We start from the raw sequence: 115,343 nt of genomic DNA, 5'->3' as shown, positions 1-115,343 counted from the left end.
CACGGCCACTGGTCGACGTCGAGGTTGATGATCTCGCTCGGCAACAGGAACTCGATGCGGATCTCGGGGCGGTACTGCCCCCAGTCCGCCTCGGTCTCCTCCACGAGCGCGGCCACGTGCTTCTTCATCGAGTCCAGCACGTCGACGAGATCCGCGCCCCGCGTCGGCGACCATCCGGCCGACATGCCGAGCTGGCGCCAGTGCGACAGGCGGTAGCGGCCACCCGTCGCGCCCTCGCGTTGCAGCTGCAGGATCAGGTACGCCTCGGAGCGCGGCGGCGGCACGATGAGGCCGAGCGTCTCCACGACCTCGTCCCGCACGGCCTTCAGCTCCGCCGCCAGCTCCATGCGCACCGCCTGGTTCTCGACCCACCGCCGCAGCTCGATGGCGAGCTCCGGCCGGACCCTGGCGGCGATGTGTTCCACGAACAGCAACGGCTTCGGAATTCCATTCGAATCGGAATTCAGCGTCTCCAGTGCGCGAAACACACCGGTGTGCGTCGTCTGTTCACGCAGTTGCGGCGCGGCCGGTCCGGCGATGGCATCGTAAATGTCGGCGATGTCGGCCACGACAACGCCCTGCAACAGTGCGAACAGCTTTTTGGTCTCTTCCGCCGGCAGCATTTCGAGCGCCGTCATGTCGGTCACGATCTCCCGCACCGCCGCCATCGGCCTCGAACCCCGCTCGATCCGCTCGAGCACCCGCAGCAGCGCCCTCAGACCCCTCGGGTGCTGGGCGCACACCTCCGCCAGGCTGTACAGGTGGCCCACCGCGTTCTGGTGCTCGCCGAACGGCAGCGGCTCCTGGAGTTCGTCGCGGACCATGCGGGCGACCAGGTTGCGTCCGTCGCGATCGGTGAGGAAGGTGATGTTCTGCAAGGCTTCGACGAGAGGCCACAGTGCCCCGCCACCCGCACCCTCCTCCGTCCACGCCATGCCTGGCCTCCCCGCTCGAGGTCGGTGTTCGGAGTATTGCATTGTTTTGCTCGGCCTGAGGGTGTCGTTTGCCGTTCATCAGGCATTACACGCCGTGCTCACCACGAAGGAGTTTCATCCAATAGTGTGTGAACCGCTTCCGCCGAACGGCGCACGGGAATGGACTCCCCTTCAATTTCGTGAAGCACCCGCAACAGATCGTCGATGCCGCCCTCGTAGTCCAGGCACGTCCGCACGAGTTCGATGACCTGCAACCGCGCCCGCGACTGGCGGGGCACCGCGTGGGCGATCTCGGAGCGCAGCCGCGACAGCAGGAGCCGGCGTCCCTCGTCGTCGCGGACGCACGGCACCGCCAGCAGGGCGTCGACCAGGTCGGTGAACGCGTCACCGCTCGCGGCCGGCACGGGAGGTGCCGCGGGGCCGTAGAAGTGGACACCGCCGTGGACCGTGCCCGCCTGGAACACGACGCCGTCCACGTCGCCCGTCACCTCGTTGTCGGTGTCGGCGCCCTCTTCCCCGGGATCGGTCACGCGAAGCAGCTTGGCAGCTCGGGATCGGGCCCAGATAGACCCAGGCGTGCATGTCTGGACCCGACCGCGGGTCAGTCCTCGTCGACCTCGCGCCGCGACAACCGAACCTCCTCCACGTCCAGCTTGCGCTGGATCGTCCGCAGCACGATGTCGTCGATCGCCTGCTCGTCGCGCAACCGCACCACGGTCGCCCGCTTGTGCGCGATCAGCTCCAGCCGCAGCGCCGAGTACTCGACCTCCGACTGGGCCACCTCCTCGTCGCCGGCCTGCTTGCCGCGCACGACCTCCCTGTGGTGCTCGTACTCGGCCAGCACCCGCTTGTAGACGACGTCGGAGACGCCCACTTTGTCGGCCAGCCTCGGCAGCGCCTCGTAGGCCTCCTCGGACGCCGTCGACTGGGCGAGCCGGAGCTCCTCGTCCAGCGCCGTGTCCTCGGGCAGGCGGGAGAACCGGATGATCGACGGCAGCATCACCGACTGCACGATCAACGTCAGCACCACGACGCCGGTCGTGATGAGGATGATCTCGTCGCGGAACGGGAACGGCGCACCCCCGACCACGGTCTCGGGCACGGCGAGGGCCGCCGCCAGCGACACGGCACCGCGGAACCCGGCTGCGGAGGACACGAGCCGTTGCCGGGCTCCGACGCGGCGCAACCGTTGCTGCGGGCGGCGGTCCAAAGCGCGGATCACGTACGGAGTCGTGTAACTCCACAACAACCGGGTGCCGACGACGGTGAGCGAGACGAGTCCGATGGCGGCCAGCGTCGCCAGGGTCTCCGAGCCGTCCAACGACCGGACGGCGGCGTGGGCCTGGAGTCCGATCAGGACGAACAGGGCGCCGTTCAGCACGAACGTCGCGATGCCCCAGAACGCGTAGCTCACCTGACGCGTGTCGGCGCGCACGATGCGGGGGCCGACCTGCGCCAGCAACAACCCGCCCGTCACCACGGCGATCACGCCGGACCCGTGCACCGTCTCGGCCAGCAGGAACGCCGCGAACGGCGTCAGGATGCTGACCACCGTCTCGTGCAACGGGCTGTCGAGGCGCTTGCGGACCTGCACGGCGAGCCAGGCGACCAGAAGGCCCGCCACGGCACCGCCCGCGTAGGAGAGCAACAGCTGCAGGCCGACGCGGCCGGTGCTGAACTCCTGCTCGCCCACGGTGATGGAGACGGCGATCGCGTAGATCACGAGCGCCGTGCCGTCGTTGATCAACGACTCGGCGCGCAGGATCGTCGTGGTGCGGCGCGGCATGCCGCGGGCGATGGCCGAGACCGCCGTCGCGTCGGTGGGCGCCAGTGCCGCGCCGAGCACCCACGCCGGGCCCCAGTCGAGGCCGAGAGCATGGGCCACGGACGCCACCGCCGCGGCCGTCGCGAGCACGAGCAGCGTGCTGAGCAGCACGACCACGCGCAGGTTGTTGCGGATCTCCCGCAACGAGGTGTTGAGGCTCTCCCAGTACAGCAACGCCGGCAGGAAGATCAGCAGCATCGCCTCGGGCGGCAGGCTGACCTCTTCCAGGGCGGGCACGAAGCCGAGCACCGCGCCGCACACCACCAGCAACACCGGGGCGGCGACGCGCAGCCGTCCGGACACGACGCTGCTCGCGAGGATGCACACACCCAGCACCACTACGAGTTCGAGACCGAGCATGCGCTAAAAGATAAGCCGGTCAGACCCTGAGCGCGTCATCCAGTTCGGCCAGGAGCCGGGACTTGGGGCGCGCTCCCACGATCTGGCGGATCGGCACGCCGTCGCGGAACAGCAGCATCGTCGGCAGCGACATCACCTGGTAGTCGCGGGCGGTGGCGGTGTTCTCGTCTGCGTTGATCTTGACGACGGTCAGGTCGTCGCGCTCGCGGTCGATCTCCTCGAGCACCGGGGTGAGCATGTGGCACGGTCCGCACCACTGCGCCCAGAACTCCACCAGCACGGTGCCCGTCCGGGTCTGGTCCGGGAACGTGGCGTCGGTCAGCTGCTGCACTGGATCTCCTCGGGTACGACACACGGGTCTTGGAAGGCGAGTCTGGCCAGCAGGAACTCCCGGACGGTGCCCAGCCGGTCCAGGCACGCGTCCACCTCGGCGAGCTTGCGCCGGTAGACCTCCCGCGAGTCCGGGCACGAGTCGCCGGACTCGTGCCCCGCGCGCAGGCAGGCGACGAACGGGCGGGTGTCCTCCAGCGACAGCCCGACCGCCTGCAGCGACTGGATCTCCCGCACGAGCCGCAGGTGGTTCTCGCCGTACTCGCGGTAGCCGTTGGGCGTGCGCCGCGCTTCGAGGAGCCCCTCGGACTCGTAGAACCGCAACGCACGAGTGGTGGTGCCGGCTCGCTTGGCCAGTTCGCCGATCCTCATGGCCCGAACGCTAAACCTTGACGCTCACGTCAACGCAAGCCCGCGGAAATATTCCCGCTCCGGCCAGGATTCCCACCCAGTGGCCGCCCCGGCGTGAGGTCCCTCCGCGCCCACAGAATGCGAGGAAACGAAGAGAGGGGGACCGGTGGGCTCACAGCTGCATCTGGCCGCGGCGCTGCACGCGTCCGGCGAAGAGGCTTTCACCGCAGGGCATTGGGCCGGGCTCGTGCGGGAGGCCGAGGAGGCCAAGCTCGACTTCGTCACGTTCGGCGACTCGCTGGACGGGCGGGAGGGGCTCGACGCGGTGCTGACGGCCGCCCGCATCGCGCCGCTGACCAGGCACGTCGGCCTGGTGCCGACGGCGGTCGTGACGCACACCGAGCCGTTCCACCTGTCCAAGGCGATCGCCACGCTCGACTACGTGAGCACAGGCCGGGCGGGCGTCGAGCTGACGGTGGCGCCCGATCCCGCCGGCGCGCGGCACTTCGGGCGGCGCACCATCGGCACCGGCGCCGAGCTGTGGGAGGAGGCGGGCGACTACGCCGAGGTCCTGCGCCGGCTGTGGGACAGCTGGGAGGACGACGCGGAGATCCGTGACGAGGCCACCGGGCGGTTCATCGACCGCGACAAGCTGCACTACATCGACTTCGAGGGCCGGTGGTTCAAGGTCCGCGGACCGTCCATCACCCCGCGCCCGCCGCAGGGACATCCGCTGATCGCCGCCTCCAAACCGTTGGGGGACATCGTGTTCGCCGACGAAGTCTCGGCCACCGACAGGCTCGTGTTCCGAGACGCCGACGCGGCCACGCCCGTGGACCAGCTGGTCGCCTGGCACGCGGAGGGGTTCGCGGGCTTCCGGCTGCACGGTGATCTCCAGCGGATCACCCGCGAGCTGGTGCCGGAACTGCGCCGCCGCGGCCTGTTCCGCACCGAGTACGCGCACACGACCTTGCGTGGCCACCTCGGCCTCGCCCGGCCCGCCAACCAGTTCGCCTAGAAGGAGCGCGAGATGACCAAGCAGATCCACCTCGCCGCGCACTTCCCCGGCGTGAACAACACGACCGTCTGGAGCGATCCGCAGGCGGGCAGCCACATCGAGTTCGAGTCGTTCGTCCACTTGGCACAGACCGCCGAACGGGCGAAGTTCGACTTCTTCTTCCTGGCCGAGGGGCTGCGGCTGCGCGAGCAGGGCGGCCAGATCTACGACCTCGACGTCGTGGGCCGCCCGGACACGTTCACCGTGCTCGCCGCGCTGGCGGCCGTCACCTCCAGGCTCGGCCTCGCGGGCACGATCAACTCCACCTTCAACGAACCCTACGAGGTGGCGCGGCAGTTCGCCTCGCTCGACCACCTGTCGGACGGGCGCGCCGCCTGGAACGTCGTGACCTCGTGGGACGCGTTCACCGGCGAGAACTTCCGGCGCGGCGGGTTCCTCGCGAACGAGGACCGCTACACCCGCGCGGAGTCGTTCCTGCGCGCCGCGTGGAAGCTGTTCGACACCGGCGTGGGGCCGTTCGAGCACACCGACCAGCACTTCGACATCAGCGGCACGTTCGGCGTCCCGCGCTCGCCGCAGGGCCGTCCGGTGATCCTGCAGGCCGGGGACTCGGAGGAGGGCAGGGAGTTCGCCGCGGCCACCGCTGACGCGATCTTCTCGCGGCACGGCACGCTGGAGGCCGGGCAGAAGTTCTACCGCGACGTGAAGGGGAGGCTCGCGAAGTACGGCCGCACGCACGACCAGCTCGTGGTGCTGCCCGCGGCCACGTTCATCCTCGGCGACACGGACGCGGACGCCCAGGAGAAGGCCGCGGTCGTGCGGCGTCAGCAGGTCAGCGGCGCGACCGCGATCCGGTTCCTCGAACAGGTCTGGAACCGGGACCTCAGTGAGTACGACCCGGACGGTCCGCTGCCCGACGTCGAGCCGCTGGCCGGTGAGAACACCGTCGCGAAGGGCCGCGCGAGCGTGCGGATGTTCAAGGACCCGGCGCAGACCGTGCGGGAGTGGCGGGAGAAGGCCGCGGCCAAGAACCTGTCCATCCGCGACCTCGTGATCGACGTGAGCGCCCGGCAGACGTTCATCGGGTCGGCGGACAGCGTCGCCACCCAGATCGACGACCTGGTGCAGGCCGACGCGGCGGACGGGTTCATCCTCGTGCCGCACGTGACGCCGGGCGGTCTCGACGAGTTCGCCGACACCGTCGTGCCGTTGCTGCAGGAACGCGGCGTCTTCCGGTCCGAGTATTCAGGTCCGACGTTGAGGGATCATCTCGGTATCCGATAGTTGTTCAGCACGTGGACGTCCTTGCCCGGCCGGTTCGTCGGTACCTAACGTGAGCGTCGTTGAGTGAGTGCTCTCCTCAAGAGCGCAGGGAAGGGAGGACAGGATGACCGCCGCCGGATCGATCCTGTCCTCCCGCTGCCACAACGACTGTACGAGCTGACCTCCTTCTCGCTCGTCTCACGTTCCCCGCCGCAGCAAGGACTCGCCATGACCTCTGGCACGCTGACGCTAGTGTCCACGAAGGACGATGATCTCCCCTCGTTACCGGTCGTGCCCGCTCGCCACCCGTGGCGCTGGGTCGGTGTCGCGTTCGTGCTGGTGCTCGCCGCGCAGTTCGTGCACGGCCTGGTCACGAACCCCGCCTGGGACTGGCCGACGTTCGCCCGGTACTTCACCGCCCAGTCGATCCTGACCGCCGTCGGCACGACGATCTTCCTGACCGTCTTCGGCACCGTGCTGGGGTTCGCGCTCGGCATCGTCGTGGCGGTGCTGCGGATGTCGAAGAGCCCGTTCCTGTCCGCTGTCGGCTGGACGTACATCTGGGCCTTCCGCTCGATCCCGCTGATCGTGCAGCTGCTGTTCTGGTTCAACATCTCCTATCTCTACCAACGACTTTCGGTCGGCATCCCGTTCGGGCCGGAGTTCGTGAGCTTCGAGACCATCGCGCTGATCAGCCCGATGGGCGCGGCCGTGCTCGGTCTCGCGCTGCACCAGGCGGCCTACGCGGCGGAGATCGTCCGGTCCGGCGTGATCTCGGTCGACCGCGGGCAGCTGGAGGCGGCGGCCGCGCTCGGCATCCCGAGGTTCCGGCAGTTCCGCAGGATCGTGCTGCCCCAGGCGATGCGCTCGATCCTGCCCAACGCCGCCAACGAGGTGATCAGCCTCTTCAAGGGCACGTCGGTCGTCTCCGTCATGGCGATCGGCGAGCTCTTCTACCAGGTCCAGGTCATCTACGGCCGCAACGCGCGGGTCGTCGCGCTGCTGATGGTCGCGACCGTCTGGTACATCATCCTGACCACCTTGCTCTCGATCGGCCAGCACTACGTCGAGCGCTACTTCGCGCGAGGAGACCGCCGGTGATCGAGGTTCTGGGCGTGCACAAGAGCTTCGGCACCCTGGAGGTGCTGCGCGGGGTGTCACTCGACGTCGCGGCCGGCGAGGTCGTGGTGGTGCTCGGGCCGTCCGGCTCCGGCAAGTCGACGCTGCTGCGCACGATCAACCACCTGGAGAAGGTCGACCGCGGGTACATCACCATCGACGGCGACCTGATCGGCTACCGGCGGCGCGGCGGCAAGCTCCACGAGCTCAAAGAACGCGAGATCCTCAAGCAGCGCAAGGACATCGGGTTCGTCTTCCAGAACTTCAACCTCTTCCCGCACCTCACCGCGCTGGAGAACGTCGCGGAGGTGGCGCGGCTCTCCGACGCGCGGCACTTCCTGGAGCGGGTCGGGCTCGCCGACAAGGCCGACGCCTACCCGCGGCAGCTCTCCGGCGGCCAGCAGCAACGCGTCGCCATCGCCCGGGCCCTGGCCACGCGGCCGAAGGTCGTGCTGTTCGACGAACCGACGTCCGCGCTCGACCCCGAACTGGTCGGCGAGGTGCTGGACGTCCTGCGCGACCTCGCCCGCTCCGGCACCACGATGGTCGTCGTCACGCACGAGATCGGCTTCGCCCGCGAGGTGGCCGACCGGATCGTGTTCATCGACGAGGGTCTGATCGTCGAGGAAGGAGCACCGGAACAGGTGCTCGACCACCCCGTCCACGAGCGCACCCGCGCTTTCCTGTCCAAGGTCCTGTAGAAGGAGTTCGTCGTGCGCAAAGTACTTCTCGCCGTCCTCGCGTTCGGTCTGGCCGCCTGTGGCACCGCCGGTGGTGAGGAACCCGCCGGCGGTGGGGGCGTCGGTGTCAACCTGACTCCGCAGCAGAACCGCATCACCGCCACCAAGGACGACAAGATCGCCTCGAAGGTGCCGGAGAAGTTCAGAACGAAGGGAGAGCTGACGATCGGCGGATCCGCCGGCACAGCACCACCCCTGCGCTTCTACGCCACCGACGACAAGACCGTGATCGGCGTCGAGACCGACATCGCCACGCTCGTCGCGGACGTGCTGGGCCTGAAGCCGAAGCTCGAGGTCTCGTCGTGGGAGAACCTCTTCGTCGGCCTGGACAGCGGCGCCTACGACCTCGGCCTGTCGAACATCACCGTGACCGAGGCGCGCAAGGAGAAGTACGACTTCGCCACCTACCGGCTCGACACGCTGGCGTTCGAGGCGAAGAAGGGCGGCACCTGGAAGGTGAAGGAGCCCAAGGACGTGGCCGGCAAGGTGATCGCCGTGACGTCCGGGACGAACCAGGAGAAGATCCTGGTCGACTGGAGCACCAAGAACGTCGCCGACGGCCTGAAGGCCACCGACATCAAGTACTTCCAGAACTCGTCGGACTACTACCTCGCGCTGCAGTCCGGCCGCATCGACGCCTACCTCGGCCCGAACCCGTCGTCGGCCTACCACGCGGCGACGTCCGGCCAGACCGAGGTGATCGGCAACTTCTCCGGCGGCGCCACCGTCCAGGGCAAGATCGCCGCGACCACGAAGAAGGACAGCGGCCTCGTGACGCCCGTCCAGGAGGCGCTGAACCTGCTGATCGCCAACGGCAAGTACGCCGAGGTGCTGAAGCGCTGGGGCCTGTCCGACGAGGCCGTGCCGACGTCGGAGATCAACCCGCAGGGCCTGCCCAAGAGCTGAGGAGGTTCTCCGTCATGAGGTTCAGCATCACCATCGACACCGAGGACGAGGACACCGCGCTGCGGCTGCTCGGCGCGTTGAGGGAATCAGGCCTGGTACCCGCGGTCGAGGCGGCCGTCGAGGAGGTCGACGTCCGCGTCCTGCCCGACACGAGACAGGTCCTGCTGCACGAGAAGCCCGTCGAGCTGACGCGGCTGGAGTTCGAACTGCTGCTGCACCTGTGCGAGCACACCGACCGGGTGCATCGCCGCCGCGAGCTCCTCGCCACCGTGTGGGGAGTGAACGACGACTACAGCGGAGCCCGCACGGTCGACGTGCACGTCCGGCGGGTGCGGCAGAAGCTCGGTGACGCGGACGTCATCCAGACCGTGCGCGGTGTCGGGTACCTGGTCGCCTCCAGCGCGCGCGTCCGCGTGGAGCGCTCGCCGAACGTGGTACGGCTGGCGGACCGGCGCGCCGGGTGACCGACGAGATCCACTGGACCAGGCCGGACGCTCCCGAGGTCGCGGAGATGATGGCCGACCTGCTGCGGGAGTACGTGAGCAGGTACGGCCAGGCCGCGCGGGAACGGATGGAGCGCTTCCCGGACGAGTCCCTGACCCCGCCCGGCGGACGGCTGATGGTGCTGCTGCGCGGCGGCGTCGCCGTCGCGGGCGGGGCGTTCCGGCGCTACGACGAGCAGACGGCGGAGCTGAAGCGCATCTGGACCCACTCCGCGCACCGCCGCCAGGGCCTCGCGCGGCGCGTCCTGGAGGTGCTGGAGGACGAGGCCGTCCGGCTCGGCTACCAGCGCGTGTACCTGACCACCGGGCCACGCCAGCCCGAGGCGCGCGGCCTCTACCTCGCCGCGGGCTACACGCCGTTGTTCGACGTGACGGTCCCGCCGTCCGGGCCGCTGCCGTTCGAGAAAGGAGTTGCCCCGGTCGGGGACTCGGTGTTGCATGCGAGGCTCACCTCTGGGGGAGTTGATCGATGCTCGACGGCGAGACCGCCACCGACGTGGCTCTCGTGCGCGACCTGATCCGCACGCAGTTCCCGCGCTGGCAGGACCTGCCGGTCCGCGAGGTCGCCCACGGCGGCACCAGCAACGCGATGTACCGGCTGGGCGACGACCTGGCCGTGCGCCTGCCGCGCCGTGAGTGGGCGAGGGACTCGGCGTCCGTGGAGGCGTCGATCGTGCCGCTGGTCGCGCCGCACCTGCCGGTCGCGGTACCGGAACCGCGGGAACTGGGCTCGCCCGGGGAGGGCTATCCGTACCAGTGGTCGGTGGTGCGCTGGCTCGACGGCGAGACCGCCCCGTTCGAGGCGGTGGGTGACGACACGCCGTTCCGGCTGGCGGAGCTGGTTCTCGCGCTGCACGGGATCGACGCGAGCGGCAGGCCGTGGACCACCGGTCGTGGGCGGCTGGACGCGGAGGCGGACGACGAGGCCGTCCGGCGGTGCATCGACCAGATCGGCGGAAGTCCGCTGCTCACGGGTTTGTGGGAGGAGTCGCTGGCTGCCCCTCGGTGGTCCGGGCCACCGCGCTGGCTGCACGCCGACCTGCACGAGGGCAACTTGCTGTTCACCGGTGGCGAGCTGAGCGGGGTGATCGACTGGGGGAGCGCGGGGGTCGGTGATCCGGCCGCGGACCTGATGACCGCGTGGATGTACCTCGACGAACGCGGGCGCAAGCAGTTCCGGCGTGAGGTCGGGTTGGACGATGCCACCTGGGTTCGGGCGCAGGGGTGGGTGTTGCACCTCGCTGTGCTCGCGCTGCCCTACTACCGCGACACGAACAAGTTCCTCGCGGGGATCGCCAGCCGCACGCTCGACCAGCTCTGTCCGGGCTGGGACGACTGATGCGCCTCGAAGCGTCCCTTGTGGACGGACTGATCCGCGACCGGTTCCCTCGCCGGCACGGCCTTCGGCTGACCGGACCGCGGCACCGGCCACGCCACCTGCTGACGCAGGACCACCCGTAGCGGTGGTCGGTGGTGCGCCGGCTGGACGGGGGACATCTCGACGACCGACGCGGTCAGCCCGCACACCGGTGGGCGCCTGGCCCGGCTACTCGCGGAACGCGCCGGGTGACAGTCCCGTCTCGCGGGTGAAGAACTTCGTGAAGTTCGTGGCCTCGCTGAACCCCAGCCGATGCCCGACCGCGGCCGACGACAGCGAGGTGTGCACGAGCAGCCGTTTGGCCTCCAGCGTCACCCGCGCGTCGATCAACGCCTTCGCGGACTGCCCGGTCGCGGCCAGGCAGATGCGGTTCAGGCTGCGCGTCGAGTAGCCGATCCGCGCCGCGTACTCGGCGGCGTTGCGCGTCTCGCTGAACGACCGCTCCAGCTCCTGCTGGAACCGTTCGAACCGGTGGTCGTGCCTCGGGGTGTCACCGGGTAGCCGGGCGACGCGCAGCAGCAGCGCGCCCAGCAGCTGGCGCAGCAGGTCGACCGGTTCGCCCGTCAGCAGGTTGCGGCGGTACTCCTGCCGCAGCTCCTGCACGGCCCGGCTGAAGACCGCCAGCTCCGCCTTCGGGACCGTGTGCAGCACCGGGCCGAACGGGTCGAGCACCGGCGGCGGGAACGCCGGGGTGAAAAGCACCATCGACGCCTCCGCCGAGCCCGTCGGCAGGCGGAGCACGCGGCCTGGGCTGATGTGCAGGAGCGTGCCGGGGGAACACGGGTGGTCCACGAAATCGACCATGGTGGTGCCGGTGCCCGCGGTGAAGAGGAAGAGCTGGTGGAAGTCGGTGCGGTGCACCTTCGTCAGCGTGTCCTCGGTGAGACGGCGGCGGAGCACGCCGAGGTCGAGCGCTTCCAGGCCCAGCTGCCCGCGATCGGGGTTGCTGAAGCCGAACTGCGCGACCTGTCCACTTCTGACCATGGTGAGGCGTGATCCTACCTCGATCGGAGGCGGTCGGGGGAGCACTGTGTGAGCCATGGACAACAAGGAACTCGTGCTCAAGGCCGCCGGCGAACTCTTCGGTGACAAGGACCCGTCCGCTGTGGACCGCTGGGTGGCGCCGGACTACCGCCAGCACAGCGCACTCGTCGCGGACGGACCCGAGGCGCTGAAGGGCCTCGTCGCGAACCTCCCCGAAGGTTTCCGCTACGAACCGGCCCGCGTGATCGCGGACGGCGATCTCGTCGCGCTGCACGGCGTCTACCACGGCTTCGGGCCGGAGCCGCTGGTCGCGTTCGACCTGTTCCGCGTGCGGGACGGCAAGCTCGCCGAGCACTGGGACGCGCTCACGCCCGTCGTCACGACCACCGCGAGTGGACGGTCCCAGACGGACGGTGCCGCGCGGCCCGCGGCGGAAGGCACCGAGGAGAGCCGCGCGCTGGTCGAGGAGTTCGCCCAGCGGATCCTGCAGGACGCCGACTACTCCGTGCTCACCGACTACATCTCCACCGAGACCTACCTGCAGCACAACCCGGAGGCCGCCGACGGGCTCGACGGGTTCGGCGCCGCCGCCGCGAACTGGGCGCAGCAGGGCAAGAACCTGGTCTACAAGACCGTGCACCAGGTCGTGGCCGAGGGCGACCTCGTGCTGCTGCAGTCGGAAGGCGAGTTCGGCGAGCCCGTCGCGTACTGGGACCTGTTCCGCGTCCAGGACGGCAGGATCGTCGAGCACTGGGACGTCATCGCGCCGATCCCCGCGGCGCTGCCGCACGCCAACGGACTGTTCTGACGTGCTCACGACCCTGCCCGGCTACCGGCGCGCGGTCGCACTGGACGAGCCCTTCCGCCCGCTCAGTGCGCCCGCCGCCGACCTGGACCCGCTGACGAGCCTCGCCCTGCGCATGCTCGGCGACGACCCGTGGGTCCGCCCGTTCCGCCTGCCCGGCAGCGCGGACGAACGGCGGCGGACGCTGCGGGCGGTGCTGACCGTCCGTGAACCGGCGCCCTTCGACCCGGAGCTCCTGGCCGTGCTCGACGCGGTGCTCGGCGGTGAACGGCAGCAGCTGGCCGACGCGCGGGACCTGCCCGGGCCGATCTCGGTGTGGCGCGGGGACATCACGCGGCTGAGGGCCGACGCGATCGTCAACGCCGCCAACGACGCGATGCTCGGCTGCTTCCGGCCGATGCACCCCTGCGTCGACAACGCGATCCACCACGCCGCCGGACCGCGGTTGCGGGCGGACTGCCGGCGGATCATGGCGTTGCAGGGCGCCCCGGAACCGACCGGCACCGCGAAGATCACCCGCGGCTACCACCTGCCCGCGTCGTTCGTGCTGCACACCGTCGGCCCGATCGTGCACGGGCCCCTGCTGCCCGCCCACGCATCCGCGCTCGCCGACTCGTACCGGGCCTGCCTGGATCTCGCGGCCGAGGTCGAGGCGATCCGCACGGTCGCGTTCAGCGGCATCAGCACGGGGATCTTCGGGTTCCCGAAGCGGCCGGCCGCGCGGGTCGCGCTCGGCACGGTCCGGGACTGGCTCTCCGCGCACCCGGGCCGGTTCGACCGCGTGGTGTTCGTGGCGTTCAGCGCTGAGGACGAGACCGTGTACGGGGAGTTGCTGTGACGTTGGAGAAGTGGCTGGACGAGGCCGACCGCGTGCTGGTCGCGGCGGGCGCCGGACTCTCGGCGGCAGCGGGCTACGACTACTCGGACACCGAACGGTTCGCCGAGCTCTTCCCGGTTCTGCACGAGAAGGGCCTGTGGGCGCGGTACCAGCTGATCGGGCTGCCGCTGCCGCCCCGTCTGCTGTGGGGCTACTGGTCCGTGCACGTCGACGACATCCGGTTCGGCGAGGAGCCGAACCCGGTGTACGAGCGTGTGCGCGACCTGGTCGGCGCGCGCGACCACTTCGTCCTGACGTCCAATGTGGACGGACTGTTCGAGCGCAACGGGTTCGCGGAGGACCGGATCTGGACTCCCCAGGGCGACTACGGGCGGTACCAGTGCGAAACGCCGTGCACCCGCGAGACCTGGCCGAGCAGGCCGATCGTCGAGGCCGCGCTCGCCACCTACGACCGTTCGACGGGCGAGGCCACCGCCGTGCCGTCGTGCCCGCGCTGCGGGAGAGAGGTGTTCCTCAACGTGCACAAGGGACCCGAGTACGTGCCCGACCACTACGCGCCCGCCGGGCAACGGCTGCGCGACTGGCTGGAGGACGGCGTGCTCGTGATCGAGATCGGCGCCGGGTACAGCACTCCCGGGGTCATCCGCTCCCCGGTCGAGTCGGTGGTCCGGGCGCTGCCGGGCGCGCGGCTGGTGCGGATCAACCGGGACCACGCCGAGGTGCCGGCGGATCTGGCCGGACGCGCCCTGGGCGTGCGGGCGGACGTGACGGAGGTGCTGGCATGAGGATCACGGCGGCCGTGGTGGGGGAGAGGCACGGCGAGTTCGAGCTGCGCGAGGTGCTGCTCGACGAGCCGCGGGACGGCGAGGTGCTGGTCCGGGTCGTGGCGGCGGGGATCTGCCACACGGACTCGATCACCCGCCACGGCGACCTGCCGTTCCCGCTGCCCGGGGTGCTCGGCCACGAGGGCGCGGGGATCGTCGAGGCGGTCGGGCGCGGTGTGTCCGGGGTGGCGGAGGGGGATCACGTCGTGCTGGGCTGGCCGTGGTGCGGCGAGTGCCGCAACTGCCTCGACGGCCAGCCGCGGTACTGCCTGCGGCTGGGAGACCTGCTGGTCGGCGGCGGCCGTGACGACGGGTCGACCGCGTTGCGCGGGCTGGACGGATCGCCGCTGGCGAGCCACTTCTTCGGGCAGTCGTCGTTCGCGACGCACGCGATCGTGCCCCACCGCGGCCTCGTGCCGGTCGACGGGCCGTTGGAGCTGCTGGGGCCCATGGCGTGCGGGCTGTCCACGGGTGCGGGCGCCGTGCTGAACGTGCTGAAGCCGCACGCCGGTTCGGCCCTCGTCGTCTACGGCGCCGGCACGGTCGGTCTCGCCGCGATCATGGCCGCGGTCAGCAGCGGGGCCACCCGGATCATCGCCGTGGACCGGCACGAGTCCCGGCTCGCGACGGCGCGCCGGTTCGGCGCGACCGACACGGTGAACGTCGCCGTGGACGACCCCGTCGCGGCGGTGCACGAGATCTGCGGCGGGCCCGCGGACTTCAGCCTGGAGTGCACCGGTTCCGTGGCGGTGTGCCGGCAGGCGGTCGACTCGGTGGGCATGCGCGGGGTGTGCGCGTTGATCGGGGGAGCGCCGGCGGGGGCGCGTGTCGAACTGGACCACCTCAGCACGTTGTGGGGCAAACGCGTCGTCGGTGTGCTCGGCGGAGAGGGGCGCGGTACGTCGCTGATCACGGCGCTGATCGATCTTCACCGGCAGGGCAGGTTCCCTTTCGACGAGCTCGTCACGCACTTCCCGTTCGACCGCGTCGGGGACGCGCTGCGCGCCTCGGAAGCGGGCGAGGTGATCAAGCCGGTGCTGCTGATGCCATAGCACGTCGCGCTATCCGCGAACCGGGCTAAGACGCCCCGCCATCCGGGTCCATTCGTCAGGTTACGTATGTGAGAAAGTTTCACCACCCCCCTCGACGCCGCATCGGGTTTGTGCGTACGGTGAGCGCTCGGTAACCGTACCGGCCAGTAGGAACCCTAGCTGAATTCCTTTCTCCCCACCCCTGCCGGGTGAGGAAGTGAGCGCAGTGAACATGCTGACGGATCGAGAACGGGTGCTGTGCCTGAGCCCTTTCGGCACCCCCAACCCGGCCCTCGTGGTCGCGGCCGAACGAGCGGGCGGACTCGGCGTGCTCGACCTCGGGCCGAACGCCGCCGCCGACCTCGGCCGTGTCGCCAGGCGTCACCCGCGTGCCTTCGGCGTGCGGCTGCACGGACCGCTGACGGTGCCCCTGCCGGACGCCGTCGACACCGTCGTAGTGGATCTCGTTCGGTATGTCCCGAACCTCGCTGAGCTGGGTGAACGCGCCGTTCTGGCCGTGATCACCTCGGTGGCGGAGGCCGTTGCGGCGATCGAGTTCGGGGCCACCGGCTTGATCGCCAAGGGTGCCGAGTCAGGCGGCCGAGTGGGTGGTTCACCCGCGTTCGTGTTGCTCCAACAGGTGCTCGCGGTGACCGATCTGCCTGTCTGGGTGGCCGGATCCATCGGCCCTGACACGGCTGCCGCCGCCCTCGCGGGAGGCGCTCGCGGAGTGGTGCTGGAAGGCCAGCTCACACTCCTCGCTGAGGCCCGAAAACATATTTCCGGCGAAATTGTCAACGCGGTCCGGATGATGGACGGCGCCGACACCGTCGTGAACGACGGGTTACGCGTCCATGTTCGTCAAAACACGCTCGAAATTGGTCAAGAAGGTTCACTGGCTGATTTCTACCGTAACTCGTTCGGGACCGTCGGAGGTGTCGTCGGCGCGATAACGCGGGGCATTCGGGACAATCTCACCCTGGCGGGTGAGCACCGTCCGATCCGGTCCGGCGGGCCGTTCTGCGACCGCGTCCCCGGCCTGCGGTACCCGATCGCGCAGGGCCCCATGACCCGCGTCAGCGACCAGCCCGCGTTCGCCGCGGCCGTCGCCGAAGGGGGTGCGCTGCCGTTCCTCGCGCTCGCGTTGATGGAGGGTCCGGCGGTCCGCGAACTGCTGGACCACACCGCGGCGAAACTCGGCGAACGACCGTGGGGCGTGGGCCTGCTCGGCTTCGCCCCGCCGGAGCTGCGGGCGCGGCAGATGGAGGCCGTGCTGGCCGTCCGGCCGAGGTACGCGATCGTCGCCGGAGGCACCCCTGCGCAGGCTCGTGAGCTGGAGGACGCGGGCATCGAGGCGTTCCTGCACGTGCCCTCGCCCGCGTTGCTGCGGCGGTTCCTCGACGAGGGCGCGCGCAAGTTCGTCTTCGAGGGATCGGAGTGCGGCGGCCACACCGGTCCCCGGACCAGCTTCACGCTGTGGCAGCAGCAGATCGACGTGCTGCGCGGACGTGAGAAGGACGTCGTCGCGCTCTTCGCCGGCGGCATCCACGACGCCCGCTCGGCCGCGATGATCTCCGCCATGACCGCACCACTCGCGGCGCGGGGCGCGGCGATCGGCGTGCTCGTCGGCACGGCCTACCTGTTCACCGAGGAGGCCGTGACGCACGGCGCGATCCAGCCGGTGTTCCAGCAGGTCGCGCTGGAGTGCGAGGACACCGCGCTGCTGGAGACCTCGCCCGGCCACGCCGTCCGCTGCGCGCAGACGTCCTATGTGGACACGTTCGAGCAGGCGCGGGCCGAGCTCACCGGGCTGTCGAAGCAGGAGAGCTGGGAGCGGCTCGAACAGCTCAACCTGGGACGGCTCCGCCTCGCGAGCCGCGGTCTCGTCCGCGACGAGAGCGGTCTGGTGCCGGTCGGGGAGGACGAGCAGCGCCGCGAGGGCATGTTCATGATCGGCCAGGTCGCGACGCTGCGCTCCGACCGCACCACGATCGCCGCGCTGCACGAGGACATCGTGTCCGGGGTGCTGCCCGAGACAGGTGCCGACGCTGCCGTCGCCGAACCGCTCGACGTCGCCATCGTCGGCATGGCCGCGATCATGCCGGGCGCCCGCGACGTCGCCGAGTTCTGGGCGAACGTCCTGGCGGGCACCGACTCCATCACCGAGATCCCGCCCGACCGCTGGTCACCCGAGCGCTACGGCAGCCCGTTCACCCGAGGCGGTTTCCTGCCGCGCACGGCCTTCGACCCGCTGGCGTTCGGCATCCCGCCCGCTTCCCTGACCTCGATCGAACCCGCCCAGCTGCTGGCTCTCGAGGTGTCGGCGCGGGCACTGCGGGACGCCGGGTACGCGACGCGGGTGTTCGACCGCGAACGCACGTCGGTGATCTTCGGCGCCGAAGCCGGTGCCGACCTCGCGAACGCCTACACGGTCCGCACCGCGTTGCCCGCGCTGGGGATCAGCGATCTCGACGACCACCTGCCGAAGCTCACCGAGGACTCGTTCCCCGGCGTGCTCGGCAACGTGATCGCCGGCCGGATCGCGAACCGGCTCGACCTCGGCGGCGCGAACTACACCGTCGACGCGGCCTGCGCCTCCAGCCTCGCCGCGCTCGACGTGGCGTGCAAGGAGCTCGTCGGCGGTACCAGCGACATGGTCCTGTGCGGCGCGGTCGACCTGCACAACAGCGCCCACGACTACCAGATGTTCGCGTCGGTCAAGGCGTTGTCCGCCAAGGGGCGTTGTGCCACGTTCGACTCGGCGGCCGACGGAATCGCACTGGGCGAGGGCGTCGCGGCCGTGGTGCTGAAGCGCCTCGCCGACGCCGAACGGGACGGTGACCGGGTCTACGCGGTGATCAAGGGCATCGGTGCGTCGAGCGACGGCCGTTCGATGGGCCTGACCGCACCACGACCCGAGGGCCAGCAACGCGCCCTGCGCCGTGCCTACGCGTCGGCCGGACTGCCCGTCACCGACGTCGGCCTGGTCGAGGCGCACGGCACCGGGACCGTGGTGGGTGACCGGACCGAGCTCGCGTCGCTGACCGAGATGTTCTCCGGCGTCGAGCCCGGCACGTGCACGATCGGCTCGGTGAAGTCGCAGATCGGCCACACCAAGTGCGCCGCGGGCCTGGCGGGCGTGATCAAGGCCGCCCTGGCCGTGCACACCGGCGTGCGTCCCGGCACGTTGCACGTCAAGCAGCCCAACGCCTTCTGGGACGCCGCCACGAGCCCGTTCGCCTTCGGTCACCGCACCTGGGCCAGCTCACACCGCGTCGCGGGCGTGAGCGCGTTCGGCTTCGGCGGCACGAACTTCCACACCGTGATCGCGGGCTACAGCGGCGCCGACGAACCCCGCCACGGCCTGACCGCGTGGCCCGCCGAGCTGTTCCTGATCCGCGGTGACGACCACGCCGCCGCACAACGGGAAGCCTTGCGGCTCCGTGCGTTGGTCGATGCGCGCACACCGTTGCGTTCGCTGGCCGCGGCTTGCGGCACCGGCACGGTTCAGGCGGCTTTCGTGGTCAGCGACCACTCGGCTTTGTTCAAGGCGCTGGAGGACGTGGAGGCCTGGCGCTCGTCGGCCGTGGTGTCGCTGCGGACGGGGGAGCGGCCGCAGGTCGCGTTCCTGTACCCCGGCCAGGGCAGCCAGCGACCGGGCATGCTGCTCGACCTGGTCACGGCCTTCCCGCGACTGCAGGACTTCCTCGACTCCCGCTACGAACAGGTGATGTACCCGCCCGCCGCACTCACCGCGGACGACGTGGCGCGGCAACGCGCGGCGATCACCGACACCCGCAACGCCCAGCCGACCCTCGGCATCGCCGGGCTCATGGTGACGTCGTTGCTGGAATCCGTTGGCATACGGCCGGATCTGGCCGGTGGCCACAGCTACGGCGAACTGGTCGCCCTGTCGGCGGCGGGCGTCTTCGGTTCCTCCGACCTGCTGTCCTTGAGCGCGGCGCGGGCCGAGGCGATGCTGGAGGCGGTCGGCGAGGACCCCGGCACGATGGCCGCGGTGAGCGCGCCGGTCGCCTCGGTCGAAGCCTTGTTGCCGCCCGATGTCGTGGTGGCCAACCACAACGCGCCCGACCAGGTCGTGATCTCGGGCCCTACTTCGGCGGTGCACGGTGCCGTCGAGGTGCTTCGGGGAGCGGGTCTGACCGTGAAGAACATCCCGGTCGCCGCCGCGTTCCACAGCCCGCTGATGGCCGGAGCCCGCGACCGCTTCGCCGCCCGCCTGGCCGACGTCCCCCTCGGCTCGCCGCGGTTCCCGGTGTGGTCGAACGTGTCCGCCGAGCCGCATTCCGACGTGGCGTCAGGACTGTCCGCGCAGCTGGCGGGCCGGGTGCGGTTCGTGGACCAGATCGAGTCGATGTACGCGGCGGGCGCCCGGATCTTCGTCGAGGCCGGCCCCGGCGGCGTCCTGACGTCCCTGGTGGGCAAGACCCTGGGCGACCGCCCGCACCAGGCGCTGCGCTGCGACGACCACGTGACGTTCCTGCGCACGCTGGCAGCGCTGGCCGTCGCCGGTGTCGAGGTCGACACCGCACCGCTCTTCGAGGACAGGGCCGAACCCGCCACGGCGGTGCCGCCACGGCCGGGCTGGTACGTGGATGGAGGACTCGTGCGGGACGCGAACGGTGACGCTCTGCCCGGCGGGCTGAGGCCCGCGACGGAGTTCCCGACCCTGAGGGTGGGATCGGGGCTGGGGCGCGACGAGATCATCGAGAAGTTCCTGGACGGGATGCGGGACGCGGTGAGCGCGCAGCGCGACGTGCTGCTGAGCTACCTCGGCACGGAGCCCGCGTCGGTGCCTTCCCCGCGCACGGGCCCGGTGTCCCGGCAGGTGATCGACCAGCCGGTTGTCCCGGTGGCCGCGCCCGCCGCCGGGCAGCAGGAGGACGTCGCCTCGGTGGTGCTGCGGACGATCAGCGTTCGCACCGGTTATCCGGCGGAGATGCTCCAGCCCGGGCTGGACCTGGAAGCCGACCTGTCGATCGACTCGATCAAGCGGACCGAGATCGTCGGGGAGCTGGTGGCCGAGCTGGGCGCTGCCGGTTCGGTGGACGAACTCGCCCAGCTCAAGACCATCGAGGGCATCGTCGGGTGGTTCGCCGCCTCGGGCGGACCTCAGCACGTCGCCGTGTCGAACGTCGACAGTCCGCATGGTGACAAGCGGATTGTCAACAAGCCGATTGTCAACATTCTGACAATCGTGGTGCAGACGATCAGCACGCGCACGGGCTACCCGGTGGAGATGCTGCAGCCGGGGTTGGACCTGGAAGCGGACCTGTCGATCGACTCGATCAAGCGCGCCGAGATCGTGGGTGAGCTGGCCCAGGAGCTCGGTGCCGTGGGGTCGGTCGACGAGCTGGCGCAGCTGAAGACGATCGAGGGGATCGTCGGCTGGTTCGGCGAGACACCGGCCGTCACCACCGCCGCACCTGCCTCGGCGCTGCCTGCATCGGCGCTGCCTGCCTCGGCGCTGCCTGCTCCGGCGCTGCCGGCGGGCAAGTCCGGCAGGCTCGTCCGCCTCGTCCCCCAGGTCGTGGCGGCGGACCCCGCCGCCCCCACCGACCTCACCGGCAAGACCGTCCTGATCATCGACGACAACGGCATCGGCCTCGAGCTCGCCGACCTCCTGGAGCGCCACACCGCCCGTCCCCGCGTCGAGCCGTCGTTCCCGGCCGACCTCGAGGGCGTCGACGTCGTGGTCCGGCTGCACGCTCAGCTGCCCGAGGCGTTCAGCGAGGTCAAGGCCTGCGTGACCAACGGGATCGCCCTCGTCGTGGTCACCACGGGCGGGGGCACGTTCGGCTTCGACCACCAGCCCGACGAGCTGCCCGCCGACATCGGGCTGCACGGGCTGATCCGCACGGCCGCGCTCGAGTACCCGGACCTCGTGGTCCGCTCGGTCGACGTCAACCCCAAGGAGAGCCACCGCGACATCGCCACCGCGTTGCTCGCCGAGATCGGGCCCGGCCCGGCGGTCGTCGGGTACCACGCGGGCCGGCGGCAGGTCATCGAGGCGATCGAGGCCGAGCTCCCGCCCGCGGACCTCACCCTCGACGCCGACAGCGTGGTGCTGCTGACCGGTGGAGCACGTGGCATCACCGCACTCGCCGCACAGGAACTGGCCGACCGCACGGGGTGTCACATCGAGCTGATCGGCCGCACGCCGACAACCCCGGAGGACCACCGGCTGAGCCACGCGACCACCGAACCCGAGGTCGTGAAGGCGCTGTTCGAGATCGGCGAGACCACGGACGTCCCGGCGAAGGCGCGCAAGGTCCTCGCCGAGCGCGAGGTTCGCACCACGATGGAACGGTTGCGCGCCAAGGCGTCGAGTGTCCGGTACCACGAGTGCGACGTCACCGACGCCGAGGCCGTGGCCAGGGTCGTCGACGACATCAAGGCCCGGTTCGGCAGGCTCGACGGGGTCGTGCACGGCGCCGGGGTGCTGGACGACAAGCTGATCGAGGCCAAGACGCAGGAGTCGTTCGACCGGGTCTGGGCGACGAAGGTCAACGGGGCCAAGGCGTTCGGGGACGGGTTCCTGGTGTTGTTCGGCAGTGTCAGCGGAGTGTTCGGGAACCGCGGGCAGGCCGACTACTCGGCGGCCAACGACGCGCTCGACCGGATGGCGCGGTTCTGGGGTGCGCAGCGGCGGGTCGTCGCCGTGGACTGGGGCCCCTGGGCCGGGGCGGGCATGGCCGTCGGGCTCGCGAACGAGTACGCGCGGCGCGGGATCCCGCTGATCCAGCCGGAGCAGGGTGTCGAGGCGCTGCTCAACGAGATCGCGAACGGGCAGGACGCGCAGGTGGTCTACCGATGGGAGGCATAGCGATCGTCGGGATCGGCGCCGTCTTCCCCGGAGCACCGGACGCGGCGACGTTCTGGCGCAACATCGCGGGCGGCGTCGACGCCATCGGGCAGATCCCGCCCGGCCGCTGGGACCCGGCCACCTACTACGACCAGGACAGCAGGACCGGCGACCGGTTCTACTGCCGCCGGGGCGGGTTCGTCGACGACCTCGCGGAGTTCGACCCGACGCGGTTCGGCATCATGCCGTCCACCGTGGACGGGGCGGAGCCCGACCAGCTGCTCGCCCTCGCCACGGCCGCGGAGGCCATCGCCGACGCCGGTGGGGAAAGCGCGCTGCCGTCGCGAGACCGCGTCGGGGTCGTCGTCGGCCGGGGCGGGTACCTCACGCCCGGTTGTGCGCGGCTCGACCAGAAGGTCCGGCTCGCCGACGAGGTCGTCTCGGTGGTGAAGGACCTCTTCCCGAACCTCAGGGGCAACGAGCTCGACACGGTGCGCCAGGCCATCCGCGATCGGCTCGGACCGGAGCAGCCCGAGGCGTCGATCGGGCTGGTGCCGAACCTCGCGGCGTCGCGCATCGCGAACCGGTTCGACCTCAAGGGCACGGCCTACACCGTGGACGCGGCCTGCGCGTCCGGGCTGGTCGCCGTCGAGCACGCCGTCCGCGAGCTCCAGGAGGGCCGCGCGGACGCCATGCTCGCCGGCGCCGTCCACGTCTGCCACCACCCGACGTTGTGGAGCGTCTTCACCCAGCTCCGGGCGTTGAGCCCGACCGAGCGCATCCGGCCGTTCGACGCGAGTGCGGACGGCACGCTGCTGTCCGAGGGCGTCGGCATGGTCGTGCTGAAGCGGCTGGAGGACGTCGGCGACGAGCGGGTGTACGCGGTGATCCGCGGCATCGGCACCGCGAGCGACGGCCGCGCGACCAGCATGATGACGCCCAACCCCGAAGGCCAGCTCCTCGCCGTGCGACGGGCCTGGGCCAGCGCCGGGCTCGATCCCAGGGAGAAGGCGCCGGGGCTGATCGAGGCGCACGGCACCGCCACGCCCGCCGGTGACGCCGCCGAGCTGCAGACGATGATCACCGCGTTCGGCGAGCAGGGCGACGAGATCGGCATCGGCACGGTCAAGTCGATGATCGGCCACGCGATGCCCGCCGCCGGGATGGCCGGGCTGATCAAGGCCGCGCTCGCCCTGCACCACAACACGCTTCCGCCGACCCTGCACGTCGAGAACCCGCACAGCAGATTGGCCGGCACCCGGTTCACGCCCGTGACGACCGCTCGCGAGTGGACCGGACGGCACCGCGCGGTCGTCAACGCGTTCGGGTTCGGCGGGATCAACGCCCACGCGGTCCTCGACGGCCACACCATCGCCACGCCGCGCAAGCCGGTGATGACGTTCGCCGCCGACACGGCCGAGGAACTGGCGAAGGCGCTCGCCGAACGTCGCACCTCCACCGCGGACAGGGCGTTCCGGCTCGCCATCGGCACCCCGGACGAGCGCAAGCTCAAGCTCGCAGAACGCGTTCTGGCCCAGGGCAAGGCGTGGCCCGGCCGCCACGACATCTGGTTCAGCCCGCAGCCGCTGCTGAGCAGCACCGACCAGGTCGCGTTCGTGTTCCCCGGCTTCGAACGCGAGTTCACCGGCGACGTCGTCGACCACGCCGTCGGACTCCTGCAGGACGGCCGGAAGCAGGCCCGCGAGCTCATGGCGCTCGGCATCACCCCGGGTGCCCTCGCCGGGCACAGCATGGGCGAGTGGACCGCGATGGTCGTCGGCGGCATCTACCCGACGATCGACCAGTTCGTGTCCGCGCTCGGGCCCGGCGCGGTCGCGGTCGTCGACATCGCCTACGCCGCACTGGGGTGCTCGGCCGACACGGCCGAGCGGTACCTGGTCGACGGCGTCACGATCAGCCACGACAACTGCCCGCACCAGTCGGTGATCTGCGGCCCGATCGACCGCCTCGAAGCCGTCCTCACGACGCTCAAGGCGAACGGCGTGATGGCGCAGCTGATGCCGTTCCGCACCGGCTTCCACACCCCGGCGCTCGCCCCGTACCTGGGGCGCGCCAAGGAGATGCTCGACCAGCTGCCGGTCCGCACCTCGGACATCCCGGTGTGGTCGGCGAACTCCCTCGAACCGATGGCCGCCGACGACGTCCGCGAGCTCGTCCTGCGTCACCTGGTCGAGCCCGTCCGCTTCCGTCCCCTGCTGGAACGCCTGCACGGCGCGGGTTTCCGCGCGTTCGTCCAAATCGGACAGGGCAGCCTGCCGGGCTTCGTCGGTGACACGCTCGCCGCCCGACCGCACATCGCGGTGAACGCCGACATCGCGCCGGAGGCGTTGTGGGCCTTCGGGCTCAAGCGCGGCACGGCCCACAAGGTCAAGCTCCGGCTCGGCACACCGAAACTCAGGCTCGACCCGCTCGGCACCGAACCGGTGCTGGTCGCCGACGACAGCCCGATGTCCGCCGCCGTCAACAAACTCCTGGCCCACACCAACGCCGTCGCACGCGAGGTCGCCGGCGCCCTCCGGCCGAACGAGGCGGGCTTCACCCGCGAGTTCTCCCTGCGGACCATGCCGGAGCTCGTCGACCACTCGGTGTTCCCGCAGGCACCGGGCTGGCCCGACCTGGCCGACGGCTTCCCCATCGTGCCCGCGACCGGGCTGCTGGAGGTGTTCGCGGACGCCGCCCGCCGGCTCACCGGCGGGACCGTGCACGGGTTCGCGCAGGTCAAGGCCAAGCGCTGGCTCACCGCACTGCCCGCGACGACCGTCAAGATCTCCGCCCGCGCCGAAAGCCCGAACCGGGTCACGGTGAAGGTCGGCGACTACGCCGAGGGCGTCGTGCTGATGTCCCCGCAGACTCCCGACCCGGTCGGCGAGGTGCTCGAAGGCGTCAGAGAGGCACCGGTGACCGCCGCCGAGCTGTACCGGGACAACTGGATGTTCCACGGACCGGCGTTCGCGGGGGTCACGAAGATCGACTGCCTGGCGGACAACGGAATCGCGGGCGTGCTGACGCCGTTGCCCGCGCCCGGAGCGCTGCTCGACAGCGCCGGGCAGCTGATCGGCCACTGGATGCAGGTCTGTCGCACCGAGGACCAGACGGTGCTGCCGACCGGGATCGAGCGGGTGACCTTCCACGGACCGGCGCCGACGGGCGACGTCCGGTGCACCGCGTGGATCCGCGAGGTCACCGGCCAGGTGATGGTCGCGGACGCCGAGCTGACCGTGAACGGTGTGCTGTGGTGCCGGATCACCGGCTGGACCACCCGCCGCTTCACGACGGACGACCGCATCTGGCAGGTCAAGCTCAAGCCAGGTACCGAGATCCTCTCCACGCAGGACGGTGAGTGGCTGCGGGTGAGCGAGAACTGGTCCGACAGCGCGACCCGCGACCTGATCATGCGCCGGTACCTGAACTCCGCCGAGCGCCACCACTACGGCGACCTGGACGTGCCCGCCCAGCGCGACCGGCTGCTGCGCGTGATCGCGGTGAAGGACGCCGTGCGCACGTGGCTGTGGGCGCGCGGGGCCGGTCCGGTCTACCCGGCGGAGCTGACCGTGACCGCCGACGGACGGGTGCGCGGGGCCTTCGCCGTCCCGCGCGTCGAAGTGACGAGTGAACCAGGGCGAGCCGCGGCCCGCGTGCGAACGGAGATCTGATGGACGAGGTGCTGCAGCAGGTCGCCAAGCTGATCACGGAGGTGGTCGGGCCGGACTTCCTGCTGGGCGTGGAGATCACCCGCGACACCACGTTCAGCGACGACCTGGGCCTGGAGTCGATCGAGTTCGTGGCGCTCGCGGACAAGCTCAACGCCCACTACGGCGTCGACCTCGTCGCGTTCCTCGCGGACATGGACATCGACGAGATCATGGCGATGTCCGTCGGCCGGCTCGTCGACCACATCACGGCTCGTGTCTGACGTCCAGGCCCGAGGGCTGCGCTTCCACGTGCAGCGGCTGGGCCCCACCGGCGCGCCGACCGTGGTGTTCGTGCACGGCCTGGTCATGGACAACCTGTCGAGCTTCTACTACACGCTCGCCGCGCCGCTGGCGAAGGCCGGGTTCGGCACGGTGCTGTTCGACCTGCGCGGGCACGGCCTGTCCGAGCGGCCTCCCGACGGCTACACGCCGGAGGAGAGCGCCGAGGACCTGGTCGCCGTGCTGGACGGGATCGGTGTCACCGAACCGGTCTTCCTGCTGGGCAACAGCTACGGCGGTGTCGTCGCCATGCACGCGGCCGTCCGGGCGCCCGAACGCGTCGGCGGTGTCGTGCTGGTCGAGTCGGCGGTCGGGGGAGTGGTCGGCGACGCGTGGTTCGAGGACATCACGAACACGCTGACGGTCGCCGCCCTGGGACTGGAGTTCGACCGGACGCAGGACCAGCTGATGGCACTGGGCCAGCGCAAGATCGCGAAGCTCGCCGTCAACGCGAACGCGCTGCTCAACGGCACGACGCTGATCGACGACCTCGGCTCCGGCGCGAAGCTCGACCTCACCCAGGTCCGGTGCCCGGTGCTGGGCGTCTACGGCGCCGAGTCCGAGCTGATCGGGGCCGCCGCCGAACTGCGCGAGCGCATCCCGTCGTGCCGCCTGCACGTGGTCTCCGGGCTGGGGCACACGGTGCTGCGCGAGGCCACCACCGAACTGCTCGACGTGCTGCTCGACTGGCTGCCGTCATGAGCCGGTTCCTGTTCGTGGTGCCGCCGCTGACCGGCCACGTCAACCCGACCGCCTCCGTGGGCGGCGAGCTGCTGGCGCGCGGGCACGACGTCGCGTGGGTCGGGCATCCCGGCACGCTCGCGCCGTTGCTGCCCGACGGCGCACGCGTCTTCCCCGCGATCGACGACGACCTGGAAGCCGGCATCCGCGCGCAACGGGAGCGCTGGCTCGCGTTGCGGGGGATGGCGGTGCTCAAGTTCTTCTGGGAGGAGTTCCTGATCCCGCTGGGGCACTCGATGGTGCCGGGGGTGACGGACGCCGTGGCCCGGTTCGGCCCGGACGTGGTCGTCGCCGACCAGCAGGCGCTGGCGGGACCGCTGGTGGCGCGCGAGGCCGGACTGCCGTGGGTGACGTCGGCGAGCACCTCCGCGGAGCTGGTCAATCCACTGAGGACGATGCCGAAGGTCGACGCCTGGGTGCGGGACCTGCTGCACGACTTCGCCGGTGGCGACATCAGGTTCTCCGACCGGCTGGTGCTGGTGTACAGCTCGGCGGCGCTGGTGCGGGAGGAGTTCGGGGACGAGGTGGTCTTCGTGGGACCGGCGCTCGCCCACCGGGTCGAGCGCGTCGGGTTCCCGTGGGAATGGCTGGTGAGGGGAGCCCGCACACCGGAGCGGTGCGTCCTCGTCTCCCTCGGCACCCTCAACGGCCCCGCCGGCGAACGTTTCCTCGGCCAGGCTCTGGAAGCGGTCACCGGTCTACCGGTCCGCGTGGTCATGGTCGCCGAACCACGGCCCGCACCTCCCAACGTCCTGATGCTCCCCTCCGTCCCGCAGCTCGCTCTCATGCCGCACCTGGACGCCGTCGTCACGCACGGCGGCCACAACACGGTCTGCGAGGCGCTGGCACACGGGTTGCCGCTGGTGGTGGCCCCGATCCGGGACGACCAGCCGACCGTCGCCGCCCAGGTCGTCGAGGCCGGGGCGGGCGTCCGGCTGACCTACTCACGAGCACGGGCGGCAGACATCCGAAGCGCACTGGAATCGGTCCTGGACGAGCCGGAGTACGCGGCCGCCGCCGACAGGGTGCGCGAATCGTTCCTGGCGGCAGGCGGCGCGGCAGCCGCGGCCGACCGACTGGAGAAGGTGGTGGCCGGGTGATTCTCACCGTCGTGGTGGTGTTGGTCGTCCTCTTGGACGTGCTGCGCCTGCGGTCCCGCGCGTCCAAGCTGCGAGTGCTCGCGCCGGGCGCGGGCGAGCACTCGCTTCTCACCGCCACCGGAGTACGTCCGGAGGGCTCGTGGGAGACCGAGGACGATCTCGTCGACCTGGTGCCGCGCGACCTGCCCGCGGTGGCGGCGCTGGACCTGCTCGGCGCCGTCGACCCCGGTAGGTACCGCGACGACCAGTGGGCGCGCGGGATCAGCGCCTCGCAGGCCGTGCTGGTGCGGGAGAAGTACCGCGAGGACGTGAGCCCCGACGACCCGACCGAGTTCATCGCGTACGTGCGGAGGGTCAAGGACCACGTGCACGCGAAGGTCGACATCGCGGTCGCGCCGGGGCTCGAGGCCGGGCCGTACGACCTCGGGTACCGCGCGGCGACCCTCAGGTCTCTGGGCAAGCGGCCCTCGCTGTGGATCGCGGGCTCGGTCATCGGGTACGCGACGGTCGCCGCGGCCCTGATCACGAACTGGCAGTGGGGTCTCGTCGCGCTGGCCGCCTACTGGGCGCATCCGATCCTCGTGTTCGCCGGCACGCCGCTCAAGCCGCGGGACCTGTGGGTGCCGCGCGTCGTGAGGACGCCGTACCTGTGGTTCAAGACCTCCGGTGGCAAGAAGTCCACGGCCGAGCTCCGTCAGGCCGCACAGCTCGAGCAGGCCGGACCCTGGTACGAGCAGAACCGCGACCGGAACTTCCACGAGGCACCGCGCGACAACTGCCCGTCGTGCGGCAGCACGGACCTGCGCCGCTGGGTCACCGCGTCGGACCTGGTGCAGCGCAAGCCCGGCACGTTCACGATGGACCGGTGTGTCCGATGTGGACACGTCTGGCAGAACCCGCGGCTGACCGAGGAAGGACTCGGCTTCTACTACCGCGACTTCTACGACGGCCTCGGCGAGGCGTCGGCGGAGGCGGTGTTCTCCGGCAAGACCGACCCGTACTACGGCCGCGCGCGCATGGTCGAGCCGTTCACGAAACCCGGACGCTGGCTGGACGTCGGCTCCGGACATGCGCACTTCTGCCTGGGAGCCAAGGAGGTGCTGCCGCAGACGAGGTTCGACGGCCTCGACCAGGGCGCGGCCATCGAGGAGGCCGCCAGGCTCGGCCGGATCGAGAACGCCTACCGCGGCAGCTTCAAGGACTTCGCGGGCGAGCTCAAGGGCCAGTACGACGTGATCAGCATGCACCACTACCTGGAGCACGTGCGCGATCCGTGGGAGGAGCTCGACATCGCCGCGGACGTGCTGCCCGAAGGCGGTTACCTGCTGATCGAGCTGCCGGACCCGGAATGGCGGCTGGGCAGGCTGTTCGGCCAGTACTGGATGCCGTGGTTCCAGCCGCAGCACCAGCACATGATGCCGATCGGCAACCTCGAACACGCGCTGGCCGACCGCGGACTGACCACCGTGGCCACCGAACGCAAGGAAGCTCATCTCTGCAACGACTTCACGCTGGCGTTGCTGCTGTGGCTCGGTGACAAGGCACCCCGCACGCCCGCCCCGTGGCGTCCGGGGAAGGTGCGGCTGCGCCGCACCCGCAGCTTCCTGGTGTGGTCGCTGGGCATCCCGGCGTTCTTCGTCGCGCTGGCCCTGGACCAGACCGTGAACCGCTTCCTCGCCGCCCGCACGGGCAACGGCAACGCCTACCGGCTGCTGGCGCGCAAGTCATGACCGTCGACATCGCGGACCGGCCCGAGCTCGCACCCGAGCTCAGGCTGGTGCCGCACGCGTTCCGGCGCACGTTCGGCAGGCCGGCGCAGGGCGTCTGGTACGCGCCGGGAGTGCTGAACCTGCTGGGCGGCGCCGTCCGGGTGCCCGCCAGGTGGGGCGCGATCGTCGCGGGGGACCTGCGCGACGACGGCGTGCTGGAGCTCGTGTCGGTGAACCGCCCCGCCGAACGCGCCGTGCTGCCGTCGGACGACGTGCCGGCCTGGGCACGAGGTGTGCGGGCGAGGGGCGGCGCCACGCTGATGTGCAGCGTGGACCTGCCGCACGGCAGTGGGCTGTCCGCGAGCGAAGCGCTCGACGCGGCCGTCGCACTCGCGCTCGGTGAGAGCGCCGGGCCCGGCCCCGGAACGCTCGACCTGCCCGGCCAGCGGCTGCTCGTGGTCGACACCCGGATCCGGCGCGAGGAACCGCAGGAGGAACGGCCGTACGAGCAGGACTTCGACGACCTCGGGGCCGCGCTGACCGCGTACCACCGCGCCCAGGACCCGGACCCCGAGCAGGACGCGGTCGTCCAGGCCGCGCTGGAGGCCGGCGCACGCGGCGCCGCCATGCTGGTGGACCCGCCGGGCAGGCCCGCCGTCGCACTCGTCGACGCGGACCTGGTCCCGGCGGTGAAGAAGGCGATCACGAAGGCGGTGGAGATCCCTCCCCGCTACCTCACGATCAGTCCCGGTCCCTTCAAGGCAACGGCTTTACGGTGAACTCGGCCCGGCGCAGGTCCTTCGAACTCGGACCCACGAGCAGGACGAACTCGCCGGGCTCCACCACGCGCAGCCCCGCCGCGTCGACGATCGTGCAGTCCGAGACGGGAAGCTCCAGGTCGACCTTCACGGTCTCGCCGGGCTCCACGTCGACCTGCCGGAACGTCTTGAGCTCCTTGTCCGCCCAGCTGACCGACGTCACGGCGTCGCTCACGTAGACCTGCACGGTCTCGCGGGAGGGCCGCGACCCCGTGTTGGTCAGCGTGATCGAGGCCTTGACCGTCTCGTCCGGGCGCAGCACCGCCGTCTCGACGTGCAGGTCGCCGTACTCGACCGTCGTGTACGACAGGCCCTCGCCGAACACGAACGCCGGTTCCTGCGTCAGGTCGGCGTAGCGCGTGCCGTGCTGGCCGCGGATCTGGTTGTAGTAGGTCGGCTGCTGGCCCGCGTGCGCCGCGAACGAGATCGGCAGGCGGCCGCTCGGCTCGACGAGCCCGTGCAGCACCTCGGCGATCGCGCGGCCACCCTGCATGCCGGGGTTCGCGGCCCACAGCAGCGCGGCGGCGTTGCGCGCGGACGCGGGCAGCACCAGCGGCTTCGACGCGAGCAGCACCACGACCAGCGGCTTGCCGGTCGCGGCCAGCGCGTCGAGCAGGGCGATCTGGCCGCCGATCAGGTCGAGCGTGGCGGTGGAACGGCCCTCGCCGACCAGTTCGATCAGGTCACCGACGACCGCGACGACGTAGTCCGCGTCCTCGGCGGCCGCGACGGCCTCGGCGATCAGGGTCGCGTCCGGCTCGCAGGGCCGCACGACCGGCGGGCGCGGCTGGCCGTCGGGGAACGTGTCGCCCTCGGGGTCCGGCTCCAGCGTGAGGATGTCGGCGCCGCGGGCGTACGTGACCTCCTGCGAGGACAGCTCGCGCAGTCCGTCGAGAACGGTCGTGATCATCTCGCGCGGGTGGCCGTTGGGCAGCCAGTCGGCCTGGCCGGACGACCCGGCCCAGTCACCGAGCTGGGTCTGGGCGTCGTCGGCGAGCGGCCCGACGACCGCGATCCTGCCCTTGGACTGCGCGAACGGCAGCACGCCGTCGTTGCGCAGCAGCACCAGCGACCGGCGCGCGACCTGCAGGTTCAGCGCCACGTGGTCGTCGTGGTTGATCATCGTGCGCTGGCGTTCGGCGTCGGGCCTGCGGGGGTTCTCGAAGAGCCCGAGGTCGAACTTCAGCGTCAGGATGCGGGTGACCGCGCGGTCGAGGTCGGACTCCGCCAGCAGGCCTTCCTCGACGGCCTGCAACGCGCCGTCGAAGAACTGCGGGGTGGTCATGATCATGTCGTTGCCGGCCTTCACGGCGGCCGCGGCGGCGTGCATGTGGTCGGGCTGCAGCTTCTGCTCCCAGACCATGCGCCCGACGTTGTCCCAGTCGGTGATGAGCGTGCCCTTGTAGCCCCACTCACCGCGCAGCACCTCGTCGAGCAGCCACGAGTTGACCGTGATCGGCACGCCGTCGGTCGACTGGTAGCCGAGCATGAACGTCGCGCAACCCTCGCGGGCGACCCGCTCGAACGGCGGCAGGAACCACGAGCGCAGCTTGCGCCGCGACAGGTCCGCCTCGCTCGCGTCGCGCCCGCCCTGGGTCTCCGAGTACCCGGCGAAGTGCTTCGCGGTCGCGAGGATCGCCGTCTCGTCGGCCAGGCCGTCGCCCTGGTAGCCGCGGACCATGGCGGCCGCGAGCTCCCCGATCAGCACCGGGTCCTCGCCGAACGTCTCGTCGACGCGGCCCCAGCGCAGGTCCCGCGAGATGCACAGGACCGGTGAGAACGTCCAGTGCACGCCGGTCGCGGCGGCCTCGACGGCGGTGACGCGGGCGACCTGCTCGACGAGCTCCGGGTCCCAGCTCGCGGCCATGCCGAGCTGCGTCGGGAAGATCGTGGCGCCCTCGTAGAACGAGTGGCCGTGGATGCAGTCCTCGGCGATCAGCAACGGGACGCGCAGACGCGTCTGCGTGGTGAGGTCCTGCGCGCGCAGCACGCGTTCCGGCGAGGTGTGCAGGATCGACCCGACGTGCTTGCGCAGCACGTGGTCGTCCAGGTCCTCCCTCGAGTCCAGCTGCATCATCTGGCCGACCTTCTCGGCCAGCGTCATGCGGCCCAGCAGGTCGGCTACCCGCTCGTGCGTGGGCAGCGTGGCGTCGAGGTAGGGCACGTCGTCGCGATCCATGTGGTCTCCGAGAGGGCTCGTGCGGCGGCAGCGTCTATGGGAGCGCTCTCACAGTAGATACCTGAAACCGGTTCCGCGCGGAACCGGTTTCAGGATTTCCGGTACAAACGAATCGTTCGAGTAACCCGAACGCGACGAACCGGCTACTCGGGAGAGCAGCCGGTACCGGTGTGTGTCATGAAGGTTACGCGGCGCTCGTGCGCCTGGCGTCGAACTACTTCGCCGCTTTCGTCCCAGCGGGTGAGATGGCGAACCACTTGTCGTCCACGCCGTGCCCGGTCGTGTGGCCGGATCCCTCGTCGTCGACGTAGCGGTAGACGGGCTTGCCGGCGATCGTCACCTGCTCCAGGCCGTCCGGGCGCTTCGTCGTGCCGAGCAGCGCCTGGTCGAGCCCCGGCGCCTCGATCCTGCCGCCCGCGGCCAGCAGCGGCGGCCACACGAGCGTGCACTCCGGTTCGAGGCAGGTCGGCTTCGACGGGCCGTCGGCGGTGGTGAAGTAGAGGGTGTTGTGCTCGCGGTCGGCCACGACGGGACCGACCGCGGGCGACTCCTCGACCTGCAGCTTCGCGATGTCTCCGGGAAGCACCTGCGTAGGCCCCGCGACCGGACCGGCAGCGGCCTCCAGTTCGTCCAGCGTGGCGGTCTCCTCTTCCGGCGGCGCGGAACAGGCACCCAGGCACACGAGCAGCGCGAGAACGGCGAATCGACTCACAAGGGGGATTACGGACAGCGGTACCCGACCGGTTCAGCGGACGCGGGCCCGCATGATGGTGGCCGCCTGCTGGTAGTCCTCGTACGAGCTGTCCAGCGTGACCGCCATCAGCCGGCCCTTCAGCTCGACCTGGTAGTCGCTCGACTCCGTCACGGGCACCCGGAACGCCGTCACGACCACGCCCTCGCGGCGGATCTCCTCGACCTCGTCCCACGTCACGACCTGCGGCACCGTCCAGCCGCGCACCACGACGAACCCGCCGTCGAACAGGTACAGGGCACCGCCGCGGCGGCGTTGCAGCAGCAGCCAGGCGACCCAGATCGGCAGCGCCACGACGATGACCGGAGCCGCGCTGAGCATCAGCAGCAGGAGGACCACGCCGGTCGCGCTGACCACGCCGAGCACGGTGAGGGCCGTGATGCGGCGGGGAAACCGGTGGTCGCACGGCCCGAGGCCGCGTTCGGCCGCGAGCTGTTCGAGCGCCGCCGGGATTTCGACCATTCCGGCACCGTACGAGCGCGGCCGCGGGCGTGTGGCCCCTTTCGGTCCCGAACACCCTTACGGGCGAGTGATGGCCGCCAGCACCAGCTCACGGATCTCCGCGGCGATCTCGTCGACCGCGAGCGGCGGCCGGTGCGCCTGCCACTCGCGCAGCAGCCCCGTGATGGCCCCCACGAGCGCGATGGCGGTGAGCCGGTAGGACCGCTGCGGCGCCACCCCCGCCTTCGCCGCCCGCAGCGCCTCCGACTCGATGAACTCCGCCCAGGTGCTCACCCAGCGCACGTGCTGCTGCTCGATCTCGGCGTTCACGCCGACGGCCTCGACGTAGTTGAGGCGCGGCGCACGGGGATCGGCCGTCACGCTGCTCACGAAGACGTCCAGCAGCGTCGTGACGCGGACGGTCAGGTCCTCGGTCTCCAGCTCGTCAAGCGCCGCGCGGACCCGTGCGAACGCCGTGGCGTTGATCAGGTCGTGCAGGTCGCGGAGCAGGGCCTCCTTCGAGGCGAACTCCTCGTAGAAGTTGCGCGTGGAGACGCCCGCCTCGGTGCACACCTCGGTGATCTTCGTCGTGGCGAAGCCGGTGGTCGTGAAGAGCTGGAGGCCCGCCTGCAGCAGCTTCGCCCGGCGCTCGGCCCTGCGCTGCTCGGGCGAGATGCCGCCGTAGGCACGGGCCACCGGGGTGCTCCGATCTGGTAACTGGGCTTGTCAGATTACGGCGACGCAACCCTGGGCGCACCCCAGGCGTCTAGTGGTGTGGCTCAGAACGTTGCCGGTGTAGTCGTGGTCAGACGGATGTGTCGTGGTGCCGCCCCCACGTCCTCGTACTGGTTGTACGGGGGCGTGGGGGCGGTGCCGCGACGGATCCTGCTGGGTGCGGGTACGCCGCCCGCGTTCTGAGTCACACCACTAGACCTTTGCGTGAGGGCTCAGCTGCCCGTAGCGCTGGGGATCAGGGCGGGGCAACCTCCGGTGAGGTAGCCGGAGTTGTACTCGAAATGCCACTGCTCGTTTTCGTAACGGCGGCACCAGCCGAGGGTGCTGCCGTTTTTCTCGACCCATTTCGCTGATTCGATCGGCTGAACGTCGATCGCGAATCCGATCACGTGCATCGAACGGTCCGGCGGATTCAGCACGTACTTCGACGCGAGTTCTTCGGTCCCGAACTTCTCGACCGCCTCGTCGAACTCCGCCTGCTGTTGCTGGCGGCTGCGCTTGCCATCGTTCAGGCAGAGCTTCACGCCCTGCTCAGAGGCCTTGGTCCGCAGGGTCAGCCACGCCTTGAGCACCTCGGGACGCAGGCCCCTCGGGTCCTCGTCGAAGTACCGCGCGTCGATCGGGCAGTTCGGCCCGTCCGGTGGCCCGGGCACTTCCTCGACAATCGCGAGTGACTTTCCGGGATGGCGGTCGAACACGAGCGTCAATCTGCCCAGGTAACCCAGCGCGCCGCCGGTGGAAACCACGAGTGTGACGATCAGGAGCACGCCGAACACGACGCGTCTGGAGGTCTTGGACATGATTCGAATAATACGTCGGCGCGCAACCTCGTCTGTCAGCAACCCGTAACAGTCCGTCGGCGGCTCTGCATCGGCGAACGTGGCGGTCGACACATCCGTTCGGCCCAATGTTGCTTTAGTTGCGCCGATCAAATGTGATCGGTGAACAGTTCCTGGCCCCTTTCGCTGCCGTGATTCGTGGTGGCAACATCTGCGTCGGCCGAGAACCGGCCCGTTTTTGTGAGGTCTCAGGAGGACCGCTTTCATGTCCGGCCGCATTTTCGCGTTCGTTGCTCTGTTCGTGTCGCTCTTCGCTTTCGCCGGCACCGCTCAGGCCGCCCCGGCCGCGCAGCGGGGCACGGCGCTCGTGCTCACCGCGCAGTACTCGGAGTTCGACGGCGGCGCCTTCAAGGCAACCGTTCTGACCTGCGAACGAGGTGACCGGCACCCGCGCAGGGCCCTCGCCTGCGCGACGCTCGCCTCCGCGGGTACCGACCTGCGGACGATGCAGGCGGACGACCGGGCGTGCACGTTCCACTACGCCCCCGTCGAGGTCGCGATGTTCGGTTTCTGGCGCGGTGAGCCCGTCAACGAGGTGCACACCTACCCGAACTCGTGCGTCATGCTGGCGCACACCGGTGCCCTCTTCGATTTCTAGGAATCGATCACGGCATCGCAAGGAAAATGTGGAGCGGGGCGCGGCAGGGGCGCTCCGCTCCACATTTTCTCGTACGTGAGATCGCGCTCGGCCGAATGGCGGGCGAGCCGCTCCGTATGCGAGGGTTGGATCATGGCCGCCGCCCCGCGCTTCCCGCTGCTCCACTGGACGACCATCATCCCCGTGCTCGGCATGGTCCTGCTCGGACTGACCTGGGGACGTGACCTCGGGGGCGTGCTCGTGGCGCTCGTCGCCGTCGTGCTCGCCGCGACCGTGCTCGCCGCCGTGCACCACGCCGAGGTCGTCGCGTTGAGGGTGGGGGAGCCCTACGGGTCGCTGGTCCTCGCGGTCGCGGTGACGATCATCGAGGTGGCGCTGATCGTCACGCTGATGGTGTCGGGCGGCCCGGAAGCCTCGTCGCTGGCGCGCGACACGGTGTTCGCCGCGGTCATGATCACCACGAACGGCATCATCGGCATCGCGCTGCTGCTCGGGGCCATCAAGCACCACACGATCCTGTTCAACGCGGAGGGCAGCGGCGGCGCGCTCGCCACGGTCATGACGCTCGCGACGCTGACGTTGGTGCTGCCGACGTTCACCACGACGACGCCCGGCCCGGAGTTCTCCGGCCCGCAGCTCGCGTTCGCCGCGTTCGCGTCCCTCGGCCTGTACGCGTTGTTCGTCTTCACCCAGACCGTCCGGCACCGCGACTTCTTCCTGCCCGTCGACGAGGACGGCGTGATCGAGGCCGACGAACACGCGGAGGCGCCGTCCGGCAAGGCCGCGCTGACCTCGCTCGGCTTCCTGCTCGTCGCACTGGTCGCGGTGGTCGGCCTCGCGAAGATCGAGTCGCCGGCGATCGAGGCGGGTGTGCGCGCCGCCGGGTTCCCGCAGTCGTTCGTCGGTGTCGTCATCGCCCTGCTGGTGCTGCTGCCCGAGACGATCGCCGCCGCCCGCGCCGCGTTGCGCGACAGGATCCAGACCAGCATCAACCTCGGCTACGGCTCCGCGATCGCGAGCATCGGCCTCACCATCCCGACGATCGCGCTGGCGACGATCTGGCTGGACGGGCCGCTGATGCTCGGCCTCGGGTCGACGCAGATGATCCTGCTGCTGCTGACGGTGCTGGTCAGCGTTCTGACCGTCGTGCCGGGCCGCGCGACGCGCCTGCAGGGTGGCGTCCACCTGGTTCTGCTGGCGGCGTTCCTGTTCCTGGCTGTGAACCCCTAGCGCCGCGGCGCGAAATTCGGCGAGCCAGTTCACGCTCAGCAGGGCGGCTCGCGCCACCGCCCCCACGCGTTCCAGTACGAGGACGTGGGGGCGGCACCACGATCCACCCGTCCGACCGCGAACCGACCAGGCAAATTTCGCGCCACGGCGCTGCTCCGGGATTCGGACCGGTCACGTGATCCGTTGTGCCCCGGTTTGTCCGGCTCCTACGTTCGTGGGATGTTGCGTCGCAGGGCACTTCTGCAGTCGGCCGCGCTCGGAGCCGTGTCGGCGCTGGCCGGCAGGTCCACAACGGACGTCCAGCTGATCAGGCCCGGCGACGCCGCCTACGGAGACGCCAAGCTCGGCTACTTCACGCAGTACGACGCCCAGCGCCCGAGTGCGATCGCACGGGTCTCGACCCCCGCGGACGTCCAGCGGTGCATCGAGATCGCCCGCCAGGACCGGACGCGGATCGCCGCCCGGTGTGGTGGCCACAGCTATCCGGGCTACTCCACGGCGGACGGGGCGCTGATCGTCGACGTGCGCGGCCTCGACCGGATCGACGTCCGCCCGGACGGCACGGTCGAGGTCGGCGCGGGCGTGCTGCTGATGGACCTCTACGTCGCGCTGGCGGGCGCCGGCCGGATGATGCCCGCGGGCACGTGCGCGACGGTCGGGATCTCCGGCCTGACGCTGGGCGGCGGCATCGGCGTGACCGCACGCCAGTTCGGGCTGACGAGCGACCGGCTGGTCAGCGCGCGGATCGTGACGCCCGACGGCGTGCACCGGACCGCGTCGGCCACGGAGCACACCGACCTGTTCTGGGCGTTGCGCGGCGGTGGCGGCGGCAACTTCGGCATCGTCACGTCGTTCGTGTTCCGCACCGAACCCGCGCGCAACCTCACGACGTTCACCCTGCAGTTCCCCTCCGCGGCGCTGGCCTCGCTGCTCAGCGTCTGGCCGGACTGGCAGGGCAAGGCGCCGGACGCGCTCACCTCGACCGTGGGTGCCGGTAGCGGCTCGAACCCGTACGTCGAGGTCGGCGGCTGTTTCGTGGGCACGCCGGCCAACCTCAAGCCGCTGCTGGACGACCTCGTGCGCCGCGTCGGCTCCCAGCCGAGCTCGCGGCGCGAGACCGAGCAGAGCTTCCTCGCCGCCATGGAACGGTTCGCGTGGTGCCGGGTCAGCGACGGCTCGTGCAAGCCGTCGTGGAACGGGGGAGGGGGCGGTCAGTCGCGTGGCAGCTACGTCTCCACGTCGCGGATGCTCACCAAGCCGATCACCGATCCGCAGAAGCTCGCGGACATCTTCAAAAGCACCCCCAACTCCTACAACATGATCGACGCCCTGGGAGGCGCGGTCGGTCGCGGCCCGGCCACCGCGTTCCCGCACCGGACCGCGCTGGCGAGCATCCAGGTCGAGCTCACGCTGCGGGCGGGCGAGGCGAACGCGCGGCGTGCGATGGGCGTGGCGCGTGACGAGCTCGGCAAGATGTTCGGCGCCACCGGGTACGTGAACTACATCGACCCGCAGATGCCCGACTGGGCGAACACCTACTACGGCTCGTCGCTGACGAGGCTGCGCGAGGTGGCGCGCAAGTACGACCCCGACCGGGTCTTCACGTTCGCGCAGGGCCTCGCGTGAACCCCTGAAGCCGAACGGACTATTGTCCTGTTGCGGCGTTCGGCCCTACATTGCGGTAACGCCGGTTACCACAAAGGGGTCCAACGATGCAGCTCCGTGCCGTGCTCGCCGCCGTCCTCCTGATGTTCACCCTGGTCACGCCCGCCTCCGCGGCCGCGCCGGGGGAGCTGGTCAGCAGCCGGGAGGTGGCGTGGCACCCGGAACCGCTGAGGCTCCTACCGGCGCCGGTGAAGGCGTACGACATCCGCTACCGCTCCACGTCCGCCACGGGCGGCTCGACCGTCGTGTCCGGCATGGTGCTCGTGTCGCCGCTGCCGTGGACCAACGGCCCGCGGCCGATCGTGGCGTACGCGATGGGCACGCAGGGGATGGGCGACCAGTGCGCGCCGTCGCGGCAGCTGCAGGGCGGCACCGAGGTCGAGATCGCGTTCCTCGCGCAGGCGATGCTCAAGGGCTGGGCCGTCGCCGTCACGGACTACGAAGGCCTTGGCACGCCAGGGGATCACACGTACGCGGTGTCCCGTTCGGAGGGGCGCGCCCTGCTCGACGTCGCGCGGGCGGCGAGCGGCGTCCCGGGCCTCAGCGCCGACGCCCCGGTCGGCGTGTTCGGCTACTCCCAGGGCGGTCAGGCCGCGTCGTCCGCCGCCGAGCAGTGGAAGTCCTACGCGCCCTCGCTGAACGTCGTCGGCGTCGCCGCCGGTGGTGTGCCGGCCGACCTGAACGCCGTCGCGAAGTTCAACGACGGCAACGCGGGTGCGGGCCTGGTGTTCGCGGCGGCAGCCGGCTACGCCGCGGCTTACCCGGAGCTGCCGCTGTCATCGGTGTTGAACGCCCGCGGCAAGCAGGTCATCGACCAGATCCGCGAGGCGTGCGTCGCCGAGATCGCCCTGGTGGCACCGTTCACGCGCCTCAACTCGCTGACGACGACGCCGGACGTCATCCAGGACCCGTTGTGGCAGAAGCGTTTGCGGGAGAACACGCTCGGCTCGGTCAAGCCCGCCGCCCCCGTCTACCTCTACCACGGCACGCTGGACGAGCTGATCCCGTTCGGTGTCGGGCAGAAGCTGCGCTCGCAGTGGTGCGCGCAGGGCGCCGACGTGCAGTGGACCGCGCTGCCGTTGCTCGGGCACGTCACCGCGGTCAGCGCGTGGGGCACGAACGCGATGAACTGGCTGGGCGACCGGTTCGCAGGCGGGCAGACCCGCCCTAACTGCTAGTCAGGAGCGGGGAACCGGCGCCGGAACGTGAACGCCTCCGGCGTCGGCCCCTGCTGGACCAGGTGGAGCTTCGCGAGCCCCTCCTCGGTCGTCGGCCGATGCCCGGCCGGCACCCACCACATCACGTCGAACGCGGTCTCCGGGGCGAACCACTGTCTCGTGCGCTTGAGCGCCTCGAGGTGCACGCCGCTGAAAGCGAACGCCCACAACGACTCCGCGGACTCCCACACGCTGAGGTTGAACGCGTCCCACATCGGGTCGCGGCCCAGGCGCAGCATGTCGTTCGTCATCCGCTCCGACGTCGGCCGCCACACGAAGCCGGGGGCCTGCCGCGCGAGGTCGTTGATCGCCTCGACCCGGCTCGTGAACCCGCGCATCCTCCAGTGGTCGAACGCCCACCTGCCGGTCGTGATGTTGGCCTGTGCCAGGTGGAAGGCTCCCATGCGCCCACTCTGACATGATCGGCCCATGCGGTGTGTGGTGCTCGACGACTATCAGGGCGTGGCTCTCGCGAACGCCGACTGGTCAGGCCTCGACGTGACGGTGCTGCGCGACCACCTGGCCGATCCGGCCGCCGAGCTGGCCGAGGCCGAGTGCGTCGTGATCATGCGCGAGCGGACCCCGTTCACGGCCGACCTGTTCGCCCGGTTGCCCAAGCTCCGGCTGCTGATCACCAGCGGCATGCGCAACGCCGCGATCGACCTGGACGCGGCGCGCGAGCACGGGGTCACGGTGTGCGGCACCGGCAGCGCCAAGACCCCGCCGACCGAGCTGACCTGGGCGTTGATCCTCGGCCTCGCCCGCCACCTGGCCGTCGAGAACACGGCCTTCCGCACCGGCGGCCGCTGGCAGAGCACCGTCGGCGTCGACCTGGCCGGCCGCACGCTCGGCCTGCTCGGCTTCGGCCACCTGGGCAAGGCCGTCGCGCGCGTCGGCAAGGCGTTCGGCATGGACGTGGTGGCGTGGAGCCAGAACCTCACCACCGGCCTGGTCGAGCCGGAGGGCGTCCGGCTCGCCTCCGGCCTGCACGACCTGTTGGCGCAGAGCGACTTCGCGTCCGTCCACCTGGTGCTGAGCGACCGGACCCGCGGCCTGGTCGACGCCGCGGCGCTCGCCTGCCTGAAGCCGTCGGCGTTCCTGGTCAACACCTCCCGCGCGGCCATCGTGGACGGGCCCGCGTTGGTGGAGGCGTTGCGGGAGAAGCGGATCGCCGGTGCCGGGCTGGACGTGTTCGAGGTGGAGCCGCTGCCGCTGACCGACTCGCTGCGCGGCCTGCCGAACGTGCTCGCGACCCCGCACCTCGGCTACGTCACCGAGTCGAACTACCGCACCTACTTCACCGAGGCCGTGGAGGACATCCACGCCTACATCAAGGGTGAACCGGTCCGGCAGCTCTAGCGGCCGGTTACCTACCGGTAGTAAGTTCGGCGGCATGACGCCGGACGCCTCCGCGCACATCGAGGTCGCTGCCTCGCCGCAGCGCGTGTTCGAGCTGGTCAGCGACCTCCGCGGGCTCGGCGAGTGCGCCGAGGAGTACTCCGGCGGCACGTGGCTGAACGCGCCGGGGCCACGGGTCGGTGCCCGGTTCCGCGGCATCAACAAGCGCGGCTGGCGGATCTGGCCGACGACCTCCACGGTGACCGACTGCTCCGCGACGAGGTTCGCGTTCGAGGTGAAGTCGCTGGGGCTGGCCGTGTCGCGCTGGCAGTACGACATCGAGGCCACCGGTGAGGGGTGCCGCGTCACCGAGTCGACGTGGGACCGCCGGCCCAGGTGGTACGTGCCGATCACCCGGCTCGCGACCGGCGTGCGGGACCGCGCCGTGACGAACCAGCGCAACATCGAGGCGACGCTGCTGCGGCTGAAGCACGCCGCCGAGTCTGCTTGATCGTTCCTGTCCGTTCCTCGGCAACTGGACAGAATCACTCACATCTTCACTCACACTCCAACACGTCTGAACAGCACTGCGCAGGGCGGTGAGCTGCAGACATCGGAGGACCGGAACGAGATCCGGTCGCCCTGACGCGTTGAAAACGCTGTCATCGGCGTGGGAACGTGCTCGAACGACCGTTGACACGCTCGAAACGTCAGCGTTCAATCCTCGTCAAATATCCTATAGGATCAGAGATCCGAGGAGTTGGCGTGGCAAAGGTCCGACGTGCAGAGGCGTTCCAGGTGGACGTTCCCGTGGAGACTCTCCGCACCGACGCGGTCCAGCAGTTCCTCAAGCAGGAGACCGTCTTCGTCGAGATCGAGACCGACGACGGGCTCACCGGACTCGGCTACGCCTACACGATCGGCACGGGCGGCAGCTCGGTCCTCGCCCTCCTGAAAGACCACCTGCTGCCCCGTCTCGCGAACGCCGACACCCGCCGGATCGAGCACGTCTGGCACGACCTGTTCGCGTACACGCGGTCCACCACGGTCGGCGCGATCACCTCGCTCGCGCTCGCCGCCGTCGACACCGCGCTGTGGGACCTGCGGTGCCTGCGGGCGCGGGAACCGTTGTGGCGCGTGGCAGGCGGCTTCCGGCAGGAGGTCCCGCTGTACGACACCGAAGGCGGCTGGCTGCACCTGGGCACCGAGGAGCTCGTCGCGGGCGCCAAGGAGACGGCCGCGCAGGGCTGGCAGGGCATCAAGATGAAGGTCGGCAAGCCCGACCTGACCGAGGACGTCGAACGCCTCGAAGCCGTCCGGGCGGCGGTCGGCGAGCGGTTCGCGATCATGGTCGACGCCAACCAGTCCATGACGGTGGCCGAGGCGGTCCGGCGCGCGGACGCGTTCCGGGGCGTCGGCCTCACCTGGCTCGAGGAACCGCTGCCGGCCGACGACGTGAGCGGGCACGAACGCCTGGCCAGGGCCACCAGCATCCCGATCGCGGTGGGGGAGTCGCTGTACTCCGTGGCGCAGTTCCGCGAGTACCTCGAACGCGGCGCCGCGTCGATCATCCAGGTCGACGCCGCGCGGATCGGGGGCATCACGCCGTTCCTCAAGGTCGCGCACGTCGCCGAGGCGTTCAACGCCGACGTGTGCCCGCACTTCCTGATGGAGCTGCACGTGAGCCTCGCGGCCGCGCTGCCCAACGGGAAGTTCGTCGAGCACATCCCGCAGCTGCGCGGGATCACCAAGAGCGAGATGACCGTCCTCGACGGACACGCGCTCGCCCCTGACGCACCAGGTCTCGGCATCGACTGGGACCGCGACGCGATGGAAGACCTTCGGGTCGCCTGAAACACCGCCTGAAAATCACAGAGGAGTGGTCTTGAGAGCGTTAGGTGTCGTTGCCGGCCTGCTCGCGTCGTTGATCGCGGTCCCGGCAGCCGTGGCCCAAGCACCCCAGCAACCGACGGCGGCCAAGGCCGAGAAGCCTTACATGGGCTGGAGCAGCTGGACGTTGCAGGCGACCAACTACCCCGGGGTCAACCCGGACGGTCCCGCCAGCTGGCTGAACGAGAAGAACGTGCTGGCACAGGCGGACGTGCTGGCCGCGAGGTTCAAGAAGGCCGGCTACGACCACGTGAACGTCGACGCGGGCTGGCTCGGCTCGTTCGACGAGTACGGGCGCCCGGTCGTGGACGCGAAGAAGTTCCCGCGCGGCTTCAAGTGGCTGGGCGAGTACATCCACGGCAAGGGCCTGAAGTTCGGTTCGTACCTGGCGGTCGGCCTGGACCCCAAGGCGTACAACGACGGCAAGACGCCGATCCACAACGCGCCGGGCTGCACCACCAAGGACGTCGTCTACCCCGACCTGCGCAAGACGAACGGGTGGGACTCGTCCTACAAGATGGACTTCGCGAACCCGTGCTCGCAGAAGTACATCGACTCGCTGGCCCAGACGCTCGCGGGCTGGGGCGTCGACTTCCTCAAGCTCGACGGCGTCGGCCCCGGCAGCTTCCGCGGCGGCGAGCGCTACGACAACACGACCGACGTGAAGGCGTGGAACTCCGCGCTCAAGAGCACCGGCCGTCCCATCGAGTTCCTCATCTCGTGGGCGCTGAGCCACCGCTACGCCGACGTGTGGAAGGCCAACACCAACGGCTGGCGCGTCGACACCGACGTCGAGTGCTACTGCGACACGCTCGTCACCTGGAACCAGTCGGTGAAGCAGCGCTGGAACGACGTCGTGCAGTGGATCGACGACGCGGGCCCCGGCCACTGGAACAACCTCGACAGCGTCGCGGTCGGCAACGGCCAGATGGACGGCCTCACCGAGGCCGAGCGGCAGAGCTACATGACGCTGTGGTCGATCTCTTCCTCGCCGCTCTACATCGGCGACGACCTCACGAAGATCGATGACTACGGCTACGAGCTGCTGACCAACAACGAGGTCATCGCCATCAACCAGGCCGGTGTTCCGGCGCGTCCCGTGGACCAGTCGTCCGACCAGCAGGTCTGGTACGCCCGCAACCGCGACGGCAGCTACACCGTGGCGCTGTTCAACCTCGGCTCCAGGCCCGCGAAGGTGACGGCCGACTTCGACCGGCTCGGTATCAGGGGCAACGCGAAGGTCCGCGACGTGTGGGCGAAGAAGGACGTCGGCCAGAAGTCCGGGTCCATCACCGAGGACCTGCCGGTGCACGGCTCGAAGCTCTTCACCGTCACGCCGCGCGGCACGGTCGCGCCCGGCGTCGTGCAGGGCACCGCGGCGACCCCGACCAGCGTGTCCCTGAAGTGGTACGGAAAGACCGGCGTCCGGTACGACGTCTACGCGGGCAACAGGAAGGTCGCCACCACCACCGACACCAAGGCGACCGTCACCGGCCTCACCCCGGCGACCTCCTACGAGTTCACCGTCGTGCAGAACGGCGCCCGCTCCCAGGCCGTGAACTACGTGACGCCGCAGGAGACCGTGACGTACGAGGCGGAGAAGGGCAGCCCCGGCGGCGGCGCGACCGTCTACGGCTGCGCGTGCTCGGGCGGCAGCAAGGTCGGCTACATCGGCGGCAGCGGCAACATCACCATGCCGACGATCGTCGCGCCTCGTGAGGGCACCTACCTCGTCGAGCTGGCCTACATCTCCGCCGACGCCAGCCGGACCGGCGTCGTCACGGTCAACGGCACCAGCTTCAAGCTGCCCGTCGCCGGCTCCAACGACGACGACTGGAACACCCCGCAGAAGGTGACCGTGCCCGTCTACCTGTTGAAGGGCAACAACACCATCCGGATCGGCAATCCGGACGACTCCGTGTTCGACGTCGACAGCATCCGCGTCTAGGACCAGGAGGTGCCGTGGTGACAACCGTGCAAGACACAAGCGCCCAGGTCGTGCGTGGACCTGCCACCACGGCGCCTCCGCCCCGCCCACGCCGGGGACCCGCCTCCCGCCGCAACGACACGTGGGTCGCGTGGCTCCTCGTCGCTCCCGCGCTGCTCGGGTTCGGCACGTTCTTCGCCTACCCGATGCTGCGGGGCGTCTACCTCAGCTTCACCGAGTTCCACATCCTCAGCCCACCGGTCTGGACGGGTCTGGAGAACGTCCAGGAGCTCTTCGAAGACACCAGGTTCTGGCACTCGCTCGGCGTCACGGTCTACTTCGTCGCGCTGTCGGTGGTGCTGGGCATCGGAGTCTCGCTGCTCACCGCCGTCGTGTTGCACCGGCTGGGGGTCGGCACGACGGTCCGCGGGCTGATGATCCTGCCGTTCCTCATCTCCGGCGTCGTCACGGCGCTGGTGTGGACGTGGATGCTCGACCCGCAGCTCGGCATCGTGAACCAGCTGGTCACCTGGGTCACCGGCGAGCCGATCATGTTCTTCGCGTCGAACGACTGGGCGGTGCCCACGCTGGCCGCGCTGAACGTGTGGAAGAGCATGGGCTACAACGCCGTCCTCATCTTCGCGGGCCTGCAGACCATCCCCGCGACGATCTACGAGGCCGGGCGGATCGACGGCGCGTCGGAGTGGCAGATGTTCCGCTCGCTCACGTTGCCGTTGCTGCGGCCGATCCTGGTGATGGTCGTGATCCTGAACGTGATCGGCTCGACCCAGATCTTCGACATCGTCCAGGTCAGCACCAAGGGCGGTCCGGCGGACGCGTCGCTGGTGCTCCAGATGTACATCTACGACAAGGCTTTCGGCCAGTTCGACTTCGGCTACGCCGCGACCATGTCGCTCGCCCTGTTCCTGCTGCTCGTCGCGGTCACCTTCACGCAGATGCGGATGGCCCGTGCCGGCGAGTCCGACACCGACTAGAGGAGGCTCGGTGAACCTGTCCTCGAGGCTTGGCAGGAGCGTGGCCTGGGGCTACCTGGTCGTCGTGCTGCTGATCACGATCTTCCCGTTCTACTGGATGCTGCGCACCGCGCTGTCCAACAACTTCGCGATGTCGACCGACCCGTCGTCGTTGCTGCCGGTGCACTTCACGTGGGGCCCGTTCGAGCGGGCGCTGGGGTTGGCGACGCCCGCCGAGGCGGCGGCGGAAGGCGGTTCGGGTGCCAGCATCGACCTGGCGCTCGCGCTGTGGAACTCCGTCGTGTACGCGGGGATTCTGACGATCCTCACGGTCGGGCTGTCGGCGCTGGCCGCCTACGCGTTCGCCCGGTTGCGGTGGAAGGGGCGCGACGTCGTCTTCGGCGTGCTGCTGACCGCGCTGATGGTGCCGTCGGTGTTCACGTTGCTGCCGAACTTCGTGCTGATGAAGGACCTGGGGCTGCTCAACACGTTCGGCGGCATGATCCTCCCGCAGGCCCTGTTCTCCGCGTTCAACATCTTCTTCCTGCGGCAGTTCATGCTCGGGCTCTCGCACGAGATCGAGGAGGCGGCGATCATCGACGGCGCCGGGCCGCTGCGCGTGTGCTTCCGAATCGTGCTGCCGATGAGCGTCGCGCCGATGGCGACCCTGACGCTGCTGCAGTTCATCACCACCTGGAACGACTACTTCTGGCCGTTGCTCGTCACGAACGACGAGTCGGTCCGCCCGCTCACCCTCGCGCTCGCGGTGTTCAAGCAGTCCTCACCGCAGGCGTCGCTGGACTGGGCCGGCCTGATGGCGGCGACGCTGGTCGCGGCGCTGCCGATGTTGCTGCTGTTCGTGGTCTTCGGGCGGCGGCTGGTCAACTCCATCGGCTTCACGGGGATCAAGTGAGACTGCACTGGCCGTCGGCGGCGGCGGAATGGACCGAGGCGCTGCCCGTGGGCAACGGCCGTCTCGGCGCGATGGTGTTCGGCGGGACCGGGCGGTCCCGTGTGCAGGTCAACGACGCGACCGTGTGGTCGGGCACCGCGGACGGGCCTGCCGCGGCGTTGGCGGACCGCGTCGCCGCAGGAGCGGGTCCGGAACGGCTCGCGCAGGTGCGTGAGGCGGTCTTCGGCGGTGACCTGGGGCGTGCGACCGAGTTGCTGATGTCGTTCGAGGGCCCGTACAGCCAGACGTTCCTGCCGTACGCGGACCTGTGGATCACGCTGCCGGACGGCGAGTCCCACGGCCGCACGCTCGACCTGGACACGGGGGTGGTCACCGAGCGGATGACCATCGCGGGCGAGGACGTCGTGCGGCGGGTGTGGGCGTCGGATTCCGCGCTGTGCGTGGAGATCACCGGTGCCGTGCCTTGCGGCGTCGAGATCTCCACGCCGTTGCGGGAGGTGTCGCGGGACGGCCTGAACCTGGTGGTCGAGATCCCGGTCGACTCCGCGCCCCGCCACGAACCGCAGGTCGGGGCGCCGGTGTACGGGGGCGGTGAGCGAGGCACTGTCACGGTGGAGGTGGCCGAGAGCGAACGCTGGCTGCTCACGCTCACCAGTTCCACGACCACCGAGTCGCTCTGGACCGGTGAGCGGCGCGGCGACCACAGGACGTTGATGGGCGCCTGCGAGGTGCGGTTCGGGGACGTTCCCGAGGTCGTCGACGTGCCGGACCTGCTGGCCGGCAAGGACGAGGAGCTCATCGCGTCCGTGCTGTTCGCGTACGGCCGGTACCTGCTGGTCTCGTCGTCGCGGCCCGGTGCGCCACCCGCGAACCTGCAGGGCATCTGGAACGGTGAGCTGCGCCCCGCCTGGTCGTCCAACTACACGATCAACATCAACACCCAGATGAACTACTGGGCCGCCGAGGTCACCGGGCTCGCCGAGTGCCACGACCCGTTGCTGGAGCTGCTCGAGAAGCTCGCGGTCACCGGCCGCGAGGTGGCCCGCGAGCTGTACGGCGCCCGGGGTTGGGTGGCGCACCACAACACCGACGCGTGGGGCTGGTCGCTGCCGGTCGGCATGGGTCACGGCGCGCCGTCGTGGGCGATCTGGCAGATGGGCGGCGCGTGGCTCGTCCAGCACGCCTGGGACCACTACGACTTCGCCCGCACCTGGTCCACTTTGGAGCGTGCGTGGCCACTGCTGCGCGGCTGCGCCGAGTTCTGCCTCGACTGGCTCGTCGAAGGCCCGGACGGTTACCTCGACACGTGCCCGTCGACGTCGCCGGAGAACTGGTTCCTCGACTCCTCCGGCTCCCCGCAAGCGTTGTCGTGGTCCGTGACCATGGACGTGATGCTGATCCGCGCCGTGTTCGAACGGACCTCGGCGCTGGCACTGGCATCGGGCCGCGCCGACCCGGTGCTGGCGGAGATCGCGGCCGCGCTGCCGCGCCTGCGTCCCGTGCCGGTGTTCGGCGGACGGCTGGGGGAGTGGGCCGGCGACTTCGCGGAGGAAGACCCGGCGCACCGGCACATGTCGCACCTGGTGTCGGTCTACCCGCTCGGCCAGATCGCCGCCGGCACATCTCTCGGTGACGCCGCGGTGGCGACGATGGACCGCCGCGGCAACGGCGCGATGGGCTGGTCGTGGGCCTGGAAGATGGCGCTGCGGGCCAGGCTGGGCGACGGCGAGACCGTGCGGTCGCTGCTGTCCGAGGCCTCGCAGCCCTTCACCGGCGACCGGCACCGCGACGCGCCGTTCGACGGCTCGGAGTGGGGCGGCCTGCTGCCGAACCTCTTCAGCACGCACCCGCCGTTCCAGATCGACGGCAACTACGGCTTCACGGCGGCCCTGGCCGAGGTCGTGGTGCAGAGCCACAACGGCGTGATCGACGTGCTGCCCGCGTTGCCCGGCGGCTGGTCCCGCGGCTCGGCGCGCGGACTTCGTTGCCGTGGCGGGCTTTCCGTCGACGTCACCTGGCACGACGGCGAGGTCTCCGTGCGGGTGCGGCGGCTGTCCGGCGACGCCTCGGCGGTCGTGCCGGTGAGCATCGGCGGCGAGGTCACCGAGGTCGTCGTGAGCGACGTCGTCGAGGTGCGCGGGAGGATCTCTTGCTGACCGACCTGGGGCTGGACGCGCTGTGGGAGTACCGCAGCTCTTACGTGCGGCCGGACGACTTCGACTCGTTCTGGGACGAGACGCTGGCCGAGGCTCGTACGGTCGCGCTCGCGGTCGAGGCCGTGCCGGTCGAGACCCCGTTGCGGACGCTCGACGTCTACGACGTGTCGTTCGCGGGCTTCGGCGGCGACCGGGTCCGCGCGTGGCTGAGGACGCCCAAGGGCCGTTCCGGCCTGCCCGCGGTCGTGCAGTTCCACGGGTACGGCGGCAACAGGGGCAGCGCGGTCGAGAACCTGACCTGGGCCAGCGCGGGCTTCGCACACCTGCAGGTCGAGGTGCGGGACCAGCGCGGCGGCACCGGTTTCATGACCCGCGGCATCGCCGACCGCTCCACCTACTTCTACCGGCGCGTCTTCACCGACGCGGTCCGCGCGGTCGAGGCCGTGCGCGCCCTGGGCTCCGCCGGCGTGGCCGTGATCGGCAACAGCCAGGGCGGCGGCATCGCGCTCGCCGTGGCGGGCCTGGTCCCCGACCTCGCCGCCGTGCACACCCAGGCACCGTTCCTCTGCGACTTCCGCAGGGCGGTGAACGTCTGCGGCCGCCCACCGTTCACCGAGCTCACCACCTACGTCGCCGAGAACCGGCGCTCGGACATCTTCTCCACACTGTCCTATTTCGACGGTGTGGGACTCGCCGCCCGGGCCACGGCCCCCGCGTGGTTCTCGGTCGGCCTGATGGACGACATCGTGCCGCCGTCCACGGTGTTCGGCGCCTACCACGCGTACGCCGGACCCAAGGAGATCGCTGTCTGGGAGCACAGCGCCCACGAGGCGGGCGGCTCCGACGACCTCGACATCGCACTGGAAGCCTTCCGTTCCCGTCTCTTGGAGAAGCCATGAAAATCGCCGCCGCTGCCCTCGTCGCAGCAACAGCCCTGGTGGTCGCGGGATGCGGGAGCTCCGACGCGGGCTCCGGCAGCAACACCGTGAACTGGTGGACCTGGGACGACAAGCAGGCAGTCGCCTACGGCGAGTGCGAGAAGGCGTTCGAGGCCGCCAACCCCGGCACCGACGTGAAGATCACCCGCTACAACGTCGACGACTACTTCACGAAGCTCACCGCCGGTTTCGTGGCGGGCACCGCGCCGGACGCGTTCCAGAACTCCGTCCAGTTCCTGCAGGCCTACGCCTCGCAGCACCAGCTGATGCCGCTCGACGACCTGATCGCCAAGTCCTCTGTGGACCTGAAGAGGTACTCGGTGGGCGTCGAGACCTGGAAGTTCACCGACGGCAAGCAGTACGCGCTCCCGCTCGACTGGGCGGCCTCCGCGTTCTACTACAACGCCGACATGCTCGCGAAGGCCGGCGTGCCCGAGGCCGACGTGCGGAAGCTGACCTGGAACCCGGACGACGGCGGCACGTTCGACAAGGTCGTCGCCCACCTCACGATCGACAAGTTCGGCAGGCGCGGCGACGAGCCGGGCTTCGACAAGACCCAGATCGCGACCTACGGCATCGGCGCCATGGCGGGCCGCAGCTTCATCGGCGAGACCTCGTGGGCCCCGTTCGTGAACACGCTCGGCTGGCGCCTGGGCGACAAGGACCAGTGGCCCACCAAGTTCAACTACACGGACCCGCGCTTCACCAAGACGATGAAGTGGGTCCTGTCCCTGACCGACCGCGGCTTCTCCCCGAAGCTCGGCACCTTCACGACCGGCAACCAGTCCACGATCTCCGACATCGACCTGATCGGCTCCGGCAAGGTCGCCATGACCATGGGCGGCTCGTGGTCGGCCCCGGGCTTCGGCAAGATACCGGGCGTGAAGGTGGGCATCGCCCCGACCGTGCTCGGCCCCTCCGGCACCCGCTCCGTCCTCTCCAACTCGAACGGCAACAACATCTGGGCGGGCACCAAGAACCCGGACCTGACCTGGAAGTGGGTCAGCTACATGGGCGGCGAGGAGTGCCAGACCAGGGCGGGCGCCACCGGCACGTTCTTCCCGTCGATTCCCGCCGCCATGGACAACACCGTGACCTCGATGAAGTCCCAGGGCGTGGACCTCACGGTCTTCAACCAGTACGTGAAGGACGGCGTCCTGTACCCGTCCAGCGCCTACGCCAACGGCTCCGCCGTCCAGTCCGCCGAACAGCCCCTCTTCGAGGCGTACTTCGCAGGCCAGCGCTCCGACGACGTGTTCGCCGAGATGGAACGCGTCTCGCAGGAGATACTGGCCAAGAACTAGACGGGAGTCTCAGGAGTGGTGTTGCGGATACCGGCCAGGCGCGTGCTGGCGGATGACGTCTACGAGCAGATCCGCGCCCTGATCATGAGCGACGGCATCGCGCCGGGCGCCAGGGTGAACATCGACGAACTGGCGCGCACGCTCGACGTGTCCCCGACCCCGGTCCGAGAAGCCCTGGCCCGCCTGGAATCCGAGGAACTGGTCAGCAGGCTCCCGTTGCGCGGCTACAGCGTGACGGACCTGCTGAACCGCAAACAGGTCGACGACCTCTACTCCCTGCGCCTGCTGCTGGAACCCCCGTCCGCGGCCCTGGCGGCAGCCCGCATGACACCGGAGTTCGTCACCCTCATCGAGGAGGAACTGGCCACCTGCCCGGCGGCCCCGGCCGACAACGCCTACGACGACTACAAGAACCTCACCGCCCACGACCAACGCCTGCACGAACTGATCCTGCGGATCGCCGGGAACGACGCCGTCCTTCAGTCCTTCTCGAAGACGCACTGCCACCTGCACCTGTTCCGGCTGAACTTCCAGCAGCCCTTCGGGGTCCAGACGATCACCGAGCACCGCGCGATCGTGGACGCGTTGGTGGCACAGGACGAGGCGGGGGCGAGTGCGGCGATGACCGCGCACCTGGAGATCGCGCGGAAGCGGCTGCTGGACCGGATGTAGGACGGCAGCGCTTTTCCGCGCGCTCAAGGCAATGCCGAAGGCGAGCACCTCTGCCACGCAACGCGATGGCGGAGCCGAGGCGGATGAAATGCTCCAGCTCGGCATTGCCTGCGCAACCACCCTCGCAAGGTGACGCATCCGAACGGCCACACGCAAGCCGACTCGTCGACGCCACCGGCAATACCACCAGCTCCGCTGGTATCAGCCGAAAGATTCACCCGCACAATCCCAGCACCCCCGGAGAACGCCCGCTGACCAGCAAGATCACCGCCACCTCCAAAACCTTAAAACCATTTAAAAACAACAAGGTCCAGCCCACTTTGAACCCCGTCCGTGACCTCCCCGTAGTCATCGGTACAACACCGTTCGACCCCCCGAGGAGACACAGAATGGGCGCTCGACACCGCAAGCCCGCCATGATCGGCGCGGGCGCCGTGCTGGCGGTCGCCGCTGTCGCCGGTGGCATCTTCGCCTTCAGCGGCACCAACTCGAACGCGGCTGAGGACTGCGGCGGCCTGGACACCGCCCTGCAGAACAACCTGAACTTCATCGCCGGTCAGCAGGCGAACCCCGACGCCCAGTCGGACGCGCGCATCCAGAACCGCCAGCAGGTCGTCAACCTCATCAACCAGCGGCGTGCGGCCGCTGGTTGTGGTGGCACCGTGCAGGCGAAGCCCGAGGCCGGTCAGGCCGCGACATCCGGTGAGGACTGTGGCGGGCTGGACAAGGCGTTGCAGAACAACCTGTCGTTCATCGCGGGCCAGAAGTCCGCTCCGGACGCGCAGTCCGAGGCGCGCATCGCGAACCGCCAGGCCGTGGTCGACCTCATCCAGCAGCGACGCAAGGCGGCGGGCTGCCAGGGTGACGGCGGCGCGGCCAACGCCGGCAACGGCAACGCGGGCAACAACAACGGCAACGCGGGCAACGGCAACAACGCCGGCAACCAGCCCACGGCCCAGCCCACCCAGCAGCCCGACGCGAACCAGGGCGGCGACAACGGCGCCACCGGCCAGCAGGTCTGCAACGGCTCGACCGTGACGCTGTCCGGCGAGGGCGGCGCGCCCGCCGCGTCGAGCGGCACGTTCCCGGTCGGCACCACGCTCAAGGTGACGAACCTCGACAACAACAAGTCCACGACCGTCAAGGTCGCGTCGGTGTCCGGAAGCTGTGCGCTGCTGAACAACGCGGCGTTCGAACAGGTCCGCGAGCCGGGCAAGTTCCTCATCCGCAACGCGCGGATCGAGAAGATCGGCTGATCTGTCCACAACGGACAGAACAGCGCAACAGCCGGGTGTTCCCTTCTAGGCGCAGGGGGAACACCCGGCTGTTGCGCGGTCACCGGGAATAGTGATCTCGGTGTGGTCAACAACCCGCCGGAAGTGAGACCTTGGTCGCGTGACGGAGAAGGCGACGGCACCCTCGGTCCTGCGGAACACGGCCTTCCTCCGGCTGTGGACCGGCATGACCGCGTCGGGGCTCGCGATGTGGGCACTGCCGTTCGTGCTGGGCCTGGCGGTGCTCGAACGCTCGATCAGCGCCGTCGACCTCGGTGTCGTCCTCGCGACCAGAACCGTCGGCTTCCTCGTGGCGGTCCCGGTCGCCGGGGTGCTGGCCGATCGTCACCCACGGCGCACCGTCGTGTTCTGGGCATGCCTCACCGGTGCGGTCATGACGCCGGTGATCGCGCTGGGCGTGGGCAGGTCGTTGGTGCTCATGGCCGTCGCGGCCGCGATCGTCGGCGCCGGTCAGGGTGGGTGCAGGCCCGCGTTTCAGGCACTGGTGGCCGAGGTCGTGCCGGAGTCCCAGCGGCAGCAGGCCAACGCCGCGACCACCCTCGCCATCAGGGTGACCACGCTCGTCGCGCCGAGTCTCACCGCCCTCGCGGCCCTCGTGACCGACGCGAAGACGCTGCTGATCGTCACCGCCGTGCTCTGGCTGGTCGCCACGATCGTGCCGCCCAAGGGGGCGAAGGCACCGGAGAGCACGAGCGGGAAGAACGGCTTCGTGGCGGACTTCCTCGAAGGCCTGACCGAGGCACGCCGCCACCCGTGGCTGCTCTCCGGACTCGGCGCGCTGACCGCGATGGTCGCTCTCGGGTACTCGGCGACGGCCGTCCTGCTGCCGGTCGTGAGCCGCGACCGCTACGGCACGGAGGCGGTGCTGGCCGCCGCCACGACCGCGTACACCTTCGGCGCGCTCGCGGGGGCCGCGCTGATGGCCCGCTGGCGCCCGGCGGCACCGGGCTGGGCGGCGCTCGCCGGCATGGCCCTCTACAGCCTCGTCCCGCTGGCCCTGCTGCTGCCGGTGCACCCGTTCGTGCTCGTCGGCGTCTACGTGGTGGCGGGGATGGGGATGGAGTTGTTCAACGTCCCCTGGTTCACCGCGGTGCAGCGCGAGGTCGAACCGGACAAGCTCGGCCGCGTCTTCTCGCTCGACTTCCTGCTCTCGTTCGGCCTCGCGCCGGTCGGGCTGGCCTTCATCGCCCCGGCGATCGAGCAGTTCGGCAGCGGTGTCGTGCTGGGCGCCTGCGCGCTGGTCTGCTTCGCCGCCCCCGCGGCCGCCGCGCTGGTCCCGAGCTCGAAGGGGTTCACCAGGTCCAGCTGAAGCCGCGCACCCCGGGTCGTACGTCCAGCGCCACGTCCAGCAACGTGCGGCCGGGCGCGACGACCGACCCGTCCGCGAGCTGGACCACGGACGACGGCGCCATGCCCTCGAACGTCACCTCCAGCACGTACTCGCGCGTCGGCAGGCGGAACTTGCGCTCGTAGTTCGACGCGGGCGGGCACGGGTCCTGGTTCACCAGCTCGTGCTCGATCACGACGCTCTCGCCCTTGCGCAACGGCCGGTCGAACAGCAGCTCCGCGACCAGCAGACCCTCGCCCGGCTCCTGCACCACCTGGCCGACCGTGCAGTTCTTCAGGGCGTTGACCTGCGGCAACGGCCGTTCGTGGTCGTCGACGTGCATGATCACGACCCACCGGTCGGGCCCGGTCATCGACGCCGACAGCACCTGCCTCGACCGGAAGGCCCGCTCGGTGCGGTCCGCCCCGATCGTCACGAAGTCCTGCTGGCTCACGCGCAGGAGCTGGTCGTCCCACTGCGTGTCGAGGCCGTGCAACGCGTGCTCGACGGGCGAGGGGGAGGGCCAGAACGCGGACATGGGCGCCGGGGCGTGGCGCAGCCAGCGGCCCCGCGGGCGCGGCGGGCCCAGCAGCTCCGAGAGGTGGCCCGGCGGCACCTGCAGGATGTGTTCCAGGTGGACGACGGCCTGCAGCGACTTCTGCCGCTCCGGACGGCTGCGGCCGCTCTGCCAGTAGCTCAGCGTCGCCATCGAGACGGACACGCCGTTCTGCGAGAGGTGCTCGCGCAGGCGCTCCAGACCGAGACCGCGATTCGTGATCGCCGTCCGGAGAGCCTGCGCGAACTCGTCCACGCTGGTCACGCTAATGCATCCGCACGTTTCGCCGTAGGTCCTGTTTCGAAGTCCGACCCGGCTGTCGCGGATGGGACTTCGAAACAGGACGCGGTCCTCACCGTGCCTGGTACGGCCGGTAGGTGACCTGGCGGCCGTCCAGGACCAGCTCGACCTCGACGGTGTCGGGGAACGGCGGGCCGAGCGGCACCAGCAGCACCGGCTCGTGGCCCGCCTGGTGGATCCGGACGTTGACGCTCTGCTGCGTCGCGATCAGGTGTCCGAGCAGGTCACGAGCGTTCTGCCAGCCGTTGTTCTCGCCCGCGTCGGCGTGCATGTGCCAGTTCTGGTTCTCCACCAGCGCCCCGTACAGGTGGCCCTGGTGCATCGGCCGCCCGACGGAGAAGTCCGCCACGGCCTTGGTCACGGCCTGGTGGGTCGCAGCCAGGCCGACGACCTGCTGACGCAGCGTCACCGGGTCCACCCCGCGGGCCTGGCCGACGACGGCGTACAGGCCGTTGGCGGTGACCGGCGGCGCGGGCTGGCGGACCAGCACGTCCTCGTTGAGGAACCGCAGCTGCCGCTGCGAGAAGCTGACGTGGTCGGACGCCACCAGCCCGTGGGCCGCGACGACCTTCTGGTCCTTCTGGATGCCCGCCTGCAGCTCGTCGAACGGCGCCGGCATCGGTGCGGACACCGCCGGGTTCATCCGGTTCTTCTGCGGCGCGCCGAGCTGCGTCGCCATCTTCTGCGGCGGTTTCCACTCGTGCGAGGTCTGCCCGTCGGCCGGTGGCAGGAACGGCTCGACGACCGCGTGCTCCCCGGTGGCGAGGCGCTTGCGCTCGTCGGCGAACTTCGTGCCCGCCTTGGAGGACTTGCCGTCGAGGAACCGCTCCGACACGTTCGGCAGCGCGGTGTGCGACTGCGGCAGCTTGCCGTCCTTGAGCAGCCCGTAGGCGATCCGGGACAGGTCGGTGCCGGTGTCGCCCGCCACGAAGTCGGTCGTGAACGCCTGACCGCGCACCGGGTGCCGGTTGTTCTGGACGTCCACCCTGGCCAGCTCCAGCGCGGCGTCCATGCCCGCGGCGTCGGCCGGCGTGTGCAGCTTGGCGATCTCCGCCGCGTAGAAGCGGTTGAGCGACTGGCCGAGCTGCCCGAACTCCGCCTGCCCCTCGCCGAACCGCACCGAGGGCTCGGCGAGCGGCACGAGGCCGTCGACGAACAGGTTCGGCTCGGGCGTGTAGGGCAGCAGCGGGTGGATGCCCTGCTGGGTGCGGCGCGCGTGCATGTCCGCGTCGATGACCTGCACGAACCGGTCGTGGAAGCCGGGCTCGGCGAGCTTGGCCCGCAGCGCCTCCTTCTGCGCGTCCGTCGTCTTCGAGTCGCCGTCGATGCGGGCGAGGACGTCGGTGTGCAGCTGGCCGACGTCCACGGCGACCCGGTAGCCGCCGCCGATCATCAACGGCCGCAGCGGCATCGGGACGTCGGGACCGTCGGCGGGGCCGACCTCGTCGGCGTCCGTGAGCCGGGTGACGTGGTCGAACACGTGCCCGCCCTCGCGGGTCGTGCGGTCGCCCGCGTCGAAGTCCATGACCGCCACGTACGGGTGCGTCCCGGTGGCAGCCAGAGCGGTCACCGCGAACACGTGCGCGTCGCTCTCCAGTGTCGCGTTGCGCGTCTGCCCGAACTTGAAGCCCTGGGGGCCGTGGGGAACGCTGACCAGCGCGACCGGTTCCGTCCGGCCGTGGACCGCCGGGGCCGCGGCCTCGATCGCGGCCGTGATCTCCGCCTGCGTCGAGGCGTTCACGCCGAGCACGAACGCCACGCGGCCGTCCATGTCCCGCGTTCCGGCCATGACGCCGTTGATCACATTGTCGAGCTGGTCGAGCTCGCCCGCCCGGACGATCATGCTGACCACGAACGAGGGCTTCTCGTCGGCGTCGATGCTCTCGCGCGTCCGCTGGAGGTAGTTCTCCGCCGTGATCTGCGTGAGCTCGTGGCCCTGGGCCAGGTTCTCGTACGCCGCGTTGTGGACCCCGTGCTCGTTGAACGGCTTGGCGTCCTGGCCGCCCATCTCGACGTCGCCGTTCCCGTCCTCGATGGACAGTTCGGCGAGGTCCTCCCGGGCCCGCTTCACGGGGTCCGCGGACGGGTCGGTGCCCAGGTGCTCGTTGTCGCGCTTGGGCATGTTCGGCGTGGGCAGGTCGGACCGCTCCACCGGGCCGGGCGGCGGCGGGTTGTGCGACTGCAGCGCCGCCATCCGGTCCGAGATCAGCAGGAGGTTGCGCGGCTTGAGCCGCGAGTCCGCCTCGTCGACGCCGGCCGTCATGACGGAGTTGTCCTTGACGACGTGGCCCTTGCCGTCCTGGTGCTGGAAGATCGGCTTCACGGCGCCGGTCTCCAGGTACTCGTCGCGCAGCCCGAGGAAGTGCCCGACCTCGTGCGCGAGGCGCCGAGAGTCGGTGTGCGAGGGCCAGGTGATCTGGTTCGCGCGGCCCTCGGGGTCGTCGGTGACGTCGACGACGGCGTGCGCGTCGTCCGGGTTCTCCGTGAACTCGACCGTGACGTGGAACTGCTCACCGCTGGGCAGCTTGTACCCCTGGTTGAACATCTCCTCGACACCCGCGCGAGCGCGGTCCTGGACCTCGGCGGTGCCGTTGTTCAGGTGCAGCCGCACGGTGAAGTCGCGCACCGGCACACCGTCGACGTCCAGGACGCGGTTGTCGTAGGTGATCGGGCCGCGCCAGGCGTCCATGGAGATGCCGTGCGGGCCGACCTTCGTCGAGTCGAGCACGCCGCCCGCCTCGCCGCGCACCCAGCTCGTCGCCGGGGTCGTGGCACGGGCATCCGCGATGGCCTGGGAGGACACCGGGTTGTGCGGGTCGAACCAGTCCGCGCTCTCCTCCGTGCTGTGCATCGCGTCGGCGTCCTCGCCGACCATGCCGTTGTCCTGCAACGTGGTCTTGAACTCTTTGATCTGGTCCGCGGTGAGCTCGTAGCCCAGCGCGGCACCGAGCACGCCCTTGTTGTCGGTCACGGCCCGCGTGAACGCGTCGGCGCTCACCGTGCCCTCGGGCAGGACCTCCGCGTCGCTGAGCACCTGCTGCACCCAGAACGGGTGGAAGTCCGGGTTGCGGTTCGGCGGGGTGTTGGCGACGGCGTCGGCGAGCGCCGGAGCACCCAGGACGTCGACGACCGCCGCTTCCTGCACGAAGTTGAACCCGCGGTTGTACCCCTTGTCGTGGTTGAAGAGGTCCGCGACCTTGTCCACGTCCGTGCTGAGCCCCGGCGCGCCGTCGATCGTGTTCCACAGCTGGTGGGCCCACTCGTCGAACCTGGCGCGGTTCTCCGGGGTGCTCAGATCGGCGAACCGCGTCTGCTGCGCGCCCTCGATGACGGGCCGGTCGAACGCCTTGCGGAACGACTCGGCCACCGCCTCGACGCCGTGCCGCTCGATCATCGCGGCGACCTCGTCGGTCCTGGTGTGCAGGACGACCGAGGCGTGCAGCAGGTGCACACCCGCCTCGGACTGCACGAACCTGCGCGGATCGGCCTCGAGCCTCTCCTCGACGGCCTTCGCGAACTCCGGGGCGTTCTCCAGCGCGTCGGCGGTCAGCGCCTCGAGCTCGAGGTCCACCTCGGACCGGACGGGTGCCGGGTCGGCGCTGTCCTCCACGACGTCCTGAGCGGACTCCTCGGGGGTTGTGGTCACCTCCGCGGGCGGGAGGTCGACCAGGTCCGCGACCGCCTGGTCCTGCGCACGGCTCGTGCCGGCGTTGTACCCGTCCTCGTGGGCGAAGACGTCGGCGGCGAGCCTGGTCGCGTCGGCGGTGTACGTGGGCGTGCTGCCGGCCGTCGCCCACAGCCGGTGCGCCCAGGCGGTGAACGCGGCCTTGGCCTCGGGCGTGCTCAGGTCGCCGAACTGCGCCACCTGTGCGGACTCGATGACCGGCTGGCCGAACTCCTTGGTGAACGCCTTCGCGACCTTCTCGGCACCGTGCCGCTGGATCAGCGTGGCGACCTCGTCGGTCCGGGTGTCGAGCACGACCGAGGCCCGCAGCGTCTCCAGACCGACCTCGGCCTCGGCGGACCTGAGCGCCTGCTCCACCTCCCGGGCGAGCGGGGAGGCGTTCGCCATCACGTCCGCGGACAACGCGGCGAGATGGCTGCCCACCACGACGTCCGGCACGCTCGTCGGTGCCTGCGTCTCGGCGGTCGGGGCCGGGGCCGGGTCCGCGTTCCTGAGCGGGGGCGCGTTCTGCGGCTGCGGTGCCGGGCGGGTCAGGACGGTCCCGCTCGACTCCTCGCGCGAGGACGAGGCCTCGGCCGGTGCGATGAAGGGCGGCGGGGGAGCGGTCTCGGGCAGGTACGTCGGCGACCGGGGAGGCAGCGGCGGCGGCACGGCGGCGACCCGCGTGCCCCCGTCGGTGTCGCGACCGGTACCACCGTCGGTGTCGCCGTCCGCGTCGCGACCGGTACCACCGCCCGTGCCACCGTCGGTGTCGCCGCCGGACGACGCCGGCACCGGAGGCGCGTTGAAGTCGGCGATCTTCTCGTCGACGACCGCCTTCTTCTCCCACCACTTCTTCTGCAGGTCGTCGGCGGCCTGACGCGCGTCGTTCAGCTTCGTCTCGGCCTCCGCGACCAGGGCCTGCCGCGCCGCGCGATCGGTGGCGAGCTGGTCGACCGCCTGGTCGTACTTCGCCTTCTCCGCGAGGCGGTCGGCCCGGGCCTGCGCGACGACCTGCCCCTGCGCGACGACGTCCGCCCGGCGGGCGTTGGCCTCCGCGCGCAGTCCGCCGATGGCGTCGTTGGCGGCGTCGAGCTGACGCTGGGCCTCCCGCAGCGACGACTGCGCGTCGGCGAACGTGCGCTCCGCGGTCCTGAGCGTGGCCTGGGCCTCTCCGTGCGCCTGACGCGCCGCTTCGACCTGGCCCTGCAGCGCCGCGTCGTCCGGCGCCGCGGCGAGCTGGTCCCGCAGCCCCTCCAAGGTGTGCGCCTTGGCCTCGACGTCCGACTTCGCGTCGTCCACCTCGAACTGCGCGGTCATCGCCAGCGCCCCGAGGCCGCCGACCTTCGGCGACAGCTCGGCGATGGCGTTGAGCGTGCGCGCGGCCTCCAGGCGGGCGGTCTCCGCCGTCACCGCCAGGTCTTCGAGGGTCGCCTGCTCGTCGAGGTGCGCCTGGATCGCGTTGTTGTAGTCGATCTGGACCCGGGTGAACGAGGAGTCGCCACGGGCGTTCGCCGCGGCCACCCCGTTGATCACCTGCTGCGCGTCGTGGCGCACGGTGTCCACGGAGACCTCGCCGGCACGCCAGGCGTCCGCCGCGGCCTTGACCTCGGTCTGGGCCGTCGACAGCTCCGGGCCGAGGTCCTTGCCCAGCACGACCTGCGCGTCCGCGACGGGCATGCGGACGGCGGCCGAGTTCGGCACGGTCAGGTCGACGACGGCGGTCCTGCCGCCGATCGTCGCGACCACGCGGTACTCGACGCCGAACTGCACGAGGCCGGTCGTGGCCTTCGGCTTGAGGTTGTTGACCTTGTTGTCGGTCTGGCCACCGGAGTTCGCCGTCGAGTCCTCGGCGGCGTGCCGCAGCTCGACACCGCTCGTGGCGAAGGTGAGGTTGTCCTTCGGGTCGGTGTTCTGCTTGATGGTCACGGCACCGGTCGCGAGACCGACCGACACGTCACCGCTCTCGGTGACCTTCGAGTCGGTGCTGGTCGCGGTGACCTGAGCCTTCGGGTTCTCGAGCGCCACGCCGTCGCTGAGCGCGCCCAGCGACGGGTCGACCAGCTTCGCGTAGACCTTGACGTCCGCGTCCTGCCCGAACGTCAGCGCCGCCTCGTGCAGGCCCGGCACGCTCAACGGGCCGGACAGCATCGACGGCAGGTGCGGCTGCAGGTTCTCCGGGCTCAGCGTGGACAGCAGGCTGTTCAGCGCGCCTGTGCCCTTGCCGGTGAGGCCCTTCTTCGCGCCCGCGTCCTTCAGCGCCTGGATCGTCGCCTCACGCAGGTCCTTGGCGCCCCGCAGGTTCTCCACCGACGCGCCGTCCGGGAGCGCAGGGGTGCTGCCCGCACGCCAGTCCGCGATGGCCTGCCGGCCGCCCTGGGCGGCGTCGCGGGAGTGCTGCTGCGCGGTGTACGGCTGCGGCGCGGTGCCGCCGCCGACCTTCTGGTTGTCCGCGTGCAGGCGGACGGTCATCTGCTGCGGGCCGCTGGGCGCGGTCGCGACGACCTTGTCGCCCTTCTCCACGATGAGCTCGAACTCGATCGGCACGGTGTAGCGCGCCGCCGGTCCGCTGCCCGCGCGGAAGCTCGCGAACTGGTCGGTCGTCGAGGTGCTGATCGAACTGCTCTGGGACTTCCCGGCGTTCGCGGCCGCCATCACACCCGCGGCGCCGGAGACGTTCGGGTTCGCGCTGCCCGGCGCGACGAGGCCCGATGCCTTGAGCCCGACGCCCCAGGCGGTGCCGCGGCCCTGGCCGTCGGTCACCTTGTGCGAGCCGGCGATCGTCGACTCCATCTCGACGCCGTCGTTGACGACGTTCTGGAACTCCGGCGTGCCCGTCTTCGCCCGAAGCGTGACCTGGAACGAGTCCTTGCCGAACGTGCCGGGCTGGTGCACGAGCAGCGGCACCCCGCCGTCCAGGGCGCTGTCGATCATCGCCTTGACGCTCGCGGGGGAGCTGACGTCGACCAGGCGCTGGAGGTTGCTCATCGAGTCCTTGAGCACCGAGTCCGGCAGCAACGGCCTGCCGATGCGCTTGGCGGTCTTCAGGTTCACCTTGGCCGAGAGGTCCGCGACCACGTCGGTGAGGTCCGGCACGCTCTCCACCGTGGACAGACCGAGCGCGCCCGGTTCGCCCTCCGCGACCGTCGCGGGCGGTGCCATCGCCGGGAGGTCGGGCTTGGCCACGGTCGGCTGCACGTCGGGCAGCAGCCCCATGTCCCGCGCGACGTCCTCGGTGACCCGCACGAACACCGAGTTGGGCAGGGTGACCGTCGCACCCTCGGACCTCGGCGTGGAGCCGGCGATGAAGTTCGCCGCCCGGCTCTCGCCGATCACGGTGACGTCGGCGTCCATCTGCACCAGCACGGTGCGGCCGCCCGCGGGCGTCACGTAGTTGCGGTCGTGGCTGCCGCCGACCTCCTTGCCCGACGACTTCGAGTCGGACCACGGCGTGACCTTGCCGCCGGCCGCGAAACCACCGGCACCGGTGGTGGGAGTGGACTCACCGGCGGGCGGGGTGGGGATCTTCGGCTTCATCGACACGGTGATGCCGCCGGTGATGTCGACCGACCGGCCGGTGGACGACGTCTGACCGGCCTTGTACCCACCGGTGCTGGCGTTCTCGGTGCCGGTGTTGTCCGAGATGGACACGATCCGCGCGTTGCCCAGCTCGAACTTGACCCCGATGGCACCCTTGCGGTCGGTGAAGCGGCGGTCGTACTTGAGGCCCTGCTCCTGCACACCCGTGGTGGCCAGCGTCCGCAGGTTCGCCTTGATGTTCTCCGGGGAGAACATCTTGTCGATCTGGGCGCGGGACGCTGTGCCCGGCACGGTCAGCGCGGAGTCACCGCCGGCCGCCCGGTCGAGCGCCTTGATCGCCTGGTCGCGCAACGCCGTCGTGTTCGCGACGGCCTCCACGTGCAGGATCTCCGGCGCCTTCTCCTTCGGTTTGGTGCTCAGCAGCTTCTTGACGCTCGGGGCGTCCTTCAGCGTCCGGTACTCCGGCGTGCCCGGCTCGAAGCCCTTGCCGGGATCGGCGTCCAGGGTGGAGCTGTCCGACACCCAGAGGTTGACCTCGCCCTTGAGCGGGGTGAGCCCGCCGTCGCCGGTCTTGGCGACCGTGGTCTGCTCCGGCGCGTGGAAACCGGGGGCGCCGGGCACGATCCGCCGCACCCAGGAACGGGGGCGGGTGAACGTGGTGATCTCGACCTCGAACTCGACGTCGCCGCGGAACACCTGGGCGTTCGGGCTGCCGACGCTGAGCGACGTGCTGTTGACCGTCGGCCCGGCGGTGGTCTTGTCCGTCCACGAGTGGTTGTACTTGACGCCCAGCTGCGGTGCCGGGGACAGCTTGGTGGTCCCGGTCTCCTTCGGGATGACGACCTTGCCCTCGACGCCGCCGCTCCAGCCCTTGGTGGTGCTGGAGGAGCTGTCGAGCTTCGGGCCGGTCGACGATGCGTCGCGGACGTTGCGCGCGTCGGCCTGACCCAGGTGCTTCGGGTCGGTGACCTTGGCCTTGACCGTGACGTTGACGTAGGTGTTGGTGGACGTGCCGCTGTGCTTGAGCTGCACCTGGACGCCGGGACCCATGAGGCTGTCCATGTTGGTCCGCAACGCCGCCGGCGAGAGCTGCGAGGTCAGCCTGCGCTGGTTCGCGAGCTGCTCGGCGACGTCGGCGAAGCTCTTGCCCTTGCTGCTGCGCGGGTTCGAGCCCTCGACGTTCCAGCTCGGCAGGAACCTGCCGAGCCCGGGGATCTCCCGCAGCGCGCCCTCGACCTGGGTCTGGACCTCCGAGGCGACCGCGAACTCGCCGACCTTGGCGTTGCCCGTGGCGATCGCGTCGCTCAGGTACGGCGGCGGGAACTTCTTGCCCTTGTTGGACTCGTCGACGATCGACTGGCGGGTGCCCTCCGGCGTCGGCAGCCCGGTGTGGGCGGCTTCGGGCAGACCGACGCGCAGGTACGTCGTGACGGGGATCGTGACGGTGCCACTCGGGGTGTGGACCTCGAGGTCGGCGGTCACCTTGTACAGACCGGTGTCGCCCTTGAGCTGGATGCCGCTCTTGTGCGCCGTGGTGATGCCCGCGTTGACGTTCTCCGCGGTGCGCGCGGTGTAGCCGAGCGTGCCGCCGACCTGACCGCCCACCTGGTCCGGCAGGCCGGAGTTGAACCCGAGACTGGCCGTGACGTCGCCTCCGGACTTGGTCGTCGAGGACACACCACTGCTGTGCGACGAGGTCTCGTGCAGGCGGAGCTGGCCGGTGTCGAGCGTGCCGACGAGCTCCGCGGACTTCAGCGTCGCGCCCATCTTCACCGCGGCGCCCTTGCTCTGGTGCGGGCTGGTGAGGTCCGGTGACGTCACGAAGGCGCCGCCGAGCATCGCGCCGAGGTTGTTGCGGATCTCGGTCGGGCTCAGGAAGTTCTGCAAGGCCTCGCGGCCGGGCGACCCGATCTTGACGATCGACGGGTGGAGCTGGCGCGCCACGTCGTCGAACGCCTTCGCGGGGTTGTCGACCGAGACCGCCTCGGGCGCGGGGTGTTCGAGCCTGGTACCCCACTTCGCGTCCGGCGGCGTGACCGCGGCGGACGTGTTGCCCGAGTTCGTGATCTTGGCCAGGTCGTTCGGGATCTGCAGCGTCACGTCGGTGCCGGTGTCGACCGTGGCGACGGGCCGGAGCCCGCCGCTCGGGTTGGTCAGCGTGATGTCGTAGGACACCTTGACGGTGGCCTGCGTCGACCCCTCGCCCGCGCGGATGATCCGCTGGTCGGTGAGCGACGCCGACATGGCCTGCGACTGCGCCGGCGTGGCGAGCTGCACCCTGCCGCCGAGGGAGCCGTACGGGCCGAGCCCGACGCTGGCCGAGGCCGCGGCGCCGACGTCGTTGGCCGTGGCCACCGTGTGCGTCGCCGAGGACGAGTTGCCCGACTGCGCGGTCGCGTCGACCTTGACGCCGGGGGCGTCCACGGGCGCGGTCTCGGTCTGCGCCTGCATGGTGGCGCGGATGTTCGCCTCGTACCAGGTGTTGCCGATCTTGACCTGGAAGTTGCGGCCCTTGTCCAGGAACGACTCGAAGTCGCCGGTGATCGCCTGCTGGATGCGGGCGGCGTCGGCGGGCTTGAGGTTCTCGATCGCGCTCGTGACGTTCTCGGCGCCACGCACGGTCGTCGGCGCGATGGTGCCCAGCGCCTTGTTGTCCTGGAAGAAGCCCGGCAGCGCCTGCGTGCCCGGCATGACCTGGCCGACGGGCTGCGGGGCGAGCACGGTCATCGGGATGACCGGGTTCGGCGTCTGCGCGGGCGGCGCCGGACGCGTCTGCACGTCGGACTCCGGCTCGGTCCACGCCGAACTGTCCCGTGTGGACGTCTCCGGCGCGGCCACCGGGGGAGCCGGGGGAGCGGGCGGTGGCGGGGGCGCGGGGCGGGTCGACTGCTCGTCGACGTCCATGTCGACGTCGCCGTCGGTCGTGTCGTCGAGCGCCCTCGGCGGGTTCGCCGGGTCGTGCTGCGTGAACCTGCTGCGGCCGTCGGGCTGCGGGTGCGCGTCGAGCACCAGCTCGGGCAGCCAGTTGGTCGGCTTCGTCCAGGCTGCGGCCTTGTCGAGCTCCTTCTGCGAGGACTTGGAGGTCGTGTCCGGCCGGGGCTCGAAGAAGGGCTCGTGGACCTGCGGGCCGTCCGGTCCGTAGACCTTGATGGGCCTGCCGAGCTCGGTGGCGAGCAGCCTGGCGGCGAGTTCCTCCGCCTTGGCCGCCTTGGCGTTGTCGGCCTTCCTCTCGGCCGCGTTCTCCCTGGCGTGGGCGGGATCGACCTCGAAGCCCGCGGTGACGTCGATCTCCGCGTCGGTGTCGACGACGACGCCGGGGCCGGTGCCGGTGCTGAAGCTCGGCTTCAGCGACGTCGGGCGGGGCTCGACGAACGCGTTGACCAGGTGGCCGTTCTCCAGGCGGTGCTGCTGGCGGAAGTTCGCGATCTCCTTGTTGGCCGACCCGGTGGCCATCGAGGCCTTCTGGATCGCCGCGGCGCGCAGCTGTGCCGCGGTCCTGGTGTCGGGAGCGGCCTTGCTCTTCTTGCCGCCCTTGGCCGGCGGCGGCGTCTGGCTCTGCAGCGCGGCCTGCGCGGCGGCGAACAGGCCGTCGGCGCGGGGCGGGTCGGCGAGCGGCAGGACGCCGTGCTCGAGGGTGGCGAACGTGCGGGTCACGGTGCTCGTGTTGGCCGACATGGCCAGGTTGAGCATCGCGGCCATCTTCTGCTGCTTGGTGCCGGTGACGATGTGCGGGACGTCGGCCTCGGTCTTGTGCTTCTTGGCCGGCGCCTTCTCCTCGACCGTGCTCTCGGCGTCCGAGGACTCGTCCTCGTCGACGGCCGCCGGCTCGGGGGCCCTGGTGCTGGGGTCGACCTGGGGGTCGATGCCCATGTGGCCGTAACCGGGCACCGGTGCGGAGACCGCGCCGCCCAGGGAGTTCTTGTCCTCCCAGCCGAGGTGCAGGGCGTCGAGCTTCGACGGGGTCCAGCCACCGGTCACCGTGTCGGTGACGACACCGGTCCCGGCGTCCCGGCCGTACTCGTGCCGGGTGAGCTGCTGGGCCTCGCGCTGGGTGTGGGGCTTGTTGTTCGGGTTCGGCGGGCCGCCCTTCCTCCTGGGCTTCCTGTCGCCGAACTCGTCGCGGATCTTCGCACCGGACACGTCGGCCTTGGCCGCCCGGTCGGCGGTGTGCGCCATCTTGCCGTCCGCACCCGGGATGCCGCCGTACATGCGGTTCGTCACCGACGTGAGCGCGACGTGCGACTGCGGGAACTTCTTGCCGCCGGACTTCGCGAAGTCGAGCGCGAGGCGGGACAGGTCCGTGCCGACGGCGCCGTTCACGAAGTCGCTGGTGAAGTTCTCACTGCGGTAGGGGTTGGTGTTCGTCTGCAGGTTGACGTTGATCGCCGACTGCCGGGCGTCGTTCCTGATCGAGCCGTCGACCACCTTCGCGGCCGCGGCGGCGATCTGGGGCTGGGACACGTCCGGGTACTTGGCCCGGTAGGCCGCTTCGACCTCGGACCTGAGCTGGGCGGCCTTCGCGTCGGCCTGCTCGATCCCGCGCTGGAGCTCCTGCAGGAACAGGATCTCGCTGTCGGTCGGCGTGCGGCCCTCCGCCGCGATGTCGGCCTCCGTCTGGGCCTTGGCCCCGGCGAGCGCCTCGCTGGGGGTCGGCGGCGCGTCCAGCTCGTTCCGGTGGAGGTCCACCAGTTCCTTGCCGGCGAAGGCGTTGATGGACGCGCCGAGGTCGCCGAACTCGTTGCCGCCGTCGCTGAACTTCACGTCCGGGTCGACGACGGCCACGGCCGCGTCCATGAACAGGTTGGGCTCGGGGGAGTAGGGCAGCAGGGGCGCCGAGTCCTTCTGGCGCGTCCGCGAGTCCATGTCGTCGCTGATCGCCTGCTGGAACCTCGCGGCGAAGTCCGGCTTGTCCAGGAAGGCCTCGACGTGCACGAGCTCGTCGAGCTTCTCCTTCTTCTTGGCCTGCGAGAGGGAGGAGTCCTTCTTGATCGCGGCCCGCTCGTCCTTGATCCGCGCCCTGGTGTCGTCGACGAGCTTCGCCGGGTCACCGACGCGGTAGCCGCCCGAGTACAGCAACGGGCGGATCGGCCCGGTCTCCGAGTTCAGCGACGCGGTGACGTGGGTGAAGACGTCCGTCTGGCCGTCGGCCACCCGGCGGGAACCGGTGTCGAAGTCCTGGAACGAGATGTACGGGTGCGTGCCCTTGCCGTTCATCGCGCCGATGGCGAACGTCGTGGCGGGGCTGTGCATCGTGCCGTTGCGCATCCGGCCGAACGGGAAGCCGTCCGCCGGCTTGAACGTGTCCAGCGGGACGAGGGCGATCGGCTCCGTCCGGTTCTCGATGCCTGCCCGCGCGATCTCGGCGTTGATGTTCGCCTCGGAACCGGTGGGGCCGTTGACGCCGATCACGAACACCATGTCGCCGGCCAGCGGTCCGGCGTCGGCGACGATCGCGTCGATGACCTTGCCGACGTCGGCGTCCGGGTCGTTCAGCTTGCCGTGGCCGACGATCATGTTGACCACGAACGACGGCCGCCTGCCCTCGTCGACGCTCTGCTTGAGCTTCGCGAGGTAGTTGTCCCTGGTGGGCAGGTCGAACCCGTTGTCCGCGAGGTCGGCGAACGCGTCGTTGTACACGACGTTGTCCAGCGACAGGCCGTTGAACGCCGTCGCCAGGTCGTCGAGGGTGGCGTCCGTGCCGGGCTGGGAGTCGACGTCCATCGGGACGCCGGTGTTGCTCGGTCCCGCCTCGTTGGTCCAGTTGTCGGCGCCCGGCATCTTCTTGGTGGTCCGGGTCTCGGCGGTGGCGCGGCTCTCCGGGGAGAGCTCGCGCTTCGGCATCGGCCGCGTGTCGACGTCCGACGGCGTGGGCGACGACGGGCGCGCGGGCGGCTCCACCGTGGCAGGGCCGGGGGCGTCGAGCCTGGTGTCGGGCACCATGACCTGGCTCTGCGCGGTGCGTTCGACGAGCCACAGGTGGCGCGGGCGCAGACCTGGCTCCGCCCCGTGGACGTCGGCGCCCATCATGCCGCCGTCGTTCTGGTGCACGCCCGAGTTCGTGTCGTGCTGCTGGAAGACGCGGCTCGTGTCCTTGTACTCGTCCGGGATTCCCAGGTAGTGCAGCGTCTCGTGCGCGAGGACCTCGGGGCTGGTGCTCGGGTTCCAGTGCGTCTGGTCGACGTTCGGGTTCTTGGGGTCGACCTTGATGCTGGTGTGCGCGTCGGCCGGGTTGTCGACGAACTCCAGGTTCAGGTGGAACTGGTCACCGCTGGGCAGCCGGTAACCCTGGTTCAGCAGGGAGTTCACGCCGTCGGAGGCGTTCTGCCTGACCTCGGCGAGGATCTCCGGGTGGACCTTCGCGCCGGGGTCGAGGTGCACCTTGACGGTGTACTCCTGCACGAAGTTGCCGGGACTCGTCTCGATGCGGCGCAGGTCGTAGTTGATGAGTCCCTTGTAGGACTTCAGCTTCGACGGCGTGCTGTCGGTGCGGATGTCGTGCACGACGACGTCGACGGTCCGCACGTTCGCGTCCGCCCGGCGGCCGGCCCACGTGCTCGGGTCCGCCGGCTTGGCCGGCGCGAACCAGTCGGCCGTCTTCGCCGGGTCGTGCCGCCACGACTCGTCGGTGATGACGTCCTTGCCCCGGTGCGATTCGGGCGTCGGCGGGGTCATCGCGGGCGGCGCACCGCCACCGCGGACCTTCTTCGGCTGCCCGTCGGCGTTCCCGGGAGCGGGACGCGACGAGTTCGCCTCGGCACCGCTCCTGCTCGACTCCGCCACCGGGGAGTCCTGCGGCGGCAGGGAGGGCAGCGGCTTCTGGCTCGCCTCCGGCGTGGTGTTCGTGGTCGCGGAGGTGCCGGTGGTCGTGCTGGTGGCGGGCGTGTTGTTGCTGGGCGCGTTGTTGCCGTTCGTGCTGGTCCCGGGCGGCGCCGGCGGCGGGGTGTTCGCCGCGCTGTTGAACGAGTCGACCTCGTTGTCCACCTTGGCCTTGGCGTCCCACCACTGCTGCTGCTTGGTGTCCGCGTCGCGCCGGGCGTCGTCGAGCCTGGTCTGCGCGTCCGTGATCGCCTTCTGGGCGGCGGCCCGCTCGTCCACGATCTTCTGCCGCGCTTCCACGGCCGCGGCGCGGGCGGCGTCGGCGTCGGCGGCGACCTGCTGCTGCGCCACGAGAGGCGTGCGGGCGTCGGCGGCCGCCTGCCGCTGGACGTCGAACTCCGCACGTGCGTCGTCGACCTGCTGCTGCGCGTCGGCCAACGCGTCGTGTGCCGCGTCGGCCTCCTGGGAGAGCTGGTCGATCTCGGCCTCGGTCGCGCCGTTCTCCCGCGCGTCGGCGACCGCGTTGTCGGCCACCTGCGCGTCCTCGCTCAGCGAGACGACCTGGGCGTTGAGGTCCTGGATCGTGGCGCGGGTCTGCGCCGCGTCCCTGATCGCGCTGTCGAACTGCGTCTGCAGCGGCGTGACGGCGTCGACCTCGGCGCGGTGCGTGTCGATCGCCGCGGTCGCCTTCGCCGACGCCGCGTCGAGCGGCTGCTCGGTCCGCGCCAGCACGGCCGCGGCCTCGTTGATCGCGTCCTGGGTGTCGTGGCGGGCCTTCTCGACGTCCTTCTCCGCGGTCCGCCAGTCGTCGGCCGCCTTCTTGACGTCGGACTGCGCGTCCTTGAGCGAGTCGCCGAGCGGGTGGCTCAGCGTGGTCTCGACCTCGGCGGCGGGCATGCGCACACCGGCCGAGCCGGGCACCGTCAGGTCGACGACCCCGGTCTTGCCGCCGATCGTCGCCACCACGCGGTACTCGACGTCGTACTGCACCAGGCCGGTGCGGGAGGTGTCCTTGTCCTTGACGCTGCCGCCCTGGGCCTGGGACGGGCCGCCGGACACCGCGGACGAGTCCTCACCCCCGTGACGGGCCTCGACGCCGCCGGTGCCGACGTTGACGGTGTCGGACGGGGCGCCCTGCTTGATCGCCGCGCTGCCCTGCGCGAGACCGACCGCCACGTCGGCGGTCTCGGACACCTTGGCCTCGCTGGAGGTCTCGGTGGTCTTCGTGGTCAGCGGGGTCTCGATCTTGACGTCGTCGCTGAGCGACCCGAGCTGCGGGTTCACCAGCTTCGCGTAGACCTTGACGTCGGCGTCCTGTCCGAACGTCAGCGCCATCTCCTTGAGCCCCGGCACGTCGAGCGGGCCGGACAGCATCGACGGCAGGTGCGGCTGCAGGTTCTCCGGGCTGAGCGTGGAGAACAGGGCGTTGAGCGAGCCCGTTCCCTTGCCGGTCAGGCCCTTGCCGGCGCCGGCCTCGGTCATCGCCCTCACGGCGGCGTCGCGCAGGTCGTTGGCACCGCGCAGGTTCTCCACCGACGCGGTCGGCGGCAGCTTCGAGGCACGGCTGTCCGCCTGGAACGCGGCCGTCGCCTCGGGAGTGCCGAAGTCGCTGCTGCGCTTGCTCGCCGCGGACATGTACGGCTGCGGGTTCCCGTGACCGGTGGTCGGCTGGGAGACCTTCTGGTTGTCCGCGTGCGTGCGGACCTTCATCTCCTGCGGGCCGCTCTCGGCCCGCGCGATCTCCTTGGAGCCCTTCTCGACGACGAGCTCGAACTCGACCGGCACGGTGTACTGCGCCGCCGGGCCGCTCGCCGTGCGGGAGTTGCTGAACGCCTCGGTGGTCGAGGTCGTGACGGAACTGCCGGTGCTGCCACCGATGTTCGCGCCGACCGCGACACCCGCGGTGCCCGAGAGGTTCGGGTTCGCGCTGCCCGGTGACGCCAGGCCCGGTGCGCGCAGACCGGCGCCCCAGCCGGTGCCCCGGCCCAAGCCGGCGCTGTCCTTGACGGAGCCGCCGTTGTTGTGCGACATGTCGACGCCGTCGTTGACGACGCCCTCGAACTTCGGCTCACCCGTCTTGGCCCGCAACGTGACCTGGTAGCTGTCCTTGCCGAACGTGCCCGGCTGGTGCACGAGCAGCGGCACGCCGCCGTCCAGCGCGCTGTCGATCATCGCCTTGACGCTCGCCGGCGAGTTGAGGTCGACGATGCGCTGAAGGTTGCTCATCGAGTCCTTGAGGACCGAGTCCGGGATCAGCGCGTCGCTGCCGAACTTCTTGGTCTTCGTGGACAGCTCGGTCGTGAGCTGGTTGACCGCGGCGGAGAGGTCCGGGACGGACTCCACGTTGGACAGGCCGAGCGCGCCCGGCTCGTTCGGCGCGACCGTCGCCGGCGGCGCCATCTTCGGGAACTCGGGCTTCGGCACGGTGGACTCGACCTTGGGCAGCGCGCCCAGCTCGCGCGCGACGTCCTCGGACACCCGCACGAACACCGACTTCGGCATGTTCACCGTGACGCCCTCGGCGTTCGGCGTGCCGCCGTGCAGGAAGTTCCCGGCGCGGCTCTCGCCGACGATGGTGAACTCGGCGTCGATCTGGACCAGCACGGTCCGCGCCTCGCCGGGCGTCGTCCTGCCGCGGTCGACGTTGCCGCCGACCTCGTTCGACTGGGTCTTGTTGTCCGACCAGGGCGTGAACTTCGCGGTCGCGGCGACACCGCCGGACCCGCTCGGGTTCGTCGGCGTGCCCGCGGGCGGCGGCGTGACGTTCGGGCGCACCGGCACGTTGATGCCGGCGGTCAGGTCGACGGACCGGGCCGTCGTGGACGACTCACCGGCCTTGTACCCGCCGCTGACCGAGTTGTCGGTGCCCGTGGTGTCCGAGATGGACACCAGCTTGGCCTCGCCCAGCTTCACGGACATGCCGATGGCGCCGGAGCGGTCGGTGACCCGCCGGTCGTACTTCAGGCCCTGCTCCTGCACACCGGTCTCGATGAGCCGCTGCAGGTTCGCCTTGATGTTCTCCGGGGCGAACATCTTGTCGATCTGGGCGCGGGAGGCGGTACCCGGCACGGTCAGCGCCGAGTCGCCCTTGGCCGCGCGGTTGAGCGCGTCGATCGCCTGTTCCCGCAACGCGGTCGTGTTCGCGACCGCCTCGACGTTGAGGAACTCCGGCGACTTCGGCCGGGCCTCCTTCGGGGCCAGCAGGTCCTTGACCGTCGGCGAGTCGTCGAGCGTCGTCACCTCGGGGTCACCGGGCTTGAAGCCGTCGCCCGGGTCGTTCTTCAGCGTCGCGCCGTCGGAGACCCAGAGGTTGACCTTGCCGTCGATCTTGTCGAGACCCGCGCCGGTCTTGGCGACCGTGGTGACCTCGGGGGAGTGGAAGCCGGGCGCGCCGGGCACGACGGTGCGCACCCACGTCCGCGGCCGCGTGAAGGTCGTGATCTCGACCTCGAACTCCACGTCGTTCGAGAACACCTGCGAGTCCGGGCTGCCGGACTGCGACTGCGTGGCGCTGACCGCCGGGCCCGCGGTGGTCTTGTCCGTCCACGAGTGGCTGTAGGACACACCGGCCTGCGGCATCGGGGTGAGCGAGGCGACGCCCGTCTTGACGGGGATGTTCGCCCTGCCCTGCACGCCACCGGTCCAGCCCTTGGTGGTGCTGGAGTTCGCGTCGAGCTTCGGGCCGGTCGTCGTCGAGTCGCTGACGGCGTGCGCGTCGGCCTGGCCGAGGTGCTTCGGGTTGCTGAGCTTGGCCTTGACCGTGACGTTCACGTAGGTGTTCGTCGTCGTGCCGGTGTTCTTCAGCTGCACCGAGACGCCCGGGCCGAGCAGGCTGTCCATGTTGGCCTTGAGCGCGGCGGGGGAGAGGTTCGCCGTGATCTTGCGCTGGTTCGCGAGCTGCTCGGCGACGTTCGAGTAGCTCTGGCCCTTGCGCGGCTGCGCGTCCGGGTTGTTCCAGTTCGGCAGGAACTTCTCGAAGCCGGGCAGCTCCTTCAGCTTGGCCTCGACCTGGCCCTGCACCTTCGCGGCCGGGGTGAACTCGCCGACCTTGGCGTTGCCCGCGGCGAGCGTGTCGGCGACGAACGGCGGCAGGAACTTCGTGTCCGCCGTGGCCGGGTCGGTCGTGGTGTTCCTGGTGCCGTCCGGGGTCGGCAGACCCACCGCACCGGCCTCGTTGAGGCCCATGCGCATGTGGGTCGTGACCTCCATCTTCACGCTCTCACCGGAGGGCGTGCGGACCTCGACCTCGGCCGTGACCTCGTACATGCCGGTCTCGGACTTCACGCCGATGCCGGTCTTGTGGCTGCTGCTCGATCCCGCGTTCACGCCCTCGGCGGTGCGCGCGGAGTAGCTGCCGGTGGCGCCGACCGTGCCGCCGACCTGGCCGGGGACGCCGATGTTGGCACCGACACCCGCCGTCACGTCGAACCCGGTCTTGGTGGACGCGGACACACTGCTGCCCCAGGCGGAGGTGTCCTTCAGGTCCAGCGCCGCGCTGTCGTGCGTGCCGACCAGCTTCACGTCCTTGAGCGTCGCGGTCATCTGCACCGCGCCGCCCTTGCTCGCGTGCGGGCTGACCAGGTCGGGGGAGGTGACGAAGCCGCCGAGCATCGCGGGCAGGTTGTTGCGGATCGAGGTGGGGCTCAGGAAGTTCTGCAGCGCCTCGCGGCCGGGCGAGCCGACCTTCGTGATCGACGGGTGCAGCTTCGCGGCGACCTCGTTGAACGCCTTGCCGGAGTCCTTGACCGACACCGCCTCCGGTACCGCGTTCTCGACCTTGGCGCCCCACTGGGCGTCGGCCGGGGTGACCTTGGCGGAGGACTTGCCCGAGTCGACGATCGTGCTGAGGTCCGCCGGGACCTGCAGCGTGACGTTCGTGCCGGTATCCACTGTGGACGACGGCTTCACGTTGCCGCTCGCGTCCTTCAGCGTGATCTCGTAGGAGACCGGGACGGTGACCTTCTTCGAGCCGTCGTCCGAGCCCTTGATCGCGCGCTGTTCGGTGACGGAGTTGCTGGTGGACTGCGAGACCGCGGGCGTCGCGAGCGCGGCCTTGCCGCCCAGCGAGCCGTACGGGCCCGCCGCCACACCGGCCGTCACCGCACCGCCGACGTCGTTGGACGTGGAGATGGTGTTGGTCGTGCCGGTGGACGCGGCGGCCTGGTAGTTCTTGTCCACCTTGGTGTCGGCGTCGGCCTGCACGTCGGTGGTGGCGTCCGCGTGCATCTCCGCGCGGACGTTCGCCTCGAACCACTTGCCGTTGATCTGCACCTGGAAGTTGCGGCCGCCGCCGAGGAACGTCTCGAAGTCGTTCTCCAGCGCGTTCTTGATGCGCGCCTGGTCGTCCGCCTTCAGGCCGTTGATGTCGTTCACGACCGCGTCCGCGCCGCGCACGTCGGTCGGCGTGATCGACCCCAGCGCCTTGTTCTCCTGGAAGAAGCTCGGCAGGTTCGTGTCCGGGACCTGGCCGACCGGCTGCGGTTCCAGGGTGGTCATCTGGACGACCGGGCTCGGCTTCGGCGGCGCGGGGCGGGTCTGGACGTCGGTGTCCACGTCGGACTCCGGTGCCGACCGCGTGTCCGTCTCGGGCCTCGGCGGCGCAGGCCGGGTGTCCGCGTCCATGTCCACGTCGGTGTCGGCCGGCGGGTTCTGGTTGCCGGCGTCGCGGCCCGTCGGACCGTCGCTCATCTCGTTGGGCTGCGGCGGGTTCGCCGGGTCGTGCGGCGTGAACGTCGACTTGCCGTTGTCGTTGGGGTGCGCGTCGACGTGGATCGCCGTCGCCGGGTCGAACGTCGGCGGCTCCCAGTTCTCGATCTCCAGCAGCTTCTTCTTCGACATCCCCGGCTTGATCTCGGGCTTGGGCTCGAAGAACGGGTCGACGGTCGTGGTCGCGCCGTTGGGGCCGTGGATCGTGATGGGGCGGCCGATGTCGGTCGCGAGCAGCTTGGCGGCCAGCACCTCGGCCTGGCCCAGTTTGGCGTTCTCGGCCTTCTGCTCGGCCTTGTTCTCCCGGGCGTCCTGCTCGAGGTCGGCTGCCGTCGGGGGCTGGTGGTCCGGGTCCTCGATGCTGTTGTCGACCGGCGTGGCGTCGCTGTTCGGGTGCGGCGTCGCGGGGGCGGGCTCGATGATCGAGCTGACCAGGTGGCCGAAGTCCAGGTCGTGCTGCTGGTTGAAGTCCGCGACCTGCTTGACGATCGACGGCTTGGAGGTCCAGCCGGTCTCGACGGCACCTGCGCGCAGGTCCGCCGGCGACTTGACGTCGGCGGCGTCGATGTTCGGGTCGGCGTCCATCGCGCCGTGCACGGCGTCGTAGATGCCGCCCGGCCGCGGGTCACCCGCGAGTGGCAGCGCGCCGTGCTGCAGCATGCTGAACTGGCGCACCGCGTTGCTCTGGTTGGTCGACATCGCCAGGTTCAGCAAGGACGCCATCTTGTCCTGCTTGACGGTGGGATCGATGCCGATGTACCCGTGTCCGGGCACGGGCGCGGAGACCGCGGGGCTGGGCTTGTTCTTGTCCTGCGCCCCGAGACGGGTCTCGTCCTTCGACGTCGGGTTCCAGCCGCCGGTGGTCTCGCCGGTCTCCGAGTGGTACGTGACCTGCTGGGCCTCGGCCTGGTCGAACGGCTTCACGTTCTTGTTCGGCTTGTCGTTCTTGCCGTACACGCCGAACTCGTCGCGGATGTCCGCGACGGAGACGCCGCCCTTGGCGGTGCGGTCCTCGAACATGCGCGACGTCACCGAGGTGAGCGCGGTGTGCGACTGCGGGAGTTTCGCACCCTTGGACTCGGCGAAGGTGTGCGCGAGCCGGGACAGGTCGGTGCTCACCGCGCCGCTGACGAAGTCACTGGTGAAGTTCTCACCGCGGTAGGGGTTGCGGTTGTTCTTCAGGTCGACCTCGATGCCCGAGTCGACGTTGCTCTGGTTGATGATCTTGTTGACGGCTGCGTCGACCGCGGCCTGGGGCGCGTTGGGGATGTTCGCCGTGAGCTCGGCCCTGATCTCGGCGGCCACCTGGTTGACGTGGGCGATCGAGTTGTCGATCGACTCCAGGGTCTGCCGCTGGCCGTCGCTCGCCCCGTTCTCCTGCTTCGCGATGTCCGCTTCCAGCTTCGCCTTGGCGTCCTCGAGCGCCTGGGTCGGGCTCGCCGGCGGCGGCAGCTGGTTCTGGTGGATGTCGACGACCTCGGCACCCGCGAACTCGTTGATCGACTCGCTGAGCCCGCCGAACTCGTTGCCCTTCGGGCCGAACTGGACGCCGTGGTCGACGACCGCGACGTTGCCGTCCATGAACAGGTTGGGCTCCGGCGAGTACGGCAGCATCGGAGCGGAGTCCTTCTGCCGCTCTCGCGCGTCCATGTCGTCGCTGATCGCCTTCTGGAACTTCTCGACGAAGTCAGGGCTGTTGAGGAAGTCCTCGGTGGCCTTGATCGGCTTGAGCTGCGCGGCCTTCTGCTCGTTGGTGAGGAACCCGTTGTCCTCGATCGCCTTGCGGTCCTTGTCGATGCGCTTCTGGGTGTCCGCCTTGAGCTGCGCGGGGTCACCGACGCGGTAGCCGCCCGAGTACAGCAGCGGGCGGGTCGAGCCCTGCGGCGAGTTCATCGACTCGGCGACGTGGTTGAAGATGTCCTTCGGCGGTGCGCCCTCCGGCGTCTTCACCAGGCGCGAGCCGTTGTCGAAGTCCTGGAAAGAGATGTACGGGTGCGCGCCGTTGCCGTTCATCGCGCCGACCGCGAACTCGTTGGCAGTGCTGTGCATCGTCTCGTTGCGCATGGTGCCGAACGGGAAGTCCCCGTCGAACGTCGTCAACGGCACCAGGGCGATCGGCTCGGTGCGGCCCGCGTTCGTGAAGTTGGTGTTCGCGGTGTTGATGCTGTTCGTGATGTCGGCGTCCGTGCCGGTGGGACCGTTGACACCGATGACGAACACGATGTCCTTGGCGAGCGGGCCGGCGTCCTTGGTGATGGCGTCGATGACCGTGTTGACGTTGGTCTTCGGGTCGTTCAGCTGCGCGTGGCTGACGATCATGTTGACCACGAAAGCGGGACGCTTGCCGCCCTCGACGCTCTCCCTGAGCTTGGCGAGGTAGTTGTCCTTGGTGGGGACGTCGAAGCCGTCCTTCGCGAGGTCCCGGAACGCCTGGTTGTAGACGACGTTCTGGTTCGCCATGGCGGTGACCGCGTTGTCGACGGCGGCCTGGGTGTCCACGTCGGACGTCGGCTGGTCGACGTCCATCGCGGTGTCCGCGTGGCTGTCCACGTTGGACGGACCAGCGTCGTTGGGGCCCGCGACGTTGTTCGGGTCGAACTCCGGCCCGTCGTGCTTCGTCCGCTTCGCACCGGGTTCGGCGTCGGCGTTGTTGTTGCTGTTGTCGGCGTTGAGGTCGATGCCACCGACGTCGCCGAGGTCGCTGTCCTCCGAGTGGGCGCGCTTCATCGGACGGCTGTCGACGTCGGCGTTCGCGTCGATGTCCGGGTTCGGCGAGGACTTGACGTCGGTGCCGGGCGCCGGAGTGCCGGGCTTCGGCGTCCAGTCGGCGGGCGGCGGCACGGTGGCCGGACCGGCCGGGTTGATCGTGGTGTCGGGCACCGCGACCTGGCTGTTGGCCGTGTTCTCGATCAGCCACAGGTGCCGCGGCCGGATGCCGGGGTCGGGCAGGTGGACGTCGGCGCCCATCATGCCGCCGTCGTTCTGGTGCACGCCCGAGTTCGTGTCGTGCTGCTGGAAGACGCGGCTCGTGTCCTTGTACTCGTCCGGGATTCCCAGGTAGTGCAGCGTCTCGTGCGCGAGGACCTCGGGACTCGTGTCGGTGCCCCAGTGGGTCTGGTCCGGGTTGGTGGTCTTCGGGTCGACCTTGATGCTGGTGTGCGCGTCGGCCTTGTTGTCGGTGAACTCGAGGTTCAGGTGGAACTGGTCACCGCTGGGCAGCCGGTGCCCCTGGTTCAGCAGGGTGTCGACACCGTTGGTGGCGTTCTCCTTGACCTGCGCGATCTGCTCCGGCGTCATGTTCGCGGCAGGGTCGATGTGCACCTTGACGGTGTACTCCTGCACGAAGTTGCCGGGGGTGGTCTCGATGCGGCGCAGGTCGTAGTTGATCAGGCCCTGGTAGGACTTGATGTTCGATGGCGTGCTGTCCGTGCGGACGTCGTGGACCGTCTGGTTGACGGTGCGGACGTCCGTGTCGTTGCGGCGGTCGGCCCAGGTGCTGCGGTCGGCCGGGTTGCTCGGGTTCGACCACTCCGCGGTCTTCGCCGGGTCGTGGCGCCACGAGCCGTCGGTGATGACCTCCTTGCCCTTGTGCGACTCCGGGGTCGGCGGCGTCGCGGCGGGCGGCGCGCCGACCTTCGGCACGTCCTTGCGGGTGCCGTCGGGGTTCGTGTTGGAGGCAGGGGCGGGCGGGGCCGGGGGTGCGGGCGGTGCCGGTGGGGGCGGGGTCGCCGGGGCGTCCCTGGTCGGTGCCGGACCGTTGTCGCCGCGGGTGTTCTGGTTGGGCGCGTTGGTGTCCGCGGCCGTGTCGGTGTCGGTGGTGGACTTGACGTCGGTGTCGGCGTTGGTGTCGCCGGGCGCCGGGGGTGCGGAACGGCTGCCGTCCTTGGCGTCGCCGTCCTTCGGGTCGGTGTCCCTGGAGCCACCGTCCCTGGAACCGCCGTCCCTGGTGTCGCTGCTCTTGGGGTCACGGCCCCGGGACCCGTCGCCCTTCGCGTCGTCCTTGCCGTTGCCCGAGTCGGGGGCGTCGTCGTCGCCCTTGTTGTTCCCGCCGTCCGTGTCCGGGTTGCTCGGTGCCGGCCTGGGCCTGCCGTCGCCGACGGCGTCCTTGAGCACCTCGTACGCCGGCGTGACACCGGGTGGGGTGGGGTTGTCGCGGTGGGGGCGGTCCTGCTGGAACGTGTTCGGGTCCTGGTCGAGGATCTTGTACGACCCGTACTCGGCCAGGTCGTCGAAGGCCTCCTTGCGGAACGCGTCGCCCAGCGGGTGCCGGAAGGGCACCTCGAAGGTCTCGATGTTGTTCCTGAAGTCCTGGCGGGCGTCCGCGCGGCCGGTTCCGTCCACGTAGCTCTCGTAGAGGCCCTGGAAGCGCGAGCCGGGCTGCGCGGCGGCGTTGATCGTGTTGTTGATGTCGTTGCGGTTGGTCGCCTCGTGGATCGCGAACGCCTGCACGCGCGGAGGCTGGACGTCGGGGTCGGAGTAGTTGTTCAGGTGCTGCTGCAGCTGGTGCTGCGCGGACACCAGCGACAGGCCACCCTGCGTGTAGTCGATCAGCAGCACGTTCTTGCCGGGCGGCATGCCGCCCAGGAACTCGTCGAAGTGCTGGTCGAGCATGTCCTGCTGCTGGTCGGTCAGCGGCTCGGTCTTGGGCTTGCCGTCGGGCCCGTTGTACGCCGGGGCGAGGATCGAGTTCGGGTCGGAGGGCAGCGGCCGGAAGTTCGACAACGGGATGGACACCGCGTCGTGACCCTGGTTCTGCAGCGCGGCGACCACGGCCGCGGGGCTGCGGCCCAGGCCGACGTAGTTGAACTGGTCCGGCGGGTACTTGTTCGTGATGTCGGTGGCGAGGTCGTTCACCGCGTCCAGGACGTTCTGCTGTTCCTGGATGTTCTGCTCGGCCGCGATGCCCTGCATCTCGCTGTGGAAGTCGGCGGCGTTGTCGATGCCGTAGACCTCGGGCCGGCGGTTGCCGCCGCCCAGACCGGCGTCGTAGAGCAGCGGGTGGACCGCCGCCTCGACGGTGCTGCGCGGCGGGACGGTGATCCCGTTGTCCGCCAGCCACTGCTTGGTCATGTACGGCGTCAGGCCGACCGTGGTGTTCTCGTCGACCCGGATGCTGACGAACTCGGACGGCTTGTTGGGCTGGTGGGAGAGGCCGCCCTTGCCGTCCGGCTGGTAGCTCGCGTCGTCCTTCGCCGGGTTCGGGGCCCGGTAGCTGTCGACCCGCTGCTGGGCGGTCGGTTCGACCGCGTCCTCGTACACCGAGTCGGTGTCGCTGTCGGAGTCCGCGTCGTTGCCGGACCGGGGCTGCCCCTGGTTCGGCGGCGGCACGGCCACCGGCGGCGTCACGACGAGGCCGGGAGCCGCGTTGGGGTCGGCCGTGGTGTTCGGGTTCGGCTGCGCACCGGTGGGCGGCGGGGGAGCGGGCCGCGTCTTGACACTCGGGTCGCCGGGGTTGGGCGTGTTCGTGTCCGGGGCGGGCTTCGGCTGGACGGAGGGAGCACCGGTTTCGGGCTTCGGCGTGCCCGCCGCGGGGACGGCGGTCTCCGGCCGCGGCGACGGCGTGCCGGTGGGAGGCACGTTCGTGGCCGGGTTGGGCGACGGCGTGGTCGCCGGCGGGACGGTCGAGTTCGGCGCCGGGCTCGGGGTGGCCGGGGGGACGGCGGTCTCGGGCCTGGGAGCGGGACTCGGGTTCTGGCTCGGGTTCGGCGAGGTGTTCGCCGGAGGAACCGTGGTCTCGGGCCGCGGCGACGGCACGGCGGGCGGCGGCGTCGCGGTGTTCGGCGGCGGGGTGCTGACCGGCGGCGTGTTCGCCGCCGGGTTGGCGGGCGGAACGTTGGCGGGCGGCGTGTTGGCCGGTGGGACGTTCGCCGGAGGCGTGTTGGCGGGCGGCGTGTTCACCGGCGGCACGGCGACCGGCGGCGCCGGTCGCGTCTGCGCGGGCGGTGCGTCGGTGCGCGGCGGTTGTGCGGACGGGGTCGTCTCCGGGCGGGGAGACGGGGTGTTCGCCGGCGGGACGTTGGTCGAGGGCGCGTTGGTCGCCGGGGCCGGCGAGGGCGTGTTGACCGGCGGCACGTTCGTAGCCGGGGCGGGCGAGGGCGTGTTGACCGGCGGCGTGTTGGCCGGCGGCACGTTGGCGGGCGGTGCCGGTCGCGTCTGGGCCGGTGGCGTGTCGGCGCGGGGCGGTTGTGCGGACGGGGTCGTCTCCGGGCGGGGAGACGGGGTGTTCGCCGGCGGGGTGTTGGTCGAGGGCGCGTTGGTCGCCGGGGCGGGCGAGGGCGTGTTGACCGGTGGCGTGTTGGCCGGTGGCACGTTGGCGGGCGGTGCCGGTCGCGTCTGGGCCGGTGGCGTGTCGGCGCGGGGAGGCTGTGCGGACGGGGTGGTGTCCGGGCGCGGGGACGGCGCCGAGGTGTTCGGAGCCGAGGTGTTCGGGGCAGGGGTGTTCGGGGCAGGGGTGTTCGGCGCGGGCGTCGACATCGGCGGTGCGACCGGGGCCGGGCGCGTCTGGGCGGCGGGCGGCGGGACGTTCGCCGCCGGCGGCGGCGTCGACGCCGGTGGCGTGCCGGGACGTGACTGGTTCGGCGTAGCGGTGTTCGGGGACGCCGATGGCGCGTTGGCCGGTGGCGTGGTGGTAGCGGGCGTGTTGGTCGCGGGAGCCGGGGAGGCCGGGGGCGGGGAGAGCGGGGTCGGCTTCGGGGCGGGCGGCGGCGTCGACGGAGTCGACTGCGGCGGGGCCTTGGTGATGGTGCTGTCGGGGGTGGGCGGCTTGGGCGCGTCGAACACGCCCTTCGTGCCGCCGCCGGCCGGGGTGAACTTGCTGCCGCCGCGTTCGCCGCCGGTCGCGCCGGGGGTGGCGCCCGGTGCCATCGGCGGGGCCATGCCGGGTGCGGCCGAGGCGGGAGGCGTCACGCCGGGGGCGATGCCGCCGCCGCGCGGGCCCGCGCTCTGGGGCGGGGTGGCGACGGCGCTCTGCGAGCCGGGCGTCGTCGGGGACGGGCTGCCGGGAACCGCACCGGGGACCGCGCCCGGCTTCGGCGTGGCCGCGCCACCGGGAGTCGCACCGGGAGGAGTCGCGCCGCCCGGCGTGCTGCCGGGAGTGCTGCCGGGAGTGCTGCCGGGGGGCGGGGAGAGCGGGGTCGGCTTCGGGGCGGGCGGCGGCGTCGACGGGCTCGTCTGCGGCGGGGCCTTGGTGATGGTGCTGTCCGGGGTGGGCGGCTTGGGCGCGTCGAACACGCCCTTCGCGCCCCCGCCGGCCGGGGTGAACTTGCTGCCGCCGCGTTCGCCGCCGGTCGCGCCGGGGGTGGCGCCGCCCATCGGCGGGGCCATGCCCGGCGCCATGCCGGGAGGCGTCGCGCCGCCGCGTGAAGGCGACGTCACGGCGCCCTGCGGGCCGGGAGCGGTGGTGGCGGGCTTGGTTCCCGCCGCGCCACCGGAGGAGTTGGGGTCCTTGTAGCCGGGCGCCGAGGGGGTGAAGGACGCGGGGCCCTTGCCGCCGCCGGAGGTACCGGCGGAGGTGCCACCGGTGCCCTTGCCGCCGGCCGCGGGAGGCGTCGCGCCGCCGGTCGTGCCGGGAGTCGTGCCGGGGGTCGCGCCGCCCTTGCCGCCGGCGTTGCCGGGGCCGGTGTAGCCGGGCGCGGTCGGGGTGAAGGGCGCGGGGCCCTTGGCACCACCCGTGGTCGCGCCGCCCTTGCCACCCGCGTTGCCGGGGCCGGTGTAGCCCGGTGCGGTCGGGGTGAACGCGGCGGGAGCCTTGGGCCCGCCACCCGTGGTGGCACCGCCGCCCTTGGGGTTGGGGACTGCTCCGACTGCGCCGCCGGGTCCCTTTGCGCCGCCACCCGTGGTGGCACCGCCCTTGCCGCCGGCGTTGCCGGGGCCGGTGTAACCGGGTGCGGTCGGGGTGAACGCGGCGGGGGCCTTGGGTCCGCCACCGCCTGTGGTGACGCCACCGCCCTTGGGGTTGGGGATTGCTCCGACGGCGCCGCCAGGTCCCTTGGCGCCGCCGCCCGTGGTCGTGCCGCCCTTGCCGCCGGCGTTGCCGGGGCCGGTGTAGCCGGGCGCGGTCGGGGTGAAGGGCGCGGGACCCTTCGCACCGCCGGTGGAGTTGACCCCGCCGCCCTTGGGGTTGGGGACTGCTCCGACGGCGCCGCCGCCAGGTCCCTTGGCACCGCCGGTGGAGTTGACGCCACCGCCCTGGGTGTTGGTGATGGGGCCGACGGCGCCGCCGCCAGGTCCCTTCGCACCGCCGGTGGAGTTGACCCCGCCGCCCTTGGTGTTGTTGACGGTCGAAACCGCGCCACCGCCGGAGTTGGCCGAGCCGGTGGAGTTGACGCCACCGCCCTTGGTGTTGTTGACGGTCGAGGCCGCACCGCCGCCGGAGTTGGCCGAACCGGTCGAGTTGACCCCGCCGCCCTTGGTGTTGTTCACGGTCGAAACCGCGCCACCGCCGGAGTTGGCCGAACCGGTCGAGTTGATGCCACCGCCCTGCGTGTTCTTGGCGTTGTTCACAGGGTCGATCGACTTCAGGTTGTTCTGGTTGGTCGTGTCGACCTGCGTGGACGTCTGGTGCGTGGCCTTGAGGTTGGACTGGACGTCGGTGAACGCCTTGGCGCCGCGGTCCGCCTGCGAGACGGCGTTGTCGTTCGAGTTGTTCAGCGCCGGCACCGCGAACAGGCCGATCGGGCCCAGCGCGTTACCGCTGAAGTTCAGGCCCCGCAGGCCCGAGGAGATGCCCGTCAGCCGGGACCCCAGGTCACCCGCCTTGTTCTGCAACCCCTGCATCGAGGAGTCGTTCATGGAGAAGCCGGTGTTGCCGGTGGGGCCACCCCCACCCGTTCCGCTCGTGGGCGGCGCCGAGGGGGGAGGGTTCGCTCCCGGGTTCGACGACGGGTTCGGGTTGACGTTCCCCTTGGCCATGAGCGGCGATTCTCCAAGAACTGCGTCAGAACGAGGCGGGATCGCGGGATCCCGGCTGTTGGCTGGGACTTACTCTGTCGGCCGTGCGGACCGCTCGTGCGAGATGGTCGGCCTCAGGGGCTGGGCCTCGGCACCGCCGGCGGCCTCGTAACCCATGGGCTGCACCGGCTCGCCCGCCATGAGCGGGTTGACGCTCTCGTAGAACGCGGGCTCGGCCTCGACGCGCGAGTACTGCGACGGCTCGAGAGCGTCGTACGCGTGCGACATCTGCGTGCGCGCGAGCGGCTCGTAACCACCCGAAGCCTGCAACGGCTCCGACGGCGTCTCCGGGCTGATGTACATCTCACGCGCCTGCATCGGCTGTGCGACCTCATGGCCCCCTGCGCCCGCCGTCATGCTGACGCCCGACGTCATGGTCGAGTCCGACGACGACGAGAACGCCATGGGCGCCTGGACGGCTTCGGCCCGCTGGAACGCCATGGGCGCCTGCACGGCTTCGGCCCGCTGGAACGCCATGGGCGCCTGCACGGCCTCCGCCCGCTGCATCGGCTGCACCGGGGCGTCCATCTGCGCGCGCTGCAACGGCTGCATCGGCTCGGCCGCCACCATCGCGGTCCGCTGCATCGGCTGCAACGGCTCGGTGGCGTGCATTGCGGCGGTACGGGCTTGCAACGGCTCGGTGGCGTGCATTGCGGCGGTACGGGCTTGCAACGGCTCGGTGGCGTGCATTGCGGCCGTACGGGCCTGCAACGGCTCGGTGGCGTGCATCGCGGCCGTACGGGCCTGCAACGGCTCGCCCGCGTCCATCGCCCGCAGAGCGTGCGTCGGCTGCAGCGGCTCGCTCGCCGTCCGCCTCAGGGCCTGCATCGGCTCGGCCGAGGCCGTCGCCCGGAGCGGGGCGTTCGGGAGCGTCGCCTGGGCGTACCCGTCCGGCTGGACGGTGCCGATGCGGGCGCTCGCGAGGGTCGCCTGCGCGGTGCCCTCCGCCTGGACCATGCCGACACGGGCGTTCGCGAGCGTGGCGCTCGCGGTGCCGGTCGTGTCCGCGGCGGTCTTGCCGTCGGTGGCACCGGGCGGCGTGTTGCCGCCGCCACCGCCGCCCCTGCTCTCCATCGCCTCGTCGATCTTCTTGTTGACGCCGTCCTGCGCCTTGTAGCCCTCGTAGGTGATCTCGGCGACGTCGGCGGAGTTCTCGAACCGCTCCCAGCCCTTGCTGACCTTCTTCATGATGTCGTCGAGGTCGCCGATGCGCTTCATCTGACGGCCGAGGGCCGCGACGACGCGGGCGACGCGGGACGCGATGTTCACGCCCAGTGCGACGGCCTTGCCGACCGCGAAGCCCGCGAAGATCGGGATCGAGGCGCCGAACGTCGGGATCATCATGGCGGCGGCGATGAGCGCGCCACCGATCAGCGAACCGATCAGCTGGGCGATCAGGTCGCGGACGATGTCGCGCAGGACCGTGACGAGCATGCCCATGATCGCGACGATCTTGGCCTTGGACTCGACCGCGTTGGCGAGGTCCTCGAGCTCGTGGGTCATGTTGTCCATCGACGCCTTGTAGCGCTCGGACGCCTCGCCCGTCCAGCCGTCGAACGTCGCGAGGCCGCTCTTGTGGTCCTCGGCCAGCACCCGCAGCTCGGCCGCGCGTGCCTTGTTCGCCTCGACGTTGGCCTGGATCTCCTCCGGGTTGCCCATCAACTGGTTCAGGGCGTCGCGCAGGAACGACACGTGCTCGATCAGCCAGCCGACGCCGGCGCCGATGATGCTGCCGAGCGGGTCGATCGCCAGCATCACCGTGGCCGAGGCGGCACCGATGGCGTTGAACGTGATGTCCAAGGCCTTCTCGGTCTCGGACTCGGCGTCCTTGCTGATGCCGTCGATCAAGCTGCCGTAGGCCTCGATGAACAGCGAGCCCTTGAGCTTGTTCTCCTCGGTGATGTGCATCCCGGGAGGTGACGGGAGGGGAGTTTCAGGCGCGGTCATCGCTGTTCCTTACCAGGGCTGGTTGTCGTCGTCATCGTCGTCGGCCGCACGGCTCTTGCCCCGCACGGGCGGGGGCTGCGGTGCCGCGGCGGGCCTGCTGACGGGCGGGGCCGGAGCAGGTTCCGGCTCGTCGTCGGGCTCGTCGTACGCGTCGGTGTCCTCTTCGACCTCGTCGTCCGGGATCGAGTCCGACACCATCTGGTAGGCCTCGGTGCCCTCGCCCAGGGGCGCGAACAGTTCGAGGACCTGGGTCGCGGCCTGCTTCTGGGCAGCCCGCGCGGTCTCCAGGATCAGCGCGGTGAGCCGGGGTGCGCCCAGCTCCATCGCGCGGTGCCCCAGCTGCAGGTTCTGCAGTCCGCCGTTGGGGCCCACGGTCACGGTCACCGCGCCGTCCTTGGACGCGACGGTGGCGCCCGCCGCCGCGAAGTTCTCGGTGAGGTCCTCCGACTTCTGCTTCAGGTCGGCCAACCTGGCCTCGTACGCCTCGACCCACCCGAGCGGGTTGGTGGGGTCGTACTTGTAGTCGTTCGCGGATGTCACACGGTCCTCCGGCGGCGGCGGTTCAACTGCGGTACTGCTTTCGCGCGTCAGTTCACGCGAGCACAGAGTCGATGCGGGTGGCGATGCGGTCGTTGTCGGTCGGCGAGACGCTGAGCCAGCCGTCCGAGTTGACCATCAGGTAGCGGCCCTGGTGGGTGTCGAACCAGTTGATGACGACACCGGACCGCTGACGGCCCTGGGTGACGCCGAACTGGCCGCCGGCGACGCGGTTGGACGCGAGCTCGTCGAACTGCTGGGCGTCCTGGGGGGACAGGCCGGCCTGCTGCAGGGCGTCCTTCTCGTCCACCCCGCCCTCGCCGAACAGGTCGTCGGGGTCGGCCGCGCCCTCGGCCTCCTGGATCGCGACGGCGTCCTGGAGGGACTGGACACGCACGTTCACCGCCGTGCCCGGTCCGGGCACGGCGTCGGGCAGCACCTTGACGATCTCGCGGGCGATGCCGGTCTCCCGGATCTCCACGAGACCGACCAGGTCGCCGTCGATGATCGCGAGCGCGGCGCGCTCGCCGTTCGAGACGGCGAGTGCGCGCACGGTGCGGTCGAGACCCGCGACGGCGTCCACGGACACCTTGTGATCGTCGAGCAGCCGCAGGAAGTCCTCGAGACGGTCGTTGTCGGCGAGCCCGCGCGAACGCAGGTCGTCCATCGTCTCGGTGACCAGCACGCGGCGTTCCTGCTCGGTCGCGCCCTCGCTCGGCACGTCCAGCGGGTACGGCACGCTGCCGAGCCGCAGGTCGTTCCACAGCACGTCGAACTCGCGCGGCGTGAGCAGGAACTCGGGCGTGATCACTGCGACTCGGTCCCCTTCTGCTTCTTGACCTTGGCGGCGCCGATGACCGACGGGGGCAGGTTCTCACCGGGGACCTCGAACAGGTCGCCGCCCATGATGTAGCTGGCGGAACGGTGTTCCTTGTCCTCCTCGCCCCTGCCACCGGCACCCGGAGCGCCACCCATCGGGGCACCCGCGCCCATGCCCGCACCGGCCGCCGCGGCGCCACCGGGACCCATGCCCATCGGCATGCCGCCGCGGGCTCCCTGGACACCCGCCGCGCCACCGGACTGCATCGCGCCGCCACCGGCACCCGCGGTACCGCCGGCGCCACCGCCGAACGCGCCACCGCCACCGGCACCGCCGCCACCACCGGCACCCATCTGCGGGGTGTACGGCATCGGGCCGCCCTTCATGCCCGCGCCGCCGCCGGCACCACCGCCGGCACCGCCACCGCCGCCACCACCGGCGCCGCCGCCCGCGCCACCGGGACCGGTGTAACCGGGCGCCGTCGGCGTGTAGGGAGCGGGACCGCCCTTGATGTTCTGCGGGGTGTAGTTCGGGTTCGCGACGTCGCGGCCGACGACCGGGACCTTCGGGATGTTCTGGCCCTGCCCGGTGCCGCCCTTGCCGCCGGTGCCCATCTGCGGCGTGTAGCCGGGGCCGCCCATCTGCGGGGTGTAGCTGCTACCGCCGCCACCACCACTGGTGTACGTGCCACCGGTGTTGGTCGGGGTGTTGTAGCCCGGAGCGGTCGGCGTGTAGGCCGCCGCGGTGTTCGTGTTGGTGTTGCCGGTGTAGCCACCCATCTGCGGGGTGTAGCTGCTGCCCGCGCCACCACCGGCGCCGCCGCCCGCACCGCCACCGGGACCTGCCGGGGCGTTGTAGCCGGGCGCGCTCGGGGAGTAGGCCGCCGCGGCGGGCTGGTTCACGCCACTGGCACCACCGGCGCCGCCACCGGCGCCCGCGCCCGCGCCGGAACCCGCCTGCTGGCCGGTCGGAGGGGCCGCCACGGCGGTACCGGCGCTCGCCGCCTGGGTGGACATGAGGCCGTCCACACCGTTGTTCAGCGCCACGGCACCGGACTGCGGCACCGCCATCACCGGCTCCTCGACCTTGCCGGTGTTCGGGTTGAACGGCGGCTTGAAGGCGGGAGTCGACGAGTCGATCTGCCGGGAGTTGTTCTCCATGTTGGTCATCACGCCGACGGCCTGGTCGTGCGCGGCGCGCGACGCGGCGTTGGCGATCGCGATGTCCGCGGAGGCCAGCACGAAGGCGGGCGTGCCGGGCTGGGACAGCGCGGCCGCGGCCTTGTTCCAGTCGAACTGGACGGGCTGGGGCATCTGGGCCCTGGCGCTCTCCATGACCCGGCCCTGGTCCGCGACCTTGGTACCGACCTCGACGGCCGTCTTCGCGGTCTCGTCGACCCAGTCCCCGAGCTTCTTCATCGCGGCGCGGGCGGCCTCGGCGGCGTCACCCGTCCACTTCGACTCGGACGAGGTGATGACGGAGTTGATGGTCCGGGACGCCTCGGTGAGCTCGGAGCCGTACTTGCTCCAGTCGGAGCTGATCTGGCCGGCCTGACCGGGGTCGTTGTTGTTGTGCACCGCGGCGTAGAGCTCTTGGTGCGAGCGGGACGCCCAGTTCTGCGGGTCCGTGAGGACCGGGACGTTCTCGATGTCTCTCGGGTCGGTCTCGGGGGGCATGACCGGCTCGCCTCTCACGTCGTTGGATCAGCTGGCCACGAGATCAGCTGTTACCCATGTGCTTCTTCAGTTCGGCCTGGTGTTCCTCGTCCAACGCCTCGAAGTTCCCGATTGCTTCCACGATCGAGTTCTTCGTCTGCTCGAGGACGGTGCGGTACGCGGTCATGACGCTGACGAACGAGTACTGCTCACCCTCGGCGCGATGGGTGAACTTGTCGCGCATCTTGTCCCCGACGGGGTTCGCTCCGAGCGCCGCCGGCCGGGCGATGCTCGTGGTGGCGCGTTCGATCCAGGAGTCGACCTGGTCGATCTGGGCCTGGAACTGCTTGCGGAGTTCCTCGCCCGCGGTCGGGTCGATCTGCACCTGACCCGAGCTGACGGTCTCCCTGAGCGGGACAGCGTCTTTGTCACCGACGATGTACATGCGGGCAGTATCGGGGGTTCTTTGGTGCATCGCTCACTTTGCGGCGCGCGAGTTACCAATTGAGATCCGCGTTCACAATCCGTTGCCACTGACCGAATCGGGCCACGACCAGGTGAACGTCGTGTAACAGCGTGATCGTTTGCCCTGGTTGTGGGAGCGCTCTCGGTGTGGTGCCCGTTCGGGCTTCCGATCTCCGTTCACATCCCTGGAACGGCCCTTGACAAGGCCTGATGTGACCCAAATCACATCGCCAATTATCCTCGATTTAGGGCTCTCTTGAGGTACGTCACCGGCTGGTTCGGCGTTCACCGGATCGGCTGAATCGTTTGACGTCTCACGAGAACACGGGCGCACCCCGGAGGGTACGCCCGTGTTGCCCGATTTGGATCATTCTTGTGTGCTGCGCCGCACCGCCGTCAGGCCAGCACCGCGTCGATCCGCGTCGCGATGCGGTCGTTGTCGGTGGGGGAGAGGCTGAGCCAGCCGTCCGAGCGCACCATCAGGTAACGGCCCTGGTGGGTGTCGAACCAGTTGATCACCACGTCCGCGCGGTGCCGGCCGTGCGTGACGCCGAACTGGCCGCCCGCGACGCGGCTCTGCGCCAGCTCGTCCATCTGGCGCGCGTCCTGCGCGGACAGACCGGCCTTGAGCAGCGCCTCGCGGTCGTCGAGCTCCTCGTCGGCCGCGCCCCACGGGTCCTCGGAGTCCTCCTCCTGCTCGGCCTCCTGCAGCGCGACCGCCTGCTGCAACGTCTCGAGCCGCACGGACAGCGCGCTGCCGGGCCCCGCCACCCCCTCGGGCAGCACCCGGACGATCTCGCGCGCGAGCGCGGTGGGCCTGATCTGGGAGAGGCCGACGTTGTCGCCGTCGATCACGGCGAGCACGGCGTCGGATCCGCTGGCGGCGGCCAGGGCCCGCACGGTGCGGTCGAGCCCGGCCACGGCGTCCACGGACACCTCGTGGTCGCCGAGCAGGCGCAGGAGGTCCTCGAGCCGCGCGTCGTCGGCGACGCCACGCCTGCGCAGTCCTTCGATCGTCTTGGCCTGCAAGGCTTTGACGGCCTGCTCGGTCGCTCCTTCGCTGGGCACGTCGAGCGGGTACGGCATTCTGCCGAGCCGCAGCGTCTGCCACAGCACCTCGAACTCGCGGGTCGACAGCAAGTACTCGGGCGTGATCACGAGTGCTCGGAACCTTTCTGCTCTGCCAGCTATGCGCGCAGTATCAGGCAGAAATGCAGCGGCCGTTCCCTGTTGCTCGAATGCGTACCCGATTGAGACGAATGTTCACAATCGGTCTCGACTGGTGGAAACGGGCGGCTTCCGGGCGGCCGCATTGGGCGTGAGCAGTTGTTTTCCCAGGTTCTGGAAGCGCTCTCAACTCGGGAACCGGTCGAGCGCGCGAGGACCGTTCACACGTCCTGGACGGGCGCATCCGCAGGTGGCGTGTGACTCAAATCACTCACGAGAGCGAGGCGCTGTGCTCGCAATAGCTTCAGTGTAGACCGAAATCAGCCTGCGGTCGTGCTCGGCAATGCGCACCACCAGGTGTGAAGATCAGGCAGTGACCGTCTCCCCGTGGGCACCCCTGCGCCGCAACGCGTTCCGCGCGCTGTGGCTCGCCCAGTTCGCCTCCAACATCGGCACCTGGGCGCAGACCGTCGGCGCGCAGTGGCTCATGGGTGACCTGGGCGGCAACGCCCTGCAGGTCGCGCTCGTGCAGACCGCCACGACGCTGCCCGTGTTCCTGCTCGTGGTGCCGTCCGGGGCGCTCGGCGACATCCTCGACCGGCGGCAGGTGCTGATCGCCGGCCAGGCGTTGATGCTCGCGGGCGCGGGCGGGTTGATGCTGCTCGCGGGCACGGACTCCGCGACGCCGCCGACCCTGCTCGGGCTGCTCGCGCTGATGGCGATCGGGCAGGCGCTGTCGATGCCGTCGTTCCAGGCCATCCAGCCGGAACTGGTGTCCCGCGAGGAGATCCCGCAGGCCGCGCTGCTCAACGGCGTCAACATGAACGTCGGACGCGCGATCGGCCCCGCGCTCGGCGGGCTGCTGATCGCGCTGTCCGGGCCGGAGGCGACGTTCGCGTTCAACACGGTGAGCTTCTTCGGCGTCCTGATCGTGCTCACCCGGTGGAAGCGGCCGTCCGACCACCGCCCGCTCGGCGCGGAGCACATCACGACCGCCATGCGCACGGGCGCCAGGTACGTGGCGAGCTCACCGCTGTTCCGGCGGGTGCTCACGCGGCTGACGTTGTTCATCGTGTTCGGCAGCGGCCTGTGGGCACTGCTGCCGGCCATCGCCCGCGGCCCGTTGCGGCTCGACGCCAGCGGGTACGGCGTGCTGCTCGGCAGCGTCGGCGCGGGTGCGATCGGCGGCGCGTTCGTGGTGCCGAAGCTGTTGCAGCGCATGAGCAAGAACCGGATGGTGCTGCTCGCGACGTTCGTCTACGCCGGGGCGACCAGCACGGCGGTGCTCACGCAGAGCTTCGCGCTGGTGATCGTCGCCATGCTGCTCACCGGCGCCTGCTGGATCGCCACGCTGTCGACGTTCAACGCCACCGCGCAGGTCCTGCTGCCGGCGTGGACGCGGGCCAGGGCCCTGGCCTACTACCAGCTGATCCTGATGGGCGGGCAGGCCCTCGGCGCGGTCGTGTGGGGCGCGATCGCGGACGCGTACAGCCTGAAGGTCGCCATGATCGCGCCCGCGGTGGCGATGGTCGTGCTGGCGCTCGCCGCGACCCGATGGCTGCCGCTGAACGACCGGCCGCTCGACGTCAGCCCGGCGACGTACTGGGAGGAACCGCCGGAGATCGACGACACCGACGCGGGCCCCGTGCTGGTCACGGTGGAGTGGCCCGTCGCACCGGAGAACGAGGACGCGTTCGTCGACGCCATGCAACGCGTCGGGCGGGCCCGGCGCCGCACGGGGGCGACGATGTGGGGGCTGTTCCGCGACACCGAGCAGCCCGAGACGTTCCTCGAGACCTTCACCGTGGCGACGTGGCAGGAGCACCTGCGCCAGCACGTCGAACGCGGCACCGTCGTGGACCAGGAGAACCAGGAGGCCGCGCGTGCGCTGGCCAAGGGACCCGCGCACGTGCGGCACCTGCTGTTCGCCGCTCCCCGCGAACCGGACTAGGCGCTGTCCTGCAAGTTCGTTCGGTGACAGGCGCGGGCGAGAGACCCGGAGGCGGTGCCGCCGCGATGACCTCATACCGGGCGTATCCGGGCGTTGCGGTGGTGCCGCCTCCGGGTCCCTCGGCCGCTACTGCCGCCCAACGAGACTTGCAGGACAGCGCCTAGCTGTAGGCCTCGACGGTCACCCGGGGTTGTCCGGAGGTGAGGCCGCGCCGGTGCCAGAACGGCGTGATCTCACGTTGATCACCGGGCAGCAGCCACAGGTAGTTGTCGCTGCAGGTCGTCGGCGGACAACGCTGTCACGACACCGATGTAGCCCAGAACGGCTTTCCGGTGACGCGGAGCCGGCCGGAGTTCGGGAACGCGCCGCCGTCGCGCGGGCTTGTCGAGCACGATCCGGGTTTCCGCGCCCCGCCTCGAAGACCAAGGACGAACTCCTCGACCTCGCACAGGGGCAAGAGGACAAGCGAGACAGGACGACAAGGTTGTCGTGAGCGCTTCCATAGCAGCGCGCTATGAGCGGAAGGGATGCTCGCGGGCCGGTGGGCGGTGTGACGCTCTGGGGCACCTCGAACCCTGCGGAGGACACCCGATGAGATCACTTGCCCTGGTTGTGGCGCTGTTGGCCGGGCTCGCTCCGGCGACCGCGACCGCTGCGCCTGGTGCGGCCCCTGCCCACGCCGCACCGGCCCCTGACCGCGCGCACGCCGCGCCCCTCACGTCGCCGGCGAGCCCTTTGCTCCCACCCGAGATCGCCCGCACCACCCTCCACACCACCCCCGCCTCCTCCATCCAGTCCGCCACCGCCGCCGACTACCCGGCCGACCTGCGCGCCCTCACCCGCCTGCTCGACAGCTACACCACCGCCGACGACGCGGCCGTGCACGCCGGCATGCTCCTGCTCTACTACGGCCACGCACAGCCGGAGTTCCTCGCCGCCGTGCGGGCCGAGCCGGAGATCCTGCGGGCGCTGCGCCGGTTCGTGCTGGCACACCTGGACTTCTTCGGCACCGACCGCCAGTACCTCGTCCACAACGCCACTCGCGAGCTCGGCAGGTTCCTGCAGTACAACGACATCGCGCTCTACGCCCGCCCGTACCTCGCCGACCTGGCGAGCCGCGGTGACGTCGTCGGCCGTCTCGCCCCGCTGTGGGTGGGCGTCGCGGAGATGGTCGACTGGTACGACAAGGCGAACTGCCGCCGCTACAACACGTGCGACTTCCGCGCGAAGATCGACCGCCGCGTCCTCACCGTCCGGCACACGTGCAGCGCCACCCTGAAGATCCGCGCACAGCAGCTCACCCGGACCCAGCTCCGCCAGACCTGCGCGTCGCTCGCCGGGCAGGACGCGGCCTTCCACGCGGTCGTGCGCGACCCCGGACCCGTGGCCGGTGACAACAACACCTCACTGGAGGTCGTCGTCTTCGACACCAGCAACGACTACCGGACGTACGCGGGGGTGCTGTTCGACATCTCCACCAACAACGGCGGCATGTACCTCGAGGGCGACCCGGCGCTCAACCAGGCGCGGTTCATCGCGCACGAGGCCGACTGGCTGCCGACGTTCGCGATCTGGAACCTCAACCACGAGTACACCCACTACCTCGACGGCCGGTTCGACATGTACGGCGACTTCGAGGAGAACATGACCACGCCGACGGTGTGGTGGAGCGAGGGCGTCGCCGAGTACATCTCCTACAGCTACCGCGGCGAGACCTACACCGCCGCGCTGGCCGAGGCGAAGAAGCGGACGTACGCCCTGAGCACGCTGTTCGACACCAGCTACGACCACGACTCCACACGGGTCTACAACTGGGGTTACCTCGCGGTCCGCTACCTCGCCGAGAGGCACCCGGCCGACGTCGCGGCGGTGCTGGCGGACTACAGGACCGGGGACTGGGCCGGTGCCCGCGACCACCTCACGCGGGTGATCGGCACCCGCTACGACGCGGACTGGTACACCTGGCTCGGCTCGCTGCGCTGATCACTCGGCCGAGGTGAGGGCCGCGCCCCGTTCCTCCCACCACGGGCGGAACACCGGGCTCGCCATCGCCTGGTCCGAGTAGGCACCGAGCACCTCGGCGAAGACGCGGCTGGCCTGACGGAAGGTCAGCCGCTCCCGCCGCCACGCGAACACCAGCCGCATCCGCATCGGCGCCCCCGCGAGCGGCCGCACCGCCACCCCCGGGCCACCCTGCGACGTCGGCTCCACGAGCTGCACGGCCTTGCCCGCCGCGATCAGCTGACGCCCGGCGCCGCTCGGCATCTCGAACCGGATCCGCGGCACGAACCCCACCGCCCGGCACGCCGCCCGCAACGCCGTCAACGACCCGTCCTCGGCACCCGGCGGCCCCACCCACGACTCGCCCGCCAGGTCGGCGAGCTCGATCTCGGTACGAGACGCGAGCCGGTGACCAGCGGGAACGGCGATGTACACCGGTACCCACGGCACCACGACCCGCTGCGCCACCCCGCGCGGCAGCCCCAGGTCGCCCTCCTCGTCGACCGCGATCACCGCCGCGTCGAGGTGCCCGTTCGCGAGCGCCAGCGCCAGACCCGTCGAGGAGGGGTCGACCACCATCGTGATGTCGTCGAGCACCTCCTCCAGCCGCGTGTACAGCGACGCGACGCACTCCATGTGCACCGAGCCGAGACGGGACGGTCCGTCCCGCTGGACCATGTCAGACCCGAACGCGTCCAGCTCGACCAGCAGCAACCGGGCCCGTTGCAGCATCTGGGCGCCCAGCGCGGTGGGCTCGGCGCCGGCCCGGCCGCGGTCGAACAGCTTGCCGCCGACCAGGCGTTCGACGCGTTGCAGCAGCGTCGTGAGGGACGGCTGGGAGATGCCGAGCTGCGTGGCCGCGCGCGAGAGGCTGCCCGCGTCGCCGATCGCGCAGACCGCCCGCAGGTGCCGGATCTCCAGTTCCATAGCCTGAGGCTATCCCCGATCCGGATTGGCGAGACCCCGCCGAGAGGAGGGAGGGTGGTAGGCGAGGACCACTCTGGAAGGACGCGAATTGGCTCGGACACGCCGTGACATGGCGAAACTGGTGGACGCGGACGGTTTCCGCACGTACATCCGCGACGGCTGGGGTGAGTGGGACAGCTCCGTCGACCTGCCCCGGGGCACCGCCGAGGCGGCCGCGGCCCACCGCGCCAGGCTCACCGCGGCGCTCCCGGGCAAGCGGATCGCGCTGGCCGCCGGGCGCGCGCACGTCCGGTCCAACGACACGTTCCACGAGTTCCGCGCCGACAGCGACTTCGTGTGGCTGACCGGCTGCCAGGTCGAGGGCGCCGTGCTGGTGCTGACCGACGACGACGCCACGCTGTTCGTGCCGGTGCCGTCCGAGACCCACAGCGTCGACTTCTTCGGTGACGCCGACCGCAGCCCGTTCTGGATCGGCGCCGCCGCCGGCCCGAAGGAGTGGGGTGCCGCGCTCGGCATCACGGCCCGCCCGATCGAGGACCTCGCGAACGCCCTGCGCGGCCGCCACCCCGAGACCCTCGTCGCCAAGGGCGTCGACCCGCTGCTCGACGCGCTGACCGGCTCGCACAGCGACGAGCTGCGCACCGTGCTCGCCGAGCTGCGCCGCATCAAGGACGACTGGGAGATCGACCAGCTCCGCCAGGCCGTCGACGCGTCCGTCAAGGGCTTCGCCGACGTCGCGATGGAGCTCGGCCAGGCCGTGCGCGGCGGGGGAGAGCGCTGGCTGCAGGGCACGTTCGACCGCCGCGCCCGCACCGAGGGCAAGGGCCCGGGCTACACGTCGATCGTCGCCGCCGGACCGCACGCCCCCGTCCTGCACTGGACGCGCTGCGACGGCCGCGTGAACGACGCCGACCTGCTCCTGCTCGACGCCGGCGTGGAGATGAACTCGCTCTACACCGCCGACGTGACCCGCACGTTCCCGGTGAGCGGCGAGTTCAGCGAGCCGCAGCGCCAGGTCTACGACCTCGTGCACCGCTCGCACGTCGCGGCGTTGGCGGAAGTGCGGCCGGGCAACGACTACAGCGCCTTCCACCACACCGCCATGCGCGTGCTCGCCGAGGGCCTGCACGACTGGGGCCTGCTGCCGGTCAGCGTCGACAAGGCGCTCGACCCGTCCGGCCAGCACCACCGCCGCTACATCGTCTGCGGCACCGGGCACTTCCTCGGCCTCGACGTGCACGACTGCGCCGACGCCCGCCAGGAGACCTACCAGCAGGGCATCCTCGAACGCGGCATGGCGCTCACGGTCGAGCCGGGTCTGTACTTCCACCCGAACGACGAGACGCTGCCGCCGGAGCTGCGGGGCATCGGCGTGCGCATCGAGGACGACCTCGTCGTCACGTCGACCGGCGCCGACGTCCTGTCCGACTCGCTGCCGATCGACGCCGACGACGTCGCCGCCTGGGTGCGCAAGCAGCGCTCCTGACCGGCTCCTCGCCGGTTCCTAAGTGGACGGACTGGAACGGGCCCACGCGAACGTGAGCTCCACGGCCCGCTTCCAGTTCGCGTACTCGGTCTCGCGGTACCCGGCGTCCATCGCCGGGTTCCACCGCGCGGCCAGGTGCCAGTTCCTCCGCAACCCCTCGAGGTCCGGCCAGTACCCGGCGGCCAGGCCCGCGGCGTACGCGGCACCCAGTGACACGGTCTCCGCCACGAGCGGCCGCATCACCGGGATGTCGAGCACGTCCGCGAGGAACTGCATCAGGAGGTGGTCGGCGGTCATCCCGCCGTCCACCTTCAACACGGGCGTCGGCGCCCCGAGGTCGGCGTTCATCGCGTCGACGACCTCGCGCGTCTGCCAGCCCGTCGCCTCCAGCACGGCCCGCGCCAGGTGCCCCTTGTTGATGTACGAGGTGAGCCCGACGACGAGCCCGCGCGCCTGCGAGAGCCAGTGGGGCGCGAACAGGCCGCTGAACGCCGGCACGATGTAGCAGCCGCCGTTGTCCTTCACCGTGCGCGCCAGCGTCTCGATCTCCGGCGCGGAGTGGATCAGCCCGAGGTTGTCGCGGAACCACTGCACCAGCGACCCGGCGACGGCGATCGAGCCCTCCAGCGCGTACGCCGGCTCACCGCCGATCTGGTAGCCGATCGTCGTCAGCAGCCCGTGCTTCGAGCGCACGAGCTCGGTCCCGGTGTTCATCAACAGGAACCCGCCGGTGCCGTACGTGCCCTTGATCGACCCCTTCTCGAAGCAGGTCTGGCCGAACAGCGCCGCGTGCTGGTCGCCGAGCGCCGCCGCGATCGAGATGCCGGGCACCACGCGCGTCGTGACACCGCTGATCTCGGTCGACGGGCGGATCTCCGGCAGGATCACCGGCGGCACGCCGAAGAACTCCAGCAGCATCGGGTCCCATTGGCGCGTCGAGAGGTTCATCAGCATCGTCCGCGACGCGTTGGTCACGTCCGTGACGTGCAGGCCGCCGTTGACGCCGCCGGTGAGGTTCCAGATCAGCCAGGTGTCCATGGTGCCGAACAGCACGTCGCCGCGTTCGGCCTTCGCGCGCAGACCCGGTGTGTTGTCGAGCATCCAGCGCAGCGACGGCGCCGAGAAGTAGGTCGCGAGCGGCAGGCCGCAGCGGTCGCGGACCTCCTCGATGCCCTGCTTGCGGCCCAGCTCGGTCACGAGGTCCTCGGTGCGGATGTCCTCCCAGACGATCGCGCGTCCCACCGGGACACCCGTGTGGCGGTCCCACAGCACGAACGTCTCGCGCTGGTTCGTGATGCCCATCGCGACGACCTGCTCGGCGGTGATCCCCGCCTGCCGCAACGCCTGCGGCACGATCCGGTCGACGTTGCGCCAGATCTCCACGGCGTCCTGCTCCACCCAGCCGGGACGGGGGTGGTACTGCCGGTGCTCGCGCTGGGCGACCGCGACGAGGCGGGCGTTCTGGTCGAACACGATGCAGCGCGTCGACGTCGTGCCCTGGTCGATGGCCATGACGAACCGTTGCACGGCGAGCCCCTCAGTTCTCGTCGACAAGCGAAGTGGTGACGGACTCCGCGGCCTGCACGACCTGCCGCACGAGCGTCTGGCGAGGACGGCCCGCCGAGTCGCACAGCCGGTCCGCCGCGCCGGAGATGCCGATCGCGCCGATCACCAGCCCGCCGGGGATCCGGATCGGCGCGGCGATGCTGGCCTCACCCGGCATGTACTCCTCGGCCTCACCCGCCCAGCCCTGCCCGCGCACCTCGGTCAGCACGCGCTCGAGCATCTGGGTGCGCGTGATAGTGCGGCGCGTCAACGACGTCAGCTCCCGCCGGCGTGCGGCCGCCGACAGGTCCGGGTCGTAGGCGAGCAGCACCTTGCCGAGCGCCGTCGCGTGCAACGGCAGCATCGCGCCGATGCCGAGTGTTTGCACAGAGTCATCGGGCCGGAACACGTGGTGCACGACGAGCACGGCACCGTCGTGGTGCATGCCGATCCTGACCTCCTGGCCGCTGCGCGCGGCGAGCGTGTCGGCCCAGTTGATCGATCGAGAACGCAGCTCGTTCGCGTCGAGGTAGGACGTTCCCAGGTGCAGCAGGGCCGCGCCGAGGCGGTAGCGGCCCGTCGCCTGGTCCTGCTCGACGAACTCGACCCGTTGCAGCGTACGGAGAATCCCGTGCGCGGTGCCGCGCGCGAGACCGAGCGAGTCGGCGATCTCCGTGAGACCGTGATGGCCGGAGCCACGCGCCAGCAGCCGCAGCACGGCTGCGGCTCGTTCGATCGACTGGATGGGTCCCGGCACGCGAGAAACGTAATTGAGACGACCCGTGTCGGCAATGTCGAACAGCTACGACGCCCGTCACCCCTGGATACAGGCCTGAAACGCCTTGTCTGCGCGCAGCGTGACCGGTCGGTCACACCTTCGTGGGTCACAGGTGTCGACATTGTCGAAACGTGCCTGTTGAGCAGGCGTGACCTGGCTCATTACGTTCCGCCTCAATCACCACGTGGTGATCAGCCGTTCAAGGACGAATGGGAGGCCAGCGTGGGTCTCGGGACAGTGTTCCTCAGCGAGGTGCTCGGCACGGGCATCTTGCTGTTGCTGGGTGCGGGCGTGGTGGCCAACGTGCTGCTCGCCAAGTCGAAGGGGTTCGACGGCGGCTGGCTGTTGATCAACTTCGGCTGGGGTCTCGGCGTCTTCGCCGGTGTCTACATCGCGTACAAGTCGGGTGCGCACCTTAACCCCGCTGTCACGATCGGCATCCTCACCAGTGGCGCGGACGAGTTCGCACCCGGTGTGCCGGTCGGCGTCGGCTCGACGCTCGTCTACTTCGCCGGTGAGATGCTCGGCGCGTTCCTCGGTGCCGTGCTCGCGTGGCTCGCCTACAAGCCGCACTTCGACGAGACGCCCGACGAGGGCCTCAAGCTCGCCGTCTTCTCGACCGGCCCGGCGATCCGCAGCTACACCTGGAACCTGGTGTGCGAGATCATCGGCACGTTCGTCCTGGTCTTCGTGGTCCTCGCCCTCGGCAAGACCCCGACCCAGCTCGGCCCGCTGGCCGTCGCGATGCTCGTCGTCGGCATCGGCGCCTCCCTCGGTGGCCCCACCGGCTACGCGATCAACCCGGCCCGCGACCTCGGCCCGCGCATCGCGCACGCCCTGCTCCCGTTGTCCTACAAGGGCACCGACGGCGAGGCCATCGGCAAGAAGGACTCCGACTGGGGTTACTCCTGGGTGCCCGTCGTGGGCCCGGTCATCGGTGGCGCGCTCGCCGGTGTGATCGCCTCGCTCGCGTTCTGATCTGACCATCCGGAAAGGACAGTTTCGATGACGCAGTACGTTCTCGCCGTCGACCAGGGCACGACCAGCACGCGGGCGATCATCTTCGACCACAGCGGCTCCATCGTCGCCGTGGGCCAGAAGGAGCACGAGCAGATCTTCCCGAGGGCCGGCTGGGTCGAGCACAACCCGGTCGAGATCGCGGCGAACACGCGGTTCGTGATCGGCCAGGCGCTCTCCACCGCCGACCTCAACACCGGTGACCTCGCCGCCGTCGGCATCACCAACCAGCGCGAGACCGCGGTGGTGTGGGACAAGAACACCGGCGAGCCCGTCTACAACGCGATCGTCTGGCAGGACACCCGCACCCAGGCGATCGTCGAGGAGCTCGGTGCCCTCGGCGGCGGTGCCGACCGCTACAAGGCGAAGGTCGGCCTGCCGCTGGCGACCTACTTCTCCGGCCCGAAGATCCGCTGGATCCTCGACAACGTCGAGGGCGCCCGTGAGCGCGCCGAGGCCGGCGACCTGCTGTTCGGCAACACCGACACGTGGACGCTGTGGAACCTCACCGGCGGCCCCAACGGCGGTGTGCACGCCACCGACGTCACCAACGCGTCGCGGACCATGCTCATGGACCTCGACACGCTGCAGTGGGACGCCGAGATCGCCGCCGACATGGGCATCCCGCTGTCCATGCTGCCGGAGATCCGTTCCTCCTCCGAGGTCTACGGCACCGGCGGCCCCGGTGGCGTGCTCAAGGGCGTGCCGATCGCGGGCATCCTCGGCGACCAGCAGGCCGCGACGTTCGGGCAGGTCTGCTACGAGCCCGGCACCGCGAAGAACACCTACGGCACCGGCAACTTCATGCTCCTGAACACGGGCACGGAGAAGGTCGCCTCGAAGAACGGTCTGCTCACGACCGTCTGCTACAAGATCGGCGACGAGGCTCCCGTCTACGCGCTGGAAGGCTCCATCGCCGTCACCGGCTCGCTGGTGCAGTGGCTGCGCGACAACCTCGGCATCATCGGCTCGGCCGCGGAGATCGAGACGCTCGCGAAGACGGTGGAGGACAACGGTGGCGCGTACTTCGTGCCCGCGTTCTCCGGCCTGTTCGCGCCGTACTGGCGGGCGGACGCACGGGGTGCCGTCGTCGGCCTGACCCGGTTCGTCAACAAGGGCCACCTCGCCCGTGCCGTGCTGGAGGCGACGGCGTTCCAGACCCGCGAGGTGCTGGACGCGATGAACGCCGACTCCGGCGTGCCGCTGACCGAGCTGAAGGTCGACGGCGGCATGGTCGCCAACGAGCTGCTGATGCAGTTCCAGGCGGACGTGCTCGACGTGCCGGTGGTGCGTCCGGTCGTCGCCGAGACGACCGCTCTGGGTGCCGCGTACGCCGCCGGTCTGGCCGTCGGCTACTGGTCCGGGCTCGACGAGCTGCGCGCCAACTGGGCCGAGGACAAGCGCTGGACGCCGGAGCTCGACAGCGATGAGCGCGAGCGCGAGTACCGCAACTGGAAGAAGGCCGTCACCAAGTCGTTCGACTGGGTCGACGCCGACGTCCGCTAGGAAGTCCTTTCTTAGGAGCTGAAGTTGTTCGCAAGGCTGGATCCGGCTCGGCGTGCCCGCTCACTGGAAGCGTTGGGCAGCACGGAGTTCGACGTCCTCGTCGTCGGTGGTGGTGTGGTCGGCGCGGGCGCTGCTCTCGACGCGGCGTCGCGCGGCCTCTCCGTCGTGCTCGTCGAGGCCGACGACTGGGCGGCGGGCACGTCGAGCCGGTCCAGCAAGCTCGTCCACGGCGGGCTGCGGTACCTGGAACAGCTGGAGTTCAAGCTGGTCCGGGAAGCTCTGAAGGAACGCGGCCTGCTGCTGCGCCGGCTCGCACCGCACCTGGTGCGGCCGGTGCCGTTCCTCTTCCCGCTGAAGAAGCAGTGGGAACGCGCCTACGTCGGCGCGGGCGTGATGTTGTACGACTCGATCGGCGGCGCCGGAGCGGTGCCGATGCACCGCCACCTCTCGCGCCGCAAGATGGCCTCCGTCGGCCCGTCCGTCGACTCGGACGCTTTCGCGGGCGCCATCCGCTACTACGACGCGCAGATGGACGACGCGCGGTTCGTGGCGACGCTGGTCCGTACGGCCGCGCAGCACGGCGCCTCCGTGGTGTCGCGTGCTCGCGTCACGTCGCTGCTCCGCGTCGACGGCCGGGTCGCCGGTGCCTCGGTGCGCGACGAGCTCACGGGCGTGACGCACGTGGTGCGCGCCCGGCGGGTCATCAGCGCCACCGGCGTGTGGACCGACTCGCTCAACTCGATGTCGCCGGGCACGCCACCGTTCCACGTGCGGATGTCCAAGGGCGTGCACGTCCTGGTGGAGCGGTCGAAGATCCAGCTCGACGGCGGCCTGATCACGCAGACCGAGAAGTCGGTGCTCTTCGTGATCCCCTGGGGCGCCTACTGGATCATCGGCACCACCGACACCCCGTACTCCGACGCGCCGGAGACCGTGTCCGCTACGGCCGCGGACGTCTCCTACATCCTCGACCACGTGAACGCCGTGCTGCGCTCACCTTTGTCGGTGGACGACGTCGTCGGCACCTACGCGGGCCTGCGTCCCCTGCTCGCCGGAGCCTCCAGCGACACCTCGAAGCTCTCGCGCGAACACGCCGTGGCGCAGCCGGAGCCGGGGTTCTTCGTGATCGCGGGCGGCAAGTACACGACGTACCGCGTGATGGCCGCCGACGTCGTGAACGCCGCGGTGTCCGGCCTGGGGCGCGCGGTGGCACCTTCCCTGACCGCACGGCTGCCGTTGTGCGGCGCCGTCGGTTTCCAAGAGCTGTGGGCGGACCGGGCTCGAGTCGCTGTGGAGTCCGGCCTGCCCACGTCCACTGTGGAGCGTCTGCTGCGCCGCTACGGCTCGGCCGTGTCGGACGTGCTGGCCCTGATCGCGCAGGATGCTTCTCTGGCCGAGCCCGTCGCGGGGTACCTGGCGGCGGAGATCGTGTACGCCGTCACGCACGAGGGCGCGCTGGGGCTGGAGGACGTCCTCGCCCGGCGGACCCGGATCGCCATGGAGCACCTGGACTTCGGCGCCTCGGTGGCCGGTGAGGTGGCGGATCTGATCGCCGGTCCGCTCGGGTGGTCCGCGGATGATCGTGACGCGGCGGTCGAGGCTTACCGGGCCGACACGGAGTTGGCGGCGAGATGAGATGGACAGCGCGGAGCTGATCGAGAGGTTGCGGCGGGAAGGCGGCTTCCGGCTGCTCCCGCTGCTGGGGAACACCGGGCAGGTCGCAGGGGTGCACCTGGCCCGGTTCCTTCCCGGCGGACATCTCGACGTGGTCCAGGCGTGGGACGAGAGGTGGGCCGTGTGGGCCCGGCTGCCGGACTCCCTGGATCCCGCCGAGCCGTTCGCCGGGCCGGGTGGGACAGTGGTGCGGAGCGGGGCGCTGGACCGGGTGGTCGCGCCGTTGCTGCCGCTGCAGTCCGGGCTCATCGACCTTCGCTGAACACGTCCCACCTGTCCCAGAACCGCACGACGTGGGACGGCGGCACCGCGTAGTGGCGGCTGTCGGGGTTCTTGGGACGAGTGCCGACACGTGCCATGAACTCGCTGTACCGCCTCGCGACGTCCTGCCGGAACCACGCGGCGGGCACCGGGTAGAACTCGGGCAGTTCCCCTTCGAGGTCGACGAAGACGACGACGTCGGTGTCCGGTGCCAGCGGTTTCGACGCGTCGGACAGCTGCCACTCGTCAGAACGCTTGCCGAAGACCTGAACCAGCCGTCCGCCGACGTTCAGGCGGTAGCGGCGTGGTTCGGACCGCACCTCCACGGGGAGCAACGTCTTCCGGACGGCTTCCGCCGCCGCGCAGTACACCGCGTACGCGTGCACCTGGTCGTTGCTCAGCTTGGTGAGATGCGAGGCCACTCCGCATGGTTGACGCGCTTCGCTCGCGGCGTCAACGTTCTGTCCACTCCCGACGGCCGAGTGGACACGCCTTCCACGCGACTTGCCGCCCCTTAAACGGCCCACGCCAGCCTCGGCCCCATGATCAGAGCACTGGCGCTGGCCCTGCTGACCGTCGTCGCCACCGCCCCGGCCGCCCACGCCGCCGGCCCCGTCGGCCTGACCGACGGCTTCTACGTCGACCCCGGCTCCAACCCCGCCGTGTGGGTCCGCGACCACCCCGGCGACGGGCGGCAGGCCGCGATCAAGGCGAACATCTCGGCCAAGCCGATCGCCCGCTGGTTCGGGGCGTGGAGCGGTGACATCAAGACCGCCGTGTCGTCGTACGTGAACAAGACGGGCACCAAGCTGCCCGTGCTGGTGGTGTACAACATCCCCGGCCGCGACGCGTGCGGTGGCCACTCGGGCGGCGGCGCGGGGACGCCCGCCGCCTACCGGACCTGGATCTCCTCCTTCGCCTCGGGGATCGGCACACGGCCCGCCGTCGTGGTGATCGAGCCGGACTCGCTGGCGGACTTCACCTGCATGGACGGGGCCGAGGCAGCCGAGCGGACCTCGATGATCAAGTACGCCGCCGCGCAGTTCAAGGCCAAGGCGCCCAACACGTGGGCCTACCTCGACGCGGGCAACGCGCAGTGGGTGCCGGCCGCGACCATGGCGGCGCGGCTCGACTCAGCCGGGGTGCGCGACGTGCGCGGGTCCTCGGTCAACGTGTCGAACTACCACACCACCGCGGCCTCGACGGCGTACGGCAACTCCGTCAGCGCCGCGCTGCCCGGCTACACCAAGCCGTACGTGATCGACACCAGCCGCAACGGCAACGGGCACAACGGCGAGTGGTGCAACCCCGGCGGCCGGAGGCTCGGCACGCCCGCGCGGACCGGTGGGGGTGCGGAGATGCTGCTGTGGGTCAAGGTTCCCGGCGACTCGGACGGGCGGTGCGGCAAGGCGCCAGGGGTCGACGCCGGAACGTTCGACCCACAGCTCGCCTTCGACCTCGTGCACGGCTACTGAGCGAGGACGCGCAACGGTGTGGGGGCGCGGTACTCCGCGATCTTGCGCCGCGTCTGGTGCTCGTCCAGGGCGACCTCGGCCAGCAGGCCGAAGAGGGAGCGGCCGCGTTCAACGGCCGCCTCGCCCTGGGCGAAGACCCTTGCCAGGTCGGTCTCCGCGTAGACGAGCGGCGAGACCTTCTCGAACTCGAACAGCGTGCACGTCGACTGGAACGCCGCCGTCGCGGCCTCTTCCGGCACGATGCGGACGATGGCGGAGTTCGCCTGCAGCCACACGTACTGCTCCTCCATCACCTGGGCGGTGCCGAGCCGCATGCGCAGCGCCAGCTCGTGCAGGTAGAAGAGGCACTTCGGGCCGTTGGGGCGGCGGATGACCGCCTGCCTGTCCAGGGCCTCGACCGGCTGGCCGGTCGCGGCCTGCAGAGCGCGCGCGTAGTTCGGGGTCTGCAGGAGGCTGTTCACGGCCAGGACGTCGTACGCCGTGATGTGGGTGGCCATGGCCTCGGTCATCGCGAGGGTGCGCACGTTGTCCGGCGTCTGGGCGAGGTACGGGTCGAAGGCGTTGTGGTAGCGGCGGAGGAAGTCCTCGAAGAAGTCGATGTCCTTGCCGCACACGGTGAGGTACTGCGCCAGGTCGATGTCGGTGCCACGGATCTTGCCGTGCTCGAGGTTGGACACCTTGCTCGGGTCCCAGCCGAGCTGCAGCGCCATCGCGCGGCCCCTCAGGCCGGTGAACCTCTGCCGGAGGCGGCGCAGCTCGTCGCCCATGTCCCTGCTGTACGCGGTGGAAGTCGTCACGGTCACGACTTCGAACGTATGGGTTGGAATCGGTCCAAGGTACGGGCTCGTTCGGGTGAAAACGCCCGCTCGGGGACCCGTCAGTCGAGCAGCTTGCGCAGCTCCGCCTCGAAGTCGACGTAGTCGTTCTCGCAACCGGGGGCGACCACGTCGTAGGTGGAGTTCAGGAACTCCTGCAGCTCGGACGACTGCACGTGGAAGACCGCGTGCGACACGTCGGAGCGCAGCTCCAGGACGGCGGTCGTCGAGTTGTGGGGCCGCAGCCGCACGTCACCCGCACCACTGGTGGTGATCAGTCCGTCGGCGAGCAGGTCCCGGCTGACGAGCCACACGGTCTCCTGGCGTCCCATGCGGAAGGTCATGGTCACCGCGTGCGGGTCGTCGGCGCGGTAGCCGAGCTCGACGTCGACGGGCAGGGGGCGCCCGGACGGCGCGATGAAGGCGAATGTCGAGTCGGCGCCCACTCGTGTCACGTTCCTCATGCCCCCTAAGACGTTCAGCAACCGCCGTGGATGCCTCGATCAGGAAAAGCGATCGGAACGTGATTTTCAATGGTCCCGAAGTATGACTTTTCGCATGTGGGCGCGACCGCCAGGTGAGACGATCGCGATCACGTGCTCTGACCAGGGGTTATTCCATATTTGCGCAGGTCGGGTTCGGTCATCTGTGGATGGGATCACGAGGTGGGACGCGTTGCTCCCGACCCGGATGATGGGACCGCGGGATGATTACCTTAAATTCAACTTAAAGGTGAACGTGCTTTCTGTAGCTGATTCGGCACGGTAAGTGACGCCCCTGTCACGACAGGGGCGCGTTGCAGTACTGGACGATCTTGTCCCAGCCAGACCTGTGTGCGGCCAGATCCTTGGCCAGGACGTTGTCGACACCTTTGGGGTAGAGCTGAGCGCTCTCGGCCCAGGTCATCACCTTGCCGGGAGAGTTGCGCTCGGCCTGGGCGACGGCCAGCTCCGCGTGCGAGAGCACGAAGAAGTGCTCCGCCTTGTCGTCGGCCAGCCAGTACAGCACCCAGAAGTCAGGATGCTCCTTCAGCTCGTCTGTGTACGTCTGGAAGAACCTCGTGACGAACTTGCCGGAGTTCGAGGACTTGACCTCGATCACCGCTGCCCGGCGGTTGAGGCCGATCGCGTAGATGTCGGCGCCCTTCGCGTTCCCGTAGGTGATCGTGGCGTGCAGTTCGTGCTTGAGCAGTTCCGCGACCACCCGGTACTCGCCGACCAGGTTGAGGTAGTACTTCGAGACGCTCATGGTGGTCCTTGCTTCCGCGGGTCGGATCAGGCCGGGTTGCCGCGCGGCCGCAGCCGTCCACCGGGCAGCGGCGGCGCCGGCAGCCGGTCACCGGGGTAGCCCTCCACCCGCCCGAACCGGTCGCCCTCCGCCTGCCACTCCTCCCGGAACGCGGCGATCTCGTCGTGCGTGCGCCCGACGAAGTTCCACCACATGACGATCTCCTCGCCGAACGGCTCACCGCCCAGCAGCACGACCCGCGCACCGCGCGCCGACGATAGCGTCAGCGAGGAACGGCCCGTCCCGACGTACCCGAGCGCGCCGGGGTCGAGCGCCGTGTCGCCGAGCGTCACGTCCCCGGTGTCGAGCAGGACGCCGTGCTCGAACGCCGGGTCCACGTCCAGGGTCAGAGCAGCACCGGCGGGCAGCACGATCTCGGCGCCGAGCAGCGGGGTGAACGTGCGGACCGGCGACGTCGAGCCCGCCAGCGAGCCGAGGAACACCCGCACCGCGCAGCCGTCCACGGCGACAGACGGGGGGACGTGGTGCTGGAAGTCGCGCGGGGCGTCGCGGTGCGCGTCGGGCAGGGCGAGCCAGAGCTGCACGCCGTGCAGCACGGTGGACGCGGCGGTGGACTGCTCGGAGTGGCAGATGCCGCTGCCGCCGGTCATGAGGTTGAGCTCGCCGGGGCGGACGTACGCGTGGACGCCGAGGCTGTCGCGGTGCTCGATCTCGCCGGTGAAGAGCCAGCTGACGGTCTGCAGGCCCGTGTGCGGGTGCGGGGCGACGTCCATGCTGACGTCCTCGGGGCCGTAGTGGTCGCAGAAGCACCAGGCGCCGATCAGCGACCGTTGCTTCTGGGGGAGCGTGCGGCGCACCTTCATCGCCCGCGGACCGCCCAGCGGGACGTCGCGCGGGGTCAGGACCTCGACGCCGCCGGGGGTGGAGGTGCACGTCACTTCTGCGGGCTCGGCCTCGACATTGCTCACGGGGTCGATCGTAAGCTGGCGCGGGGGTAACAGTGGATCTTCGCGCACACGTGTCGAGCAGCGGGTACGTGCTCGACGACGCACAGCTCGCCGTCCTCGCGCGCCTGGAGGTGCTCGGTGCGCGACGTCGGGGCGTCTACCTGCACGGGCCGGTCGGCCGGGGAAGAGCTTCCTCGCGGACGCGCTGTTCGAGGTGTTGCCGGAGCCCAAGAAGCGGGTGCACTTCCACGCGTTCTTCCAGGAGCTGCACCGCGGGATCTCCGAACGGCTGGGCGAACGCGGCGCCGTCGCCAGGGCGGTGCGGGAACTGGTCGGGCCGGCGAAGGTGCTGGCGTTCGACGAGCTGCACGTGCACGACGTCGGCGACGCCATGCTCCTCACGCGGTTGCTGGAGGTGCTCCAGGACCGCGAGGTGATGATCATCGCCACCTCCAACTACCCGCCGGACGGTTTGCTGCCCGACCCGCTGCACCACGACCACTTCCTGCCCGGCATCGCGCTGGTCAAGAAGCTCATGGACGCCGTGGAGCTCAACGGCGCCAACGACTACCGGCTTCTGCGCGGCGTGCCGCGCTCCCGTTTCGAGACCGGCGAGATCGTCGGCCACGCCGAACCGCCGGACGCACCGGTCGTCCTCGACGTCAACGGCCGCGCGATCACCGCGCTCGGCACCGACGGCGCCAGGGTCTGGTTCGACTTCGGCGACCTGTGCGAGAAGCCGACCTCGACGCAGGACTACCTGGTGCTCGCGGACCGCTTCGACGACTGGGTGATCACCGGCGTCCCCCGGCTCCACACCCGCGGCCGGGAGGCCCGGCAACGGTTCGCGAACGTCGTGGACGTGTTGGTGGACAAGGACGTCAGGCTGACGCTGGTGAGCGACCACGCGCTCGCGGACCTCGTCGGCGGCGACACCCTCGACCTCGCCCGCACCGCCAGCAGGCTGGAACTGATCAACACGACCGGGTGAACAGTTGGGCCGCCTCCACCGCCGATAGGTAGCACAACCCCTGTCGTAGGAGCAGCAAGTGATGATGGTGCGCGCCCGCGTCGGCGAGCTCGTGGAGAGCAACCGGTTCCAGATGTTCATCGTCGGGGTGATCGTGATCAATGCGATCACCCTCGGAGCCGAGACGTCGACCGTGCTGGAAGCGAAGTTCGGTCCGCTGCTGACGACGATCGACCACCTCGCGCTGGCGATCTTCACGGCCGAGCTCGCCGCCCGGCTCTACGCGTTCGGCTGGAAGTTCTTCAGGGACCCGTGGAACGTCTTCGACTTCATCATCGTGGGCATCGCGCTGATCCCGGCGGCGGGGCCGCTGTCCGTGCTGCGCAGCCTCAGGATCCTGCGGGCGCTGCGGCTCGTCGCGATGGTGCCGAGCATGCGCCGGGTCGTCACGGCGCTCGTGCGGTCGATCCCCGGCCTGGTGTCGTTGTCCGGACTGCTGGTGCTGCTCGTCTACATCGGCGGCGTGATCGCGAGCAACCTGTTCGGCGACACGGGCGACCCGCGCTTCACCGGACTGGGGCCGACGTTGCTGACGCTGTTCCAGATCACGACGGGCGACGGCTGGTCGGACGTCATGCGCGACCTGATGGAGCAGAAGCCCTACGCGTGGATCTTCTTCCTGGTCTACCTGATGGTCGGGACGTTCACGATGCTCAACCTGTTCATCGCCGTGGTGTGCAGTGCGATGCAGGAGGAGGTCACGCTGCCCGCACCTCGGTCCGCGAGCCACGACGACCTGCTGCTGCAGGAGGTCAAGGCGCTCAGGGAAGAAGTGCGGGCGATGCGGCAGAACGCCTGAGAACTCGGCCAGGAGTCCCGGTCGGCGACGCCGCCGTACACCGATCGGGACCCTGCGACCCCCGCCTTCCACGGGGTGACCGGGATGTTCGACACGCCCTTCTTCGCACGGCTGACCGTGTTCGAGGCGTGCACGACGTTCGGGTTGGCCTTGCACTTCGACACGTGCACCGCGCACTCGCCGACGTTGCCGAGGTCGGACCTGTTGCCGCGCCACACGTTCCCGCAGCCGTTGCCGAACGCGGGCGGCGTGCTCGGGTTGCTGTGGAACAGGTCGTACGAGCCACCGGTCGAGCTGCTTCGTCATGTCGTAGTTGAAGAACACGTTGCGCGGGGCCCGAAACGCCAGCCGCCGTGCAGGTTCAGGTCGGAGTCGAGGTCGTCGCCCACCACGACGAGCGAGTCCACACCCGCGAACCGCGGAAGTAGCCGTTGCCGCCCTTGCCCTTGTGCCACGAGCCGAGGTGGTTGTCGACGATCTGCAGGTTCGTGGCCACCGGTGGCGATCGGGTGCGACCCGGTCACAGTTCTCGGGGCTGCTCAGACGTCTGAATCTCGGGAGCCGATCGTGGGCCGAAGGGCGGGAAAAGGCCGTCACGGGCGCCGTATCGGGATTTCTCCCAACCGGCGTGGAATTCCTCCCTTCCCGTCATCCGGTCGGGCGCAGAGACCCCACGAAGGTGGGAGCACCGACCCACTTGCGCGGGTTAGGGGACCTACCGGAATGCGGTGTCCGGGGTACACGTTCGTGTCCGAACCAAGCCTGAACGGCGGATCGCTCGTTGGGCCATCAGCTGCAAAGGTCAGTTCCTGTTCGGCAGTGAGCGTTCAACGAACAGGAGCCACCCAGGTCATGGCGAGCCCCACTGTGAAGCCGGTTCTGCGCACCGACTACCAGCGTTCCGTCGCGGACTACTGGAACAAGGAGAAGGACCCGGTCAACATCAAGCTCGGCGAGGTGGACGGGCTCTACCACCACCACTACGGGCTCGGCCAGTACGACCCGGCGGTGCTGCAGGCGCCCGCCGAGGTGCGCGACCAGGTGATGATCGCCGAGATGCACCGGCTCGAGACGGCTCAGGCGGAGGTGCTGCTCGACGCGTTCGGCGACCTGCCCGCGAACCCCCACCTGATGGACGGCGGCTCCGGCCGCGGTGGCACGAGCTTCATGGCCAACGCCCGGTTCGGCGCCCGCATCGACGGCGTCAGCATCTCCGAGGAGCAGGTCGCCTTCGCCAACGGCCAGGCGGTCGAACGCGGTGTCGCCGACCAGGTGCGGTTCCACTTCAAGAACATGCTCGACACCGGCTTCGAGACCGGCTCGATGAACGGCATCTGGACCAACGAGACCACGATGTACGTGGACCTCCAGCAGCTGTACGGCGAGTTCGCGCGCCTCATCGCGCCCGGTGGCCGCTACGTCTGCATCACCGGCTGCTCCAACGACCTGACGGGCATGCGCTCGCGCGCCGTCAGCCAGATCGACCAGCACTACATCTGCAACATCCACCCGCGCAGCGAGTACTTCCGGGCGCTGGCGGACAACGGGTTCGTGCCGATCAGCGTCGTCGACCTGACGCCGGACACCATCCCGTACTGGGAGCTGCGGGCCCAGTCGTCGGTCGCGACCGGCGTCGAGGACCCGTTCCTCACCGCCTACAAGGAGGGCAGCTTCCACTACCTGCTGATCGTGGCGGACAGGATCTGATGAAGGACCTCCTCACCGGGCCGTCCGGGCTGGGCACCTCCGCTGCCCGGCTCGGGCGGCCCGAGGTCGTGGCACCACCGCCGGAACCGGGCTACGCCGAACGCCCGTGGGGTGACGGCAAGGCGCCGCCGCTGTACGTGCCGGTGCTCGAACGAGAGGACGCCCTGCTGGCGGCCGCCGTGGACGAGCGCCTCGTCGCGTGGGCGGGCGAGTGCGGTTTCGAGGAGCCGGAACGGTTCCTGGGCGGCATGTTCGGCCGGCTCGCGGTGCTGACCCACGTGGACACCGACGACGTCGACCAGCTGCTGATCGCCGCCAGGCTGAACGCGGCCTGGTGGGCCGCCGACGACCTGTACGCGGACGACACGGAGATGGGCGCGGTCCCGGCCGAGCTGCCGCCGCGCCTGGCGCTCGCGATGGCCGCGATGGACCCGGTCGCGCCCGCCGCCGAGTTCACCGCGGACCTGGAGGAGAGGGTCGCGTCCGACCCGGTGCTCGTGGGCCTGCGTTCCGGCATCGCGCACCTCACGTCCCGCAGCACGGCCACCGTGGTGCAACGGGTCTGCTATTCGACGTTCGCGATGTTCGTGTCGTGGGGCGCCTACGCGGCTTGGCGGCACACGGGCAACTACCCGCCCGCGTGGCAGTACCTCGCGACGAGGCAGCACGACACCTTCTACACGTCGATGACGCTGATCGACGCCGTCGGAGGCTACGAACTGCCCGCGCCGCTGTACTACGACCCGCGCGTGCGGCAGCTGCTCACGGCCGCGGGCACGGCGTCGGTCATCGTGAACGACCTCGTGTCGGTGGAGAAGGACGCCGCCGACGAGAAACCGGTGTGCAACATGGTCCTGCAGATCGCGGCGGACCGGGAGTGCTCGATCGCCGAGGCCACCGCACGGACCGTGGAGCTGCACAACCGGTTGGTGCGCGACTTCGAGGCCGGGCACAAGGCGCTGCTCGCGGTGCCGTCGCTCGAGCTGCACCGGTTCCTGAAGGGCACCAAGGCCTGGATGGGTGGCGGCTTCGAATGGCACACCACGCATCCGCGCTACAGGTAGAGCGTCCGCCTGAGCCACGCCAGCCGCGTGGCTCGGGCGCGCCGCGACAACGCCGCCTCCGGCACCAGCTGGTCGAAGCCGTGACAGCCGCCGGGCCAGACGTGCAGCTCGGCGTCCCCGCCCGTCCGCCAGATCCGGGAGGCGTAGTCGACGGCCTCGTCGCGGAACACGTCCACCGAGCCCACGTCGACGTAGGCCGGGGGCAGGCCGGAGAGATCCGTCGCGCGCGCCGGGGCGGCGAACGGGGAGACGTCCGGGCCACCGCGGGCCTCGCCCAGCAACGCGGTCCAGCCGGTGATGTTCGACGAACGCACCCAGGTGGTGCCGTCGAGGAACTGGTGGCCCGACGGGGTGTCGCACCTGTCGTCGAGCATCGGGCACATCAGCAGCTGGCCGCGGATCGGCGGTCCGCCGAGGTCGCGGGCCATCAGCGTCACCGCCGCCGCCAGCCCGCCACCCGCCGACGTGCCCGCCACGACCGGTGAGCGGAAACCGGTGCGCTCCATCCACTCCAGCGTCCGGTAACAGTCCTCGACGGGCGCCGGATGCGGGTGCTCGGGCGCCAGCCGGTACTCGGGGGAGACCAGCGTGACGCCCAGCTCCGCCACCCACTCCGCCAGCACGTGCAGGTCGGACCGGCGGGTGCCCGCGACCATCCCGCCGCCGTGGACGTGCAGCACGGGCGGACCTCCAGAGCCCGCCGGGCGCAACACGAGAACGGGCACGCCGTCCGCGTCCTGCTCGCTGAACGTCACCGCGCCGCCCCGCGTCAGCTCGGCGTCGGTGACCACCCGGCCGGCGGCCCGCCTCGCGGGGATGCCGTCGAGCGTCAGCGGTGGCCGGGAGAGGTCCACCGCCGACGCGATCTCAGGGTCGATCACCCCTTCACGCCCGTGTGCGCGAGGCCCTCGATGAACTGCCGTTGTGCCACCACGAACACCACGAGGATCGGCACGGCCGTCATCGTCGCGGCGGCGAGCTGGACGTTCCACATCGGGCCGCCGTAGATGTCCACGAACTGGGTCAGCGCCTGCGGCAGCGTGAACATGTCCGGGGTGGACAGGTACACGATCGGTTCCAGGTAGAGGTTCCACGAGTGCAGGAACGTGAAGATCGCGACCGCGCCCAGCGCGGGCCGGGACAGCGGCAGGGCGATCCGGTAGAAGATCCCCGCCCGGCCCAGGCCGTCCATCCGCGCGGCCTCCTCCAGCTCCGGCGGCAGCGCGATGAAGAACTGGCGCATGATGAAGATCGCCAGCACGCACGGCGCCCCGAAGACCGGCACGATGATCAACGGCCAGTGCGTGTTCGTCATCCCGAGCGATTGGAACATCTGGAACAGCGGGACGATCGTGACCTCGCTCGGGATGAGCAGGCCCGTCAGCACCACCACGAACAGCACGTTCTGACCGGGGAACCTGATCCGCGCGAACGCGTACCCCGCTAGCGCCGCGACGGCCATCGTGCCGGCCGTGACGATCACCGCGATGTAGAGGCTGTTCCAGTACTGCTGCCCGAACGGCTGCATCTTGAACACGGTCTCGTACGTGGAGAACGTCCACTCCGACGGCAGCAGCGACTCGGAGAAGATCTCGCTGATCGGCTTCATCGACGAGGTGACCATCCACCACGTCGGGAACACGAACGGCACGCACAGCAGGCAGAGCAGCCCGTAGAGGGCGACCTTCCGCATCGAGGCGTCACGACTCATGGAGCACCCACTTCCGGCGCATCCGCCACTGCAGCAACGTGAGAGCGGCGACGATGACGAACAGCAGCACCGAGATCGTCGCGCCGTAGCCGAAGTGGTGGAACTGGAACGCCTGCTGGTACAGGTAGTAGATCAACACGGTCGTGGACGTGCCGGGACCGCCCTGGGTGAGCACCGCGATCTGCGCGAACACCTGCAGCGAGCCGACGATCGTGATGATCGACGTGAGCAGGATCGTCGGGCTGATCAACGGGATCGTGATCCGCCGGAACCGGGTCCACGCGCCGGCACCGTCGATCTTCGCCGCCTCGTACAGCGGTGCCGGAACCCCTTGCAGGGCCGCGAGGAACAGCACCATGTTCAGCCCGACGTTCTTGATCACCTGCACGACGACCACGGACACCATCGCCGTCGTCTCGCCGCGCAACCAGTTCGGCCCGTCGATCCCGAACACGCCGAGCAGCCCGTTCACGCTGCCCTCCGGCTGCAGCATG

At 70.3% G+C, this 115,343-nt stretch carries 79 protein-coding genes and 1 pseudogene (2 of these 80 running past the window's edge); 47 read left to right on the top strand and 33 right to left on the bottom strand.

The genetic code is table 11. The features are described 5' to 3' along the window. The 5 genes from ACWF7A_RS03035 to ACWF7A_RS03015 all read right to left on the bottom strand — a co-directional run. Nucleotides 1-935, bottom strand: the 5' portion of a protein-coding gene (locus ACWF7A_RS03035) for a VMAP-C domain-containing protein (RefSeq protein WP_452248715.1). It extends 568 nt beyond the left edge of the window; the window shows 935 of its 1,503 coding nt (coding positions 1-935); it begins with the start codon at nt 933-935; its stop codon lies off the left edge, out of view. Nucleotides 936-1,033: 98 nt separating this feature from the next. Then, nucleotides 1,034-1,465 (bottom strand): effector-associated domain 2-containing protein, encoded by a 432-nt coding sequence (locus tag ACWF7A_RS03030; protein ID WP_452248714.1) that lies wholly within the window; start codon nt 1,463-1,465, stop codon nt 1,034-1,036. Nucleotides 1,466-1,536: 71 nt separating this feature from the next. Continuing rightward, nucleotides 1,537-3,120: a Na+/H+ antiporter gene (locus ACWF7A_RS03025; protein WP_452248713.1), complete on the bottom strand. Its 1,584-nt coding sequence runs from the start codon at nt 3,118-3,120 to the stop codon at nt 1,537-1,539. Nucleotides 3,121-3,139: 19 nt separating this feature from the next. Then, on the bottom strand, nt 3,140-3,451 hold the full coding sequence (trxA, locus tag ACWF7A_RS03020; protein WP_452248712.1) for a thioredoxin: 312 nt from the start codon (nt 3,449-3,451) through the stop codon (nt 3,140-3,142). Beyond that, entirely contained in the window at nt 3,439-3,822 is a 384-nt protein-coding gene (locus ACWF7A_RS03015; protein WP_452248711.1) for a MerR family transcriptional regulator, read from the bottom strand. Before ACWF7A_RS03015 ends, trxA begins: the two co-directional genes overlap by 13 nt. A gap of 145 nt (nt 3,823-3,967) precedes the next feature. Between ACWF7A_RS03015 and ACWF7A_RS03010 the strand changes: the two genes are divergently transcribed. From ACWF7A_RS03010 to ACWF7A_RS02975, 8 genes are all read left to right on the top strand, one after another. Beyond that, complete coding sequence (locus ACWF7A_RS03010) at nt 3,968-4,819, top strand: LLM class flavin-dependent oxidoreductase (RefSeq protein WP_452248710.1); 852 nt, start codon at nt 3,968-3,970, stop codon at nt 4,817-4,819. Between the two features lie 12 nt (nt 4,820-4,831). Next, nucleotides 4,832-6,103, top strand: coding sequence for an LLM class flavin-dependent oxidoreductase (locus ACWF7A_RS03005; RefSeq protein ID WP_452248709.1), 1,272 nt, complete (start codon nt 4,832-4,834; stop codon nt 6,101-6,103). Between the two features lie 231 nt (nt 6,104-6,334). Then, nucleotides 6,335-7,183, top strand: a complete 849-nt coding sequence (locus ACWF7A_RS03000) for an amino acid ABC transporter permease (RefSeq protein ID WP_452248708.1) — start codon at nt 6,335-6,337, stop codon at nt 7,181-7,183. Further along, on the top strand, nt 7,180-7,902 hold the full coding sequence (locus ACWF7A_RS02995) for an amino acid ABC transporter ATP-binding protein (protein WP_452248707.1): 723 nt from the start codon (nt 7,180-7,182) through the stop codon (nt 7,900-7,902). The genes ACWF7A_RS03000 and ACWF7A_RS02995 overlap by 4 nt, the downstream gene beginning before the upstream one ends. Nucleotides 7,903-7,914: 12 nt before the next feature. After that, nucleotides 7,915-8,847 (top strand): ABC transporter substrate-binding protein, encoded by a 933-nt coding sequence (locus tag ACWF7A_RS02990; protein ID WP_452248706.1) that lies wholly within the window; start codon nt 7,915-7,917, stop codon nt 8,845-8,847. A 14-nt stretch (nt 8,848-8,861) separates the two neighbouring features. Next, the gene (locus ACWF7A_RS02985) at nt 8,862-9,311 is read left to right on the top strand and encodes a winged helix-turn-helix domain-containing protein (RefSeq protein ID WP_452248705.1); all 450 of its coding nucleotides are present in this window, start codon (nt 8,862-8,864) and stop codon (nt 9,309-9,311) included. Further along, on the top strand, nt 9,308-9,868 hold the full coding sequence (locus tag ACWF7A_RS02980) for a GNAT family N-acetyltransferase (RefSeq protein WP_452248704.1): 561 nt from the start codon (nt 9,308-9,310) through the stop codon (nt 9,866-9,868). The genes ACWF7A_RS02985 and ACWF7A_RS02980 overlap by 4 nt, the downstream gene beginning before the upstream one ends. Beyond that, on the top strand, nt 9,820-10,689 hold the full coding sequence (locus ACWF7A_RS02975) for an aminoglycoside phosphotransferase family protein (protein WP_452248703.1): 870 nt from the start codon (nt 9,820-9,822) through the stop codon (nt 10,687-10,689). Before ACWF7A_RS02980 ends, ACWF7A_RS02975 begins: the two co-directional genes overlap by 49 nt. A gap of 207 nt (nt 10,690-10,896) precedes the next feature. Here the strand turns inward: ACWF7A_RS02975 and ACWF7A_RS02970 are convergent, their stop codons facing one another. After that, nucleotides 10,897-11,712 carry an AraC family transcriptional regulator gene (locus tag ACWF7A_RS02970; RefSeq protein WP_452248702.1) on the bottom strand — a complete coding sequence of 272 codons (816 nt, stop codon included), beginning with the start codon at nt 11,710-11,712 and terminating at the stop codon, nt 10,897-10,899. 55 nt (nt 11,713-11,767) lie between these two features. Here ACWF7A_RS02970 and ACWF7A_RS02965 point away from each other — a divergent pair, with 55 nt between their 5' ends. The 11 genes from ACWF7A_RS02965 (at nt 11,768) to ACWF7A_RS02915 (ending at nt 30,357) form a co-directional block, all read left to right on the top strand. Beyond that, nucleotides 11,768-12,520: a nuclear transport factor 2 family protein gene (locus ACWF7A_RS02965; RefSeq protein WP_452248701.1), complete on the top strand. Its 753-nt coding sequence runs from the start codon at nt 11,768-11,770 to the stop codon at nt 12,518-12,520. Nucleotide 12,521: 1 nt separating this feature from the next. Then, nucleotides 12,522-13,355, top strand: a complete 834-nt coding sequence (locus ACWF7A_RS02960; protein WP_452248700.1) for a protein-ADP-ribose hydrolase — start codon at nt 12,522-12,524, stop codon at nt 13,353-13,355. After that, the gene (locus ACWF7A_RS02955; protein ID WP_452248699.1) at nt 13,352-14,140 is read left to right on the top strand and encodes a hypothetical protein; all 789 of its coding nucleotides are present in this window, start codon (nt 13,352-13,354) and stop codon (nt 14,138-14,140) included. Before ACWF7A_RS02960 ends, ACWF7A_RS02955 begins: the two co-directional genes overlap by 4 nt. Next, the gene (locus tag ACWF7A_RS02950) at nt 14,137-15,231 is read left to right on the top strand and encodes an NAD(P)-dependent alcohol dehydrogenase (protein ID WP_452248698.1); all 1,095 of its coding nucleotides are present in this window, start codon (nt 14,137-14,139) and stop codon (nt 15,229-15,231) included. The genes ACWF7A_RS02955 and ACWF7A_RS02950 overlap by 4 nt, the downstream gene beginning before the upstream one ends. Before the next feature lie 196 nt (nt 15,232-15,427). Beyond that, nucleotides 15,428-22,057 carry an SDR family oxidoreductase gene (locus ACWF7A_RS02945; RefSeq protein ID WP_452248697.1) on the top strand — a complete coding sequence of 2,210 codons (6,630 nt, stop codon included), beginning with the start codon at nt 15,428-15,430 and terminating at the stop codon, nt 22,055-22,057. After that, a complete protein-coding gene (locus ACWF7A_RS02940; RefSeq protein WP_452248696.1) occupies nt 22,045-25,710 on the top strand; it encodes a beta-ketoacyl synthase N-terminal-like domain-containing protein in 3,666 nt (1,221 codons plus the stop codon). Before ACWF7A_RS02945 ends, ACWF7A_RS02940 begins: the two co-directional genes overlap by 13 nt. Then, on the top strand, nt 25,710-25,970 hold the full coding sequence (locus ACWF7A_RS02935) for an acyl carrier protein (RefSeq protein ID WP_036014077.1): 261 nt from the start codon (nt 25,710-25,712) through the stop codon (nt 25,968-25,970). Before ACWF7A_RS02940 ends, ACWF7A_RS02935 begins: the two co-directional genes overlap by 1 nt. Further along, the gene (locus ACWF7A_RS02930; RefSeq protein ID WP_452248695.1) at nt 25,963-26,730 is read left to right on the top strand and encodes an alpha/beta fold hydrolase; all 768 of its coding nucleotides are present in this window, start codon (nt 25,963-25,965) and stop codon (nt 26,728-26,730) included. The genes ACWF7A_RS02935 and ACWF7A_RS02930 overlap by 8 nt, the downstream gene beginning before the upstream one ends. Beyond that, entirely contained in the window at nt 26,727-27,869 is a 1,143-nt protein-coding gene (locus ACWF7A_RS02925; protein ID WP_452248694.1) for a glycosyltransferase, read from the top strand. The genes ACWF7A_RS02930 and ACWF7A_RS02925 overlap by 4 nt, the downstream gene beginning before the upstream one ends. After that, nucleotides 27,866-29,599, top strand: coding sequence for a class I SAM-dependent methyltransferase (locus tag ACWF7A_RS02920; protein ID WP_452248693.1), 1,734 nt, complete (start codon nt 27,866-27,868; stop codon nt 29,597-29,599). Before ACWF7A_RS02925 ends, ACWF7A_RS02920 begins: the two co-directional genes overlap by 4 nt. Further along, nucleotides 29,596-30,357: a hypothetical protein gene (locus ACWF7A_RS02915; RefSeq protein ID WP_452248692.1), complete on the top strand. Its 762-nt coding sequence runs from the start codon at nt 29,596-29,598 to the stop codon at nt 30,355-30,357. The genes ACWF7A_RS02920 and ACWF7A_RS02915 overlap by 4 nt, the downstream gene beginning before the upstream one ends. Here the strand turns inward: ACWF7A_RS02915 and ACWF7A_RS02910 are convergent. From ACWF7A_RS02910 to ACWF7A_RS02890, 5 genes are all read right to left on the bottom strand, one after another. Beyond that, nucleotides 30,335-32,575: an exo-beta-d-1,3/1,6-glucosidase gene (locus ACWF7A_RS02910; RefSeq protein WP_452248691.1), complete on the bottom strand. Its 2,241-nt coding sequence runs from the start codon at nt 32,573-32,575 to the stop codon at nt 30,335-30,337. The genes ACWF7A_RS02915 and ACWF7A_RS02910 overlap by 23 nt on opposite strands. A 214-nt stretch (nt 32,576-32,789) precedes the next feature. Beyond that, complete coding sequence (locus ACWF7A_RS02905) at nt 32,790-33,287, bottom strand: COG4315 family predicted lipoprotein (protein WP_452248690.1); 498 nt, start codon at nt 33,285-33,287, stop codon at nt 32,790-32,792. A 33-nt stretch (nt 33,288-33,320) separates the two neighbouring features. Continuing rightward, entirely contained in the window at nt 33,321-33,788 is a 468-nt protein-coding gene (locus ACWF7A_RS02900; protein ID WP_452248689.1) for a hypothetical protein, read from the bottom strand. 57 nt (nt 33,789-33,845) lie between these two features. Continuing rightward, complete coding sequence (locus tag ACWF7A_RS02895) at nt 33,846-34,463, bottom strand: TetR/AcrR family transcriptional regulator (RefSeq protein WP_452248688.1); 618 nt, start codon at nt 34,461-34,463, stop codon at nt 33,846-33,848. Nucleotides 34,464-34,714: 251 nt separating this feature from the next. Next, nucleotides 34,715-35,302, bottom strand: coding sequence for a D-alanyl-D-alanine carboxypeptidase family protein (locus tag ACWF7A_RS02890; RefSeq protein WP_452248687.1), 588 nt, complete (start codon nt 35,300-35,302; stop codon nt 34,715-34,717). Between the two features lie 244 nt (nt 35,303-35,546). On the opposite strand from ACWF7A_RS02890, the gene ACWF7A_RS02885 reads away from it, so the two are divergent. From ACWF7A_RS02885 to ACWF7A_RS02870, 4 genes are all read left to right on the top strand, one after another. Further along, the gene (locus ACWF7A_RS02885) at nt 35,547-35,939 is read left to right on the top strand and encodes an SSI family serine proteinase inhibitor (protein ID WP_452248686.1); all 393 of its coding nucleotides are present in this window, start codon (nt 35,547-35,549) and stop codon (nt 35,937-35,939) included. A 132-nt stretch (nt 35,940-36,071) separates the two neighbouring features. Then, entirely contained in the window at nt 36,072-37,169 is a 1,098-nt protein-coding gene (locus ACWF7A_RS02880) for a calcium:proton antiporter (RefSeq protein ID WP_452248685.1), read from the top strand. A 219-nt stretch (nt 37,170-37,388) separates the two neighbouring features. Beyond that, on the top strand, nt 37,389-38,795 hold the full coding sequence (locus tag ACWF7A_RS02875; protein WP_452248684.1) for an FAD-binding oxidoreductase: 1,407 nt from the start codon (nt 37,389-37,391) through the stop codon (nt 38,793-38,795). 86 nt (nt 38,796-38,881) lie between these two features. Next, the gene (locus ACWF7A_RS02870; RefSeq protein ID WP_452248683.1) at nt 38,882-40,012 is read left to right on the top strand and encodes a lipase family protein; all 1,131 of its coding nucleotides are present in this window, start codon (nt 38,882-38,884) and stop codon (nt 40,010-40,012) included. Here ACWF7A_RS02870 and ACWF7A_RS02865 read toward each other — a convergent pair. Further along, complete coding sequence (locus ACWF7A_RS02865) at nt 40,009-40,455, bottom strand: DUF3291 domain-containing protein (RefSeq protein WP_452248682.1); 447 nt, start codon at nt 40,453-40,455, stop codon at nt 40,009-40,011. The genes ACWF7A_RS02870 and ACWF7A_RS02865 overlap by 4 nt on opposite strands. Before the next feature lie 25 nt (nt 40,456-40,480). Between ACWF7A_RS02865 and ACWF7A_RS02860 the strand changes: the two genes are divergently transcribed. The 12 genes from ACWF7A_RS02860 (at nt 40,481) to ACWF7A_RS02805 (ending at nt 54,767) form a co-directional block, all read left to right on the top strand. Then, a complete protein-coding gene (locus ACWF7A_RS02860; RefSeq protein ID WP_452248681.1) occupies nt 40,481-41,410 on the top strand; it encodes a D-2-hydroxyacid dehydrogenase family protein in 930 nt (309 codons plus the stop codon). Nucleotides 41,411-41,444: 34 nt separating this feature from the next. After that, nucleotides 41,445-41,900: an SRPBCC family protein gene (locus tag ACWF7A_RS02855; protein ID WP_452248680.1), complete on the top strand. Its 456-nt coding sequence runs from the start codon at nt 41,445-41,447 to the stop codon at nt 41,898-41,900. Nucleotides 41,901-42,154: 254 nt separating this feature from the next. Beyond that, nucleotides 42,155-43,243 carry a mandelate racemase/muconate lactonizing enzyme family protein gene (locus ACWF7A_RS02850; protein WP_452248679.1) on the top strand — a complete coding sequence of 363 codons (1,089 nt, stop codon included), beginning with the start codon at nt 42,155-42,157 and terminating at the stop codon, nt 43,241-43,243. A 31-nt stretch (nt 43,244-43,274) separates the two neighbouring features. Continuing rightward, a complete protein-coding gene (locus ACWF7A_RS02845) occupies nt 43,275-45,227 on the top strand; it encodes an alpha-galactosidase D (RefSeq protein ID WP_452248678.1) in 1,953 nt (650 codons plus the stop codon). 26 nt (nt 45,228-45,253) lie between these two features. Beyond that, nucleotides 45,254-46,201 carry a carbohydrate ABC transporter permease gene (locus tag ACWF7A_RS02840; protein ID WP_452248677.1) on the top strand — a complete coding sequence of 316 codons (948 nt, stop codon included), beginning with the start codon at nt 45,254-45,256 and terminating at the stop codon, nt 46,199-46,201. A 10-nt stretch (nt 46,202-46,211) separates the two neighbouring features. After that, nucleotides 46,212-47,093 carry a carbohydrate ABC transporter permease gene (locus ACWF7A_RS02835; protein ID WP_452248676.1) on the top strand — a complete coding sequence of 294 codons (882 nt, stop codon included), beginning with the start codon at nt 46,212-46,214 and terminating at the stop codon, nt 47,091-47,093. Then, the gene (locus tag ACWF7A_RS02830; RefSeq protein ID WP_452248675.1) at nt 47,090-49,249 is read left to right on the top strand and encodes a glycosyl hydrolase family 95 catalytic domain-containing protein; all 2,160 of its coding nucleotides are present in this window, start codon (nt 47,090-47,092) and stop codon (nt 49,247-49,249) included. Before ACWF7A_RS02835 ends, ACWF7A_RS02830 begins: the two co-directional genes overlap by 4 nt. Continuing rightward, nucleotides 49,243-50,148 (top strand): acetylxylan esterase, encoded by a 906-nt coding sequence (locus tag ACWF7A_RS02825; protein WP_452248674.1) that lies wholly within the window; start codon nt 49,243-49,245, stop codon nt 50,146-50,148. Before ACWF7A_RS02830 ends, ACWF7A_RS02825 begins: the two co-directional genes overlap by 7 nt. Further along, nucleotides 50,145-51,491 carry an ABC transporter substrate-binding protein gene (locus ACWF7A_RS02820; protein ID WP_452248673.1) on the top strand — a complete coding sequence of 449 codons (1,347 nt, stop codon included), beginning with the start codon at nt 50,145-50,147 and terminating at the stop codon, nt 51,489-51,491. The genes ACWF7A_RS02825 and ACWF7A_RS02820 overlap by 4 nt, the downstream gene beginning before the upstream one ends. A 21-nt stretch (nt 51,492-51,512) precedes the next feature. Next, nucleotides 51,513-52,163: a GntR family transcriptional regulator gene (locus ACWF7A_RS02815; RefSeq protein ID WP_452248672.1), complete on the top strand. Its 651-nt coding sequence runs from the start codon at nt 51,513-51,515 to the stop codon at nt 52,161-52,163. 623 nt (nt 52,164-52,786) lie between these two features. Then, nucleotides 52,787-53,419 carry a hypothetical protein gene (locus ACWF7A_RS02810; protein WP_452248906.1) on the top strand — a complete coding sequence of 211 codons (633 nt, stop codon included), beginning with the start codon at nt 52,787-52,789 and terminating at the stop codon, nt 53,417-53,419. 139 nt (nt 53,420-53,558) lie between these two features. Continuing rightward, the gene (locus ACWF7A_RS02805) at nt 53,559-54,767 is read left to right on the top strand and encodes an MFS transporter (RefSeq protein WP_452248671.1); all 1,209 of its coding nucleotides are present in this window, start codon (nt 53,559-53,561) and stop codon (nt 54,765-54,767) included. Here the strand turns inward: ACWF7A_RS02805 and ACWF7A_RS02800 are convergent. The 8 genes from ACWF7A_RS02800 to ACWF7A_RS02765 form a co-directional block, all read right to left on the bottom strand. Continuing rightward, nucleotides 54,751-55,596 (bottom strand): XRE family transcriptional regulator, encoded by an 846-nt coding sequence (locus tag ACWF7A_RS02800; protein WP_452248670.1) that lies wholly within the window; start codon nt 55,594-55,596, stop codon nt 54,751-54,753. The two genes, ACWF7A_RS02805 and ACWF7A_RS02800, sit on opposite strands and share 17 nt — an antisense overlap. 97 nt (nt 55,597-55,693) lie before the next feature. Then, nucleotides 55,694-84,277, bottom strand: coding sequence for a hypothetical protein (locus ACWF7A_RS02795; RefSeq protein WP_452248669.1), 28,584 nt, complete (start codon nt 84,275-84,277; stop codon nt 55,694-55,696). 69 nt (nt 84,278-84,346) lie between these two features. Then, entirely contained in the window at nt 84,347-86,263 is a 1,917-nt protein-coding gene (locus ACWF7A_RS02790) for a hypothetical protein (protein WP_452248668.1), read from the bottom strand. Between the two features lie 9 nt (nt 86,264-86,272). Then, nucleotides 86,273-86,803 (bottom strand): YbaB/EbfC family nucleoid-associated protein, encoded by a 531-nt coding sequence (locus tag ACWF7A_RS02785; protein WP_452248667.1) that lies wholly within the window; start codon nt 86,801-86,803, stop codon nt 86,273-86,275. A gap of 52 nt (nt 86,804-86,855) precedes the next feature. Then, on the bottom strand, nt 86,856-87,611 hold the full coding sequence (locus tag ACWF7A_RS02780) for an ESX secretion-associated protein EspG (protein ID WP_452248666.1): 756 nt from the start codon (nt 87,609-87,611) through the stop codon (nt 86,856-86,858). Then, a complete protein-coding gene (locus ACWF7A_RS02775) occupies nt 87,608-89,296 on the bottom strand; it encodes a PPE domain-containing protein (RefSeq protein ID WP_452248665.1) in 1,689 nt (562 codons plus the stop codon). The genes ACWF7A_RS02780 and ACWF7A_RS02775 overlap by 4 nt, the downstream gene beginning before the upstream one ends. 43 nt (nt 89,297-89,339) lie before the next feature. Beyond that, nucleotides 89,340-89,720: a hypothetical protein gene (locus ACWF7A_RS02770; RefSeq protein WP_452248664.1), complete on the bottom strand. Its 381-nt coding sequence runs from the start codon at nt 89,718-89,720 to the stop codon at nt 89,340-89,342. Nucleotides 89,721-90,136: 416 nt separating this feature from the next. Beyond that, nucleotides 90,137-90,898 (bottom strand): ESX secretion-associated protein EspG, encoded by a 762-nt coding sequence (locus tag ACWF7A_RS02765; protein ID WP_452248663.1) that lies wholly within the window; start codon nt 90,896-90,898, stop codon nt 90,137-90,139. A gap of 382 nt (nt 90,899-91,280) precedes the next feature. Here ACWF7A_RS02765 and ACWF7A_RS02760 point away from each other — a divergent pair, with 382 nt between their 5' ends. Further along, nucleotides 91,281-92,858 (top strand): MFS transporter, encoded by a 1,578-nt coding sequence (locus ACWF7A_RS02760; RefSeq protein WP_452248662.1) that lies wholly within the window; start codon nt 91,281-91,283, stop codon nt 92,856-92,858. Nucleotides 92,859-93,018: 160 nt separating this feature from the next. On the opposite strand, the pseudogene ACWF7A_RS02755 reads toward ACWF7A_RS02760, so the two are convergent. After that, nucleotides 93,019-93,138, bottom strand: a pseudogene (locus tag ACWF7A_RS02755) (hypothetical protein); the annotation flags it as partial. Nucleotides 93,139-93,449: 311 nt separating this feature from the next. On the opposite strand from ACWF7A_RS02755, the gene ACWF7A_RS02750 reads away from it, so the two are divergent. Continuing rightward, on the top strand, nt 93,450-94,841 hold the full coding sequence (locus ACWF7A_RS02750) for a collagenase (RefSeq protein WP_452248661.1): 1,392 nt from the start codon (nt 93,450-93,452) through the stop codon (nt 94,839-94,841). On the opposite strand, the gene ACWF7A_RS02745 is transcribed toward ACWF7A_RS02750, so the two are convergent. Further along, complete coding sequence (locus ACWF7A_RS02745) at nt 94,842-95,786, bottom strand: LysR family transcriptional regulator (protein WP_452248660.1); 945 nt, start codon at nt 95,784-95,786, stop codon at nt 94,842-94,844. It abuts the gene before it with no gap. Between the two features lie 109 nt (nt 95,787-95,895). Here ACWF7A_RS02745 and ACWF7A_RS02740 point away from each other — a divergent pair, with 109 nt between their 5' ends. Further along, nucleotides 95,896-97,272: an aminopeptidase P family protein gene (locus ACWF7A_RS02740; protein WP_452248659.1), complete on the top strand. Its 1,377-nt coding sequence runs from the start codon at nt 95,896-95,898 to the stop codon at nt 97,270-97,272. 18 nt (nt 97,273-97,290) lie between these two features. Here the strand turns inward: ACWF7A_RS02740 and glpK (ACWF7A_RS02735) are convergent, their stop codons facing one another. Both glpK (ACWF7A_RS02735) and ACWF7A_RS02730 read right to left on the bottom strand, forming a co-directional pair. After that, the gene (gene glpK, locus ACWF7A_RS02735) at nt 97,291-98,784 is read right to left on the bottom strand and encodes a glycerol kinase GlpK (RefSeq protein WP_452248905.1); all 1,494 of its coding nucleotides are present in this window, start codon (nt 98,782-98,784) and stop codon (nt 97,291-97,293) included. 25 nt (nt 98,785-98,809) lie between these two features. After that, complete coding sequence (locus ACWF7A_RS02730) at nt 98,810-99,574, bottom strand: IclR family transcriptional regulator (RefSeq protein WP_452248658.1); 765 nt, start codon at nt 99,572-99,574, stop codon at nt 98,810-98,812. Nucleotides 99,575-99,817: 243 nt separating this feature from the next. Between ACWF7A_RS02730 and ACWF7A_RS02725 the strand changes: the two genes are divergently transcribed. The 4 genes from ACWF7A_RS02725 to ACWF7A_RS02710 are packed head-to-tail and all read left to right on the top strand — an operon-like array spanning nt 99,818 to nt 104,054. After that, nucleotides 99,818-100,573: an MIP/aquaporin family protein gene (locus ACWF7A_RS02725; protein WP_452248657.1), complete on the top strand. Its 756-nt coding sequence runs from the start codon at nt 99,818-99,820 to the stop codon at nt 100,571-100,573. 27 nt (nt 100,574-100,600) lie between these two features. Next, nucleotides 100,601-102,118, top strand: coding sequence for a glycerol kinase GlpK (gene glpK / locus ACWF7A_RS02720; RefSeq protein ID WP_452248656.1), 1,518 nt, complete (start codon nt 100,601-100,603; stop codon nt 102,116-102,118). Nucleotides 102,119-102,142: 24 nt separating this feature from the next. Continuing rightward, nucleotides 102,143-103,753, top strand: a complete 1,611-nt coding sequence (locus ACWF7A_RS02715; protein ID WP_452248655.1) for a glycerol-3-phosphate dehydrogenase/oxidase — start codon at nt 102,143-102,145, stop codon at nt 103,751-103,753. Nucleotide 103,754: 1 nt separating this feature from the next. Further along, a complete protein-coding gene (locus ACWF7A_RS02710; RefSeq protein WP_452248654.1) occupies nt 103,755-104,054 on the top strand; it encodes a hypothetical protein in 300 nt (99 codons plus the stop codon). Here ACWF7A_RS02710 and ACWF7A_RS02705 read toward each other — a convergent pair. Beyond that, entirely contained in the window at nt 104,038-104,475 is a 438-nt protein-coding gene (locus ACWF7A_RS02705; RefSeq protein WP_452248653.1) for a hypothetical protein, read from the bottom strand. The genes ACWF7A_RS02710 and ACWF7A_RS02705 overlap by 17 nt on opposite strands. 120 nt (nt 104,476-104,595) lie before the next feature. On the opposite strand from ACWF7A_RS02705, the gene ACWF7A_RS02700 reads away from it, so the two are divergent. Next, on the top strand, nt 104,596-105,528 hold the full coding sequence (locus ACWF7A_RS02700) for a glycoside hydrolase family 6 protein (protein ID WP_452248652.1): 933 nt from the start codon (nt 104,596-104,598) through the stop codon (nt 105,526-105,528). Here the strand turns inward: ACWF7A_RS02700 and ACWF7A_RS02695 are convergent. The 4 genes from ACWF7A_RS02695 to ACWF7A_RS02680 all read right to left on the bottom strand — a co-directional run bounded on the left by ACWF7A_RS02695 (nt 105,522) and on the right by ACWF7A_RS02680 (nt 108,559). Beyond that, nucleotides 105,522-106,331 carry a helix-turn-helix domain-containing protein gene (locus ACWF7A_RS02695; protein WP_452248651.1) on the bottom strand — a complete coding sequence of 270 codons (810 nt, stop codon included), beginning with the start codon at nt 106,329-106,331 and terminating at the stop codon, nt 105,522-105,524. The genes ACWF7A_RS02700 and ACWF7A_RS02695 overlap by 7 nt on opposite strands. A 74-nt stretch (nt 106,332-106,405) precedes the next feature. After that, nucleotides 106,406-106,807: an SsgA family sporulation/cell division regulator gene (locus tag ACWF7A_RS02690; protein ID WP_285633685.1), complete on the bottom strand. Its 402-nt coding sequence runs from the start codon at nt 106,805-106,807 to the stop codon at nt 106,406-106,408. A gap of 316 nt (nt 106,808-107,123) precedes the next feature. Then, entirely contained in the window at nt 107,124-107,591 is a 468-nt protein-coding gene (locus ACWF7A_RS02685) for a hypothetical protein (protein ID WP_452248650.1), read from the bottom strand. Nucleotides 107,592-107,617: 26 nt separating this feature from the next. After that, nucleotides 107,618-108,559, bottom strand: coding sequence for a pirin family protein (locus ACWF7A_RS02680; protein ID WP_452248649.1), 942 nt, complete (start codon nt 108,557-108,559; stop codon nt 107,618-107,620). Between ACWF7A_RS02680 and zapE the strand changes: the two genes are divergently transcribed. Together zapE and ACWF7A_RS02670 are read left to right on the top strand one after the other, a co-directional pair. After that, entirely contained in the window at nt 108,513-109,529 is a 1,017-nt protein-coding gene (zapE, locus tag ACWF7A_RS02675; RefSeq protein WP_452248648.1) for a cell division protein ZapE, read from the top strand. The two genes, ACWF7A_RS02680 and zapE, sit on opposite strands and share 47 nt — an antisense overlap. Before the next feature lie 61 nt (nt 109,530-109,590). Further along, the gene (locus ACWF7A_RS02670) at nt 109,591-110,367 is read left to right on the top strand and encodes an ion transporter (protein ID WP_452248904.1); all 777 of its coding nucleotides are present in this window, start codon (nt 109,591-109,593) and stop codon (nt 110,365-110,367) included. 361 nt (nt 110,368-110,728) lie between these two features. Here ACWF7A_RS02670 and ACWF7A_RS02665 read toward each other — a convergent pair whose 3' ends face one another. Continuing rightward, nucleotides 110,729-110,863, bottom strand: coding sequence for a hypothetical protein (locus ACWF7A_RS02665; protein ID WP_452248647.1), 135 nt, complete (start codon nt 110,861-110,863; stop codon nt 110,729-110,731). A gap of 356 nt (nt 110,864-111,219) precedes the next feature. Between ACWF7A_RS02665 and ACWF7A_RS02660 the strand changes: the two genes are divergently transcribed. Further along, nucleotides 111,220-112,074, top strand: coding sequence for a geranyl diphosphate 2-C-methyltransferase (locus tag ACWF7A_RS02660; RefSeq protein WP_452248646.1), 855 nt, complete (start codon nt 111,220-111,222; stop codon nt 112,072-112,074). Further along, a complete protein-coding gene (locus ACWF7A_RS02655) occupies nt 112,074-113,138 on the top strand; it encodes a family 2 encapsulin nanocompartment cargo protein terpene cyclase (RefSeq protein ID WP_452248645.1) in 1,065 nt (354 codons plus the stop codon). Before ACWF7A_RS02660 ends, ACWF7A_RS02655 begins: the two co-directional genes overlap by 1 nt. Here the strand turns inward: ACWF7A_RS02655 and ACWF7A_RS02650 are convergent. The 3 genes in view from ACWF7A_RS02650 to ACWF7A_RS02640 are tightly spaced (each overlapping or abutting the next) and all read right to left on the bottom strand, a layout consistent with a single transcriptional unit that may run on beyond the window. Continuing rightward, entirely contained in the window at nt 113,129-114,019 is an 891-nt protein-coding gene (locus ACWF7A_RS02650; protein ID WP_452248644.1) for an alpha/beta hydrolase, read from the bottom strand. The genes ACWF7A_RS02655 and ACWF7A_RS02650 overlap by 10 nt on opposite strands. Continuing rightward, nucleotides 114,016-114,849 (bottom strand): carbohydrate ABC transporter permease, encoded by an 834-nt coding sequence (locus ACWF7A_RS02645; protein WP_452248643.1) that lies wholly within the window; start codon nt 114,847-114,849, stop codon nt 114,016-114,018. The genes ACWF7A_RS02650 and ACWF7A_RS02645 overlap by 4 nt, the downstream gene beginning before the upstream one ends. Beyond that, nucleotides 114,839-115,343 carry the 3' portion of a carbohydrate ABC transporter permease gene (locus tag ACWF7A_RS02640; protein ID WP_452248642.1) on the bottom strand. Its footprint extends 383 nt past the window's final position, so the window shows 505 of its 888 coding nt (coding positions 384-888); its start codon lies beyond the right edge, outside the window — the gene reads right to left on this strand; the stop codon is at nt 114,839-114,841. Before ACWF7A_RS02640 ends, ACWF7A_RS02645 begins: the two co-directional genes overlap by 11 nt.

Source organism: Lentzea sp. NPDC055074, assembly GCF_053608005.1.
Note: the sequence above shows the minus strand (reverse complement) of the source record. Positions and strands in the feature narration are given on the sequence as shown.

What these genes read in the sequence shown, in the direction of transcription:
- ACWF7A_RS02965 (WP_452248701.1), top strand. Translation starts at nt 11,768, where the DNA reads ATGGACAACAAGGAACTCGTGCTCAAGGCCGCCGGCGAACTCTTCGGT.
- glpK (WP_452248656.1), top strand. Translation starts at nt 100,601, where the DNA reads ATGACGCAGTACGTTCTCGCCGTCGACCAGGGCACGACCAGCACGCGG.
- ACWF7A_RS02865 (WP_452248682.1), bottom strand. Translation starts at nt 40,455, where the DNA reads ATGGGAGCCTTCCACCTGGCACAGGCCAACATCACGACCGGCAGGTGG.
- ACWF7A_RS02685 (WP_452248650.1), bottom strand. Translation starts at nt 107,591, where the DNA reads ATGAGCGTCTCGAAGTACTACCTCAACCTGGTCGGCGAGTACCGGGTG.
- ACWF7A_RS03025 (WP_452248713.1), bottom strand. Translation starts at nt 3,120, where the DNA reads ATGCTCGGTCTCGAACTCGTAGTGGTGCTGGGTGTGTGCATCCTCGCG.
- ACWF7A_RS02745 (WP_452248660.1), bottom strand. Translation starts at nt 95,786, where the DNA reads ATGGAACTGGAGATCCGGCACCTGCGGGCGGTCTGCGCGATCGGCGAC.
- ACWF7A_RS02710 (WP_452248654.1), top strand. Translation starts at nt 103,755, where the DNA reads ATGGACAGCGCGGAGCTGATCGAGAGGTTGCGGCGGGAAGGCGGCTTC.
- ACWF7A_RS02975 (WP_452248703.1), top strand. Translation starts at nt 9,820, where the DNA reads ATGCTCGACGGCGAGACCGCCACCGACGTGGCTCTCGTGCGCGACCTG.
- ACWF7A_RS02700 (WP_452248652.1), top strand. Translation starts at nt 104,596, where the DNA reads ATGATCAGAGCACTGGCGCTGGCCCTGCTGACCGTCGTCGCCACCGCC.
- ACWF7A_RS02880 (WP_452248685.1), top strand. Translation starts at nt 36,072, where the DNA reads ATGGCCGCCGCCCCGCGCTTCCCGCTGCTCCACTGGACGACCATCATC.
- ACWF7A_RS02655 (WP_452248645.1), top strand. Translation starts at nt 112,074, where the DNA reads ATGAAGGACCTCCTCACCGGGCCGTCCGGGCTGGGCACCTCCGCTGCC.
- ACWF7A_RS02750 (WP_452248661.1), top strand. Translation starts at nt 93,450, where the DNA reads ATGAGATCACTTGCCCTGGTTGTGGCGCTGTTGGCCGGGCTCGCTCCG.
- glpK (WP_452248905.1), bottom strand. Translation starts at nt 98,784, where the DNA reads ATGGCCATCGACCAGGGCACGACGTCGACGCGCTGCATCGTGTTCGAC.
- ACWF7A_RS02790 (WP_452248668.1), bottom strand. Translation starts at nt 86,263, where the DNA reads ATGACCGCGCCTGAAACTCCCCTCCCGTCACCTCCCGGGATGCACATC.
- ACWF7A_RS02870 (WP_452248683.1), top strand. Translation starts at nt 38,882, where the DNA reads ATGCAGCTCCGTGCCGTGCTCGCCGCCGTCCTCCTGATGTTCACCCTG.
- ACWF7A_RS02645 (WP_452248643.1), bottom strand. Translation starts at nt 114,849, where the DNA reads ATGAGTCGTGACGCCTCGATGCGGAAGGTCGCCCTCTACGGGCTGCTC.
- ACWF7A_RS02690 (WP_285633685.1), bottom strand. Translation starts at nt 106,807, where the DNA reads ATGAGGAACGTGACACGAGTGGGCGCCGACTCGACATTCGCCTTCATC.
- ACWF7A_RS02670 (WP_452248904.1), top strand. Translation starts at nt 109,591, where the DNA reads ATGATGGTGCGCGCCCGCGTCGGCGAGCTCGTGGAGAGCAACCGGTTC.
- ACWF7A_RS02910 (WP_452248691.1), bottom strand. Translation starts at nt 32,575, where the DNA reads ATGGATCGCGACGACGTGCCCTACCTCGACGCCACGCTGCCCACGCAC.
- ACWF7A_RS02985 (WP_452248705.1), top strand. Translation starts at nt 8,862, where the DNA reads ATGAGGTTCAGCATCACCATCGACACCGAGGACGAGGACACCGCGCTG.
- ACWF7A_RS02900 (WP_452248689.1), bottom strand. Translation starts at nt 33,788, where the DNA reads ATGGTCGAAATCCCGGCGGCGCTCGAACAGCTCGCGGCCGAACGCGGC.
- ACWF7A_RS02875 (WP_452248684.1), top strand. Translation starts at nt 37,389, where the DNA reads ATGTTGCGTCGCAGGGCACTTCTGCAGTCGGCCGCGCTCGGAGCCGTG.
- ACWF7A_RS02970 (WP_452248702.1), bottom strand. Translation starts at nt 11,712, where the DNA reads ATGGTCAGAAGTGGACAGGTCGCGCAGTTCGGCTTCAGCAACCCCGAT.
- ACWF7A_RS02935 (WP_036014077.1), top strand. Translation starts at nt 25,710, where the DNA reads ATGGACGAGGTGCTGCAGCAGGTCGCCAAGCTGATCACGGAGGTGGTC.
- ACWF7A_RS03005 (WP_452248709.1), top strand. Translation starts at nt 4,832, where the DNA reads ATGACCAAGCAGATCCACCTCGCCGCGCACTTCCCCGGCGTGAACAAC.
- ACWF7A_RS02740 (WP_452248659.1), top strand. Translation starts at nt 95,896, where the DNA reads ATGGCGAAACTGGTGGACGCGGACGGTTTCCGCACGTACATCCGCGAC.
- ACWF7A_RS02950 (WP_452248698.1), top strand. Translation starts at nt 14,137, where the DNA reads ATGAGGATCACGGCGGCCGTGGTGGGGGAGAGGCACGGCGAGTTCGAG.
- ACWF7A_RS03015 (WP_452248711.1), bottom strand. Translation starts at nt 3,822, where the DNA reads ATGAGGATCGGCGAACTGGCCAAGCGAGCCGGCACCACCACTCGTGCG.
- ACWF7A_RS02925 (WP_452248694.1), top strand. Translation starts at nt 26,727, where the DNA reads ATGAGCCGGTTCCTGTTCGTGGTGCCGCCGCTGACCGGCCACGTCAAC.
- ACWF7A_RS02855 (WP_452248680.1), top strand. Translation starts at nt 41,445, where the DNA reads ATGACGCCGGACGCCTCCGCGCACATCGAGGTCGCTGCCTCGCCGCAG.
- ACWF7A_RS02940 (WP_452248696.1), top strand. Translation starts at nt 22,045, where the DNA reads ATGGGAGGCATAGCGATCGTCGGGATCGGCGCCGTCTTCCCCGGAGCA.
- ACWF7A_RS02660 (WP_452248646.1), top strand. Translation starts at nt 111,220, where the DNA reads ATGGCGAGCCCCACTGTGAAGCCGGTTCTGCGCACCGACTACCAGCGT.
- ACWF7A_RS02915 (WP_452248692.1), top strand. Translation starts at nt 29,596, where the DNA reads ATGACCGTCGACATCGCGGACCGGCCCGAGCTCGCACCCGAGCTCAGG.
- ACWF7A_RS02820 (WP_452248673.1), top strand. Translation starts at nt 50,145, where the DNA reads ATGAAAATCGCCGCCGCTGCCCTCGTCGCAGCAACAGCCCTGGTGGTC.
- ACWF7A_RS02860 (WP_452248681.1), top strand. Translation starts at nt 40,481, where the DNA reads ATGCGGTGTGTGGTGCTCGACGACTATCAGGGCGTGGCTCTCGCGAAC.
- ACWF7A_RS02890 (WP_452248687.1), bottom strand. Translation starts at nt 35,302, where the DNA reads ATGTCCAAGACCTCCAGACGCGTCGTGTTCGGCGTGCTCCTGATCGTC.
- ACWF7A_RS02795 (WP_452248669.1), bottom strand. Translation starts at nt 84,277, where the DNA reads ATGGCCAAGGGGAACGTCAACCCGAACCCGTCGTCGAACCCGGGAGCG.
- ACWF7A_RS02770 (WP_452248664.1), bottom strand. Translation starts at nt 89,720, where the DNA reads ATGTACATCGTCGGTGACAAAGACGCTGTCCCGCTCAGGGAGACCGTC.
- ACWF7A_RS02775 (WP_452248665.1), bottom strand. Translation starts at nt 89,296, where the DNA reads ATGCCCCCCGAGACCGACCCGAGAGACATCGAGAACGTCCCGGTCCTC.
- ACWF7A_RS02885 (WP_452248686.1), top strand. Translation starts at nt 35,547, where the DNA reads ATGTCCGGCCGCATTTTCGCGTTCGTTGCTCTGTTCGTGTCGCTCTTC.